This window comes from Allobosea rubneri (assembly GCF_032464875.1).
GTDB classification, from domain to species: domain Bacteria; phylum Pseudomonadota; class Alphaproteobacteria; order Rhizobiales; family Beijerinckiaceae; genus Allobosea; species Allobosea rubneri.
Genome location: NZ_JAWDID010000009.1, coordinates 1 through 111243, shown reverse-complemented (window position 1 = coordinate 111243; position 111243 = coordinate 1). Strand labels below are relative to the sequence as shown.

110 protein-coding genes and 1 tRNA gene (1 of these 111 only partly in view) are annotated in these 111243 nt (G+C 67.1%); 65 read left to right on the top strand and 46 right to left on the bottom strand.

Features of this window, described 5'->3' with window-relative positions; translation table 11 throughout:
* Positions 1-327: the 3' portion of an Lrp/AsnC family transcriptional regulator gene (locus tag RKE40_RS08585; protein ID WP_316017816.1), read on the top strand. The gene continues 138 nt to the left of window position 1, outside the view; the window shows 327 of its 465 coding nt (coding positions 139-465); its start codon lies off the left edge, out of view; the stop codon is at positions 325-327.
* A 14-nt stretch (positions 328-341) separates the two neighbouring features.
* Positions 342-794, top strand: coding sequence for a GNAT family N-acetyltransferase (locus tag RKE40_RS08580; protein ID WP_316017815.1), 453 nt, complete (start codon positions 342-344; stop codon positions 792-794).
* A 4-nt stretch (positions 795-798) separates the two neighbouring features.
* On the opposite strand, the gene RKE40_RS08575 is transcribed toward RKE40_RS08580, so the two are convergent.
* The 5 genes from RKE40_RS08575 to carB all read right to left on the bottom strand — a co-directional run bounded on the left by RKE40_RS08575 (position 799) and on the right by carB (position 6250).
* A complete protein-coding gene (locus RKE40_RS08575; protein ID WP_316017814.1) occupies positions 799-1287 on the bottom strand; it encodes a hypothetical protein in 489 nt (162 codons plus the stop codon).
* Position 1288: 1 nt separating this feature from the next.
* Positions 1289-1768 carry a hypothetical protein gene (locus RKE40_RS08570; protein ID WP_316017813.1) on the bottom strand — a complete coding sequence of 160 codons (480 nt, stop codon included), beginning with the start codon at positions 1766-1768 and terminating at the stop codon, positions 1289-1291.
* Positions 1761-2243, bottom strand: coding sequence for a hypothetical protein (locus tag RKE40_RS08565; RefSeq protein WP_316017812.1), 483 nt, complete (start codon positions 2241-2243; stop codon positions 1761-1763). Before RKE40_RS08565 ends, RKE40_RS08570 begins: the two co-directional genes overlap by 8 nt.
* Before the next feature lie 95 nt (positions 2244-2338).
* On the bottom strand, positions 2339-2812 hold the full coding sequence (gene greA, locus RKE40_RS08560) for a transcription elongation factor GreA (RefSeq protein ID WP_066471398.1): 474 nt from the start codon (positions 2810-2812) through the stop codon (positions 2339-2341).
* A 105-nt stretch (positions 2813-2917) separates the two neighbouring features.
* On the bottom strand, positions 2918-6250 hold the full coding sequence (gene carB, locus RKE40_RS08555; protein ID WP_316017811.1) for a carbamoyl-phosphate synthase large subunit: 3333 nt from the start codon (positions 6248-6250) through the stop codon (positions 2918-2920).
* 414 nt (positions 6251-6664) lie between these two features.
* On the opposite strand from carB, the gene nhaA reads away from it, so the two are divergent.
* Both nhaA and RKE40_RS08545 read left to right on the top strand, forming a co-directional pair.
* Positions 6665-7867, top strand: coding sequence for a Na+/H+ antiporter NhaA (gene nhaA, locus RKE40_RS08550; protein ID WP_316017810.1), 1203 nt, complete (start codon positions 6665-6667; stop codon positions 7865-7867).
* Between the two features lie 120 nt (positions 7868-7987).
* A complete protein-coding gene (locus RKE40_RS08545) occupies positions 7988-9049 on the top strand; it encodes a class I SAM-dependent methyltransferase (RefSeq protein ID WP_316017809.1) in 1062 nt (353 codons plus the stop codon).
* 61 nt (positions 9050-9110) lie between these two features.
* Here RKE40_RS08545 and RKE40_RS08540 read toward each other — a convergent pair whose 3' ends face one another.
* The gene (locus tag RKE40_RS08540) at positions 9111-10322 is read right to left on the bottom strand and encodes an MFS transporter (protein WP_316017808.1); all 1212 of its coding nucleotides are present in this window, start codon (positions 10320-10322) and stop codon (positions 9111-9113) included.
* Positions 10323-10459: 137 nt separating this feature from the next.
* Between RKE40_RS08540 and RKE40_RS08535 the strand changes: the two genes are divergently transcribed.
* A complete protein-coding gene (locus RKE40_RS08535; protein ID WP_316017807.1) occupies positions 10460-10807 on the top strand; it encodes an ArsR/SmtB family transcription factor in 348 nt (115 codons plus the stop codon).
* A 275-nt stretch (positions 10808-11082) separates the two neighbouring features.
* On the opposite strand, the gene RKE40_RS08530 is transcribed toward RKE40_RS08535, so the two are convergent.
* Positions 11083-12465 carry an amidohydrolase family protein gene (locus RKE40_RS08530; protein WP_316017806.1) on the bottom strand — a complete coding sequence of 461 codons (1383 nt, stop codon included), beginning with the start codon at positions 12463-12465 and terminating at the stop codon, positions 11083-11085.
* Positions 12466-12770: 305 nt separating this feature from the next.
* Here RKE40_RS08530 and zigA point away from each other — a divergent pair, with 305 nt between their 5' ends.
* The 3 genes from zigA to RKE40_RS08515 all read left to right on the top strand — a co-directional run bounded on the left by zigA (position 12771) and on the right by RKE40_RS08515 (position 16070).
* Positions 12771-13985 (top strand): zinc metallochaperone GTPase ZigA, encoded by a 1215-nt coding sequence (gene zigA, locus RKE40_RS08525; protein ID WP_316017805.1) that lies wholly within the window; start codon positions 12771-12773, stop codon positions 13983-13985.
* Between the two features lie 186 nt (positions 13986-14171).
* Positions 14172-15470 (top strand): hypothetical protein, encoded by a 1299-nt coding sequence (locus tag RKE40_RS08520; RefSeq protein ID WP_316017804.1) that lies wholly within the window; start codon positions 14172-14174, stop codon positions 15468-15470.
* Positions 15471-15665: 195 nt separating this feature from the next.
* Positions 15666-16070, top strand: a complete 405-nt coding sequence (locus tag RKE40_RS08515) for a GtrA family protein (protein ID WP_316017803.1) — start codon at positions 15666-15668, stop codon at positions 16068-16070.
* On the opposite strand, the gene RKE40_RS08510 is transcribed toward RKE40_RS08515, so the two are convergent.
* Entirely contained in the window at positions 16071-16802 is a 732-nt protein-coding gene (locus RKE40_RS08510; protein ID WP_316017802.1) for a class I SAM-dependent methyltransferase, read from the bottom strand.
* Between the two features lie 212 nt (positions 16803-17014).
* Here RKE40_RS08510 and RKE40_RS08505 point away from each other — a divergent pair, with 212 nt between their 5' ends.
* Together RKE40_RS08505 and RKE40_RS08500 are read left to right on the top strand one after the other, a co-directional pair.
* Positions 17015-18271, top strand: coding sequence for a class I SAM-dependent methyltransferase (locus tag RKE40_RS08505; protein ID WP_316017801.1), 1257 nt, complete (start codon positions 17015-17017; stop codon positions 18269-18271).
* 184 nt (positions 18272-18455) lie between these two features.
* A complete protein-coding gene (locus tag RKE40_RS08500; protein ID WP_316017800.1) occupies positions 18456-18947 on the top strand; it encodes a hypothetical protein in 492 nt (163 codons plus the stop codon).
* 34 nt (positions 18948-18981) lie between these two features.
* Here RKE40_RS08500 and RKE40_RS08495 read toward each other — a convergent pair whose 3' ends face one another.
* On the bottom strand, positions 18982-19953 hold the full coding sequence (locus tag RKE40_RS08495) for a LysR family transcriptional regulator (protein ID WP_316017799.1): 972 nt from the start codon (positions 19951-19953) through the stop codon (positions 18982-18984).
* 166 nt (positions 19954-20119) lie between these two features.
* Between RKE40_RS08495 and RKE40_RS08490 the strand changes: the two genes are divergently transcribed.
* The 3 genes from RKE40_RS08490 (at position 20120) to RKE40_RS08480 (ending at position 22618) form a co-directional block, all read left to right on the top strand.
* Positions 20120-20839 (top strand): PIG-L deacetylase family protein, encoded by a 720-nt coding sequence (locus RKE40_RS08490; protein ID WP_316017798.1) that lies wholly within the window; start codon positions 20120-20122, stop codon positions 20837-20839.
* A 48-nt stretch (positions 20840-20887) separates the two neighbouring features.
* A complete protein-coding gene (locus RKE40_RS08485; protein WP_316017797.1) occupies positions 20888-21859 on the top strand; it encodes a Bug family tripartite tricarboxylate transporter substrate binding protein in 972 nt (323 codons plus the stop codon).
* A gap of 69 nt (positions 21860-21928) precedes the next feature.
* A complete protein-coding gene (locus RKE40_RS08480) occupies positions 21929-22618 on the top strand; it encodes a 4-carboxy-4-hydroxy-2-oxoadipate aldolase/oxaloacetate decarboxylase (protein ID WP_316017796.1) in 690 nt (229 codons plus the stop codon).
* A gap of 59 nt (positions 22619-22677) precedes the next feature.
* On the opposite strand, the gene RKE40_RS08475 is transcribed toward RKE40_RS08480, so the two are convergent.
* On the bottom strand, positions 22678-23577 hold the full coding sequence (locus RKE40_RS08475) for a DMT family transporter (protein WP_316017795.1): 900 nt from the start codon (positions 23575-23577) through the stop codon (positions 22678-22680).
* Between the two features lie 91 nt (positions 23578-23668).
* Between RKE40_RS08475 and RKE40_RS08470 the strand changes: the two genes are divergently transcribed.
* Positions 23669-24604 (top strand): LysR family transcriptional regulator, encoded by a 936-nt coding sequence (locus RKE40_RS08470; protein WP_316017794.1) that lies wholly within the window; start codon positions 23669-23671, stop codon positions 24602-24604.
* Between the two features lie 28 nt (positions 24605-24632).
* Here the strand turns inward: RKE40_RS08470 and RKE40_RS08465 are convergent, their stop codons facing one another.
* The 4 genes from RKE40_RS08465 to carA all read right to left on the bottom strand — a co-directional run bounded on the left by RKE40_RS08465 (position 24633) and on the right by carA (position 28715).
* A complete protein-coding gene (locus RKE40_RS08465; protein ID WP_316017793.1) occupies positions 24633-25727 on the bottom strand; it encodes a helix-turn-helix transcriptional regulator in 1095 nt (364 codons plus the stop codon).
* A gap of 449 nt (positions 25728-26176) precedes the next feature.
* Positions 26177-26989 carry a prephenate dehydrogenase gene (locus RKE40_RS08460; protein ID WP_316017792.1) on the bottom strand — a complete coding sequence of 271 codons (813 nt, stop codon included), beginning with the start codon at positions 26987-26989 and terminating at the stop codon, positions 26177-26179.
* Between the two features lie 176 nt (positions 26990-27165).
* Positions 27166-27492, bottom strand: coding sequence for an NIPSNAP family protein (locus RKE40_RS08455; protein WP_316017791.1), 327 nt, complete (start codon positions 27490-27492; stop codon positions 27166-27168).
* A gap of 14 nt (positions 27493-27506) precedes the next feature.
* Complete coding sequence (gene carA, locus RKE40_RS08450; protein ID WP_316017790.1) at positions 27507-28715, bottom strand: glutamine-hydrolyzing carbamoyl-phosphate synthase small subunit; 1209 nt, start codon at positions 28713-28715, stop codon at positions 27507-27509.
* Positions 28716-28851: 136 nt separating this feature from the next.
* Here carA and RKE40_RS08445 point away from each other — a divergent pair, with 136 nt between their 5' ends.
* From RKE40_RS08445 to rpoD, 3 genes are all read left to right on the top strand, one after another.
* Complete coding sequence (locus RKE40_RS08445; RefSeq protein WP_291636276.1) at positions 28852-29313, top strand: GatB/YqeY domain-containing protein; 462 nt, start codon at positions 28852-28854, stop codon at positions 29311-29313.
* Positions 29314-29474: 161 nt separating this feature from the next.
* On the top strand, positions 29475-31367 hold the full coding sequence (gene dnaG, locus RKE40_RS08440; RefSeq protein ID WP_316017789.1) for a DNA primase: 1893 nt from the start codon (positions 29475-29477) through the stop codon (positions 31365-31367).
* A gap of 202 nt (positions 31368-31569) precedes the next feature.
* Positions 31570-33594, top strand: coding sequence for an RNA polymerase sigma factor RpoD (gene rpoD, locus RKE40_RS08435; protein WP_316017788.1), 2025 nt, complete (start codon positions 31570-31572; stop codon positions 33592-33594).
* A gap of 35 nt (positions 33595-33629) precedes the next feature.
* Here the strand turns inward: rpoD and gcvA are convergent, their stop codons facing one another.
* Positions 33630-34583, bottom strand: coding sequence for a transcriptional regulator GcvA (gene gcvA / locus RKE40_RS08430; RefSeq protein ID WP_316017787.1), 954 nt, complete (start codon positions 34581-34583; stop codon positions 33630-33632).
* 197 nt (positions 34584-34780) lie between these two features.
* Between gcvA and RKE40_RS08425 the strand changes: the two genes are divergently transcribed.
* The 4 genes from RKE40_RS08425 to RKE40_RS08410 all read left to right on the top strand — a co-directional run bounded on the left by RKE40_RS08425 (position 34781) and on the right by RKE40_RS08410 (position 37554).
* Positions 34781-35968, top strand: a complete 1188-nt coding sequence (locus RKE40_RS08425; RefSeq protein ID WP_316017786.1) for an aminotransferase class V-fold PLP-dependent enzyme — start codon at positions 34781-34783, stop codon at positions 35966-35968.
* A gap of 137 nt (positions 35969-36105) precedes the next feature.
* On the top strand, positions 36106-36381 hold the full coding sequence (locus RKE40_RS08420; protein WP_316017785.1) for a hypothetical protein: 276 nt from the start codon (positions 36106-36108) through the stop codon (positions 36379-36381).
* A gap of 127 nt (positions 36382-36508) precedes the next feature.
* A complete protein-coding gene (locus RKE40_RS08415; RefSeq protein ID WP_316017784.1) occupies positions 36509-37120 on the top strand; it encodes a LysE family translocator in 612 nt (203 codons plus the stop codon).
* Between the two features lie 11 nt (positions 37121-37131).
* On the top strand, positions 37132-37554 hold the full coding sequence (locus tag RKE40_RS08410; protein ID WP_316017857.1) for a secondary thiamine-phosphate synthase enzyme YjbQ: 423 nt from the start codon (positions 37132-37134) through the stop codon (positions 37552-37554).
* Between the two features lie 4 nt (positions 37555-37558).
* On the opposite strand, the gene RKE40_RS08405 is transcribed toward RKE40_RS08410, so the two are convergent.
* The 3 genes from RKE40_RS08405 to RKE40_RS08395 all read right to left on the bottom strand — a co-directional run bounded on the left by RKE40_RS08405 (position 37559) and on the right by RKE40_RS08395 (position 39007).
* Positions 37559-38113, bottom strand: coding sequence for a TetR/AcrR family transcriptional regulator (locus RKE40_RS08405; RefSeq protein ID WP_316017783.1), 555 nt, complete (start codon positions 38111-38113; stop codon positions 37559-37561).
* Entirely contained in the window at positions 38110-38481 is a 372-nt protein-coding gene (locus RKE40_RS08400) for a hypothetical protein (RefSeq protein ID WP_316017782.1), read from the bottom strand. Before RKE40_RS08400 ends, RKE40_RS08405 begins: the two co-directional genes overlap by 4 nt.
* Before the next feature lie 184 nt (positions 38482-38665).
* Positions 38666-39007, bottom strand: coding sequence for a hypothetical protein (locus RKE40_RS08395; RefSeq protein WP_316017781.1), 342 nt, complete (start codon positions 39005-39007; stop codon positions 38666-38668).
* A gap of 226 nt (positions 39008-39233) precedes the next feature.
* On the opposite strand from RKE40_RS08395, the gene RKE40_RS08390 reads away from it, so the two are divergent.
* Together RKE40_RS08390 and RKE40_RS08385 are read left to right on the top strand one after the other, a co-directional pair.
* The gene (locus RKE40_RS08390) at positions 39234-39518 is read left to right on the top strand and encodes an HlyU family transcriptional regulator (RefSeq protein WP_316017780.1); all 285 of its coding nucleotides are present in this window, start codon (positions 39234-39236) and stop codon (positions 39516-39518) included.
* A 278-nt stretch (positions 39519-39796) separates the two neighbouring features.
* Positions 39797-41071, top strand: coding sequence for a putative bifunctional diguanylate cyclase/phosphodiesterase (locus RKE40_RS08385; RefSeq protein WP_316017779.1), 1275 nt, complete (start codon positions 39797-39799; stop codon positions 41069-41071).
* Here the strand turns inward: RKE40_RS08385 and RKE40_RS08380 are convergent.
* Positions 41068-42105, bottom strand: a complete 1038-nt coding sequence (locus RKE40_RS08380; RefSeq protein ID WP_316017778.1) for a 2-dehydropantoate 2-reductase — start codon at positions 42103-42105, stop codon at positions 41068-41070. The genes RKE40_RS08385 and RKE40_RS08380 overlap by 4 nt on opposite strands.
* A 178-nt stretch (positions 42106-42283) precedes the next feature.
* Between RKE40_RS08380 and RKE40_RS08375 the strand changes: the two genes are divergently transcribed.
* Positions 42284-43507 (top strand): MFS transporter, encoded by a 1224-nt coding sequence (locus tag RKE40_RS08375; RefSeq protein ID WP_316017777.1) that lies wholly within the window; start codon positions 42284-42286, stop codon positions 43505-43507.
* On the opposite strand, the gene RKE40_RS08370 is transcribed toward RKE40_RS08375, so the two are convergent.
* Positions 43476-43922, bottom strand: a complete 447-nt coding sequence (locus tag RKE40_RS08370) for a VOC family protein (protein WP_316017776.1) — start codon at positions 43920-43922, stop codon at positions 43476-43478. The genes RKE40_RS08375 and RKE40_RS08370 overlap by 32 nt on opposite strands.
* Positions 43923-43992: 70 nt before the next feature.
* A complete protein-coding gene (locus tag RKE40_RS08365; RefSeq protein ID WP_316017775.1) occupies positions 43993-44805 on the bottom strand; it encodes an AraC family transcriptional regulator in 813 nt (270 codons plus the stop codon).
* A 164-nt stretch (positions 44806-44969) separates the two neighbouring features.
* Between RKE40_RS08365 and RKE40_RS08360 the strand changes: the two genes are divergently transcribed.
* The 5 genes from RKE40_RS08360 to RKE40_RS08340 all read left to right on the top strand — a co-directional run bounded on the left by RKE40_RS08360 (position 44970) and on the right by RKE40_RS08340 (position 49961).
* Complete coding sequence (locus tag RKE40_RS08360; protein WP_316017774.1) at positions 44970-45338, top strand: hypothetical protein; 369 nt, start codon at positions 44970-44972, stop codon at positions 45336-45338.
* On the top strand, positions 45325-45741 hold the full coding sequence (locus RKE40_RS08355; protein WP_390893290.1) for an acyl-CoA thioesterase: 417 nt from the start codon (positions 45325-45327) through the stop codon (positions 45739-45741). The genes RKE40_RS08360 and RKE40_RS08355 overlap by 14 nt, the downstream gene beginning before the upstream one ends.
* Before the next feature lie 509 nt (positions 45742-46250).
* Entirely contained in the window at positions 46251-48653 is a 2403-nt protein-coding gene (locus RKE40_RS08350; RefSeq protein ID WP_316017772.1) for a methyl-accepting chemotaxis protein, read from the top strand.
* Positions 48654-48782: 129 nt separating this feature from the next.
* The gene (mbfA, locus tag RKE40_RS08345; protein ID WP_316017771.1) at positions 48783-49775 is read left to right on the top strand and encodes an iron exporter MbfA; all 993 of its coding nucleotides are present in this window, start codon (positions 48783-48785) and stop codon (positions 49773-49775) included.
* Between the two features lie 110 nt (positions 49776-49885).
* Positions 49886-49961: transfer RNA gene (locus RKE40_RS08340), tRNA-Ile, on the top strand.
* Positions 49962-50020: 59 nt separating this feature from the next.
* Here RKE40_RS08340 and RKE40_RS08335 read toward each other — a convergent pair.
* Positions 50021-50608 (bottom strand): TetR/AcrR family transcriptional regulator, encoded by a 588-nt coding sequence (locus RKE40_RS08335; RefSeq protein WP_316017770.1) that lies wholly within the window; start codon positions 50606-50608, stop codon positions 50021-50023.
* Positions 50609-50834: 226 nt separating this feature from the next.
* On the opposite strand from RKE40_RS08335, the gene RKE40_RS08330 reads away from it, so the two are divergent.
* The 5 genes from RKE40_RS08330 (at position 50835) to RKE40_RS08310 (ending at position 56771) form a co-directional block, all read left to right on the top strand.
* Positions 50835-52247, top strand: coding sequence for an FAD-binding oxidoreductase (locus RKE40_RS08330; RefSeq protein WP_316017769.1), 1413 nt, complete (start codon positions 50835-50837; stop codon positions 52245-52247).
* A gap of 31 nt (positions 52248-52278) precedes the next feature.
* On the top strand, positions 52279-52566 hold the full coding sequence (locus RKE40_RS08325; RefSeq protein WP_316017768.1) for a YciI family protein: 288 nt from the start codon (positions 52279-52281) through the stop codon (positions 52564-52566).
* A gap of 62 nt (positions 52567-52628) precedes the next feature.
* Entirely contained in the window at positions 52629-53447 is an 819-nt protein-coding gene (locus tag RKE40_RS08320; protein WP_316017767.1) for an SDR family NAD(P)-dependent oxidoreductase, read from the top strand.
* Positions 53448-53720: 273 nt separating this feature from the next.
* The gene (locus tag RKE40_RS08315) at positions 53721-54668 is read left to right on the top strand and encodes a TAXI family TRAP transporter solute-binding subunit (protein ID WP_316017766.1); all 948 of its coding nucleotides are present in this window, start codon (positions 53721-53723) and stop codon (positions 54666-54668) included.
* A gap of 150 nt (positions 54669-54818) precedes the next feature.
* Positions 54819-56771: a TRAP transporter permease gene (locus RKE40_RS08310; protein WP_316017765.1), complete on the top strand. Its 1953-nt coding sequence runs from the start codon at positions 54819-54821 to the stop codon at positions 56769-56771.
* 9 nt (positions 56772-56780) lie between these two features.
* Here the strand turns inward: RKE40_RS08310 and RKE40_RS08305 are convergent, their stop codons facing one another.
* On the bottom strand, positions 56781-57227 hold the full coding sequence (locus RKE40_RS08305; protein WP_316017764.1) for a hypothetical protein: 447 nt from the start codon (positions 57225-57227) through the stop codon (positions 56781-56783).
* A 222-nt stretch (positions 57228-57449) separates the two neighbouring features.
* On the bottom strand, positions 57450-58196 hold the full coding sequence (locus RKE40_RS08300; protein ID WP_316017763.1) for a superoxide dismutase: 747 nt from the start codon (positions 58194-58196) through the stop codon (positions 57450-57452).
* A gap of 216 nt (positions 58197-58412) precedes the next feature.
* Between RKE40_RS08300 and RKE40_RS08295 the strand changes: the two genes are divergently transcribed.
* From RKE40_RS08295 to RKE40_RS08240, 12 genes are all read left to right on the top strand, one after another.
* Positions 58413-59867, top strand: a complete 1455-nt coding sequence (locus RKE40_RS08295; protein ID WP_316017856.1) for a methyl-accepting chemotaxis protein — start codon at positions 58413-58415, stop codon at positions 59865-59867.
* Positions 59868-59953: 86 nt separating this feature from the next.
* Positions 59954-60421 carry a response regulator gene (locus RKE40_RS08290; RefSeq protein ID WP_316017762.1) on the top strand — a complete coding sequence of 156 codons (468 nt, stop codon included), beginning with the start codon at positions 59954-59956 and terminating at the stop codon, positions 60419-60421.
* 171 nt (positions 60422-60592) lie between these two features.
* Positions 60593-60874: an STAS domain-containing protein gene (locus RKE40_RS08285; protein ID WP_316017761.1), complete on the top strand. Its 282-nt coding sequence runs from the start codon at positions 60593-60595 to the stop codon at positions 60872-60874.
* A gap of 5 nt (positions 60875-60879) precedes the next feature.
* A complete protein-coding gene (locus RKE40_RS08280; protein WP_066471565.1) occupies positions 60880-61239 on the top strand; it encodes a response regulator in 360 nt (119 codons plus the stop codon).
* A gap of 9 nt (positions 61240-61248) precedes the next feature.
* A complete protein-coding gene (locus tag RKE40_RS08275; protein ID WP_316017760.1) occupies positions 61249-63510 on the top strand; it encodes a chemotaxis protein CheA in 2262 nt (753 codons plus the stop codon).
* Positions 63511-63512: 2 nt separating this feature from the next.
* Positions 63513-64016, top strand: a complete 504-nt coding sequence (locus tag RKE40_RS08270; protein ID WP_291635457.1) for a chemotaxis protein CheW — start codon at positions 63513-63515, stop codon at positions 64014-64016.
* Positions 64017-64104: 88 nt separating this feature from the next.
* Positions 64105-66078 (top strand): methyl-accepting chemotaxis protein, encoded by a 1974-nt coding sequence (locus RKE40_RS08265; protein WP_316017759.1) that lies wholly within the window; start codon positions 64105-64107, stop codon positions 66076-66078.
* A gap of 58 nt (positions 66079-66136) precedes the next feature.
* Entirely contained in the window at positions 66137-66952 is an 816-nt protein-coding gene (locus RKE40_RS08260) for a CheR family methyltransferase (RefSeq protein WP_316017758.1), read from the top strand.
* 24 nt (positions 66953-66976) lie between these two features.
* A complete protein-coding gene (locus RKE40_RS08255) occupies positions 66977-67570 on the top strand; it encodes a chemoreceptor glutamine deamidase CheD (RefSeq protein WP_316017757.1) in 594 nt (197 codons plus the stop codon).
* Positions 67570-68679, top strand: coding sequence for a chemotaxis-specific protein-glutamate methyltransferase CheB (gene cheB / locus RKE40_RS08250; protein WP_316017756.1), 1110 nt, complete (start codon positions 67570-67572; stop codon positions 68677-68679). The genes RKE40_RS08255 and cheB overlap by 1 nt, the downstream gene beginning before the upstream one ends.
* A gap of 10 nt (positions 68680-68689) precedes the next feature.
* Positions 68690-69076: a response regulator gene (locus tag RKE40_RS08245; protein ID WP_316017755.1), complete on the top strand. Its 387-nt coding sequence runs from the start codon at positions 68690-68692 to the stop codon at positions 69074-69076.
* Between the two features lie 155 nt (positions 69077-69231).
* Positions 69232-69792 (top strand): glutathione peroxidase, encoded by a 561-nt coding sequence (locus tag RKE40_RS08240; protein WP_316017754.1) that lies wholly within the window; start codon positions 69232-69234, stop codon positions 69790-69792.
* Positions 69793-69813: 21 nt separating this feature from the next.
* On the opposite strand, the gene RKE40_RS08235 is transcribed toward RKE40_RS08240, so the two are convergent.
* The 6 genes from RKE40_RS08235 to fliK form a co-directional block, all read right to left on the bottom strand.
* Complete coding sequence (locus RKE40_RS08235) at positions 69814-71232, bottom strand: mannose-1-phosphate guanylyltransferase/mannose-6-phosphate isomerase (RefSeq protein WP_316017753.1); 1419 nt, start codon at positions 71230-71232, stop codon at positions 69814-69816.
* A gap of 100 nt (positions 71233-71332) precedes the next feature.
* Positions 71333-71878, bottom strand: a complete 546-nt coding sequence (gene mog / locus RKE40_RS08230; RefSeq protein WP_316017752.1) for a molybdopterin adenylyltransferase — start codon at positions 71876-71878, stop codon at positions 71333-71335.
* Positions 71879-71887: 9 nt separating this feature from the next.
* A complete protein-coding gene (locus RKE40_RS08225; protein ID WP_316017751.1) occupies positions 71888-72895 on the bottom strand; it encodes an NAD-dependent epimerase in 1008 nt (335 codons plus the stop codon).
* Between the two features lie 61 nt (positions 72896-72956).
* Positions 72957-74102 carry a GNAT family N-acetyltransferase gene (locus RKE40_RS08220; protein WP_316017750.1) on the bottom strand — a complete coding sequence of 382 codons (1146 nt, stop codon included), beginning with the start codon at positions 74100-74102 and terminating at the stop codon, positions 72957-72959.
* The gene (locus RKE40_RS08215; protein WP_316017749.1) at positions 74099-74371 is read right to left on the bottom strand and encodes an EscU/YscU/HrcU family type III secretion system export apparatus switch protein; all 273 of its coding nucleotides are present in this window, start codon (positions 74369-74371) and stop codon (positions 74099-74101) included. The genes RKE40_RS08220 and RKE40_RS08215 overlap by 4 nt, the downstream gene beginning before the upstream one ends.
* A complete protein-coding gene (gene fliK, locus RKE40_RS08210) occupies positions 74368-75459 on the bottom strand; it encodes a flagellar hook-length control protein FliK (protein ID WP_316017748.1) in 1092 nt (363 codons plus the stop codon). Before fliK ends, RKE40_RS08215 begins: the two co-directional genes overlap by 4 nt.
* Before the next feature lie 586 nt (positions 75460-76045).
* Between fliK and RKE40_RS08205 the strand changes: the two genes are divergently transcribed.
* A complete protein-coding gene (locus RKE40_RS08205) occupies positions 76046-77056 on the top strand; it encodes an aldo/keto reductase (protein WP_316017747.1) in 1011 nt (336 codons plus the stop codon).
* Between the two features lie 117 nt (positions 77057-77173).
* Here RKE40_RS08205 and RKE40_RS08200 read toward each other — a convergent pair whose 3' ends face one another.
* Entirely contained in the window at positions 77174-77584 is a 411-nt protein-coding gene (locus RKE40_RS08200; protein ID WP_316017746.1) for a DUF2000 family protein, read from the bottom strand.
* Here RKE40_RS08200 and RKE40_RS08195 point away from each other — a divergent pair.
* From RKE40_RS08195 to RKE40_RS08185, 3 genes are all read left to right on the top strand, one after another.
* Positions 77583-78440 carry an AraC family transcriptional regulator gene (locus tag RKE40_RS08195; protein ID WP_316017745.1) on the top strand — a complete coding sequence of 286 codons (858 nt, stop codon included), beginning with the start codon at positions 77583-77585 and terminating at the stop codon, positions 78438-78440. The two genes, RKE40_RS08200 and RKE40_RS08195, sit on opposite strands and share 2 nt — an antisense overlap.
* Positions 78441-78628: 188 nt before the next feature.
* Entirely contained in the window at positions 78629-78853 is a 225-nt protein-coding gene (locus tag RKE40_RS08190) for a helix-turn-helix domain-containing protein (protein ID WP_316017744.1), read from the top strand.
* Positions 78854-78866: 13 nt separating this feature from the next.
* Complete coding sequence (locus RKE40_RS08185; protein WP_316017743.1) at positions 78867-79112, top strand: hypothetical protein; 246 nt, start codon at positions 78867-78869, stop codon at positions 79110-79112.
* Positions 79113-79187: 75 nt separating this feature from the next.
* Here RKE40_RS08185 and RKE40_RS08180 read toward each other — a convergent pair whose 3' ends face one another.
* Together RKE40_RS08180 and RKE40_RS08175 are read right to left on the bottom strand one after the other, a co-directional pair.
* Positions 79188-79502, bottom strand: a complete 315-nt coding sequence (locus tag RKE40_RS08180) for a hypothetical protein (RefSeq protein ID WP_316017742.1) — start codon at positions 79500-79502, stop codon at positions 79188-79190.
* Between the two features lie 111 nt (positions 79503-79613).
* Complete coding sequence (locus RKE40_RS08175) at positions 79614-80225, bottom strand: TetR/AcrR family transcriptional regulator (RefSeq protein ID WP_316017741.1); 612 nt, start codon at positions 80223-80225, stop codon at positions 79614-79616.
* Between the two features lie 100 nt (positions 80226-80325).
* Here RKE40_RS08175 and RKE40_RS08170 point away from each other — a divergent pair, with 100 nt between their 5' ends.
* Both RKE40_RS08170 and RKE40_RS08165 read left to right on the top strand, forming a co-directional pair.
* The gene (locus tag RKE40_RS08170; RefSeq protein WP_316017740.1) at positions 80326-81066 is read left to right on the top strand and encodes an SDR family NAD(P)-dependent oxidoreductase; all 741 of its coding nucleotides are present in this window, start codon (positions 80326-80328) and stop codon (positions 81064-81066) included.
* 166 nt (positions 81067-81232) lie between these two features.
* On the top strand, positions 81233-82345 hold the full coding sequence (locus RKE40_RS08165; protein WP_316017739.1) for an acyltransferase family protein: 1113 nt from the start codon (positions 81233-81235) through the stop codon (positions 82343-82345).
* Here the strand turns inward: RKE40_RS08165 and RKE40_RS08160 are convergent.
* Positions 82323-83126, bottom strand: a complete 804-nt coding sequence (locus tag RKE40_RS08160; protein ID WP_316017738.1) for an MBL fold metallo-hydrolase — start codon at positions 83124-83126, stop codon at positions 82323-82325. The genes RKE40_RS08165 and RKE40_RS08160 overlap by 23 nt on opposite strands.
* A gap of 106 nt (positions 83127-83232) precedes the next feature.
* The gene (locus RKE40_RS08155) at positions 83233-83772 is read right to left on the bottom strand and encodes a hypothetical protein (RefSeq protein ID WP_316017737.1); all 540 of its coding nucleotides are present in this window, start codon (positions 83770-83772) and stop codon (positions 83233-83235) included.
* Positions 83773-83956: 184 nt separating this feature from the next.
* Here RKE40_RS08155 and ettA point away from each other — a divergent pair, with 184 nt between their 5' ends.
* Entirely contained in the window at positions 83957-85609 is a 1653-nt protein-coding gene (ettA, locus tag RKE40_RS08150) for an energy-dependent translational throttle protein EttA (protein ID WP_316017736.1), read from the top strand.
* 163 nt (positions 85610-85772) lie between these two features.
* On the top strand, positions 85773-85976 hold the full coding sequence (locus tag RKE40_RS08145) for a hypothetical protein (RefSeq protein ID WP_316017735.1): 204 nt from the start codon (positions 85773-85775) through the stop codon (positions 85974-85976).
* 81 nt (positions 85977-86057) lie between these two features.
* On the opposite strand, the gene RKE40_RS08140 is transcribed toward RKE40_RS08145, so the two are convergent.
* The 3 genes from RKE40_RS08140 to RKE40_RS08130 form a co-directional block, all read right to left on the bottom strand.
* A complete protein-coding gene (locus tag RKE40_RS08140) occupies positions 86058-86723 on the bottom strand; it encodes a hypothetical protein (protein ID WP_316017734.1) in 666 nt (221 codons plus the stop codon).
* A 202-nt stretch (positions 86724-86925) separates the two neighbouring features.
* Positions 86926-87408, bottom strand: a complete 483-nt coding sequence (locus tag RKE40_RS08135; RefSeq protein ID WP_390893286.1) for a WGR domain-containing protein — start codon at positions 87406-87408, stop codon at positions 86926-86928.
* A gap of 183 nt (positions 87409-87591) precedes the next feature.
* The gene (locus RKE40_RS08130; RefSeq protein ID WP_316017732.1) at positions 87592-88506 is read right to left on the bottom strand and encodes a LysR family transcriptional regulator; all 915 of its coding nucleotides are present in this window, start codon (positions 88504-88506) and stop codon (positions 87592-87594) included.
* A gap of 90 nt (positions 88507-88596) precedes the next feature.
* On the opposite strand from RKE40_RS08130, the gene RKE40_RS08125 reads away from it, so the two are divergent.
* Complete coding sequence (locus RKE40_RS08125; protein WP_316017731.1) at positions 88597-89520, top strand: hypothetical protein; 924 nt, start codon at positions 88597-88599, stop codon at positions 89518-89520.
* Positions 89517-90530 carry a DUF2891 domain-containing protein gene (locus RKE40_RS08120; RefSeq protein ID WP_316017730.1) on the top strand — a complete coding sequence of 338 codons (1014 nt, stop codon included), beginning with the start codon at positions 89517-89519 and terminating at the stop codon, positions 90528-90530. The genes RKE40_RS08125 and RKE40_RS08120 overlap by 4 nt, the downstream gene beginning before the upstream one ends.
* Before the next feature lie 12 nt (positions 90531-90542).
* On the opposite strand, the gene RKE40_RS08115 is transcribed toward RKE40_RS08120, so the two are convergent.
* Positions 90543-91688 (bottom strand): alpha-hydroxy acid oxidase, encoded by a 1146-nt coding sequence (locus RKE40_RS08115; RefSeq protein WP_316017729.1) that lies wholly within the window; start codon positions 91686-91688, stop codon positions 90543-90545.
* A gap of 69 nt (positions 91689-91757) precedes the next feature.
* Complete coding sequence (locus RKE40_RS08110; RefSeq protein WP_390893285.1) at positions 91758-92384, bottom strand: YitT family protein; 627 nt, start codon at positions 92382-92384, stop codon at positions 91758-91760.
* A gap of 118 nt (positions 92385-92502) precedes the next feature.
* Here RKE40_RS08110 and RKE40_RS08105 point away from each other — a divergent pair, with 118 nt between their 5' ends.
* The 3 genes from RKE40_RS08105 (at position 92503) to RKE40_RS08095 (ending at position 95688) form a co-directional block, all read left to right on the top strand.
* Positions 92503-94701: a glycoside hydrolase family 3 N-terminal domain-containing protein gene (locus tag RKE40_RS08105; protein WP_316017727.1), complete on the top strand. Its 2199-nt coding sequence runs from the start codon at positions 92503-92505 to the stop codon at positions 94699-94701.
* A gap of 135 nt (positions 94702-94836) precedes the next feature.
* Positions 94837-95040 carry a cold-shock protein gene (locus RKE40_RS08100; RefSeq protein ID WP_066472604.1) on the top strand — a complete coding sequence of 68 codons (204 nt, stop codon included), beginning with the start codon at positions 94837-94839 and terminating at the stop codon, positions 95038-95040.
* A 48-nt stretch (positions 95041-95088) separates the two neighbouring features.
* A complete protein-coding gene (locus RKE40_RS08095; RefSeq protein ID WP_316017726.1) occupies positions 95089-95688 on the top strand; it encodes an MOSC domain-containing protein in 600 nt (199 codons plus the stop codon).
* 14 nt (positions 95689-95702) lie between these two features.
* Here RKE40_RS08095 and RKE40_RS08090 read toward each other — a convergent pair whose 3' ends face one another.
* Complete coding sequence (locus RKE40_RS08090; RefSeq protein ID WP_316017725.1) at positions 95703-96566, bottom strand: DMT family transporter; 864 nt, start codon at positions 96564-96566, stop codon at positions 95703-95705.
* Between the two features lie 84 nt (positions 96567-96650).
* Between RKE40_RS08090 and RKE40_RS08085 the strand changes: the two genes are divergently transcribed.
* From RKE40_RS08085 to metH, 4 genes are all read left to right on the top strand, one after another.
* The gene (locus RKE40_RS08085; protein WP_316017724.1) at positions 96651-98078 is read left to right on the top strand and encodes an aminotransferase-like domain-containing protein; all 1428 of its coding nucleotides are present in this window, start codon (positions 96651-96653) and stop codon (positions 98076-98078) included.
* A 249-nt stretch (positions 98079-98327) separates the two neighbouring features.
* On the top strand, positions 98328-99341 hold the full coding sequence (locus RKE40_RS08080; protein WP_316017723.1) for an ArsR/SmtB family transcription factor: 1014 nt from the start codon (positions 98328-98330) through the stop codon (positions 99339-99341).
* Positions 99341-100252, top strand: a complete 912-nt coding sequence (gene metF / locus RKE40_RS08075) for a methylenetetrahydrofolate reductase [NAD(P)H] (RefSeq protein WP_316017722.1) — start codon at positions 99341-99343, stop codon at positions 100250-100252. Before RKE40_RS08080 ends, metF begins: the two co-directional genes overlap by 1 nt.
* 141 nt (positions 100253-100393) lie before the next feature.
* Positions 100394-104146, top strand: a complete 3753-nt coding sequence (gene metH / locus RKE40_RS08070) for a methionine synthase (protein WP_316017721.1) — start codon at positions 100394-100396, stop codon at positions 104144-104146.
* 34 nt (positions 104147-104180) lie between these two features.
* Here the strand turns inward: metH and RKE40_RS08065 are convergent, their stop codons facing one another.
* Positions 104181-105068, bottom strand: a complete 888-nt coding sequence (locus RKE40_RS08065; protein ID WP_316017720.1) for a LysR family transcriptional regulator — start codon at positions 105066-105068, stop codon at positions 104181-104183.
* Positions 105069-105185: 117 nt separating this feature from the next.
* On the opposite strand from RKE40_RS08065, the gene RKE40_RS08060 reads away from it, so the two are divergent.
* Positions 105186-106385, top strand: a complete 1200-nt coding sequence (locus tag RKE40_RS08060) for an MFS transporter (protein WP_316017719.1) — start codon at positions 105186-105188, stop codon at positions 106383-106385.
* Between the two features lie 189 nt (positions 106386-106574).
* Here RKE40_RS08060 and RKE40_RS08055 read toward each other — a convergent pair whose 3' ends face one another.
* Positions 106575-107045, bottom strand: coding sequence for a VOC family protein (locus tag RKE40_RS08055; protein WP_316017718.1), 471 nt, complete (start codon positions 107043-107045; stop codon positions 106575-106577).
* A 458-nt stretch (positions 107046-107503) separates the two neighbouring features.
* Here RKE40_RS08055 and RKE40_RS08050 point away from each other — a divergent pair, with 458 nt between their 5' ends.
* Positions 107504-108070 carry a manganese efflux pump MntP gene (locus RKE40_RS08050; RefSeq protein WP_316017717.1) on the top strand — a complete coding sequence of 189 codons (567 nt, stop codon included), beginning with the start codon at positions 107504-107506 and terminating at the stop codon, positions 108068-108070.
* Positions 108071-108115: 45 nt separating this feature from the next.
* Here RKE40_RS08050 and RKE40_RS08045 read toward each other — a convergent pair whose 3' ends face one another.
* The 3 genes from RKE40_RS08045 to RKE40_RS08035 form a co-directional block, all read right to left on the bottom strand.
* Positions 108116-109084, bottom strand: a complete 969-nt coding sequence (locus RKE40_RS08045; RefSeq protein ID WP_316017716.1) for a diguanylate cyclase domain-containing protein — start codon at positions 109082-109084, stop codon at positions 108116-108118.
* A gap of 109 nt (positions 109085-109193) precedes the next feature.
* Positions 109194-110426, bottom strand: coding sequence for an ABC transporter permease (locus RKE40_RS08040; protein WP_316017715.1), 1233 nt, complete (start codon positions 110424-110426; stop codon positions 109194-109196).
* A complete protein-coding gene (locus RKE40_RS08035; RefSeq protein ID WP_316017714.1) occupies positions 110423-111172 on the bottom strand; it encodes an ABC transporter ATP-binding protein in 750 nt (249 codons plus the stop codon). The genes RKE40_RS08040 and RKE40_RS08035 overlap by 4 nt, the downstream gene beginning before the upstream one ends.
* Positions 111173-111243 lie beyond the last annotated feature (71 nt).

Sequence of the window (111243 nt, the reverse complement as noted above, 5' to 3'; positions counted from 1 at the left end):
GAGGCGGGGGTGATCACCGGCTACCGGGCGCAGCTCGATGAGCGCAAGCTCGGAATCGAGGTGGTCTGCTTCGCCTTCGTCCACCTCGCCAGCCAGGCCGAGGCCGACCTCGCCGCGTTCCAGAGCAGGATCCGCGACTGGCCGGCGGTGCGTGAATGCTGGACGCTGTCGGGTGACATCGATTTCATCCTGAAATGCGTCGCGACCGATCTGAAGGCCTTCCAGGATTTTGTCGGTGACCTGACGGCGCTGCCCAATGTCCGCAATGTCCGCACCGCGCTGGCGCTCGACCGGGTCAAGGACGAGCCGATCGCGCCGCTGGGTTGAGCGTCGGCCACGGCATGCAACCGACCATCCGCAGGGCGGCGACCGGCGATCTGCCCGCGATGCTGGACCTCTATTCCCAGCTGAACGCTGAGGATCGGCTTCCGGACGCGGGTTCCGCCGCCGCCGTCTGGGCCAGGATGCTCTCCAGCGAGATGATGAGGGTGCTCGTTGCGGAGCTCGACGGCCGGGTGGTCGCGACCTGCGTGCTGGTGGTCGCGCCCAATCTGACGCGGAACATGCGGCCCTTCGCGCTCATCGAGAACGTCGTCACCGAACGAGGCCTGCGCGGAAGCGGCGTTGGCAAGCGCGTGATCCAGGCGGCGATCGAGCAGGCCTGGGCCGAAGGCTGCTACAAGGTCATGCTGCTGACCGGGCGTAAGGACGAGGCCGTGCTCGGCTTCTACGAGGCCTGCGGCTTCAAGCGCGGCAAGACCGCGTTCGAGATCCGGCGGCCGGTGGCCGACTGAGGTCTCAGCCGAGCACCATCTTCCTGATCCAGGCGGCGTGATTGACGATGAGGCGCTCGACGCGGCGCTCGTCGATACCGGGCGAGAACCAGAAACCGGAATCACCGGCCCCGTTCATCGACAGGATGGGATAGGTCGCCAGCACCTCGCCCTTGCGGCCGGTGACGGTGACCAGGCTCTCGAGATAGTCCGAGGTCGCGCCGTCATCGATATCGCCGCCGACATAGGTTGGCAGGGTTAGCCCGCGCACGGCGACAGTGAGCGTCGCGCCGCCAGGCTGACGCACCCCGGCGAAATCGCGTGCCAGCTCCTGCTCGAGCCGGGTCCTGACAAGCTCGGCGCGGGGGCCGACGCCGAGCTCGACCAGCCGCGAGACATCGACGCGAATGATGCCGATCGCGGTACCGGGGCCGAGCGGGGGCGTGGTCTGGCAGCCGGCCAGCAGGGCCGCGGCAACGCCCAGGGCGAAAAGGCGGCGGGTCGGTAGCATCATCTCAACCACCTACGTAGCGCCTGATCCATTGCGCATTGCTGGCGACCAGGGCCTCGATCCGGCGCTGATTGACGTCGGGCCGGTACCAGGCGCCGCCGGAACTCGGAGCCATGATGGCGAGGATCGGATAGCGGGCGATCTCGCGTCCGTCGGCGCCGATCAGCCGGGCTTCGCTTTCGAGGGTGTCATTGCCCATGGTGACCGCCTGTCCGCCGGCATAGCTCGTCAGGTAAAGGCCGGTGACGGTGACCTGCAGCGTTGCGCCATGCCCGCTTCGGAGGCTGGCGAGCTCGCGCTCCAGCATCGGCTTGATCATGGCGGCCGTGGCGCTCTGGCCCTTGGCGGCCAGCGGGCCGGTATCGACGCGAATCGCGCCGATCGCGACCGGTGGAGCCGTCTGCGCAGTCGTCTGGCAGCCGGCCAGCGTTGTGGCGGCAATGCCGATCAGGAAAGCGCGGCGCGCGAGCATGGTCTCAGCCACCGAGATAGCGCTTGATCCAGAGCGCGTTGTTCTCGAGCAGCGCCGCGACGCGGCGTTCGTCGACATCGGGCCGGTACCAGGCGCCGCCGAAACTGGAGAGCAGGGCCGTGCGGATCGGGTAGCTGGCGAGCACCCGGCCACGGTCGACGAGTTCGGCGACGCTGTCCATGTTGTCGGTGTTGTCCGAATCGCCGGGGCTGCCGCCGCCCGCATAGCTGGCGAGCCAGAGGCCCTGGACAGTGACATAAAGCGTCGGTCCGCCGCGCTGGCGCTGGCCGCCGAGCTGATAGGCGAGCTGTTGCTCGAGGGCGCGTGCGATGCTCGCGGACCTTTCGCCCCAGCCTTGCGGGCCGAGACGGCTCGCGTCGACGCGGATGGCGCCGACCGGTGCGCCCTGGGCCTCTGCCCCAAACGAAACGAGCCCGCCTGCGGCTAGCGCGGCGGACCCGGTGAGAAAAGCGCGACGGCTGGTCATGGCTGCATCTCCGGCGGCAGGCACCACCCTCAATCTAGGGGCTGATGCCGGGATGGCCAAGGAGCCACGACCAGGAAGCGACGCTGAAAAACGGCTCAGCGGAAGGCGACGCCGACCACCTCATAGGACTTGCCGCCGCCGGGCGTATTGACCTGCACGGAATCGCCGACCTTCTTGCCGATCAGGGCGCGCGCGATCGGCGAACCGATCGAGACCTTGCCTGACTTCACGTCGGATTCCGGCTCGCCGACGATCTGGTAGAGCTTCTCTTCCTCGGTGTCGTCGTCGATCAGCTTGACGGTCGCGCCGAATTTGATGGTGTCGCCGCCCAGCTTGCTGACATCGATGATGTCGGCGCGGCCGATCAGCGATTCCAGCTCCATGATGCGGCCCTCGTTCAGCGACTGGGCTTCCTTGGCGGCGTGATACTCGGCGTTCTCCGAGAGGTCGCCGAGGGCGCGTGCCTCGGAGATCGCCTGAATGATGCGTTGGCGTTCGACCTGCTGCCGCTGCTTCAGCTCGACTTCGAGAGCGGCGAAACCGCCGGCCGTCATAGGAACCTTGTCCATCGTCCCGTCCCAGTTCCGAAACGCGATGCGGCGCCGGTCGGATTGATCCACACCAGCGCCGTCGCTTTCGATCGTTAGAAAAACTACCCCGGCGCGCTGCCCGACTCAGGCGGCGCTGTCGAAATAGGATTGTAGCGACCTCACTTCGAGATCGCCGCTGCAATAGGCCTTGATGCCCTCCGCCGCAGCGATCGCTCCGGCCAAGGTGGTATAATAGGGCACCTTGTGCAAGAGGGCGGCGCGGCGCAGCGGGCGTGAATCCGCAAGTGCCTGCGGACCCTCCGTGGTGTTGAAGACCAGCTGGATTCCGCCGTTCTTGATCGCGTCCACGATGTGCGGGCGGCCTTCCAGGACCTTGTTGATCTTGGTGGCGCGGATGCCGTTGTCCTGGAGCAGGCGCTGGGTCCCGCCGGTCGCGACGATCTGGAAGCCGAGCTCGGCGAGCATCCGGATCGAGGGCAGGATCCGCAGCTTGTCCTGGTCGCGGAGCGAGACGAAGACGGTGCCCTTCACCGGGACCTTCGAGCCGGCGCCGAGCTGGCTCTTGGCGAAGGCGACGTCGAAGGAGCGGTCGAGGCCGATGACCTCGCCGGTCGAGCGCATCTCCGGCCCGAGCAGCACGTCGACGCCGGGGAAGCGGGCGAAGGGGAAGACCGCCTCCTTCACGCCGACATGGCCGAGCTTCTCCTGCTTCAGGCCGAAGCTGGCGAGGCTCTCGCCCGCCATCAGCCGCGCCGCGATCTTGGCGATCGGCTTGCCGATGACCTTGGCGACGAAGGGCACGGTGCGCGAGGCCCTAGGATTGACCTCAAGCACGTAGATGACATCGTTCTGGATGGCGTACTGGACGTTCATCAGGCCGCCGACATCCAGCGCCAGCGCCATGGCGCGGGTCTGGCGCTCCAGCTCGGCGATCATTTCGGGGCTGAGAGAGCGCGGCGGCAGCGAGCAGGCGGAGTCGCCGGAATGGATGCCGGCCTCCTCGATATGCTCCATGATCCCGGCGATGAAGGCGTCCTTGCCGTCCGAGAGGCAGTCGACGTCGACCTCGATGGCGTCAGAGAGATAGCGGTCGAACAGCAGCGGGTTCTTGCCGAGGACGGTGTTGATCTGCCCGGTCTTGTCGTTCGGGTACTTGGCCTTGACCTCGGACGGGATCAGCGAGGGCAGGGTGCCAAGCAGGTAGTTCTCGAACTGGGTCTCGTCGCGGATGATCTCCATGGCGCGCCCGCCGAGCACATAGGAGGGGCGGACGACGAAGGGCAGGCCGAGCTCGGCGGCGATCAGGCGGGCCTGCTCGACCGAATAGGCGATGCCGTTCTTCGGCTGCTTGAGCTGGAGCTTGTCGAGCAGGCGCTTGAAGCGGTCGCGGTCCTCGGCGAGGTCGATCGCGTCCGGCGTCGTGCCGAGGATCGGGATGCCGGCCTGCTCGAGCGCATGGGCGAGCTTCAGCGGGGTCTGGCCGCCGAACTGCACGATGACGCCGTGGAGCGTGCCCTTCTGCTTCTCGGTCTCGAGGATCTCGAGCACGTCCTCGGCGGTCAGCGGCTCGAAATAGAGCCGGTCCGAGGTGTCGTAGTCGGTCGAGACCGTCTCGGGGTTGCAGTTGACCATGATGGTCTCATAGCCGGCATCGCGCAGGGCGTAGCAGGCATGGCAGCAGCAATAGTCGAACTCGATGCCCTGGCCGATGCGGTTCGGCCCGCCGCCGAGGATGACGACCTTCTTGGCGGAGGACGGCATGGCCTCGTCGGCCGGGGCGCCGGCGAAGGGCATGGCATAGGTCGAGTACATATAGGCGGTCGGCGAGGCGAACTCTGCGGCGCAGGTGTCGATGCGCTTGAACACCGGCCGGACGTCCAGCGAACGGCGCAACGCCTTGACCTCGGCCTCGGTCTTGCCGGAGACCGCGGCGAGGCGCTTGTCGGAGAAACCCATCGCCTTGACCTGGCGCAGTGCGATCGGCGTCTGCGGCAGTCCGTGGACGCGGATCTTCTCCTCGGTGTCGACGATGCCGCGCATCTGGGCGAGGAACCAGGGGTCGATCTTGCAGCTCTCGTGGATCTGCTCGTCGGTGAAGCCGAGGCGCATGGCCTGGGCGACATGGAGGATGCGGTCCGGCGTCGGGGTCGAGAGCGCTGCCTTGACGGCGTTGCGGTCGTCGCCCTGGCCGAGGCCCTCGACCTCGATCTCGTCGAGCCCGTCGAGGCCGGTCTCCAGCGAGCGCAGCGCCTTCTGCAGCGATTCCTGGAAGGTGCGGCCGATGGCCATGGCCTCGCCGACCGACTTCATTGCGGTTGTCAGGGTCGGCTCGGAGCCGGGGAACTTCTCGAAGGCGAAGCGCGGGATCTTGGTGACGACATAGTCGATCGTCGGCTCGAACGAGGCCGGGGTCGCGCCGCCGGTGATGTCGTTCTCGATCTCGTCGAGCGTGTAGCCGACGGCGAGGCGCGCCGCGACCTTGGCGATCGGGAAGCCGGTGGCCTTAGACGCCAGGGCGGACGAGCGCGAGACGCGCGGGTTCATCTCGATGACGATCATCCGGCCGGTCTCGGGATCGACGGCGAACTGCACGTTCGAGCCGCCGGTCTCGACGCCGATCTCGCGCAGCACCGCCAGCGAGGCGTCGCGCATGATCTGGTATTCCTTGTCGGTCAGCGTCAGCGCCGGGGCGACCGTGATCGAATCGCCGGTATGGACGCCCATCGGGTCGAAGTTCTCGATCGAGCAGACGATGATGCAGTTGTCCGCCTTATCGCGGACGACCTCCATCTCGTATTCCTTCCAGCCGAGGACGCTCTCCTCGATCAGGATCTCGCTGGTCGGCGAGGCGTCGATGCCGCGCTCGCAGATCTCGATGAACTCGCTTTTGTTGTAGGCGATGCCGCCGCCGGTACCGCCCATGGTGAAGGACGGGCGGATGATCGTCGGCAGGCCGATGTCCTCGAGCGCCTCGAGCGCGGCGCCGAGCGTCTTGACGTGATGCGAGCGCGGGGTCGAGAGGCCGATCTTGGTCATCGCCTCGCGGAAGCGCTCGCGATCCTCGGCCTTGTCGATGGCATCGGCGGTGGCGCCGATCATCTCGACGTCGAACTTCTCCAGCACGCCCATCTTCTCGAGCGAGAGCGCGCAGTTGAGCGCGGTCTGGCCGCCCATGGTCGGCAGCAGCGCAAAGCCGCCCGGCAGGACGTTACGTTCCTTCTCGATGATCTTGGCGACGATCTCGGGCGTGATCGGCTCGACATAGGTCGAATCAGCCAGCTCCGGATCGGTCATGATCGTCGCCGGGTTCGAGTTGACCAGGACGATGCGGTAGCCCTCGGCCTTCAGCGTCTTGCAGGCCTGGGTGCCGGAATAGTCGAATTCGCAGGCCTGGCCGATGATGATGGGCCCGGCGCCGATGATCAGGATCGTCTTGATGTCTGTGCGCCTGGGCATGGGTCTCGACCGTGCTTGCGAGCGCGCGTCACCCTCGTCCGGTCGTGCGAACGGCGGGCAGCGAGCGCCTGAATGAATGCTAGGCGCTCGCTATAGACGGGAGCGGCGGCCGGGGGAAGCAGAAAGCGCGGGCAGGTGGCATGCGCGGGCGGGCATGCCTTTCGCCGGCGGGTTCGAGAGGCGTCGTTGGCCCGGGCGAGGGGCCCGGTTCGGGTTGCGGGCCCCGGCCATCGATGCGATAGAGGGCCCGGGTGCTCCGCCGCGATGGTGCGGCGGGCAGGTTTTTTGCGCTGGTCGGGCCGCCAGTGCGAGGAGACCTGCATCGATGATCCCGGCCACCCGGGCGCGCCTCCTGCGTGCGCGCCGTGCTTTTTTCCGCATTTCCGCAATCGCCTCGGGCAAGGGGCAGCGTCGATGAGCGGGACCTCCAACGCGCGCAAGCCGATCACGACGCTCCGCAAGTTCGTCGAGAGCGAATCCGCCGGCGGTCTCGTCCTGATGGCGGCCGCGCTGCTTGCCATCGTCATCGCCAACTCGCCTCAGGCTCCGGCCTATTTCGCCGCGCTGAAGGTCTATATCGGGCCGCTCAGCCTGCTGCACTGGATCAACGACGCGCTGATGGCGGTGTTCTTCCTGTTCGTCGGGCTCGAGATCAAGCGCGAGATGTTGGACGGGCAGCTCTCGACCTGGTCGCGCCGGATATTGCCAGGGGCGGCGGCGCTGGGCGGCATGGTCGTTCCCGGCCTGATCTTCCTCGCCTTCAACCGGGCCGATCCGTCCGCGCTGCGTGGCTGGGCGATTCCGGCGGCGACCGATATCGCCTTCGCGCTCGGCGTGCTGTCCCTGCTCGGTTCCCGCGTGCCGGGCTCGCTCAAGGTCTTCCTGGCAGCGCTGGCGATCATCGACGATCTCGGCGCGGTGGTGATCATCGCGCTGTTCTACACCGCCGAGATCAACCTCTATGCCCTGCTCGGCGGGGTCGTCGTGTTCGGCCTTCTCTTGGGGCTGAACCGTCTCGGCTATCGGAAGCTGCCGGCCTATCTCGCCCTCGGGCTGGTGCTGTGGGTGTTTACCCTGATCTCCGGCGTCCATGCGACCGTGGCCGGCGTCCTGCTGGCGCTGACCATCCCGATCAGGACGACGCCGGCCAAGCCCGAGGCCGATCCGGCGCACTCGCCGCTGCATCGCCTCGAACACCATCTGCATCTGCCGGTCGCCTTCCTGATCGTGCCGATCTTCGGCTTCGCCAATGCCGGCGTCTCGTTCTCCGGCCTGTCCTCGGCGGTACTGGGCGACATGCTGGCCGTCGGCGTCGCCGCCGGCCTGTTCTTCGGCAAGCTGATCGGGGTGCTGGGCGCGGTCGTGCTGATGGAGCGCAAGGGCTGGGCCGACCTGCCGGCCAATGCCAGCTGGAGCCAGATGGTCGGCGTCGCGCTGCTCTGCGGCATCGGCTTCACCATGAGCCTCTTCATCGGCCTGCTGGCCTTCGAGGACCCCGCCATGCAGGCGCGGGTGAAGTACGGCATTCTCGCCGGTTCGCTGCTCTCTGGCGTGGCGGGCTATCTCGTGCTGCGGCTCGCCCGCAGGGAGGCCCCGCCGCCGCGCGCCGCCGGTTGAGGCGGCTGCCGCCTTCGCGCTTTTCGAGCCTCTGCCTCAGGTATAGCATCGCCGCTTCCGCGATGGCGTCGAGCCGGTTCGCGACTGTTCCGGCCACGCCCCAACCAGAGGAGCATGGTCATGCGTCAACCAGATCCGCAAAAGCTCGATGCCCTGGTCGGACGCCTTGTCGGGGACGTCGGCGCCTGCGTCACCGGTTCCCTGATCGTGCTGGGCGACCAGCTCGGGCTCTACAAGGCGATGGGGGACGGCAAGCCGGTCTCCGCCGCGGAACTCGCCAGCCGGACCGGCGTCAAGGAGCGCTATGTGCGCGAATGGCTCTCGGCGCAGGCGGCGGCCGAGTATGTGCAATATGACGAGAAGACCGATCGCTTCAGCCTCTCGCCCGAGCAGGTCATGGCCTTCGCGGAGGAAGGCAGCCCGGCCTTCTTCGCCGGAGCCTTCGAGATCGTGCAGTCGATGTGGGTCGACGAGCCCAAGGTCGAGCAGGCCTTCCGGACCGGCGAGGGGCTCGGCTGGCACGAGCACAGCAAATGCCTGTTCCGCGGCACCGAACGCTTCTTCCGGCCGGGCTACAACGCCAATCTGAAGACGAGCTGGATTCCGGCGCTCGATGGCGTCGAGGCGAAGCTGGAGAAGGGCGCGGTCGTGGCCGATGTCGGCTGCGGCCATGGCGCCTCGACCATCCTGATGGCCCAGGCCTATCCGAAATCGCGCTTCTTCGCCTTCGACTATCACGGGCCCTCGATCGAGAAGGCGCGCGAGGCGGCCGACGAGGCCGGCGTCGGCGACCGGATCGTCTTCGAGCAGGCCTCGGCCAAGGATTTCCCGGCGAAGAAATACGATCTCGTCGCGATGTTCGACTGCCTGCACGATATGGGCGATCCCGTCGGCGCCGGTCGCCATGTCATGGAGACATTGGCCGATGACGGCACCTGGATGATCGTCGAGCCCTTCGCCCATGACCATCTCAAGGACAATCTCAACCCTGTCGGGCGGATCTTCTACGGGGCGTCGACGATGATCTGCACGCCCGCCTCGCTGTCGCAGGAGGTCGGGCTCGGGCTCGGGGCACAGGCCGGCGAGATGCGCCTGCGCAAGGTCGCGCTCGATGCCGGCTTCTCGCGCTTCCGCCGCGCCACCGAGACGCCGTTCAACATGGTGTTCGAGGTCCGTGCCTGATCCGGCAGCAGAGGCATGCCCCTTCGCCATGAGGGGATGAGGCATGCGGGCCTGGCGCCCTTCAGCGCGCGGGCGGGGCGATGGCGATCTCGCTGACGAGCGAGGCCCGGCGCGCCGCGGCCCGTTTCCGCCGCAGCGAGACCAGCAGCAGGCCGAGTGCGCCGAGCTCGCACAGGGCTCCGACGAAGCCGAGCTGCCAGGATGCGCCGTGGCGCAGGACCTGCTGGCCGAGCGCGGCGCCGGCCGCGATGCCGACATAGAGCGCCGAGGCGTTGAGCGAGAGCGCGACGACGGTTGCGTCGGGCGCCATCGCGGCGAGCCGCGACATTTGCGAGGGATGGCCGGCCCAGCCGGCACCGCTCCAGACCATCATCACCACCGGCAGAACGAATATCGCGAGCGCAGGGGGCAGCGTCAGGGCGACGAGCGAGGCGGTGGCGAGCGCGGCTGCGAGCAAAGCGAGCACGAAGGTCAGCGTCGGCTCGGGGCCGAAGCGGTCGCTGGCCCTTCCGCCCCATTGGTTGCCGAGTGCCGAGCCGATGCCGGCGACGACCAGGGTGGCGCTGAGCCAATGGCCGGTGATGCCGGCTTGGGCGGCGAGGAAGGGTGCGATGTAGGTGTAGAGGGTGAAGGCGCCGGTGGTCCAAAGCGCGGTGGTACCGAGCGCGAGCAGCACGTCGCCGCGACGGGCGACCTGCAGCCGCTCGGCGAGGGTGTTGGCGCCGCGCGGCAGTCCCGCCGGCATCTTGAGGAGCAGGCCGAGCAGGGCGAGGGCGCCGAACAGCGCCACGACGAGGAAGGCGAAATGCCAGCCGTGCGTTGCGACAGCGGTGCCGAGCGGCACGCCGAGGATCAGCGAGACGGTCATGCCGCCGGTGACGAGCGCGATCGCGCGGGCCCTGCGCTCCGGCGGCGCCAGCGAGACGGCGACCGCATTGGCGGCCGGCATGAACACGCCGGCGCCGAGCGCCATCAGGATGCGGGCCAGCATCAGCCAGCCGAAATCGCTGGTGAAGGCGGCCAGCAGATTGGCGAGGGTGAAGACGCCGAGAGAGCCGATCAGCACGCGCCGCCGGTCGCGATTGCCGAGCAACGTCGAGAGCACTGGCGAGCCGATGGCATAGGCGATGGCGAAGACCGAGATCAGCAGGCCTGCCATATCGACGGAGACGCCGAAGGCGGCGGCGAGATTGGGCAGGATACCGGTGATGACGAGGCTGCCCGTGCCGATGGCGAAGGCGCCGCCGGCCAGCAGGAGAAGGCGGGTGTCCATGGCGGATCGCTCCGTGGGGAGTTGCCGACTATTTCAATGATCGTTGAATCATGGGCGCCGGCCGATCATGAGTCAATCCTAAATTCAAGGATCGTTGAAACTTGTCAGGAGCAGCGCCGGCAATTAAGCCTGAGGTGATGAAGCAGATCTTCCATCCCGAGATCGAGGACGTCGTGCCGGCCGACGTGTTCGCTGCGCTGGGCGATCCGATCCGGCTCGGCATCCTGGTCTCGCTCGCGGATTGCGACGAGGTCGACAAGGCGCGCTGCGGCGCCTTCACCGAGCTCGCCTCGCCCTCGCTGCTCTCCTACCATTTCGCCAAATTGCGCGAGGCCGGGATCACGCGCTCCCGGGCGGAGGGGACTGTGCGCTTCCTCAGCATCCGCCGCGAGGAGTTCGAGCGGCGCTTCCCCGGCCTGCTCGACAGCGTGATCGAGACGGCGCGGCGCGACCCGTCGGTGCCGCGGATCAGGCTCGACGTGTGATTGCCCTCTCCGTCATGGTCGGGGCGACCGCCAGTTCACGGCTTTTGCGATGTGGCGGATGCTTTCCAGAAGGTGATGAAAGACCCGTCACGCGCGGGGAACCCTCTCCTGGAAGGAGAGGGTAGGGTGAGGTGTAGGTCGTCCGAGCAGTTCCGCGAACGCTCAACGCGCGGTCGGGTTCAGGCCAACGTTTCCAGTCCGAACACCTCACCCCTACCCCTCTCCTTCCAGGAGAGGGGATCCCGCGCCAGTCTCGTCCGCCGGGGAAGGTCAGCCTAACCGCAGCATGGGCATCCCGGCCCGAACACCGCCCGGCTGCCGAGCGCCGCCAGCTTTCCGCGCCAGCCCGGTACCTTTTCCCTGATCCCTGCCATCGTCCGCTCGCGATCGAGGCGGGTCGGGCGGCCGTCCTCGACCAGAAGCGCCCCGTCGACTATGCTGGTCACCACGTCGCTCGCCCTCGCGTAATAGACCAGCGCGGCATAGTCGCCGTAATAAGGCTGGAGGTGCGGGCGGTCGATGTCGACCATGATCAGGTCGGCCTTCTTGCCCGGCTCCAGCGAGCCGATCTCGTCCTGAAGCCCCATGACGCGGGCGGCGCCGATCGTGTGCAGCTCCAGCGCCTGTGCGCAGGTGAGGGCGGTCGGGCTGCCCAGGCGCAGGCGCATGGCGTTGAGGGCGTTGCGCATGCCCTCGAACGGGTCGTTCAGCATCCAGTCGGTGGCGAAACCTGTCGGGATGCCGCGCGCCATGATGTCCTCGAGCGGCGGGTAGCGGCCCCGGCGCGGATAGATCGTCGGGCAGTGGGCATAGGCCGCGCCGCTCTCCTCTGCGGCGTCGAGATCGCCCGTCCCGGCGAAGACGAGATGGGCGAGCACGACATCCGGGCCGAGCATGCCGACATCGCGCAGAAACTCGACGGGGCCGCAGCCATACGCCGCCTTGATCTGCTCGGCCTCGCCCGCGCTCTGGGCTGCATGGATATGCATGCCGATGCCGAGCCGGTTCGCCTCGGCACGGGCCGCCTTCAGCAACCCGGGCGAACAGGTGTCGGTGGCATGCGTGCCGATGCGCGCTGTGATGCGGCCGTCGGCAGCGCCGTGCCAGAGCTCGGCAAAGGCGACGCCGTCGCGCAGGCGTTCCTCGCCAATAGCGGCATGATGCGTGTAGTCGCCGCGCCAGAGTTCGTGCAGGCGGACATCGAAGACCTTGTGGGCGATCTGGGCGCGCAAGCCGCAGCCTTCGACCGTCTCGGCGAGGCGGTGCGGCGCGTACCAGATGTCGTTGATCGTGGTGATGCCCGACTGGAGCATGTCGGCGCAGCCGGCCTCTGCCAGCAGCGCCCATTCCTCCTCGGTGATGTCCTTTTCCATCCGGAAGGCGACTTCGAGCAGCGCCGCCTTGGCGGCGTGGTCGTCGGTCTGGCTGCGGAAGACCAATGACGCCGCGTGCGAATGGCAGTTGACGAAGCCGGGGAGGACTGCCCGCCCGGCGCCGTCGAGGGTGCGGGCCGGCGCCCAATGTCCTTCCGGCTGGCGCGGGCCGGCATGGAGGATGCGCCCGCCGGCGATCGCGACCTCGCCATCCGGGATAATCGGCATTCCCGGGCTGACCGGATAGAGGAATTCGGCGCGCACCAAGAGGTCGATCTCGATCATGGCGCGGGTTCCTCCGTCGGCAAGGGAAGCGCGAGCTTAGCGGCGTTTGAAGCGTTCTGAAGCCCTCGCGGATGCAACGGCGACTCCTTGCCAAAAGAGGTGCGGGTCATCCCAGGCGACCGGAGGGAGACCCGGGATCCATTCCGGAACCTCATTCGGGAAGGCTCAGGAATGGATCCCGGATCTCCGTTTCACTCCGTCCGGGATGACAGCGTGATGGGATGTCGAAGCCACAAGAGCAGTCTTGCGCCTCCGGATCACCCTCGCTATGAAATGTTACAACGTAACAAAATATGAGATCCGAGATGGACTCCCGCCTTCCCGTTACCGTGTTGTCCGGCTTTCTCGGCGCCGGCAAGACGACGCTGCTCAACCACGTCCTCAACAACCGCGAGGGCCGCAAGGTCGCGGTCATCGTCAACGACATGAGCGAGGTGAACATCGACGCCGATCTCGTGCGGGCCGGCGGCGGCGATCTCTCGCGCACCGACGAGAAGCTGGTCGAGATGAGCAATGGCTGCATCTGCTGCACCTTGCGCGACGATCTCCTCGCTGAGGTCGGCCGGCTCGCCCGCGACGGGCGCTTCGACTATCTCCTGATCGAGGGCACCGGCATCGCCGAGCCGCTGCCGATCGCCGCAACCTTCGAGTTCCGCGACGAGGACGGCTTCTCGCTCTCCGACCTCGCCCGGCTCGACACCATGGTGACGGTGGTCGACGCGGTGAACCTGCTCAAGGATTACGGCTCGCGCGACTTCCTGCGCGAGCGCGGCGAGACGGCGGGGGAGGGCGACGAGCGCACGCTGGTCGATCTCCTGGTCGAGCAGATCGAGTTCGCCGATGTCGTCGTGCTCAACAAGGTCGGCGATGCCGGGCCGGAAGCAGTGGCGCAGGCAAAGCTCGTCATTCGGGCGCTCAACCCGGATGCGCGGCTGATCGAGGCCGATTTCGGCCGTGTGGCGCTGGGTCAGATCCTCGACACCGGCCTGTTCGACCATGAGAAGGCGCAGGAGCACCCGCTCTGGCACAAGGAGCTCTACGGCTTCAAAGACCATGTGCCGGAGACCGAGGAATACGGCATCTCCTCCTTCGTCTACCGGGCGCGCCGGCCGTTCCATCCGGAAAAGTTCAACGCTTTCCTCGGCCAGAGCTGGTTCGGGCTGATCCGGGCCAAGGGGCATTTCTGGCTGGCGACCCGGCCGGAATGGGTTGGCGAGATGTCGCTGGCCGGCAGCATCTGCCGGACCGAGGCGATGGGCTTCTGGTGGGCCGCGATCCCGCGTTCGCGCTGGCCCGACCATCCCGAATGGAAGGCGATCCTGAACCGGCACTGGCATTCGGTCTGGGGCGACCGCCGGCAGGAACTGGTCTTCATCGGCACGGGGCTGGACGAGCAGGCGATCCGCGCCGCGCTGGATGCCTGCCTTATCGGCGAGACGCCGACGATCGCCTTCAGGCCCGAGCGCTATCGCGACCTGCCCGACCCGTTCCCGGCCTGGCTCCGGGCCGAAGCCGCCTGAGATCCCGTCAACTCAGCCCTCATCCTGAGGAGCCGCGCAGCGGCGTCTCGAAGGATGTTCCAGCTGGTTCAGGAGCCTCCTGGAGCATCCTTCGAGACGCGCCTCTGGCGCTCCTCAGGATGAGGGCAGGGGAGGCCCGCGTCGTTTTCTCGTCGCCCGCTGTGGCGCCTGTCCCGGAGGTTTAGAATGCACCCCCACTTGCTGTCTTCCCTTGCGCTGTCCGTCGGACTCGCGAGCCTGCCGGCACTTGCCCATGACCACGCGGTCCTGCGCGGCCGCCTGGTCTTCGCCGACCATGAGAAGCCGGTGGTCCGCGTGCTCGATCTCGACACCGGCGAGGTCACGCATAGCTTCGACGTGCCCAAGGCCAATCCCGGCTTCGCCGGCATCGAAGGCGGCCGCTTCGTCGCGATCAAGACCGGCGACGATGCCGGCACGATCCGCTTCCTCGATACCGGCCTGACGATCGAGTCGCATGGCGACCACAACGACATCGAGAAGGGGCCGGTGAAGCTCACCGACCTCGTGCTGACGGGTCAGAAGCCGGCCCATGTCATCTCGGGCCATGGCCAGCTCGCGCTGTTCTATGACGGCATTCGCCCCTGGGACGGGCCAAGCACGGCGAAGGCGGTGCTGGTTGCGATCGACGACCTTGCCAAGGACAAGCCGGCGCTAACGGAATGGCCGAGCCCCGGACCGCAGCACGGCATCGTCGTGCCGCTCGGCGCACGGCGCTGGCTGACCTCGGTGCCCAACCCCGCCTATGTCAGGGGCGACGACCGCAAGGCGTCGTCCCGGCCGGACGGTTTCGAAATCCAGCAGCAGGACAAGCGCGGCTGGCGCAGGCTCGCCTCCTTCAACGATCGGGCGAAGGCCGACGCCTCCTGCAAGCTCTATCACGGCCATGCTGCGGCCGGCGGGCGCCATGTCTTCGGCTGCGCCGAGGGCGAGGGTGGCGGCATGCTGATCCTGTCGCAGAGCAAGAGCGGCTTCAGCGCGCGCAAGCTCGCCTATCCCGACGAGCGCCGGATCAGCGCGATCAAGGCGCGGGCCAGCGCCAAATTCATGGTCGCCAATTACGGCAAGGAGGCGCCCTATGATGCGCTGCTGCGGGTCGATCCGGCGGCGCAGTCGCTGTCGACGAACGATGTCCTGCCGGTGCCGGGCGGCCAGCCGGCCTGCCAGTTCGAGCTTTCCGGCAACGGCAAGCGCCTCGCCAATCTGACGTCGGACGGCAAGCTGCGGATCTACGAGATCGCGCCGGCTTGGAAGGAGCTCGCCAGCTTCGAGGCGGTGCCGGCCTTCGACTGCCAGTATGGCGCGCGGACGCCGACGCCGTCGCTGGCGGTGATCGGCGGCAATGCCTTCGTCAGCGATCCGCTGAACGGCCGCATTCGGGAGTACAGCCTCGATTCGCTGAAGCAGGGGCTGGACCTGCCGGTCGAGGGCAAGCCGGCCAATCTCGCCGGCAGCGATGCGGGGTGAGGACCGGCATCATAGAGCGCGAGTCGTCCCGGGCGACCAACGGGAGACCCGGGACCCATTCCGGAACCGTGATTGGAAATGCTCAGGAATGGATCCCGGATCGGCGCCGCTGTGCGGCTTGTCCGGGATGACTCAAGAGAGGAAACCGCATGGTTTGTAGGCTTCCGTTCAGCATCCGGGGTATAGGCATCCCGGATGCTGAACCGTCTCCCCCGCCACACGCGCCAGGTCATCGCCTACGCCTTCTCCGGCGTGATGGCGGCGGTCGCGCATTACGGTTTGCTGATCGGCCTGGTCGAGCTCGGCGGGGCTGATCCTGTATTGGCGTCGCTCGCCGGTTTCGTGCTCGGCGGCGTCGTCTCTTACGCGCTGAACCGTTGGCTGACTTTCGAGGCGACGCGGACCCATGGTGAGGCGAGCTGGCGCTTCGGCCTGATCGCCTTCGGCGGCTTCGTGCTGACCGGGGTGCTGATGCACCTCTTCGTCAAGGTTGCCGGCCTGCCCTATCTGCCGATGCAGGTGGTGACGACGCTGATCGTGATGGTCTTCACCTTCGCTGGCCACAAATTCTTCTCCTTCGCCGATCGCGAAGGGGCGTGATCAGGCACTCGCGCTTGCTTGAGGCGCAATCTCCGGGACCGTGAGTGCCTTCCTGGCCGAGAAGGCCATACGGTGCGGGTTGTGGCCGAAATTCGCGCGGCGTGTGACGCCTTCGAAACCGGCCGCTTCGACCAAGGCGGTGATGCCGACGGCGCTGTAGGTCGAGAGACCGTATTGTGCCCGCAGCTTGCGGTAGTCCGAGAAGACGGTGCGGACGAGGCCCCCGAGCGCGGCGAAGAAGAAGCCGCCGCGCCAGGCGAAGGCAAGCAGCTCGCTCGCATCGGTCAGGGGCGAGAGATCGGGCGGGATCACGTCAGCAAGGATGAGCTCACCGCCGGGCCTGAGCTTGGCGAGCCAGGTCGCCAGCGCCCGTTTCAGTTCGTCCTCGCTCAGATACTGGATCAGCGAGTTGGCGACGACGAGATCGAGCGAATCATCCGGCAGCGCCTCGACCTCTTCCGGCGAGACCACTGTGAGATTGGCCAGACGGCCGAAACGGGCCCTCAGCTTGTCACGGACGGTCGGCGCCGCCTCGCAGAGGATCAGCTTTCCGCTGGCGGCGGCGGCGAGATCGGCTGAGAGCGCTTCGCCGCAACCGACATCGAGAACGGCCGCATCCCTGCCCGGTACAGCGGCGGCGATGTCCTGCGCGATGCGCCGGTAGTGCAAGGCCTTGTGACGCTCCGAGACGTAGATCGCGTGCTCGCCATTCCAGAAGTCGCGCCAGGACATCGGGCCTTTTCCGTTTCGGGCCGGCGCGGAGGGCGCCTTTCCGGCTAGCCCTAGCCTGTTTCTGGGGAGCGCGGAACCGGGGCGTCTCGGGTTTCGCCAGTGCGGAAAAGCGCCGCGCTCAACCGAAACAGCCGCAGGTGCGGCCAAACGGTTTGCGCTCCGGCTGGCGAGACCCTAGCCTTTCCGGAGCCGAACATGTGCCCGGGGGGACCATGCTGCTGCTGCCTAAGCTCCTGAAGCGTTTCGTCCGCCAGGGCCGTCTCACCGTGATAACGCCGGATGGCAAGCGCCATGTCTTCGGCCCCGGTCCCGGCCCGATCAGTTTCGCCGGCCAGAACAAGAGCGCACCCGACGTTACGGTGCGCTTCTCGGACGACAGGATAGAACGCGAGATCTTCCTCAATCCCGAGCTCGCTTTGGCCGAAGGCTACATGGACGGGCGCGTCAATTTCGAGGATGGCTCCTCGATCCACGACCTGCTCTCGCTGTTCTGGCTGCAGCGCAAGGAACTGCGCAAACATCCGCTGCAGCAGGCGATCCGCAAGGTCCGGTTCAAGATCAGGCGCTTCCGGATGCACAATCCGCTCGGCGTCGCCGGCAAGAAGGTGAAGCATCACTACGACATCCCGACCGAGTTTTACCGGCTCTGGCTCGACGAGACGATGACCTATTCCTGTGCGTATTGGCATTCTCCGGACGTAGGATTGGAGAACGCGCAGAAGGCCAAGCTGCGCCATCTCGCCGCCAAGCTCAGGATCGAGCCGGGCATGCGGGTGCTCGATATCGGCTCGGGCTGGGGCGAACTTGCGATCTATCTCGCCAGGGCCTGCGGGGCGACTGTCACCGGCCTCAACGTCTCGCCGGACCAGATGGCGGCGGCGCAGAAGCGGGCGGAAGCGGCCGGCGTCGGTGGTGCCGTCAGCTTCATCAACAAGGACTATCGCGAGCTCACCGGCACCTTCGACCGCGTCGTCTCGGTCGGCATGATGGAGCATGTGGGCGTCGCGCATTACCTCGAATATTTCGAGAAGATCCGCGATCTGCTCACGCCGGACGGGATCGCGCTCGTCCACTGCATCGGCCGGGTCGGGCCGCCGGGCTTCACTGGCCCGTTCTTCGACAAGTACATCTTCCCCGGCGGCTATGCCCCGGCGCTGTCGGAGGTCTTCGCCGCGGTCGAGCAGACGGGCCTGTGGCATTCCGACTGCGAGTTCTGGCGTCGGCATTACCACTGGACGCTGGAAGCCTGGCGCGAGCGCTTCATGGCGCATCGCGACGAGGTCGTCGTCATGCTGGGCGAGCGCTTCGCGCGGATGTGGGAGTTCTACCTGTCCGCCTGCTCGATCTCCTTCGATATCGGCGGTGACATGGTCTTCCAGCTCCTGCTCGGCCAGCACAAGAGCGCTGTGCCGGTGATCCGTGACTATGTCACCGAGGCTGAACAGCAACTGGAACGGCGCGGCTTCTGAAGGCGTGCCGTCGCCGCCGGGACGCGGCTGGCGAAGCACTTCCAGCATCTTCGAGCGTTGTGGATAGATGATCGGAGAGGTACGCCAGAATATCAGCCGGCGGCTCTGACCCGTCCTGCCGAAACCCGCTATCCTGCCCGCGCTTTCCGCTCATTCAGCTTTCACATCCAGCGCGGTGATGAAGATGAGACTGGTCGCCGGAGCCATGCTTTGCGCTGCAACCGTCCTTCTCACGTCGGGCGCAGGCATCGCGCAGCAGAAGTCGGCCGAATGGGTGCTCGGCGTCGACAAGGACACGCAGGAGGAACTCGGCCTGAAGAAGCCGCCGAGGGTTGCGCATGTACGCGCCAAGGCGGGCCGGAAGAGCAGTTTCGTCCTGACAAAATGTAGCAGGAACGCGATCGAGGGACGTTTCGACGACGATCCGACGATCAATGTCGAGAAGCTGGCTGGCGGTTCGGACACCAAGAAAATCTTCGTCTCCTTTGACGGCGTCTCGGCGGTCTCGACTTTCGCGGACAACGGCTATGCGCCCTGGTATGTCGCGCTCCCGACGCCGCCCCGCAATGCCACGACGATCAATCTCTGCCCGACCGCCGAGGCGGCGGGTTCGCGCTGCCTGCGCTTTCCGATCGAGGGTTTCGCCGGGGCCCGGCAATTCGTCTGCGGGCGCTGAGCGGTCGGCTCTGCCGCCGAGCGGCACGTTCCGCTCAGCCGGGCGGCGGCAGGGCGCGAAGATAGCCGGTCGCGGTGAGCTCCCCGACATAGTCGAGGATGATCTGGCGCAGGCTGTCGACCGTGCGTGACGGGCCGGAAGGGCGCCGCACCATGCCGCCGGGGCGCAGCTCCGTCTCGATATGACAGGGCACGAGGCGCAAGCCGCCGCGGACGAGGTCGCCGACCATGGTCAGGCTCGAGAGCATCGAGACGCGATCCGACGTCATCAGCACCTCCCGGATCATCGACATCGAGCTGGCGCGCAGCACCGGCGTCTCCAGCTCCAGCCGGTTGCCGCGCATCGCCATCTCGACATCCTGGCCAAGTCGCTGGTCGAGCGTCGGCAGGATGAAGGGTTGCGTCTTCAGGGTCTCCAGATCGATGCGCCCGTTCTTGAAGAGCGGATGGCCGTAGCGGGCAAGCAGCGCCAGCGGCTCGTCATAGAGCGGCTCGCGGATGAAGCTGTCGGGGATGACCGGCTCGTAGAGCCGCCCGACGATCAGGTCGATCTTGTTCGAGCCGAGCAGCGCCAGCAGCTCGTGCATGCGGCCCTCGACGATCTGCACGGTGGTGCCTGGATGGGCCGTGTTGAAGCGGGTCAGGACCTGCGGCATCAGCCCGGTCGCGGCCGAAGGCAGGACGCCGACGACGATCGCCTCCAGCATGCCGGTGTCGATCAGGATCAGATCCTCGCCGATCCGGTCGACCTCGGCGAGGACGCGGCGGGCGCGGGCAATCACGGCCTCGCCATAGCGGGTCAGCGCGACGCCGCGGGGCAGGCGATCGAAGATCCTGACGCCGAGATAGTCCTCGAGATCGAGCAGGCTGCGGGTCGTCGCCGGCTGGGTCAGGCCCAGTGCCCGGGAGGCCTTGAGCACGCTGCCCTCATCGGCGATTGCGACCGCAACCCGCAGTTGCCGCATGCGCAGGCGCTGCTTGAGAAGGGAGAAGCTGCGTCCGGCCATCTGAGACACCATGCAAGGCGCGCGGTAGGGGCGCGCAGGAGCGAAGATCGAGAGATATACCGGTATCGGTATATCTGTATCCGATAAACGCTGTATTTTTCGGAGTTTTCGGCGACTAGGGTCCTGAATCTATCAGGGTTTCGTAATGCCGCCGAGAGGATATGCCGTGTCGGATAAGAGCTTTGTCGTGGTTGCCGCCCATGTCGGCGATTTCGTCTGGCGTGCGGGAGGGGCAATCGCCTGCCATGCGGAGCTGGGCCTGAAGCCGATCGTGGTCTGCCTGAGCTATGGCGCCTATGGCGAGTCGGCCAAGCTCTATGAGGACAAGGCGATGACGGCCGCGAAGGCCCGCGATATCCGCCGCGAGGAAGCCGAGAACGCTGCGAAAATCCTCGGCGCCGAGATCCATTTCCTCGGCGAGGAAGACTATCCGCTGCGGCCGACGGCGGAGATGTTCGAGACGACGGTCCGCCTGCTGCGCAAGCACCAGCCCGCCTTCATGATGACGCATCCGCGTGTCGACCCCTCGAACTGGGACCATGTCGAGACCTTCCGCTTCGCCGTCGAGGCGCGCCAGGTCGCGCAGGCGCAGGGGCGGCCCTGGGGCGAGATCGCGGGGGCGCCGCAGGTCTACTGCTTCGAGCCGCACCAGCCCGAGATCTGCGAATACGTTCCCGACACCTATCTCGATATCACCGAGGTCTGGGAGCAGAAGTTCGCGGCGATGCAGTGCCTCAAGGGCCAGGTCTCGCTGTGGAGCTACTACAAGGGCGTCGCCGAAAAGAACGGAAACCTGGCGCGGCGCCGCAATTTCGGCTCGGCACTCTATGCCGAGAGCTTCCAGAGGGTGTTCCCGACGACGATGAACCGGCTGGACCCGGTCTGACGGTAATCAAGAAGCACAAGCCAAAAAACACAATCGAGGGGAGAGAAGATGCCTGGGAGAGCACTGAAGAGCCTGATCATCGCAGCGTCGGCGCTGCTGCTGTCGCAGGCCGCCAGCGGCCAGGACTATCCGAGCAAGGTTGTCACCGTCGTCAACGGCTTCTCCTCGGGCGGGGCCGTCGACACCGTGGCGCGGGCGCTGTCGGAGCGGCTTTCGGCCAGTCTCGGCCAGAACTTCATCGTCGAGAGCCGCCCGGGCGCCGGCTCCAACCTTGCCGCCATGGCGGTGGTCCGCAGCGCGCCGGACGGCCATGCCCTGCTGCTCGGCACCAACGGCCTCGCGATCAACATGGCGCTCTACAAGACGCCGGGTTTCGACGTGGAGAAGGACCTCGCGCCGATCTCGATGGTCGGCGACATTCCGGCGGTGATCGCGGCGCACCCATCCTTTCCTGCCAACTCGATCGCCGAGCTGATCGCCTATGCCAAGCAGAAGCCGAACGAGGCCTCTTATGCCACACCGGGGAACGGCTCGTTGCCACATCTCGCCGTAGCGCTCCTGTCGAAGCAGGCCGGCATCGAACTGCGGCACGTCGCCTATCGCGGGGGCCATCCGGCGGTCACCGATGCGATCGGCGGGCATGTGCCGCTGGTCGTCGTCAATGCGCTCGAGGCAACGCCCTACATCAAGGAAGGGCGGCTGAAGGGGCTGGCGGTCACGGGGCCGGCGCGCCTCGCCAACCTGCCGGACGTGCCGACAGTCGCCGAGGGGCCGGGGCTCGCCGGCTTCGACGCGCAGACCTGGTGGGCGCTGTTCGCGCCGGCCGGCACGCCGCCGGCCGTGGTGCAGAAACTCCAAAGCGAGGTCCACAAGGCGCTGGCCGATCCCAAGCTGCGCGAGCGCATCGAGACCGTCGGCGGCCGCGTCCGCAGCTCCACCGCCGCGGAGCTGGGCGCCTTCGTCACCACCGAGCGCAAGAAATGGGGCCAGGTCGTCGCCGATACCGGCCTGCGCGAGTGAACTGATCTTTCGCCTCGTCGCGGGTTCTGCGGCGAGGCACCGCTTTCCGATGAATGAGACGAGGCCTCCATGAACCCTGTCGTGATCCGCACGAACAAGCGCGCCGCTGCCGCCGACATCGCATCCTTGGCCGAACTCGGCGTCTCGACCACGCATGAGGCGATGGGGCGCAGCGGCTTGATGAAGCCCTATATGCGGCCGATCTATGCCGGCGCGCAGATCGCCGGCAGCGCGGTGACGGTGCTGGCCCAGCCCGGCGACAACTGGATGATCCATGTCGCGATCGAGCAAGTGAAACCCGGCGACGTCCTCGTCGTCGCCTGCACTACCGACAATACCGACGGCATGTTCGGCGACCTGCTCGCGACCTCGCTGATGGCGCGCGGCGGCGCCGGCCTGATCATTGATGCCGGGGTGAGGGACGTTCGGGTGCTGACGCAGATGGGCTTTCCGGTCTGGTCGCGGGCGATCTCGGCCAAGGGCACGGTCAAGGCGACTTTGGGCTCGGTCAATGTCCCGGTGGTCTGCGCCGGGGCGCTGGTCAATCCCGGCGATGTCGTCGTCGCCGATGATGACGGGGTCGTGGTCGTGCCGCGCCTCGATGCGGCTTCCGTCGCCGAAGCCGGGCGCAAGCGCGAGGCCGGCGAGGAGGAAAAGCGGAGGCGCTTCGCGGCCGGCGAGCTCGGGCTCGACATGTACGGGATGCGCGAAGGGCTGGCGAAGGCGGGCCTGGTCTACTGCGACGATTCCGAGGACTGAGTTTTGCTTGAGCGGAGCCAGCGACGAATGTCGCCGGCGGCTCCGCCCAAGGTTCGGTCTCAGCGCTTCAGGTTGACGATCACCACGCCGGCGAGCGCCATCGCGCCGCCGAGGATGCCGAGCGCGGTCGGTACCTCGCCGAGCCAGAGAAAGCTGATCAGCATCGCGGTCGGCGGCACGCCGTACTGGAAGTTCGAGGCGCGGGCGGCCGGCAGACGCGAGAGCGTGATCGCCCAGGTGCCATAGGCGATGAGACTCGGCACGACCGCGAGATAGACCACCGACCAGAGTGCCTGGCTCGGCGCGGAGGGGATCTGCTCCAGCGCGCCGGGCAGGAAGGGCGAGAGCGCGAGCCCGCCGATCGCCATGTTCCAGGCGGCGACCGAGAGCGGCTTGTGGCGGGCGAAGAGCGGCTTCTGCACCACGGTCGAGATCGCGTTGCAGAAGGCGGCGCCGAGGATCAGCAGGACGCTGATGCCGATGTTCAGGTCGAGCCCGTTGCCGAGTGCGATCACGCCGATGCCGGCGAAGGAGAGGGCGGTGCCGAGCCAGGCGACGAGGCTGAAGCGCTCGTTCAGGATCAGCATGGCGAGCGCGGCGGTCATGATCGGGTTGGTGTTGATGATGAAGCTCGCGGCGCCCGCCGGCACGACGCGCTGGCCGAGATTGAGCAGGATCGCATAGAGCGCGATGAAGACGATGCCGCCGGTGAGGAAGCGCCAGATATCCGTGCCGGTGGGCAGGGCGGCGCGGGTTGCGACCAGGAAGAGCGCGGCCGGCACGCCTGCGAGCGCAAAGCGCAGCGCCGCCATTTCGAGTGGCCCGAAGCCGGTCAGTCCAGCCCGGATCGCCGGGAAGGAGGAGGCCCAGGCGATCACGGTGAACGGGACCGTGAAGAGCAGTACGGGATCGATCGTCGAGCCGGTCCGGGCTGGGGTCGCGGAGCATGCGGTTGTCATGGTGGGCCTCGAGGGCTGGTGACGTTTCGCTCCCGATAGACGCTTCTCCGAGCTGATTGACAAACGAGTAATTCGATGGCGAGCTGTGACGATGGATCACAGCTCGAACCTGCCGCCGCTCGACACGCTGCGCGCCTTCGAGGCCGCCGCCCGCTCCGGCAGCTTCTCAGGTGCGGCGGAAGCCTTGAACCTGACCCATGGCGCGGTCAGCCGGCAGGTGGCGAGGCTCGAACACTGGCTTGGCCTGCGCGTCTTCGTGCGCCAGGCCCGCGGCGTCGTGCTGACGCCGGAGGGGCAGCGACTGCTGCAGCGGACGCAGGAGGCCTTCTCGCTGTTCGCCGACACCTCCGATCGCTGGAGCGAGCAACGCGGCGCCGCGGTGGTGCGCTTCAGCGCGACGCCCTCGGTCTGCTCGCTCTGGCTGATGCCGCGCTGGCAAAGGCTGGAAAGCGGTGATCCGGCCTTGCGTATCGTGTTGCAGGTCGATCACCGGATGGTCGCGCTCGATGAGGAGGGCATCGACCTCGCCATACGCTGCGGGCGCGGCGGCGCTCCGGGCCGGGTCTCGGTGCAGCTTTTCGAGGAATGGTGCTTTCCGGTGGCCTCGCCGGCGCTGGCGCAGGCGATCGGCGAGGGCGGGCCGCAGCGGTTGCTGGATCAGCCGCTGATCCATGATTCCGATGCGGCCGGCTGGCGCGCCTGGTTCAATGCCCAGGGGCTGGACTATCGCCCGCGCCCGCAGGACCGGCGCTTCGAGGATTACAACCTCGTGCTCGACGCTGCGGCCTGCGGGCTCGGCGTCGCCCTGGCGCGACCGCCTCTGGCGCAGGCGCAGATCGATTCCGACCGGATCGCGATCGTCGATCCGCGCACCGCGTTGAACCCGGTTTCCTACTGGCTCGACCGGCCGCTCGGCCAGCCGCGCCCTGCTGCATCGGCGCTGGCGACGCGGATCGCAGCCGAAGCCGGGTTGCCGCCGGCCAAGCTTGCGAGCTTCCTGAAGCAGGAGGCGCGCGCCGCGGCATAGGGCGGCGTGCCGCTTTCGGGCTCTGGGCCTATTTCCTCGAAGCCAGCGGTGCGAGGCGCCGGATGAAGTCGGCCTGCGACCGGCAACCGGTCTTCGCCAGCACCTGTTTGATCTGGCTGCGAACCGTCTCGCGGTTCACGCCGCGGGACCGGGCCAGTTCCTCGCCGGTCAGCCCTTCCAGGAGCCCTGCGGCGATGGCTGCCTCGGCTTTCGTCAGGTCGTAGAGCTCGCAGAGAAGCGAGGCTGCGATCTGCAGGCTCCGCTCCGAGGTGGTGACGACGAGCATGGCCTGAGCCCGCGAGAAGATGTCCCGCGCCTGCCTGCGGATCGGCAGGACATGGATGACGAAGGCCGGGCGGTCGTCCCTGCGCGGCGCCGGGATCGAGCGGGTGTCGCCGAGCTGGTCGCGGGCAAGCTCCGAGAGGGCCTTCTGCAGGAGGGCATCGGCCCGTTCGTCGTCGATCGCGACCTTGTCCCTGGCCCCGATGACGACCTGGCCTTCGAGCTTCTCGAAGCTCGTATTGGCCGCGAGCACACCCTGGCCGGCGCCGATGAGCGCCGCAGGGGAGCCTGCTTGCTCGAAGGAGGCGAGGCTTGCCTGCGCACGCTGCATCTGCAGCTTGGAGGCGAGTACCGCCGCCCGGGCGAGATGCGGGCGCACGCCATCGAGGAGCGTGGTCTCCCTGCGAGACACCGGGCCCATCTCGAATCTGCGCTCGAGGGTGAAGACGATGTCGTCGCCAGACGAGGAGCGGACATGGGTTGCCGTTCCCCAGCCGTAGCCTTCCGGTCTCAGGAAATCGGTGTAGAGGGGCGTTCGAGCCAGCTCTTCGTCGGTGAAGAGGTCGTGATCGGTGACGAAGCCGGTGCCGCCATGGGCGAGCAGGCCGGCCATGCGGGCATTGCGGTTCATCCAGCCCTGCTGCATGAACCGGTCGAAGACCGGCGCGAACTCCTTGGAGGCCACCCAATTGGTGCCCTGGCCGGAATGGGCGAAAAGCAGCCCGCCAGTGCAGCCAACGATCTCGGCCAGTCTTGCGATCGCGCCCGGCCACACGTCGGGGACCATTGCGGCCTCGTAAAGCATGGCGACCGCATCGCCGAACTCGGCTGCGTCAAGCATAGGCATCGTCCCCCAAGCAATGGGATGCGATACGGCTACAATTTCGTCAATCATCACTTGGGCGAAAGAGCTCGCGTTCAGTCCGCGGACCCGATTTTCTCTACGAAAGTTCTGGCGGCTTGGCTGGCGGGAGTGCCAAGCGACGGATCGTTGGCCTCGGCGATGCCCTTCTTCGCGGCTGGTGCGGCGAGAGGCCAAACCTCCAATCGCGGCCGTGACAAAACGTCCGAAAACAGGCTGCCCTCATTGACCGTGCGCGTAAGCGCTATATACAGTCGTATATAGCGCTTACGCGCTTCGAATCTGAGGTCGACAGACTTGCCGCCTCAGATTTCCCTTCAACTGCCTGATCCCCGCCAGGGCGATCAGGCATTTTTTTTGCCCGGAACCGAGGCCCAACGGCGCGCGATCCGGCCCTTTTGCAGTGCTTGCTCGCCGTTGCCGGTGTTCTAGTCAGCCAGCAGAGCCTCTGCTTTCGCCTCGGACGGTGCCTGATGCTGGTTACCGTCGAGATGTGCCCGCATCTCCTCGGCCAGCGTGAAGAAGCGGTCGCGTACTGTCCGTGCATGCGGGTTGGCGCGCTCGATGGCGAGGAAGACGCCGGGCGCGTCGTGACGGACCATCTCGGTCGCCTGCATCAGGAGGTCGAAGCTCGCGGTCGTCATCCGGCGCGGCAAAGGCTCCATCTGGACCAGGATCTTCGCGATCAGATGGGTCAGGCCCTGGACGAGTGCAACCTCGCGGTCATGGGCATCGGGCGTGGTCAGGATGACATTGAGGCCGAGCACGCCGCGCAGGAAGGCCGCGATCCGGCCGGCGCTGCGGCCGCGGATCGGGCAGATCGCGATCTTCAGGCCCCTGATGCCATGGCGCGCGCTCTGCGGCCCGAACAGCGGGTGGGTCCCGACGATCTCGACATGCTCCGGCAGTCCGGCCTGCATGGCGAGAGCCGGGCCGATCTTGACCGAGCCGACATCGAGCACGACCGCGCCGGCGCGCAGATGCGGGGAGAGCGCGGCGAGTGCCGAAGGGACGGCGCCAACCGGAACGGCGAGGATGACGAGATCGCAGGCACCGATCTCCGGGATTTCGGCGGGGACGAGACCCTTGCCAGCGTCGTCGAACTGGGCGGGCCGGTCCGGATCGAAGACGCGCAGTTGGAAATGCGGCTGAAGATGGCGCGCCATCAGGCGGCCGAAGGCGCCGAAGCCGATGATGCCGATGATGCCGATCGAGGTGACGGTCTTGCGGGGAGTATGCATCGCGTTTTCCTTGGGGAGGGCCGCGATGCCGGGTGACTGCCTGATTTCAACCGCCAGCGCGGCGGTTGAGACATGGGAATGCCACCGCCTTATGAGGACGGGGCGTAATAGTTCCGGGCGAGGAGGCAGGAGATGGCCATGGCCGGCTTAGAGCGCCACGCCGCGCTCCTGTCAACTCAGAGCTGCGGCGAGTAGGCGGTCGGCGTCAGCGTCCGGTCCTCGATCGCGCCGACGAGGTCGCCATGCTCGATCGCGCTGACGCGTTTGATCTCGATCCATTCGGGGTCGGCCTTGAAGCTCGCCCAGCGCTCCGCCTTGGTCTGCGTATCGGGCCAGGCGAGAAGATAGGCGAACTCGGTGCGGGTCGCGCTCCTGGTCTCCCAGAGCGAGAGGATGCGGAAGCCGTGGCGGGCCATGATGCGCATCGCGTGATCTCGAAAGCGGGCGTGGAACGCGGCCTTGTTGCTCTCGAAGATCTCGTAGATGCGCAACTGGTGGATCATGGCGCCCGCCTTGCTCAGACCGCGTTCTTCGCCTTGTCCTCGGCCATCATCTCGACGAAGCGCGTGAACAGGTAGTGGCTGTCCTGCGGGCCGGGCGAGGCTTCGGGGTGGTGCTGGACGCTGAAGGCCGGACGGTCGGTCAGCGCGATGCCGCAATTGGAGCCGTCGAAGAGCGAGACATGGGTCTCGGTCGCGTTCTGCGGCAGGGATGCCGGGTCGACCGCGAAGCCGTGGTTCATCGAGACGATCTCGACCTTGCCGGTGGTCTTGTCCTGAACCGGATGGTTGGCGCCGTGATGGCCCTGCTTCATCTTGAGGGTCTGGCCGCCAATGGCGAGCGCCAGCATCTGATGGCCGAGGCAGATGCCGAAGGTCGGAATCTTGCGCTCCAGCAGGTCGCGTATCACCGGAACGGCATATTCGCCGGTCGCCGCCGGGTCGCCCGGGCCGTTCGAAAGAAAGACGCCATCGGGGGCGAGATCGAGGATCTGCTGGGTCGTCGCGGTCGACGGCACGACCTGGACGTCGCAGCCGGCCTTGGCGAGCAGGCGCAGGATGTTGCGCTTGACGCCGTAGTCGATGGCGACGACGCGATGCGCGGCGGCCTCGCGCTTGCCATAGCCGCGGGGCCACTGCCAGGGCGTCTCGTCCCAGTCGAAGCGCTGCGTCGAGGCGACGAGCGGCACGAGGTCGAGGCCGGCCATGTCGGGCAGGGCGGCGGCTTCGCGCTTCAGGGCGTCGAGGTCGAAGGCGCCGTTGGGGTCATGGGCGATGATCGCGTTGGGCATGCCCTTGTCGCGGATCAGCGCGGTGAGGGCGCGGGTGTCGACGCCGCAGATGCCGACGATGTTGCGGGCCTTGAGCCAGGCGTCGAAATGCCTTCCGGCGCGCCAGTTGGAGGGCTCGGTGATCGCGGCGTGGAGGACGACGCCGCGCACGCCCGAGGAAGAGGCGGCATTCACCGTCTCGGTGTCGTCGTCGTTGACGCCGACATTGCCGATATGGGGGAAGGTGAAGGTGATGATCTGGCCGGCATAGGACGGGTCGGTCAGGATCTCCTGATAGCCGGTCATCGCCGTGTTGAAGCAGACCTCGCCCGGCGCCTGGCCGATCGCTCCGAGGCCGAAGCCTTCGAGCACGGTTCCGTCCGCCAGCACCAGAACCGCGGTCGCGCGCGGTTCGCTCCAGCCCGCCGCGGCGGGGTTCCCTTCGTCAACGGTCATGTCTATGTCTCGTCCAGGCCGCTCGGAAGCGCGGCATCGTGAAGGCAGGGCGCCGTATGGCGCCGCCGGTCTGGAGCGTGAGCCTTAATGAGGCGCTCGCGCTCCGTCAATGAACGAAGACGAGGATAGGCAAGTCATGTCCACCCTGCGCGAGCAATTCTCCGCCGACCTGAAGACCGCGATGAAGGCCGGCGAGAAGGGCAAGGTCGCCGCGATCCGCCTGATCCAGTCGGCGCTGAAGGACAAGGACATCGAGGCGCGCGGCGCAGGAAAAGGCGAGATCTCGCCGGACGAGATCCTCGCCATGCTGCAGAAGATGATCAAGCAGCGCCAGGAATCGATCGCGATCTACGACGCCAATGGCCGCCCCGAGCTCGCCGATGGCGAACGCGCCGAGGTCGCGGTGATCAGCGCCTACCTGCCGCAGCAGATGGGCGAGGCCGAGGTCAAGGCTGCCATCGAGAAGGCGATCGCCGAGACCGGCGCCGCCGGCGTCAAGGACATGGGCAAGGTGATCGGCGCGCTGCGCGCCGCCTATGCCGGCCAGATGGACTTCGGCAAGGTCTCGCCGCTGGTCAAGGGCATGCTCGGCGGCTGAGTGCCGACCGACCGGACGCGGCATCCTTCGCTCCGGATCAAGCAGCCCCCTGATGCGGGGGCTGCTGTCGCCTTCGGGCGGTGGCTGTGGATATAGGCGATAAGCCCCTCGCGTTTCGCTCCGGGGCTGGCTTTCATCGTCCGATCGCCACATAGGAAGCCATGAAGTTCCCGCCCTCCGTCCTTGAGGAGATCAAGGCGCGGCTGCCGGTCTCGGCGGTCGTGGGCAAGCGCGTGCGCCTCGCCAAGGCGGGGCGCGAATGGAAGGGGCTCTCGCCCTTCAACGCCGAGAAGACGCCGTCCTTCTTCGTCAACGACCAGAAGGGCTCCTTCTTCGATTTCTCCTCCGGCAAGAACGGCGACATCTTCAAGTTCGTGATGGAGACGGAAGGGCTTTCCTTCCCGGAGGCGGTCGAGAAGCTCGCTTCGGAGGCCGGCGTCGCGCTGCCGAAGGTCTCCTTCGAGACGCAGGCGCAGGAGGAGCGTCGCAAGGGCCTGCACGAGGTGGTGGAACTCGCGGCCCAGTTCTTCGAGGCCGAATTGCAGACCGAACGCGGCGGCCTCGCGCGGCGTTACCTCGCCGGGCGCGGGCTCGAGGGCAAGGCGCGCCAGCTCTTCCGCATCGGCTATGCCCCGCCCGACCGTTTCGCCCTGCGTGATCATCTCGCTGGCAAGGGGGTCGGTGCGGAGCTGATGATGGAGGCCGGGCTGCTGGTCCATGGCGATGAGATCGCCGTGCCCTATGACCGTTTCCGCGACCGGATCATGTTCCCGATCCACGATGCGCGCGGCCGGGTCATCGCCTTCGGCGGCCGGGCGATGAGCGCCGAGGTTTCGGCCAAATACCTGAATTCGCCGGAAACCCCGCTCTTCCACAAGGGCGCGCTGCTGTTCAACCATCACAATGCCCGGAAAGCGGCGCACGACACCGGCCAGGTCATCGTCGTCGAGGGCTATGTCGACGTCATCGCCATGACGCTTTCGGGATTTCCGCAGGTGGTCGCGCCGCTCGGCACGGCGCTGACCGAGGATCAGCTCGGCCTGCTCTGGCGCATGGCCGACGAGCCGGTGATCTGCCTCGACGGCGACAAGGCCGGACGCAAGGCGGCGAGCCGGGCAATCGACCTTGCGTTGCCGATGCTGGAGCCCGGCAAGTCGCTGGCCTTCGCGCTGCTGCCGGAAGGACAGGACCCCGACGACCTCGCGCGCTCCGGCGGCAAGCAGGCGATCGGGGAGGTGGTCGGCGCGGCCAAGCCCTTCGTCGACATGCTGTGGAGCCGCGAGTTCGAGGCGAGCCAGCTCGACACGCCCGAGCGTCGCGCCGCCTTCGAGCGCAGGCTGAAGGAGCCGCTCGGGCTGATTCGCGACGAGGCGACGAGGCGACATTACCGGCTGGAGATCGACGAGCGCCTGGGCCAGCTCTTTGCCGTCGCCGCTCCGGCGCCGCGCAATGAACAACGCTCAGGCTACTCCGGCGGCGGCGGTGGCAGGGGCGGGCGCGGCGGTTTCGGCGGCGGCGCAGCCCGGCCGAACCTGCCCTTGCGCGCCAGCCCGCAGCTCGCACGCTCGCCGCTTCTGCAGCGGACGCATCGCGAGAATCCGCGCGAGGCGTTCATCCTCCTGGCGCTGGCGAGCCATCCGGACCTCGTCCTGCGCTGCGTCGACGACATCGCCGAACTCGGGCTCGAAGGCCCGGCCGCCGAGCGCTTCCGCCAGGCGCTGCTCGACGCGACCGTGGAGGGCGGCTTCGATCAGGAAGCCTTCCGCAGGCGGCAGGAACAGACAAGGGTGGCTGAGGCGCAGGCCGCGCTGCTGGCGGTCACCGGCCCTGCCGAGCGGCTGAAGCTCCTACAAACCGCTGATCCTGAATCGGTTTTTGATTCGATTAATCAAGCTCTCGTCTTGCATCATCGGGCGCGCACGCTACATAGCGAGCTGAAGGCAGCCGAACGCGCATTGGCTGACGAAGCGACCGAAGCCAATTTCGCCTGGATGAAGGATGTGAAGGCCCGCCTCGAAGCTGTCGAGGGAACGGAGGCCAACTCCGATGATTGACCGGGCGTGGCGTGTTGCATTTCGTCGGCAAATTCGGTGAAGGCGGCAGATGGTGCACGATTCATCAACGATGGGTGGCGCTATCTGTGTCGGGATGATTTGGGTGGGTGCGCGGCCGATCTCACGGCCGCGGCGCCCTTTTACGCGTCGGGGCATCGTGCAGACGATGGCGCGGCGGCTTAAGAAGGCGGAGCGCTGATTTATGGCCACCAAAGCGAGCGAGCGGGAAAAGTCCGAACCGGTCTCGGCGGAAGCGCCCCCGAGCGCGGACGGACCGCTTCTCGACCTTACGGATCAGGCCGTAAGGCGGATGATCAAGCTCGCCAAGAAGCGTGGTTACGTGACTTATGACGAGCTGAACGAGGTCCTGCCTTCGGAGGAGTTCACCTCCGAGCAGATCGAGGACGTGCTCGGCCAACTCAGCGAGCAGGGCATCAACGTCGTCGATAACGAGGACCCGGAAGCCTCCGGCGAGGAGCGCGCAGCGGCGCGCGCCGGCAAGGAAGGCGATGACGAGGAAAGCGAGGGCGGCGATCTCGTCGACGCCTCGCGCTCGGCGCTGCCCGTCGAGGTCAAGCGCAATCTCGAGCCGACCGAGCGCACCGACGATCCCGTGCGCATGTATCTGCGGGAGATGGGCTCGGTCGAGCTGCTCTCGCGCGAAGGCGAAATCGCCATCGCCAAGCGCATCGAGGCCGGCCGCGAGGCGATGATCGCCGGGCTCTGCGAGAGCCCGCTGACCTTCCAGGCGATCATCATCTGGCGCGACGAGCTGATGGAGGGCAAGGTCCTCCTGCGCGACATCATCGACCTCGAAGCGACCTATGCCGGTCCCGACGGCAAGAACCCGTCCCAGGTGCCCGGCGAAGGCGAAGAGGGCGAGGGCGGCGAAGAGGCGCCGGCCTTCGGCGCCGAGGGTGAGCAGCCGCCGGAAGGCGACGACGACGACATCGAGAACAACGTCTCGCTCTCGGCCATGGAAGCCGAGCTGAAGCCGCGCGTGCTCGAGACCTTCGATTCGATCGCCAGCAACTACACCAAGCTGCGCCGCCTGCAGGACCAGGACATCGCCAACCGGCTGGAGAACACCAAGCTCTCGCCGTCGCAGGACCGCAAGTACAAGAAGCTCAAGGACGACATCATCACCGCGGTGAAGTCGCTCTCGCTCAACAACAACCGCATCGAGGCGCTGGTCGAGCAGCTCTACGACATCAACAAGCGGTTGATTTCGCATGAGACCCGGCTGCTGCGCCTGGCCGAGAGCTACGGCGTCGCCCGCGAGGACTTCCTGCGCCAGCATATCGGCGGCGAGCTCGACCCGAAATGGGTGCTGCGCGTCTCCAAGCTCGGCTCGCGTGGCTGGAAGGAATTCGTCGGGGTCGAGAAGGACCGGATCAAGGACCTGCGTGAGGACATCCACACGCTGGCCTCCGAGACCGGCCTGGAGATCCAGGAGTTCCGCAAGATCGTGCTGATGGTCCAGAAGGGCGAGCGCGAGGCCCGGCAGGCGAAGAAGGAGATGATCGAGGCGAACCTTCGTCTCGTGATCTCGATTGCCAAGAAGTACACCAACCGCGGCCTGCAGTTCCTCGACCTGATCCAGGAGGGGAACATCGGCCTGATGAAGGCGGTCGACAAGTTCGAGTACCGCCGCGGCTACAAGTTCTCGACCTATGCCACCTGGTGGATCCGGCAGGCGATCACCCGCTCGATCGCCGACCAGGCCCGCACCATCCGCATTCCGGTGCACATGATCGAGACGATCAACAAGATCGTCCGGACCTCGCGCCAGATGCTGCATGAGATCGGCCGCGAGCCGACCCCGGAGGAGCTGGCCGAGAAGCTGGCGATGCCGCTGGAGAAGGTGCGCAAGGTCCTGAAAATCGCCAAGGAGCCGATCTCGCTCGAAACGCCGATCGGCGACGAGGAGGATTCGCATCTCGGCGACTTCATCGAGGACAAGAACGCGATCCTGCCGATCGACGCCGCGATTCAGAGCAATCTGCGCGAGACCACGACGCGCGTGCTCGCTTCGCTCACCCCGCGCGAGGAGCGCGTGCTGCGCATGCGCTTCGGCATCGGCATGAACACCGACCACACCCTCGAAGAGGTCGGCCAGCAGTTCAGCGTCACGCGCGAGCGCATCCGCCAGATCGAGGCGAAGGCGCTGCGCAAGCTCAAGCATCCGAGCCGCAGCCGGAAGCTCCGGAGCTTCCTCGACAACTGACGCGAAGTTCGAACGGGGCGCTCAGGCGCTCCGTTTCATTTTGGCGGGAGCGATCGGCTTCCCGCGGATCCGGCCTCAGCAATTTCCTGCCTCAGCCAGCTCACGAACAGCGCCGCAGCCGGCTTGCCTCCGCCGCTGCCTGGAAGCACCGCCCAGTAGCCAAGCCCCGCCGCGGTCGCGAAATCCGGTAGGGGCGCGACCAGGGCGCCGCGGCGGAGATGGTCCGCGACCAGAAGGCTTCGGCCCATCGCGACCCCCTGGCCGGCGAGGGCGGCCTGCAGAACGATGTTGTAGTCCGTAAGCTGCAGTTGGCGGGAGGCTGCGATATCCAGGCCGACATGCCGGGCCCAGGCCTCCCATTCGGTCGGGCGATGGCTGGCCAGCAAGGTATGGTCGAGGATGTCGGCGGGCCTGGCCAGCGGCCGGCGCGCCGCCAGTTCCGGACTTAGAACGGGCATGAGCCGCTCGGCAGCCAGCAACTCGCAGCGCAAATCAGGCCAGGCGCCGACCCCGTAGCGGATGGCGATGTCGGCTTCTCCGCCGGCGAGATTGACCCAGTTCAAGGTCGGGTCGAGGACGAGATCGATCTGCGGATGCATCTCCCGGAAGCCATCGAGCCGGGCGACCAGCCAGTTCGCAGCGAAGGATGGCAGCAGGCTGACGACCAGGCTCTGGCGGGCGGCATCCGAGCGGATGTCGCGGGTGCCTTCGGCGATCAGGGCGAAGGCACCCGCGACCTTGCCGAGATAATGCGCGCCTGCCGCCGTCAGCGCGACGCTGCGGCCCTTCCGGTCAAATAGCGGGACACCGAGGCTCTGCTCCAACGTCCGGATATGATGGCTGACGGCGCTCTGCGTGATCAGCAGCTCCTCTCCGGCGCGGCGGAAGCTCAGCAGGCGGCCGACGGCCTCGAAGGCACGCAGGGCATGGAGCGGTGGCAGGGCGGGCGAGGAGCGCATGGCGTCGGGGTTCCGATCGGTATCGAGCACGAGGTCCTAGCGCAGACCCTACTCATGAGCCAGATCGATCGCAGAGCTGGGTGTTTCGAATTGGCCCGCTGCGAGCGGCGCTGTCATGGTCCGGGCGAGAGGATTTCGACCATGATGATCACTGACCGCCTGCGGGTGCTAGGGGCTATGCTGCCCGCCGCTGCCGAGGGCAGCTTCGAGCTGGCGGAGGCCCGGCGATGAGCGGCCTCGACATCGAGCAACTGCGCGCCGCGACCCCGGGCTGCGCGACCAGCGTCCATTTCAATCACGCCGGCGCTTCGCTGATGTCCGGGGCTACGCTCGCCGCGGTGACCGAACAGCTGCGCCGCGAAGCCCTGCACGGCCCTCATGAGGCCAGCGTCGCGGTCCAGGGCAGGCTCGACGAGGCGCGCGCCGACGCTGCCCGGCTCCTGAACGCGAGGGCGACTGAGATCGCCTTCACGTCGAGCGGCTCCGCCGGCTGGGGGCTGGCCTTCGCGGCTCTGCCGCCGCTGCGGGCCGGCGACCGGATCCTGGTCGGGCGGCATGAATGGGGCGGCAATCTCGCGACCATGCAACGCGCGGCTACCCGCGCCGGAGCGAGGATAGAGGTGATCCCTTGCCGCGAGGATGGTTCGGTCGACCCGGATGCGCTCGCAGGCATGATCGACGAGCGCGTCCGCCTGGTCGCATTGACCTGGCTGCCTGCCAATGGCGGCCTCATCAACGATGCGGCGGCGATAGGCCGGGTGACGCGTGCGGCCGGCATCCCCTATTTCGTCGATGCCGGGCAGGCGCTCGGCCAGATTCCCGTCGATGTCGAGGCGATCGGCTGCGACGTGCTCAAGGGGGCAGGGCGCAAGCATCTGCGCGGCCCGCGCGGAACCGCGATCCTCTATGTTCGGGCCGCGTTTCGGCCGCAGCTCGACACGGTGTTCTCGGACGTCCTGTCCGCGCCATGGACCGTGCAGGGGGCGGCGCTACGTGATGATGCGCGGATATTCGAGACCAGCGAGCACGCGGTTGCCCTGCTGCTGGGGCTCGGCGTCGCGCTGCACGAGGCGCTGGCGCTCGGCGTGCCCGCGATCCGGGATCAGATCGACCTGACGGCGCAACGGTTGCGGGCCGAGCTTGCGGCGATCGACGGCGTCGCGGTCCATGATCTCGGGCAGCAACGGTCCGGGCTGATTTCGTTCACCGTTGCCGATCTCGACGTCAACACGGTCAAGAACCGGCTTGCTAGGACCGGCATTTCGGCAGGGGCCAACGGGCCCGCCTACACGCCCTTCGACATGGAAGCGCGCGGGCTTGCCGGCATCGTGCGTGCCTCCGTCAGCTATCTCACGAGCGAGCAGGAGATCGGACGCCTGCTCGCCGCGGTTCACGGTATCGCGCGGGAGCGCTGAGTTCGTGTCAATCGGGTTTGCCGGCAGGCGAAACGTGCATCGCGGTGAGCCGGTGCTGTGCAAGCGAAGACCGGCCGGCGCCGCCATTCTTTCGCTCAGATCGCCAAGAGGAATGCTGCATCGACAGGAGAGCGCGCATGACCGGCATTCCAGATTCCGCTCAAATCGAAGTTGCCAGGGCTGCCGCGCAGGCCGAACTTGAGAACGAAGCCAAGAAGCAGGCGAGTGCCTCGACGGGAGACGCGGTTGGCACCACCGCCGATGTCGGTGGCAACGTCATGATGGAAGGCGTCGGCGAAGTCGTGTTTGCCGCGGTCGGAACCGTGGTCGAAGGAGTCGGTAGCATCGCCGGCGCTGCAGCCGAAGGCGCGGTCGCGGTGATCGGCGGCATTTTCGAGGGGCTGGGCAGCTAAGGGGCGAGCGCTACGAGCCAACATGGCGCGATCCGGCATGGCAGAGCGCTGTTGACGATGCGGCATGGGACGCTCGACAGCGCCCGGACAGGCATGTTTGATGCGGGCCTCTCGGTTGGAGCCGCTCATGTCCCCCGAATTCCTGTTGACCTCGCTGATCATCGTCGCCTCGCCGGGCACCGGCGCGATCTATTCCATCGCCGCCGGTCTGGCGCGCGGCGGCAAGGCGAGCGTCGTCGCCGCCTTCGCCTGCACGCTCGGCATCGTGCCGCATCTGATCGCCGCGATGATGGGACTTGCGGCGCTGCTGCATGCCAGCGCGGTCGCCTATGAGATCGTCAAATATGCCGGTGTCGCCTATCTGCTCTGGATGGCCTGGCAGACGCTGAAGGAGCAGGGCGCGCTCAAGGTTGAGACCAAGGCCGACTCGCGCTCGTTCTGGCGCGTGATGGTCGACGGTATCGCGATCAACGTGCTGAACCCGAAGCTCTCGATCTTCTTCGTCGCCTTCCTGCCGCAGTTCATCGCAGCCGACGAGGCAAGCCCGCTGGCACGCATGCTCGAGCTTTCCGGCGTGTTCATGGCGATGACCTTCGTCGTCTTCGCGCTCTACGGGCTGTTCGCGGCGGCGATGCGCGACCATGTCGTGACGCGCCCCGCGGTGATGACCTGGCTCAGGCGCAGCTTCGCCGCCGCCTTCGTCGCGCTCGGCGCCAAGCTCGCACTGACCGAGCGCTGAGCGTGGCGAGCCTGCCGCAGCAGGCGCGGCTTGCAATCGAGACGCGCGGCGCCGGGCTCTACGAATTCACCGAGGCGGCCGCGCGTTTCGTGCGCGAGGCTGCGGTCGATGCCGGACTGCTCACCCTGTTCGTCCGGCACACCTCCTGCTCGCTGCTGATCCAGGAGAATGCCGACCCGGACGTACGGCGCGATCTCTCCGCCTTCTTCGCCCGGCTGGTGCCGCCGGCCGACGATCCAGCCATGAGTTATCTGGTTCACCGCGACGAGGGGGCCGACGACATGCCGGCTCATATCAAGGCGGCGATCCTGCCAGTCTCGCTCTCGATCCCGGTGAACGACGGCCGGCTCGTACTCGGCACCTGGCAGGGCATCTACCTGTTCGAGCATCGCACCAGCCCGCATCGGCGCGAGGTCGTGCTGCATCTGGCCTGATAGGTCACCCTTCGGCCGGGCGCGTCAGCATTCGCATGAGGCTGCGGTAGCAGTCGTGCAGATCCTGCGGCGACAGGCCCAGGTCGAGCTGCTGGAAGCCGATGAAGGCGGCGTACTCGATCCGGGCCAAGGCGAGGGCTTCTCCCGGCGTGCGCCCTGCCTCGCCATGGAGGCGGGCGAGATAGGCGATGCGTTCGCGGTCGACCGCCGTGCAGATCGCCGCGACGCCGGCATCGAGTTGGGCGACGCGGCGCATGCCCTGCTCGACGCGGGCATCGAGGGCGAGCGCCATTCTGTCGAGCGCCATCAGCCGCTCGCCTGCGACTTCGCCCTGGTCAGCCGCCTGCATCAGGCGCAGCGTAAAGCTTTCGCGCCAATGCCCGGCGAGCGCGGAAAGATAAGCCTCGATCGCCGGGAAATGCGCGTAGAACGAGCCCTTTGTCTTGCCGGCGCGCCGGCACAGGGCGTCGATCGTCAGGCCTGCCGGCCCATCCTCTGCGAGGGCGGCAAGGCCGAGTTCGAGCCAGTCCGTCCGCCTGAAGCGGGGAGGGGCCTTCACCACCATAGGCCGAGCGCGCCGCAGGCAGCCATTGGGGCGAACAGCGCCCATTGCGGGAAATGCGCGAGGCGCAGGCGGAGGCCGCCGATCATGCCGAGGCTCCAGAGGGCGAAGAGGCCGGCGCTCACGGTAGCGAAGATGGTGAGGTCGCGGCTGGCATGTCCGAAGGCAGCGAGCCCGAAGGCGAGGGCCTGTCCGGCGAGGATGATCGTCACCAGATGCCAGCAATAGTACATCGTGTATTTAGGGACATTGCGCAGCCGCTCGGCGGCGAGCAGCGGGCGGGCGATCTCGCGACCGCCGAGCCAGGCGTGGACCACCGTCGTCGCCAGAGCGATGATGGCGGCAGCTGCCAGCCAGAGGTTCATGGTCAGCCTCCTCAATATTCAATACCGTACGGTATGGTATTGAATTTGGTGAGCGGCGCAAGTGCCATGCGGGCCGGACTGAAGTGGGAAACCTCGAATGCCCGCATCTGCGGCAGAGCTTCAACTCTGGCGGGGATGATCCCTACGGCCTCACCAATCGGAGAACGAGAGCGCCCACCGCCAATCAACGGGCGGCGAAGTTCTCTTCCGGCGGTGGCGGCTCCCAACTGTCGCCAGAGGCGATGAGGCAGCTCAAGCCGCGCGGGGTCGTCGCAAAAATGGTGAAGGTGCCTTGCGGGCTGGCGAACAACTCGATCACGAGGCCGCTATCGGCGAGCCCCTGCCCGAGGCGGCGTTCATCGAAGAGTTTGCCGAGCTTCGCCACCACCTCGTCATGCCTGCCACAGGCGAGCCCCGCCGGAGCCTGAGCGGCTGCTGAAGCAAACAGGGCGAGCCCGAACGCGAGGGCCGCCAGGAGCATTTTCAGGACACGTGTCATGGCTGCTCCGATGACAGAGCGGGCCAAGAGAGGATCAAGCTTGTCTGTAGGCCTTTGCTTTCGCCCTGCCTGACTCAAGACATGGGGATCGCTCGCGCAAAGCAACAGAGGCCTACACGGTCGTCGCCCGGCTCGCCGGCACTCTCCTCCGTTTCCGCGAAGCGGCAGGAAAAGGCGAGCCTGTCCCGGAGCGAGATGCTTGGCGCTGCAGCGGTCATCTGCGCTATAGAGGGCCAAACAGTCGGAGCCAGCCATGTCCTTTCTCAAATCCCTGTTCGGCCGCAAGGAGACCGCGCCGGCCGAGCCTGTCGCGCTCAAGACCGCGGAGCACAAGGGCTTCACCATTCGCGCCATGCCGTTCCAGGAAGGCGGCCAGCACCAGCTCGCGGGGGTCATCGAGAAGGAGATCGACGGCGAGTTGAAAAGTCACAGCTTCATTCGGGCCGACCGGTTTCCGGGGGCCCAGGAGGCGGCGGACTTCGCTTTGGTCAAGGGGCGTCAACTGATCGATGAGCAGGGCGAGAAGATATTCAAGTAAACTAATGATAGTTTTCGTATATGGTAATAAATGACGTATCGTTACCTTTTCGGGGGCGCGACAGAGTTCACTTCTCGAGGTGGGGAAGCGGTACGGTTTTGCAAAAAATGTCGGCTTTCGCTTCTGCGTTCCTTCACTATCCGCATAGCGTTTCGCCTTGAACGGGCCGCTTCGTGACCTCCGGCCGGGCGCCGAGCTGAGCGATTTAAAGCTTTGTTCGGATTTTTAGTTCCTTGATGGGACGGTATCGCCCAGGCCGTCCTCAAGACAGGTTTCGCATGTTTCGTAGTGCCGTGGCCGGCCAGACGCCGGCCGAGGGCCAGACCAGCAAGGCCGGGCCCGCCGGCGAGGTCGACATGGCTCTCGCCATCCTGTCCCAGCAGGGCTTCCAGTCCAGCGTGCTCGACGATGCCTGGTTCAAGACCATCGTCGCCAACCTGCCCGCCGCCGTCTACACGACGAATGCCGAGGGGCATCTGACCTATTTCAATCGCGCTGCGGCACGTCTTGCCGGGCGTGTGCCGCAGATCGGCAAGGACAGGTGGTGCGTGGCCGAGCGCCTGTTCCTGCCTGACGGCACGCCGCTGCCGCACCAGGATTCGCCGCTCGCGGTGGCGCTACGCGAGAAGCGCCCCGTGCGTGGGGCCGCCGCCGTGGCCGAGCGGCCCGACGGCACCCGCGTCGCCTTCATGCCGTTCCCGACGCCGCTCTACGATGGCGAAGGCAAGCTGGTCGGAGCGGTCAATCTGCTGGTCGAGCTGTGCGGCGGCTCGGAACCTGAAGACGAGGCCAGCGAGGCCAGGCACAAGGTGCAGGAGGATCTGCGCCTCGCCATCGCCGCAGAGCAGCTCAGGCTGCACTACCAGCCATTGTTCGACGCGGCAGGCGTTCTGGTCGGCTTCGAGGCGCTGGCGCGCTGGACCCATCCGGAGCGCGGGGAGGTTCCGCCTTCCGAATTCATCCCCGCGGCCGAAGAATGCGGGCTGATCCTGCCGCTTGCTGAGCAATTGCTGCGCCGGGCCTGTGCCGAGGCGGCCGGCTGGGCGAACCCGCTGCGGATCGCCGTCAACATCTCGCCGCTGCAGTTCCGCCATGGCGACCTGCCCGGGCTGATCGAGACCGTGCTGGCCGAAACCGGGCTGGAGCCGGAGCGGCTTGAGCTCGAGGTCACCGAGGGGGTGATGATCACCGATTTCGACCGGACCATGCTGGTCCTGCACCGGATCAAGGCGCTCGGCGTCAGGATCGCGCTCGACGATTTCGGCACCGGCTACTCCTCGCTCTCCTATCTCCATGCCTTCCCGCTGACGACGCTGAAGATCGATCGCAGCTTTGTCGCCAATCTCGGCGTCGCTTCCGAGGCGGCGGCGATCGCGCGCGCAGTGATTTCGCTTGGACATGCGCTCGGCATCGAGGTCGTCGCTGAGGGCGTCGAGACGCGCGAGCAGTTCGACTTCCTGGTCGACGAAGGCTGCAACTACCTGCAGGGCTACCTGCTGGGTCGCCCGATGTCGGCCGAGGACTACGCCGTGGAGATGGGCCGGAAGGTCTAGCTCGGCGCGCCGGCGGGACCTGCTGCGGCCTTCTGCAGTTCTGCCAGCAGCGCGTCGCCCGGCCAGCTTCTGTGGTCGTCGCTCCGTTCGGCGGCTCGCACCAGTTCCGTCAGCCGGGCGTTCACCGGTGCACCATGCCCGAGCTGCGCGGCCAGGCGCTCCACCTCGCCGTTGAGCCAGTCGATCTCGGTTATCCGGCCGGCAGCAAGATCGTCCGCCATCGAGGAGCGCGCCAGCGGGTCGATCGCCAGCATTCTGCGGGCGAGGCGCCGAAAGAGCGCGTCAGGCAAGCGCAGCACGGCCGGAAGCCAGCGCGCCGGCACCGGCGTCAATCTGGCTGGCCGGATGCCGGACTTTTCCAGCAAGGCGAGCGCCTCCTCCTGTGCCAGCGCCAGGCACTGGCGGTAGGCGTGCTGGGCGAGCTCCTCGCGGAGCGGGAGGCCGGAGAGCGCATTGATCGCGTTGTTGAGGTTGAGCAGCAGCTTGGCCCAGAGCACCGGCTCCATATCGAGATGCCTGACGAGCGCCAGTCCGGCATCTGCGAAGCGCGCCAGGAAGGGTTCGAGGGCCGGCGATGCCTCGGTGTGCAGGTGCCCCGCGGAGCCTTGGTGGAAGGCGCCTGGGCTGCTCTTGACGACATTGAACGGCACCATGCCGGCGAGCACGCGCTGGCGGGGCAGGGCAGCCTGCAGCAGCCTGGCGTTGCCGATGCCGTTCTGCAGGCTGAGCACGACCGCATTCGGAGACAGGACCGGGGCGAGCTCCGCTGCGGCAGCCTCCGTCCCGGCCGACTTTACCGTGACCAGTACGAGCGCGGCAGAGGCTGCGGCGGTGGGCCCGGTCGCGAAGGCGATGGCGGCTGGCTCTAGCCGCCAATGCCCACCGCGATAGTCCGAGAGGGAGAGGCCATGCCGCTGCAGCTCTTCGCCCAAAGGCATGCGGCCGACGAAGGTGACGTCTGCGCCGCCCGCGAGCAGGCGCCCGCCGAGATAGCAGCCGATCGCGCCGGCTCCGTAGATGCAGATCCTGGCCATGGCATGTTCCGCGCCCCGAAGACGAAGGTGAAGCAAGAAGCCTCCGCGATAAAGCGGCCGGCGGCCCTCCATCCGCGCCGCATCGCCCCGCAGCGGGTGCGCTTGCTGGCCCCCGGGCGCCCGCCTATTGCTCGATTAAACAGAAACTCGTTCTCCGGCTTCTGCCAGGGGAGGGAACATGACCACCGACGATCCCCGCTACGCGCCAGATTCTTCCTATGCCTGGTTCAGGCTGGCGCTCGCTTTGCTGGTCGGCATGATCGCCTGCGTCGGGTCCTGGTCGGCGGTCGTGGTGGTGACGGCGGTGCAGCAGGAATTCGGCGTGCTGCGTGCCGACGCCTCGTTGCCCTACACCTTCGCCATGATCGGCTTCGGCATCGGCAACATCCTGATGGGCCGGCTGGTCGATCGCTTCGGCATCGTCCTGCCGATCGTGCTCGGCGCGCTGCTGCTCGGCGGCGGCTATGCGCTCGCCTCGGTCTCCGCCACGCTCTGGCAGTTCGCGCTGGCGCATGGCTTCCTGATCGGGCTCGGCGCTGCGACCGGCTTCTCGCCCTTGATCGCCGATCTCTCGCACTGGTTCAGGCGCTATCGCGGCCTCGCCGTCGTCTTCGGCGCGTCGGGCAGCTATCTCGCAGGCATGTTCTGGCCGCAGCTGATCAACTGGGGCGTCGAGACCTATGGGCTGCGCACCACGCATCTGTGGCTCGGCATCGCCTCGCTCGTCGTGATGCTGCCCCTGGCGCCCTTGTTCCGCCGCCGGCCGAATGCGGCGACCTTTGCCGCTGCCGAGGCCATCAGCGCCGGTGCGCGCGGCAGCCTCGGCCTGTCGCCGAACCAATTGCAGGCGCTGCTGGTGGTCGCGGGATTCTGCTGCTGCGTTGCGATGTCGATGCCGCAGGTCCATATCGTCGCCTATTGCAGCGATCTCGGCTACGGCGTGGCGCGCGGCGCCGAGATGCTGACGGTGATGATGGCGCTCGGCATCGTCAGCCGGATCAGCTCGGGCTTCATTGCCGACAAGATCGGCGGCACGGCGACGCTCGCCCTGTCCTCGCTGATGCAGGGCATGGCGCTGTTCCTCTATCTCTGGTTCGACGGGCTGAGCTCGCTCTTCATCGTCACCGGCATCTTCGGCCTGTTCCAGGGCGGGATCGTGCCGATGTACGCGGTGGTGATCCGCGATTACATGCCGCCGCGCGAGGCAGGCATGCGCATCGGTGTCGTGATGTCGGCGACGGTGTTCGGCATGGCCTTCGGCGGCTGGGTCTCGGGGCTGATCTTCGACGCGACCTCGTCCTATCGGCTCGCCTTCCTCAACGGCCTCGCCTGGAATCTGATCAACCTCTCGATCGTCTGCTGGCTGATGTTCAAGGCGCGGCCGAAGCTGGCAGCGGCGTGAGCGGTGCGGCACTCGGTCGATAAGTGCCGAAGCACCAGACATGGCCCTCCGGGTCGCGGCAGATGAAGTCGCGGCTGCCATAGGAGGTGTCGGTCGGCCCCAGGACGATCTCGGCCCCTGCCTTGCGGGCGCGCTCGCAGCGCGCATCGATGTCGTCGGTCGCGATGTAGGGGGAGGCCGTGGTGCCGCCGAGCTCGGACGGCGTCTTGACCAGCCTGGCGAAGTCGGTGCCCTCGCCCGATCCGAACATCACGATGCCCGCGCCGAGCCGAAGCTCGGCATGGACGACCTTACTGCCATCCTCCGAGAGGAAGACGGCGTGCTTCTCGAAGCCGAAGGCCTCGACGAGCCAGTCGACCATCTTCACTGCGTCGCGGTAGCGCAGGCCGAAATAGATGGCGGCGGGTTGCGACATGGGGGCATCTCCGGTTGGGGCGGCACCAGCAAAGCCGAGCCGCGGCGCGCCGTCTTGAACGAAACGGACCTCAGGCCGGTTCCAGTATGCCGTGCTCGCCGGCATCGTTGCGGGTGAGGGCGCCCGGCGGCAGGCCGGCGAGCGCGGTGAATTCGCGGGTCATATGGGCCTGATCGGCATAGCCCGCGGCCTGCGCGATCTCGGCCCAGCTGGCGGGCCGAGGGCGCGCCGCCAGTTCGCGCGCATGCTCGAAGCGCAATATGCGGGCGATGGTCTTCGGCCCGGCCCCGGTCTCGGCCGTGAACCGCCGGGTCAGATGGCGCTCGCTCCAGCCGGTCTCGGTAGCGAGTGCGCGCATCCGGCCGCGGCCGCGCCGGGCTCCGAGCCAGGCGAGGCCGGCGGCGACTTCCGGCGAGAGGCCGCGCCCGCGCGCCAGCCTGTCGCCGATAACCTGGTCGAGCACAGCGAAGCAGTCGTTCCAGCACCGGCACGCGCGCAGGCGTGGGCCGAGCCGGCGCAGCGGGCCGAGATCGTCGAGGTCGACGATCCGGCCGGCCATGTCGCGCTGGTCGAGCTGGAAGAAGCGATAGGCGCCGGCCGGGGTGAAATCGATCTGCACGCAGGCGGCGAGGCCGGTTGAGGAAACCAGGACGGGCCGGTCGATGATGCCGGCGGCGAAGCCCTGCGGCGCTGTGCTTTCGCCGCCCGCGACGGCAAGCGTAAAGGGCGCTGCAAAATTGACGATCAGCGGGACGAGCAGCACCGGCACTTCACGGCGCAGGATCGGCTGCGCGCGGTGCTCGCGATAGCCAGTGTATCCAAGGACCGCGCCCGCAAGATCGGGCCGCGGCGCAGCTCGTACCAGTTCCCAATCCACCTGCATTGCCGGTTCCGTCTGGCTTGGCGGATACTGGCGCTTATCGGAATCGCGCTCAACGACAAAGGCAGAGCCATGCTTGCGACCGGACCGGACGAGACTGCGCCGGAACAGCCCCGAACCGCCGGGCGTGACCGGCCCGCCGACCGCCGGGCAGGAGAAGGGCATTGATGCGCCTGACGCGTTTCGAGCACCACCGCCAACCGGTGGCCCCGCTGCGGCGCTTCGCGCTGCGCATGGGCCGCGCGATGCTGCTCTGGCTGGCGCTCACCGTGGTCGGGCTCGCCATCGGCATGGTCGGCTATGCTGCCAGCGAGCAGATGAGTGTGGTCGACGCCTTCGTCAACGCGGCGATGATCCTCTCAGGCATGGGGCCGGTCACCGAGCTCAAGACCACAGGCGGCAAGCTCTTCGCCGGCTTTTATGCGATCTTCTCAGGTCTGTTTGTGGTGATCGCCACCGGCTTCGTGCTGGCGCCGGTGCTCCATCGTGTGCTCCATTCCTTCCATGTCGAGGAAGGGAAGGATGCCGATGACTGAGCCTGGCCTGCAGCCCGAGGAGAAGCCACGCGGCGCGCTGACGGTGCGCACCATCGCCATGCCGGCCGACACCAACGCCAATGGCGACATCTTCGGCGGCTGGGTGATGTCGCGCATGGACCAGGCCGGCGGCATCGCCGGGGTCGACCGGGCGCAGGGGCGCGTTGTAACGATCGCGGTCGAGGCGATGACCTTCTTCCGGCCGGTCAAGGTCGGCGACGTGCTCAGCGTGTATACAACGGTCGAGTCCGTCGGCCGGACCTCGATGAAGATCTATGTCGAGGCCTGGGCGAAGCGCTTCCGGACCACGATCCACGAGAAGGTCACGGACGCGACCTTCACCTTCGTCGCGATCGACGAGGAAGGGCGCCCGCGGCCGGTGCCGCCGCCGGCCGAAGACTGAGCCACGCCGGCCGGCTCCGCGCGGAAGGCAAGATCCAGTGCTCGCAGCGGGTGTGGCGAGGAGTCGCGCCCAAGCGCTGCGGCGCGCGATTACTCACGGTAAGATGCCGAGGCTGCCCCAATGGAGTGCCCCGGAGCCGGGCGGCGGGCAAGTCCTAAACGAAAGTAAACCGGCATCGGGGCGCATTGATTCAGAAGATTCCACTCGCTTAAACGTTCTTTAAGCGGACCTCCCCGATCTTGTCGGACAACAGGCGCCAGCCTGACCTGCAAATTGGGGAGCCAGATGGTCGATCGCCGCGACATCCTGATAGGGTTTGCCGCCAGCGCCGGGGAGCTACCCGTTCCTCCCGACCGTTTCGCGGGCGTCCCGACCAAGGCCGAGATGGCCCCAGGCACTGCCGGTCCAGTTTCCATCTGATCGTTTTGTAAAGGCCAGCCGCTCGAGGGGAGCGGCCGGCGTCTTCTTGCTGCCGCGACCGCGCGGTCATGCCTTCGGGAGTATCGAGTATGTCGAAGACAAAGAAGCCGGCGCGCCAGCCGAAGACGGCATCGCGCGTCGGCATCGCCGCGCGAATCTATGCCGCGCTCGGCGTGCTCACCGTCCTGACCGTGGTGGCCTCTGGTGTGGCCTGGCTCTCCTATGAGCGTGTCTCGGCCACGGTCGACGACATGGTCGAGCGCAAGATGCCCGTGGTCGAGCTCTCGCTCGAACTCTGGCAGGCGGCGACGACTTCGACCGCCCTGGCCTCGCGCTTCATGGAAGTGCAGACCGTGCGCGACCGCGCCGCGCTCACCGGCGAGTTCGACAAGGTCGAGGCGCGGCAGTTCGATCTGGTGCGCAAGATCGGCCAGCTCGGCAGTGTCGACAACAAGAAGGCCCAGACGGCGCTCGACACGCTCTCGCGCCACATCAACGACATCAACGACCTGACCGGCGAGCGGCTGCGCAATGTCGCGGAGGCGGAGACCGCGCTCAACAACCTGGCCAAGGCGCAGGAGAATTTCGTCAAGGCTGCCAGCGGCGAGGCGGAGCAGGCCAAGTTCGCGCTGACCTTCGGCTTCGACGATCTCGGTTCGCTGACCGGGGACGCGCTGGCCGGCGCCGTCCGGACCCTGGTCGACCGGGATTTCGTGATCTTCGAGCTGGCTCGGACCCTGCAGGCCGACGTCAACGAGCTCGTCGGCTTGCTGCGCGAGATCGCGCAGATCAACGATCAGCAGAAGCTCGGCACGGCGCGCGAGCGCTTCAACGGGGTCGCCTACAAGCTCCGGACGCTCCTGCAGGACGCCGACAAGGTCAACACCAACCAGACGCGCACGCGCACGGTGCAGGACCTGATCGCCATCGGCGAAGGCACCGAAGGTCTTATCGACATCCGCAACCGCGACATCACCACGCGGGAATCGATCGCGCGCGGGCTGAAGGAAGTCGACGACGCTGCCGAGGTGCTGCGGCGCGAGGTCGACGTGCTGGTCCAGGGCGCACGCGGTGAGGCCAAGGCTGCCAGCGCCTCGACGATCGAGACGATCGAGACCAGCAAGCTCTGGCTCGGCCTGATCGGGCTCGGCTCGCTCCTCGTCGCACTGGCGCTCTCGGTGTTCTATGTCCGCCCGATGATCGTCGGACGCCTCAACCGGCTCTGGGCCGCGACCAAGGCGATCGCCGACGGCCAGCTCGAAACCAAGGTCGAGATCCGCGGCAATGACGAGATCTCGGACATCTCGAAGAGCGTGCTGCTGTTCCGCGACAATGCGGTCGCCCTGCGGGCCGCCGAACTCGCCAAGGTCGAGGACGAGGCCCGGGCGCAGGAGCAGCGCAAGGCGATGATGGCCGAGCTCGGCCAGGCCTTCGGCGACGTCGTCGAGGCGGCGGCCCATGGCGACTTCAGCCGCCGCGTCTCGGCGAACTTCGCCGATGCCGAGCTGAACGCGCTCGCGGGCTCGGTGAACGAGCTGCTCGAGACCGTGCAGACCGGCCTTAGCGAGACCTGCGAGGTCCTGTCGGAGCTTGCCGCCGGGCGCCTGCATACCCGCGTCGAAGGCCTCTATCATGGGGCGTTCCAGGAGCTTAAGGACGGCACGAACGGCCTCGCCGGCGAGTTCGAGAGCACGCTGGCGCGGCTTTCCGAGACCGTCACCGCGGTCCGCAGCGCCACCAGCGAGATCCTCGACGGCGTCACCGATCTTGCCGAGCGCACCAGCGAAGAGAGCAACGCCGTCTCGGTGGCGACGAACCAGCTCGGCGCCTTCGCCGGCAATGTCCAGAAGACCGCCAAGGATGCGGCCGAAGCCGTCGGCATGGCCCAGAGCGCCGAGGAGCGCGCCCAGCAGGGCGAGCAGGTCGTCGCTTCGGCGCTGGAAGCGATGCAGCGCATCCGGTCCTCGTCGAGCAAGATCTCGGAGGTCATCCAGATGATCGACGAGATCGCCTTCCAGACCAACCTGCTGGCGCTGAACGCGGCGGTCGAGGCGGCCCGCGCCGGCGACAGCGGCAAGGGCTTCGCAGTCGTCGCCGCCGAGGTGCGCAGCCTCGCCAAGCGCTCGGCTGACGCCTCCAACGACGTCAAGAAGCTGGTCGACGCCGCCCATGGCGACGTCAAGGTCGGCGTCGGCCTGGTCGAGCAGAGCTCGGCGGTGTTCGGCAGCATCCTGACCTCGGTCAACGACCTCTCGGCGCTGATGAACGGCATCTCGCAGACCGCTCGCGGCCAGGCCAGCGACGTCTCGACGATCAACCGCGAGATCGACGGCATCGGCACCATGGCGCATCAGAACGCGGCGCTGGTCGAGCAGACCAATGCGGCGCTGGCGCTGACGGACGAGCAGACCCGCTCGCTGAAGGAGCATATCGCCCGCTTCAGCTTCCGCGAGGGGCATGCGGTCGAACATGAGCACGCGCGCGCCGCCTGACCGGCCGGCAACAACCTAGCCCGACATGACGGCCCTCGCCCTTGGCGGGGGCCGTTCTGCTTTGTCGCACCGTCTTGCCGGCCCGCATGCATCTCATTATCTGGAATCATTCTAAACAAGGATCGGGCCATGCTTTCTTCGCTCCTGCCGGCCGGACTCGGCGGCCGCCGTCGTTTCGACAGCCTGTCCGAGCGCGAGGTGCTGGCGCTCGCGATCTCTTCGGAGGAGGAGGACGGGCGGATCTACGCGACCTATGCGGAGACGCTGCGCCAGTCCTACCCGGCCTCCGCCGCGGTGTTCGACGGCATGGCGGCGGAGGAAGACGGGCACCGCCAGCGCCTGATCGACGAGTACCGCCGGCGCTTCGGCGATGTCGTGGTGCCGATCCGCCGCGAGCACGTCGCTGATTTCTACGTCCGCAAGCCGGTCTGGCTGGTCGAGAATCTCGGGCTCGCGCGGATCCGCGAGGAGGCGGCGGCGATGGAGCGCCAGGCCCGCGACTTCTATGTCGCGGCGGCGAGCCGCTGTAGCGATGCACAGACCAGGGCATTGCTCGGCGACCTCGCCGCGGCCGAGGCCCGCCATGAGCGCCGCGCCGGCTCGCTCGCCGACGAGCACCTCGCATCCGAGCCGAAAGCGGAGGAGGATGCGGCGGCGCACCGGCAGTTCCTGCTGACCTGGGTGCAGCCGGGCCTGGCCGGGCTGATGGACGGCTCGGTCTCGACGCTGGCGCCGATCTTCGCGACAGCCTTCGCGACCCAGAACCCGTGGACGACTTTCCTGGTCGGGCTATCGGCTTCGATCGGCGCCGGCATCTCGATGGGCTTCACGGAAGCCGCCCATGACGACGGCAAGCTCTCCGGGCGCGGCTCGCCCTGGAAACGTGGCCTTGCTTCCGGCGTGATGACGACACTCGGCGGACTCGGCCACGCCTTGCCCTATCTGATCCCGTCCTTCTGGACGGCGACGGCGATCGCGCTCGTCATCGTCTTCATCGAGCTGTGGGCGATCGTCTGGATCCAGAACCGCTATATGGAGACGCCGTTCGCCCGCGCCACCTTCCAGGTCGTGCTCGGCGGGGCGCTCGTTCTCGCCGCCGGTATCCTGATCGGCGGGGCGTGAGGCCAGCCTTGATGCTCTCGCGGGCAACCGGATCGCCAATCTGCGTCCGACAGGGCGCTTGGCCATCTAACCCGTTGCATCCGCAGCGGGGCGAATGCTAGGCCTGCCGCGGGCCGGTAGCTCAATGGTTAGAGCTCGCTGCTCATAACAGCGCCGGTGCCGGTTCGAGTCCGGCCCGGCCCACCATTCTCTCTGCAGATCAGGGCCTTCGGGCTGTCCGCAGCTGCCGTTTCCGGCGGGCGCGCTCAGTTGCCGCGAGGCGTCAGGCCGTTCAGCGCCAGCGTGACGTGCTCGCGGATGAACTCCGCCGTCAGCGGCTGGTGCCCGACGAGCAGCCGATAATAGAGCGGCGCATAGAGCATATCGAGGATGACATCGGGATCGGCCTCGCGGATCAGGCCGGCCGCGATCGCCGCATGCACGATCTCGGCGCCCTGCTGGCGCCGGGCGAGCACATAGCCCTCGCGAAAGGCCTGGGCGATCTCGGGATCGGACTGCCCTTCGGCGATGAGGGCGCGGACCATGTTGCCGATCGGGCCGTGGAATTCCTCTGCCATGCGGTGCAGCCGGTCGAAGACGCTCGTCATGTCGAGCTGCTCCGGATAGGGCAGGGCATTGCTCGCCTCGCGCAGAAAGGCCGACATGATCACGGCGGCGCGGTTCGGCCACCATTTGTAGATCGTCGCCTTGCTGACCTTGGCGCGTTGGGCGATCGCCTCCACGGTAGCGGCCTGCAGGCCCTCCGTCGCCAGCAGGTCATAGGCCGCCGCCAGCACCGCGTTCTCGGCTGCGGCGCTGCGCTTGCGGCCGCGGGTTCCGGCGGACTGCGTCATGCTCTCAGGGTCCTTTCCTACTGTCACGGCTATTTACAATACTGAACGTTTAGTTTTTAAATGGCGACAATCAAGTGCCGCCGGGCGCGCCGCACAGCTCCGGTTCCGCCGAGGCCATGCCGCGCGCCGCCGGTCGCGCGATCCACCGGCAAAGAACGCACAGCGCCCGCTCTCCGGCGGGCGTTGCTCTGCGGCCCATGCCGGTCCGCAATCATCGAGGACGGACATGACATTGGCGGCGCAAGATTCTTCCAAAGCAGGGCCGAACGAAGCCGTCGAACTGGTCATCTCCGCCTTGGCTGACCGCTTCGGCGAGCAGGTCACGCGCAACAGCGTCATCCGCGAGCAGCACGCCAACGCGACCTCCTGGCATCCGCTTGAAGTGCCCGACGCGGTCTTCTTCGCGCGCTCGACCGAAGATGTCGTCGCCGTCGTGAAGCTCTGCGCGGCGCATAAGGTGCCGCTCATCCCTTTCGGCACCGGCACCTCGCTCGAGGCCGGCGTCAATGCGCCATTCGGCGGGATTTCGCTCGACCTCAGCCAGATGAACGCGGTTGTCGCTGTTCACGAGGAGGACATGGACTGCGTCGTTCAGGCCGGCGTGACGCGCAAGGCGCTGAACGCGCATCTGCGCGCCACCGGCCTGCATTTCCCGATCGATCCCGGTGCCGACGCCTCGCTCGGCGGCATGGCTTCGACCCGCGCCTCCGGCACGACTGCCGTGCGCTACGGCACGATGAAGGACAATATCCTCGGTCTCACCGTGGTGATGCCGGACGGCACCGTCTGCAAGACGGGCACGCGGGCGCGCAAATCCTCGGCCGGCTACGACATGACGCGCCTGTTCATCGGTGCCGAAGGGACGCTGGGGGTGATCACCGAGCTCACGGTCAAGCTGCATGGCATCCCGCCGGCGGTCGTCGCGGCCGTCTGCCCCTTTCCCGATCTGGCCTCGGCCTGCAATGCAGTGATCGCCAGCATTCGCTACGGGCTGCAGCCCGGCCGCATCGAACTGGCCGATGCCTTGCAGATCCGCGCCTGCAACGCCTATTCGAAGCTCACCATGACCGAGACGCCGACGCTGTTCGTCGAATTCTTGGGCCTCGAAGCCGCGGTGCAGGAGCAGGTCGAGATCTTCGGGCAGATCGCCGGGGAATACGGCTGCCAGTCCTATGAATACGCCTCGACCCAGGATGAGCGGAACGCGCTCTGGACCGCGCGGCACGATGTCTACTGGGCCTGCCTGCAGCTGCGACCCGGCTCGAAATTCATCGCCACCGATGTCTGCGTGCCGATCTCGCGGCTGGCCGATTGCATGACCGAAACCCATGACGATATCGCGCGCAGCGGCCTCGTCGCGCCGATCGTCGGCCATGTCGGCGACGGCAATTTCCACGTCTCGATCATGGCGATGACCGAGGATGCCGAGGAAATGGCCAGGACCAAGGCCTTTATCGACCGGCTCAACCATCGCGCCATCGCCATGGACGGCACCTGCACCGGCGAGCATGGCATCGGCGAGGGCAAGCGCAGCTTTCTGCGGGACGAGCTGGGCATCACTGTCGATTACATGCGACGCCTCAAGGCGACGCTCGACCCCCATGCGATCATGAATCCGGGCAAGGTCTTCGAGGTCTGAGCCTCCTATCCGGAACCCAAAAGGAAACACCATGCTGTTTGCGATCACCTGCCTCGACAAACCGGGGGCGACCGCGCTGCGCACCGAGCTGCGGCCGAGCCATCTCGATTATCTCGCGCCGCGCCGTGAGCAGATTCTCTTCGCCGGCCCGTTCCTGGCGGAGGATGGCGCAACCTCGACCGGCAGCCTGATTGTCATCGATTGCCCGAACCGGACGGCGGCGGAGGAGTTCGCGGCTGGCGATCCCTATGCCCGCGGCGGCCTGTTCCAGAGCGTCGAGCTGCGCGCCTGGCGCAAGGTCCTCCCCGAAGGGGCCTGAGCCAAACCCAGTCAACGCAATTGGGAAAGCGACACGTTTGCTGGCCAGGAGAGGAAAAGACGATGTCCGCGCAAATTGACCAGCGTTCGATCATGGCCCGCCGCCGGCAGGACGGTGCGGCGATCGTCGTGACCGGGGCCGCAGGCGGGATCGGCGGCGGCATTGTCGAACGCCTGCTGGCCGATGGCTGGCGCGTGATCGCGACCGATCTCAGCGCCTCCCAGCTCGAACGCCTGGAAGACGGCGCGCCGGGCGATGCCCTGTCGCTCGCGGCGCTGGATGTTTCCGATTCCAAGGCGGTCGATGCGCTCGCCGCGGATCTGAAGGCGCGCGGCACGGCGGTCGCCGGATTGGTCAATGCCGCCGGGCTGCTCCAGAACATCACGCCCTTCATGGCGATGGACGAGGCTGCGCATCGCCGGATCTGGGATGTGAACTATTTCGCCGCCCTGGCCTGCACGCGCGAATTCGGCGCGGCCATCATGGCGGGCGGCGGCGGTTCGATCGTCAACATCACCTCGATCAATGAGAGCCGACCGCTGCCTCTGCATGCCTATGCTCCGACCAAGGTCGCTCTCGGCTCCTTGACTGCGTTGACCGCGGGCGAGTTCGGGCAGGCCGGACTTCGCGTCAACGCGGTCGCTCCGGGCTTCACGCTGACGCCGATCATGCGGCAGAAGATCGAATCCGGCATGCGCGACGACAGCGCCATCAAGCAGGCGACCGCGATGGGCCGGCTCGTCGAGATCGAGGAGATCGCGGCGGTCGTCGGCTTCCTGATGTCGGATGCCGCGAGTGCCGTTTCAGGCGTTTCGATTCCGGTCGATGCGGGCTGGCTTGCAACCGCGCATTGGATGAATTTCGGTTCTGCGCTGCGATAGTCGTCTCGGCCCCTCGGAACGCGCTCGCGCTGGCGCCTCGGGCATACCCCGATCCCCGATACCGACCTGCCCGGCGCGGGAACCCATCATCTTGCCTCGGGCACGGTCTTGAACCTCGCTGCCGGCCCGCGGGAAATCGGGGCTTGCCACCTCGGTTTCAGTCGATAGCTTCAAGGCAGCGGCGAGCACGGCCTGAAGGCCGGCCGACCGTTGGGGGAGCGACCGCGCGCAAAGACGCGGCGCCGAGGAAAATCGCTCGAGGGAGGAAGACCGATGTCACGCCTACCGACCTATCTGTTCTGTCTGGCCGCCACCACCATGCTGAGCCTGCCAGCAATGGCAGCGGAGATGCGTCTGATGACCGGCCCGCAAGGCGGCGTCTGGGTGCCGCTCGGCGGCCAGCTCAAGGATCTCTGGGAGAAGGCGGTTCCGGGGCTCAGCGTGCAGTCGCTGCCGGGCGCCGGTATCGCCAATGTCCGCGCCATCGAGGAAAACAAGGCGGAAGTCGGCTTCGGAAACTCGATCTCGACGGTCGACGGGCTCGCCGGCAACGCGCCTTTCCCGAAGAAGCACGAGAATATCTGCAATGTCGCTTCGCTCTATCCGCAGTATTTCCAGATGCTGGTGCCGGCGGATTCCGGGATCAAGACCGTCAAGGACCTGAAGGGCAAGGCGATCACCACCCAGCCGCGCGGCAATACCGGCGAGCTCATCACCGGGCAGCTGCTGAAGGTGCACGGGATGAGCTATAGCGACGTCAAGATCTCCTTCGTCTCCTATACGGACTCGGTCGAGCAGGTGAAGGACGGGCATGCCCAGGCCTTCTCGCTCGGCACTGCGATCCCGTCCGGCGCGGTGATGGATCTCGCCTCGGCGCGCGACATCAAGCTGCTCGACCTCTCGGCCGATCTCGACGGCATGAGGAAGCTCAACCCCGGCTATACGCTGGTGACGGTGCCGAAAGGCACCTATCCGAAGCAGGGCGACGACGTGAAGGTGATCGGCTACGCCACCCATATCGTCGCCTCGTGCAAGCTGCCGGCCGATCAGGTCTACTCCATGACCAAGGCGATCGCCGACAATGTCCCGGCGCTGGCGGCGACGAGCAAGGCGCTATCCGATCTGACGCCCAAGCTGATGGCGGAGGATGTCGGCGTGCCGTTCCACCCCGGTGCGGCCCGATTCTACAAGGAAAAGGGCATCACCGTCGCGTCGAAGTGACCGGTTCCCGACGCCTCGTGCGGACGGTTTGAAAACCTGGCGCGCCGGCAGCGCCGGCGCGTGCTTCCAGAAGCCACCGATCCCTTCGTGTCGCCTTGCGGCGTGAACCTCGTCGCCATGCGGGATCGGTCTCCGAGCCAGGATGCGCCCGTGGACATCAGCGTTCCCAAACCCGAATTCAAGTTCGAGTTCAGCCATGTCGGTATCGTCCGGCTGGTCACGGCGGTGATCGCCGTCGCCATGGCGCTCTATCATATGTGGGTGATCCTGCCGCCGGCGCTCGGCGGCCAGGGGACGCCGGAAGCGATCATCTTCCGCGGCACGCATCTCCTGTTCGCGCTGGCGCTGACCTTCCTGATCTATCGCAGGACGGGAGCCGATGCGGCGCCGTCGCCGCTCGACTATGCGCTGCTCTTGCTGGCGGTCGCGCCTATCACCTATCTGTTCTGGAACTACGACTACATCGTCAACCGGATCTACTATGTCGACGACCTCAGCCCGCTCGACATGGCGATGGCGGTCCTGCTCGTCGTCATCGTGCTCGAGGCGACGCGCCGGCTGATCGGCTGGGCGCTGCCGATCACGGCGATCGCCTTTCTCTGCTACGCGCTGTTCATCGCCAGGGTCGAGCCGATGCGGCTGCTCGACCAGCTGTTCATGACCACGGAGGGCGTCTTCGGTGCGCCGCTCGGGGTGTCCGCCGCCTATGTGATGATCTTCGTGCTGTTCGGCTCCTTCATGGAACGCACCGGCACGGGCCAGCTCTTCATGGATTTTGCGCTCTCGCTCACCGGTCATACAGCCGGCGGGCCGGGCAAGGTCTCGGTGGTCTCGTCGAGCCTGTTCGGCACCATCTCGGGCAGCGCGGTCGCGAACGTCATGGTCGACGGGCCGATCTCGATCCCGCTGATGAAGCGCACCGGCTTCAAGGCGCATTTCGCGGCCGGCGTCGAGGCGGTGGCGTCGACCGGCGGGCAGATCATGCCTCCGATCATGGGCGCGGCCGCCTTCGTCATGGCGGAGTTCCTCTCGGTCTCCTACAGCCAGGTGGTGATCTGGGCGCTGATCCCGGCAGTGCTCTACTATGTAGCCTGCTTCGCGGCGGTGCATTTCGAGGCCAAGCGCCACGGCATCCTCGGTGTGCCACGCAGCCAGCTGCCGAAACTCGGCACGACGCTGCGCCAGCGTGGCCACCTCTTCCTGCCGGTGCTGACCATTCTCGCCGTGCTCTACTCCGGCTACAGCGCGCCGCTGGCGGCTCTGGCGGGCACGCTGCTGTGCTTCCCGGTCGCGGCGCTGCGGGCCTCGACCCGCGGCAATGTCCGGATGCCCATCATCATCGATGCGATGATCGACGGCTCGCGCAATGCGCTCGCGGTGGCGCTCGCCTGCGCCTGCGCCGGCATCGTCATCGGCGTCGTCGCCCTGACCGGCGCAGGCATCGTCTTCACCCAGGCGGTGATCGGCCTGTCGCAGAACTATCTGCTGCTGGCGCTGCTGCTGACGGCCGTCGCCGGCATCGTGCTCGGCATGGGCATGCCGACGACGCCGGCCTATATCGTCATGACCTCGCTTTTGGTGCCGGCGCTGATCAAGCTGGGCGTCGCAATGCCCGCGGCGCACATGTTCGCCTTCTACTTCGCCATCCTCTCGGCGATCACGCCGCCGGTGGCGCTCGCGGTCTTCGCCGCGGCGGGGCTGGCAAAGGCCGACCTCTGGAGCAGTGGCTGGGCAGCGGTGAAGATCGGCGCTGCCGGTTTCATCGTGCCGTTCATGTTCGTCTACGAGCCGGCCCTGCTGATGATCGGCGACTGGCCGACGATTATCTGGCGCTTCGTCTCGTCCTGCATCGGCATCGCGCTGCTTGCCGCCGGTTTGCACGGCTATCTGCTGCGCCGGGCGGCCCTGTGGGAGCGGTTCGTGCTGATTGCCGCGGCGTTCTGCCTGGTGAAGCCGGACTGGGTGACGGACCTGATCGGGCTCGGCCTGGCGCTGGCGATGCTCGCCTGGCAATGGCCGGGTCGGGAGCGGGCGCAGGCCGAGCCGGGCAGCGCGACGGCCGCAGTCGAGGCGACTGCGGCCGGGCCTGACGTCGTACGATGAGGGGGGCGTCTATTTGAAGCCGATCACGACTCCGTCGGCGCCGAGCGCGAGCTGCAGGCCTTGGCGGCGGGTGTCGAGGCTGATCGTCACGCCCTTGTCGTTCTTCAGCACCATCCGCCCCTGGCCGGCCCTGCCGGCGGCCCAGCCTTCGCGCAGCTGGACATAGGCGCCAGCGAAATCCTGCCGGTTCCTGAGGCCGTAGACCCGTCCGGTGGCGGTCAGTTTCGCCGCGCCGATGCCGCCGACACCGAGCCCGCCGACGCTGATCGGATAGTTGCGGCCCTTGAAGGCAAGAGTGCCGCCGCCGACCTGACCCTGACCGATGAAGGCGACGGAGAATATCTCGATGCGGACCGAGCCGCTCGGTGGGCCGAGTGTGCGTTGCTGGGCGATGGCGGCAGGCGGGAGAAACATCAGCGCGACCGCGCCGATGCGGGCAAGGCTGTTCAGTGTCACGGGCATGCTCCCTGCTAGGCGGATGCAAGCTGAACGATAGAACCAGCCAAAGAGTTCCGCCAGCCGCGATCTCCTTGTTGTGTCATCAGATTCTTCTGAACAGTCGGCGTATTCGATGCGATGTCTTGGCCGCGCATACGGGCTGACGGAGGCCGCCATCAGAAAGAGAAATGCCCGGCCGCCGGGCCGGGCATCGCGATGTGGGCTATCGCCGGTTGTCGCTCAGATCGTCAGCTTGCCGGCCTTGGCGGCTGCATAGCGCGCGTTGACCTTGTTCCAGTCGACGACGTTCCACCAGTTCTTGAGGTATTCGGCGCGACGGTTCTGGTATTTCAGGTAATAGGCGTGCTCCCAGACGTCGTTGCCCATCAGCACCATCTGCTTGTCCATCAGCGGCGTGTCCTGGTTGGGCTTGCTGGCGAGGGCGAGCTTGCCGTCCTTGGTCACGGTGACGAAGGTCCAGCCCGAACCGAAGACGCGCAGCCCGGCCGTGTCGAAATCGGTCTTGAACTTGTCGAAGCCGCCAAGATCGCGGGTGATGGCAGCGGCGACCTCGCCGGTCGGCGCGCCGCCGGCGTTGGGGCCCATGATCTCCCAGAACATGGTGTGGTTGGCATGGCCGCCGCCGGAGTTGCGCACGGCGAGGCGGGCGGCTTCCGGCACCTTGCCGAGATCACCGAGGAGCTGCTGAAGCGGCGTCTGGGCGAGGACGCCATGGTCCTTGGCTGCGGCGTTCAGCCCGGCGACATAGGCCGCATGGTGGCGGTTGTAGTGGATGTCCATGGTGGTGGCGTCGATGTTGGGCTCGAGCGCCGCGGCCTCATAGGCGCGCTTGGGCAGCGAGAACGGGCCGGTGGGGGCAGCCGGGGCGGCTGCCTGCGCCCAGACCTTGGGGGCGATCGCCAGGCCGGCCGCGGCGGCGCCGAAGCCGAGCAGCGAGCGGCGGGAAAACGAATTGACGTTCTGCATGAGGGTCCTCCGAAAGCCGGCCGCCTGGTGCCGACTCTGCCGCTACGTTAACCTGAAAAGCCGAGCCTGGATGCAGCGATCTCGAAGCGAGTGCCGCTCTTGGCCGGCACACGCATTCGGACAGCCGAAAATGGCGCGAGCGGGGCCATTAACCGGCGATTTACTGCGTTCCTTTAGCTTCCGAGCGCAGATTTCTCATGCGGAAGTGCCGTGTCCATGCACGCTCTGGCTCTGAAGGCGCCTGCCCCGGCCAATGAGGACGCGCCCGACGCGCAGGCCGCCTCGCGCGCCGTCGTCGAGATCGCCGAGCGTTTCGGCAAGCTGAGCAGCGAAATCACCGACATCTCGGGCCGCATCGGCGACGTCAACGGCCAGCTCGACCGGCAGACGGCGGGGCTGCACCGTGTCGTCGGTTCGGTCGATCAGGTGGCACGTGCCAATCAGGCGATCCAGCGTTCGGCCGAGGAGGCGCAGAACGCGGCTTCGGTGGTGAAGAGCGGGCTCGAACGCGTCACCGGTGCGGTCCGGCTCGGGCTCAATGCGGCGCAGAACGACATCGCCGAACTCTCGAACGGGGCGCAGTCGATCTCGCAGGCTCTGGCCGGTGCGGTCGAGCGGGCCCACAAGCTGCGCGAGGCGAGCGAGGCGATCCAGTCGATCACCCGCGAGATCCAGCTGCTTTCGATCAATGCCGGGGTCGAGGCCGCCCGCAGCGGCGCCGCCGGCCGCGGCTTTGCGGTGATCGCAGCCGCGGTCAAGCAGCTCGCCGAACAGACGCGCGACGCCACCAATGCAAGCTCCAGGCAGCTCGATGCGCTGGTTGCGACGGTCGATCAGCTGGCGAGCCAGAGCGAGGCCAATGCGCTGGCGGCGCGGCGCGCCAGCGAGGAAAGCCAGGGCATTTCGCGCCAGATCGGCGAGCTCGATCATTTCGGCAAGTCGGTGGTCGGGCTGATCGCAGAGATCGACAGCATCTCGGCACCGACCCGCGACAATGCGGTAGCCTTCGCCAAGGTCGGGGCGGAGCTGAAGGATCTGGTCGGCGGCGTCGAGCAGTCGAGCCACAGCCTCGAGGTCGCGTCGCGCCGCGCGAGCTCGCTGGTCTCGACCAGCGAGGCGGTGCTCGGCTCGATCGCGGCTTCGGGCGTACGCACGCCCCAGTCCGAAATGATCGAGACGGCGATTGAAGCGGCGACGGCGGTCGCCGGGATGTTCGAGCAGGCGCTGGCCAGCGGCCAGATCGGCATGGCCGAGCTGTTCGACGAGAATTATCGCCCGGTGCCGGGCAGCAACCCGGTGCAGCACTTGACCCGCTTCGTCGAGCTGACGGACCGCCTGCTGCCGCCATTACAGGAGAAGCTGCTGGCCGGCAACCGGCGCGTGGTGTTCTGCGCTGCCGTCGACCGTAACGGCTTCCTGCCGACGCATAACCGCAAATATGCGCAGCCGCAGGGGCCGGATCCGGTCTGGAACAACGCCAATTGCCGAAACCGCCGGCTGTTCGACGACCGGACCGGGCTGGCGGCCGCACGCAACCAGAAGCCCTTCCTCCTGCAGACCTATCGGCGCGACATGGGCGGCGGCAATTTCCTGGTGATGGAAGATCTTTCGGCGCCGATCTTCGTCAGGGGCCGGCACTGGGGAGGCTTCCGCTTCGGACTCAGCGTCTGACGGGTGCGGAGTGGAGCGAGTGGCTCCGGAAGTAGCGGGCGGCCTTGCCCGGATGTGGTGTTGAGTATCGGGTCGCAATCGCCGTCATGCATATCGCTCCCGCCTTTCCGAATCTCTCGGTCCTGCTGATCGATGCCAGCCCGCACTATCGGCGCATCATCCGGACGATGCTCTACCAGGCGCAGCTGCAGCGGATTTTCGAGGCCGCGGACCTCGCCGGTGCGGCGACGATGTTCATCCAGAAGCAGCCCAACATCGTCATCCTCGACTGGGACCTGCCGGACGGCGACAGCATGAAGTGCCTGGCCTCGATCCGCTCCTTCAAGACCTCGCCCTTCGCCAAGGCGCCGGTGCTGGTGATGATGGAGAGGCCGGACCGCCGCGCCGTCGTGCAGGCGGCCAAGCTCGGCGCCCATGAGATCATCGTGAAGCCGATCTCGCCGAACAATCTCTGGCTGCACCTGTCGGGGATCATCAACATCCCGCGGAAGTACAAGGAACAGAGCGGCGCGATCACCCTGGTGCCGCGGGCGATCAGCAACAGCCTGTTCTGACCCTCTTTTCCTGCAGCGCGAAGCCGAGTCCAGCATCTGCCGCGAGCGCGCAGCCGAGCGCATCCTGCATGCCCCGAAACGGTCACAATCCTTCCGGGTTCGGCCAGCGCTTAGCGAAATTTTTACCAGTTCCGTGACAGCCTCCAGCCACGATTCATAGGTTGCGCCGCCGTGGTCATCACCGTTTCCTTGCCGCCGCTTCTCGGCCGTTCCGAGGCCGCAGCCTTCCGAAATCAACTCCTCGTCGCGCTGGAACAGCGGGAAAGCGTCAGCGTCGAATGCGCCGGCGCCGGCCCCTTCCCGAGCCTGTGGATCCAGCTTCTGCACGCGGCCGCGGCGAGCGCCGCCGTGCATGGGCTGACCGTCACGCTCAAGGCGATGTCCGAGGATTGCCGCCAATCCTTCCAGGCGATCGGCTTCGATTTCGCCCAAAGCGCCCTCGTCGTGGAGTGAATGCGATGCGTATCCTGGCAATCGACGACACCAAGACCCTGCTCAGCCTGCTCAGCATGACGCTGCGCAATGCCGGGCACGAGGTCGCCGAAGCCGAGAACGGCGAGGAAGGCCTCGCCCGCTTCGACCAGTTCAAGCCCGATCTCGTGATCACCGACCTCAACATGCCGGTGATGGACGGCATCGAGTTCACGCGCGCCTGCCGCGCGCGGCCGGCCGGCCAGAACACCCCGATCATCGTGCTGACCACCGAGAACGGTGCCGAGATCAAGGCGGAAGGCCGCCGCGCCGGCGCCAGCGCCTGGATGGTCAAGCCGTTCGAGCCCAACACCCTGCTCGGCCTCGTCGCCCGCTACCAGAACTGAGGCGACTCGATGGATGCTCTGGCCGAACTGAAACAAACCTTCTTCCAGGAATGCGAGGAACTCCTCGGTGCTCTCGAGCAGAAGCTCCAGGCGCTCGACGAGGGCTCGCGCGATTCCGAGGACGTCAACGCCGCCTTCCGCGCCATCCACTCGATCAAGGGTGGTGCGGGTGCCTTCGGTTGCACCGAGCTCGTCGCCTTCGCGCATGTCTTCGAGGCTTCGCTCGACCATCTGCGCTCCGGTCGCGTCGCCCTTGAGGATGCACCGTTCAGCCTGTTCCTGCGCTGCTCTGATGCGGTGTCCGATCTCGTGGCGGCTGCCCGCAACGACGAGCCCGCCCAGGCGCGTCCGGACCTGCTGGCCGCGCTGGAGAAGGTCGGACAGGCCAAGCCGGAAGCTCCGGCTGCCGTCAGCGACGAGCCGCCCGGCATCGCCGCGCTCGGCAACCTGCTCGCCATGGTCGAGGCCAAGACCGCTGCGCCGGCCGCGCCTGCGGCCGATGATGGCTGGGATGACGAACCCGCCGCAGCGGTTGCGCCCGCGCCGGCCCGTCCCGGCCGCGATGTCTGTGTGCGGATCAATCCCGAGAGCGACCTGTTCCGCCGGGTGATCGAGCCGCGCGTCGTGATCGGCAGCCTGCCTGCCGAAGAGATCGTCTCGGTGACCTGCGACATGAGCCAGGTCCCGGCGCTCGAAGCGCTCGACGTCACCGACTGCCATATGCGCTTCAACGTGATGCTGCGCACCGATCTGCCGGTCGAGGAGATCGTCGCCAAGTTCGACTTCACCCTCGCGAACGAGGAGTTCGAGGTCGAAGTCATGCCGGCGGCGGCCAATGACGACGCGGTCGAGGAGATTGCGGCGCCCGTTTCCGAAGTTCCGCAGAATGTCGCGGCGGATCTCTCCGCGATCCTCGCCCGCCTCGGCCCGGCTCCGACCGCGGCCGCGCCTGCCGAGGTCGTCCCGCCCCAGGCGCCTGTCGCGGTGGCGGCTTCCGCTCCGCCGCCGCCAGCCCCGCCGCGTCCCGCGGCCAAGCCGGCGGCCAACGACGCGGCCGCCGCGCGCCAGCGCCAGGCAGTCAGCGTGCGTGTCGATCTCGACCGGATCGACCGGCTGATGAACCTCGTCGGCGAGATCGTCATCACCCAGTCGATGCTGGTCGAATGCGTCCGCTCGCTGCCCTATGACGTCTACGCCAAGACCGCCGAAGGCATCCTGACCCTGTCGCGCCAGACGCGCGAGCTGCAGGACCATGTCATGGCGGTGCGCGCGCAGCCGGTGAAGGCGGTGTTCCAGCGCATGCCGCGCCTGGTGCGCGAGCTCGCCCAGACGCTTGGCAAGGAAGTGAAGCTCGTCCTCGAGGGCGAGAACACCGAGGTCGACAAGACGATCATCGAGGAGCTGGCCGACCCGCTGACCCATATGATCCGCAATTCGATGGATCACGGGCTGGAGACACCGGATGAGCGCATCGCCGCCGGCAAGCATCCCGAGGGCACGATCAGGCTGATCGCGGAGCACCGCGCCGGCCGCATCGTGATCTCCGTCACCGATGACGGGCGCGGCATCGGCCGCGACAAGCTCTTGGCCAAGGCACGGTCCCGCGGCCTCGTTGGACCGGATGAGAGGTTGGCGCCGGAGGAGATCGACCAGCTGATCTTCGCCGCCGGCCTGTCGACGGCCGAGGCGGTCAGCGACATCTCCGGCCGCGGCGTCGGCATGGATGTGGTCCGCCGTAACGTCGAATCGCTCGGCGGACGCATCAGCGTCGATTCCGAGCCGGGCCGCGGCTGCAAGTTCACGCTCGCTCTGCCGCTGACGCTCGCCGTGCTGGAAGGCATGGTGATCCGCTGCGGCGACGACCGCTATGTCATCCCGATCGCCAGCGTGATCGAGACGCAGCATCTCGCCAATACCCCGATCGAGCACCTGACCTTCGGCCAGGAAGTCCTGCGCTGGCGCGGCGAGGTCACGCCGCTCTACCGGCTGGGTGCCGTGATGGGTTCGTCCGGCACGCGCGACGAGAACATCATCATCATCGCCGAGACCGAGCGCGGCGGGAATGTCGGCATCGCGGTCGACGAGATCGTCGGCCAGCAGCAGGTCGTGGTGAAGAGCCTCGAAGCCAATTACGGCACGGTCAACGGCGCTTCGGCCGCGACCATCCTCGGCGACGGCCTCGTCGCCCTCATCCTCGACGTCGATTCCATGCTGCGCCTGGCGGCTGCCGGCGGCCGCCAGACTGCTCCCGAACTCAAATTGGCTGGATGACCATGACCCTGCAACTCGGCGAAAAGCACTTCACCTCGGCGCAGCCGGAATCGGCGGCGCGCCGGATCGTCACCTTCCGCGTCGGCGACCGGACCTTCGGCATAGATGTCGGCATGGTCCGCGAGATCAAGGGCTGGCAGGCGACGACGCCGCTGCCGCATGCGGCCCCGCATGTCCGCGGCGTGCTCAACCTGCGCGGCGTGATCCTGGCGGTCTACGACCTGCGCACGGCGATCGGCCTCGGCGTCACCGATGCGACCGCGACCCATGTCATCGTCGTCGTCGATGTCGAGGACAAGACCGCCGGCCTGCTGGTCGACTCGGTCTCCGACATCGTCGACGTGCCGGTCAGCGCGGTTCGTCCGGCGCCGGATCTGGAGCGTGACGAGCACGGTCTGATCGAGGGGCTCGTCCTGCTCGACACCGACATTGTGGCGCTGCTCGACCTCGCGGCGGTGATCAAGGACGGTGGTGACGCTCAGGCTCGGCAGGCCCGCGCCAACTGAGCCGTCGCAAGACCGCCGGAGGACGCCCGCCAAAGCGCCAGAGGAAGCTGCCCCGCCTGCGACTGCACCGAAGAGACCAACAGAGCCTATGAGCATGATGCCGGCGGGCCTTTCGAAACTGACCTTCAAACTGCCGGCGTTGTTCGCCGGCGGGTCACTGCTCGCCGCCACCGGCGTCACGATCGCGGTGCAGCAGGCGACGGCGGCGAAGCTCGCCGCCCTTGGGCTGAGCGGTCCGCAGGCCGAGACGGTGACCTCCGCCATGCTCGGACCGGCGCTTGCCTTCGGCGCCGCCGGGATCGCCGTTGCCGCCGGGCTCGGCTGGCTCGCTGCGCGCTCGCTGGCGAGGCCGCTGGCGGCGATGCGCGAGGGCACCGAGCAACTGGCGCAGGGGAAGGAAGCCGAGCTGCCGGAGCTGGCGCGCCGGGACGAGGTCGGCGAACTCGCCCGCAGCCTGCAGCAGCTCCAGGACAGCAGTGTCGAAGCCAGCCGTATCCGCGCGGCCCTCGACGGCTGCCGCACCAACATCATGGTCTGCGACGCGCAGGGTCGCGTCGTCTTCGCCAACCGCTCGCTGCTGAAGTTCTTCGCCGAGGCGCAGGACGACTTCCGCATCGCCTTTCCCGGCATTTCCGCCAAGGACATGCTCGGCAAGGTGATGGATGTCTTCCACAACCAGTCGTCCGGCGGGTTCGTGGCCGGCGGCATGCGCTCGCTGCGCTTCGCTCTGGGCCGGCGCACGGTCGCGCTGACCCTGAGCCAGATGGTGCAGGCGGACGGGCGGCTGCTCGGCGCGACGATGGAGTGGCGCGAGCTGACGGATGAGGTCGCGGCCGCCAACGAGGTCGCCGATGTCGTCTCGGCCGCAGCGGAAGGCGACTTCTCGCGGCGCATCCCGCTCGCCGGGAAATCGGACGCGCTGGCGCGGATCGCCGAGGGTATCAACCAGATCAACGTCATCGTCGAAGGGGCGGTCGGCGAGTTCGCCGATGTGCTCTCCGGCATGGCCGATGGCGATCTCAGCCAGCGCATCGACGGCGACTATCAGGGCCTCCTCGCCGAGTTGAAGGCCGGGCTCAACGAGACGATGGCGCGGCTGGCGCAAACCGTGTCCGGCATCCAGGGGACCTCCGGCCATGTCGCGACGACCGCGGCCGAGATCCGCAGCGGCGCCGCCGATCTTGCCCGCCGTACCGAGGACAGTGCCGGCAATCTCGAGCAGACGGCAGCGACGACCGAGCAGCTCGCGGCTTCGGTGAAGCAGAGCGCCGAGCGCTCGCGCCGGGCGACGGATCTGGCCGGGGAGGCGATGGGCGTCGCCGAGGCGGGCCAGAAGGTGGTCGCCGACGCTGTCGGCGCGATCGAGCGCATCGAGGCGTCCTCCGCCCGCATTTCCGAGATCGTCTCGGTGATCGACGGCATCGCCTTCCAGACCAATCTCCTGGCGCTCAACGCCGCGGTCGAGGCGGCGCGCGCCGGCGACGCCGGCAAGGGCTTTGCCGTCGTCGCATCGGAGGTGCGGACGCTGGCGCAGCGTTCGAGCCAGGCGGCCAAGGACATCAAGGGGCTGATCGTCAACTCGAACGAGCAGGTCGCCGATGGCGTGCGCTTCGTGCGCCATACCGGCGAGGCGCTGAACCGGATCGTCGCGGCGGCGGGACAAGTCTCCAGCACGGTCGCCGAGATCTCGGAGGCCACAGCCGAGCAGGCCGGCGGCATCGAGGAGATGAGCCAGGCCGTCGCGCATATGGACGAGGCGACCCAGCAGAATGCGGCGCTCGCCGAGCAGAGCGCCGGCTCGGCGAACAGCCTCGCCAGCCAGATCGAGGCGCTGCGGAACCTCGTCGCCTTCTTCCACACCGGCGAGGCCCAGGCGCATGCCGTGCCGGCCACCAACGGCTTTGCCGCGCCTTCCCGGGCAGCCCCCGGTGCTCCGACTGCGCCAAGGCAGGCCGCGGCTTCGGTGAAGCCCTATCGCCAGGCCGAGGTCCGTGCTCGCGCCGTCGAGCCGCGCCGCAAGGTCGCCGGCGGCGGGCGCTTCGAGGAATGGGCGGAGTTTTAAATCTTTGCGTGCCCAGAGTCAGACCATGCTAGCTCCGCCGCCCCAGGCCGAACCCACCTTGACCCGCGACGACATGGGCTTTGTTGCCAAGCTCGTCTACGAGCATGCCGGCATCGTCATTCGCGAGCACAAGGAAGCGATGACGCGCGGGCGGTTGGCGCGGCGCGTCAAGGCGCTGGGATTGAACTCGGTTGCCGAATACTGCGCCTTCCTGAAGACGCCGGCGGCGCTCGACGAGATCCCCGAGCTGATCAACGCCGTCACCACCAACCACACGGCCTTCTTCCGCGAGCGCCACCATTTCGACCATCTGCGCGGCGATGTGCTGCCGCGGCTGATCCAGGAGCGCGCAGCCCGGCGCGGCCGCATCCGGATCTGGTCCTCCGCCTGCTCCTCGGGCGAGGAGGCTTACAGCATCGCGGCGGTCTCGCGCGACGTGATCGGCCATCGCGGCGACCTCGACTTCAGAATCCTGGCGACGGATATCGACACCGACATTCTCGACCGTGCCGCAGCGGGGCTCTATCCGCTGGAGCTATTCGAGCGGCTGCCTGCCGATCTGCGTCCACTCCTGCGCTTCGACGGCCAGGCGGGCCGCGGCGAGGCGCGGATCAGCGACGATCTCAAGCGCCTGATCGCCTTCAAGCGGCTCAACCTGATCGAGAGCTGGCCGATGAAAGGGGCCTTCGACGTCGTCTTCTGCCGCAATGTCTTCATCTATTTCGACACCCCGACCAAGGCCGCGATCCTCGACCGCTTCGTCTCGTTGATCCATCCCGGCGGCTTTCTCTATCTCGGTCATTCGGAATCCCTGCCGCAGCCGCATCCGAAGCTTCGACTGATCGGCCGGACGATCTACGAGCGCACGCCATGAGCCTTGCCAGATGAGCCCCGCCATATGAGCCTAGCCAGATCCTCACGGCGCTATTTCGACCCGCGTTTCGACGCGACCATCATAACGGTCGCGCCTGGCGAGCATGAGATCACCTCCGCGAAAGACGAGATCGTTGCGACGGTGCTCGGCTCCTGCATCTCGGTCTGCATGCGCGATCCCCATATCGGGGTCGGCGGGCTCAACCATTTCCTGCTGCCCAAGAACAATGGCGGCTCCGACACCAGCGCCGGCGAGCGTTATGGCGATACCGCCATGGAGGTGCTGATCAACGGGCTGATGAAGCGCGGTGCCCGGCGCAACCAGCTCGAAGCCAAGGTCTTCGGCGGCGCGCGCGTGCTCTCCGGCGCCACCATGCTGGCGATCGGCGAAGGCAACATCACCTTCGTCAACGAGTTCCTCGCCCGCGAAGGCATACCGGTCGTCTCCAGGGATGTTGGCGGCACCCGCTCGCGCCGCATCCACTACCAGCCCACGACTGGGCGCGCCTGGGTCCAGCATGTCCAGCAGGCCGCGCGCGATCCTGAACGTGAGCAGGAGCTCGCCTACCTCAACCGCCTCAAGACCCAGCCGGTGGCGGGCGAAGTGGAGATCTGGTGATGGGCATGCCGAACCCCTCCGCCGGCCCGGTGAAAGTCCTCGTCGTCGACGATTCCGTGCTGATGCAGAAGCTGATGACGCAGATCATCAACTCGACGCCCGGCTTCCAGGTGATCGGCGTCGCCGGCAGCGCCGAGGAGGGCTGGGACGCGATCCAGGAATTGCGGCCGGACATCCTGACGCTCGATCTCGAACTGCCGGGCCGTCACGGGTTGAAGCTGCTCGCCCGCGTGCTGAAGCAGGACCCGCTGCCGGTATTGATCGTCTCGGCCTTCGGCGGGCCGGGCGCCGACAACACGATCCAGGCGCTGGAGCTCGGCGCGATCGACTTCATCGAGAAGCCGGACGGCACCACCCATACGCTCGACAGCTTCATGAAGCATGTCGGCACGGCGCTGCAGCGGGCCTCGGCCAGCCGGCGCCTGTTGATGGCGGCCCGCGCCGCGAAGGAGGCCCCGGCCGCTGCCGTGCCGGCGCGTCCGACGATCGCCCGCGAGATCAGCCGCACCGTCGGCAAGTCGCCGCTGATCGCGATCGGCGCCTCGACCGGCGGCGTCCCCGCTGTCCAGGTGGTGATGCGCGATCTCGCCTTCACGCGGCTGCCGATCGTCGTCGTCCAGCACATGCCAGCCGGCTACACCGCGAAGTTCGCGGCGCGGCTCGCGGCGGCGACTGGGCTCGATGTCCGGGAAGCCGCCGATGGCGACCGGCTGCGGCCCGGCATGGCCGTAGTCGCGCCCGGCGGTCACCGCCATCTCGAGATCGAGGAGCGGCGCGGCGAATTCGTCTGCCAGCTCAGGGAAGGGCCGCTGGTCAGTGGACACTGCCCCTCCGTCGACGTGATGTTCCATTCGGTGGCGCGGGCCGCCGGCGCCCAGGCGGTCGGCGTGCTGCTCACCGGCATGGGACGTGATGGCGCTGACGGTTTGTTAGCCATGCGCAAAGCCGGGGCCGAGACGTTAATCCAAAGCGGTGAGACCTGTGTGGTAAACGGGATGCCGAAAGCCGCGTTCGAGATCGGCGCCGCTGATCGGGCCGTCGCGCTCGACCAGATCGGTGGTGTCGTCGCGGGGTTGATCGGCGAGCGGCCGCATCAGCGGACCGCGTGAGGAGAGTGTTATGACAAAGGCGAGAAGCGATTATCGCATCCTCGTGGTCGACGACCAGAAGAGCATGCGCGGGCTCGCGACCTATTTCCTGAAGCAGATCGAATTCCAGGACATCGACGAGGCGGAGAACGCCCGCGAAGCCCTGATGAAGATGCAGACCAAGCGCTACGACTTGCTGCTGCTCGACTGGAACATGGACGGGATGAGCGGCATCGACCTGCTCCGCGCCATCCGCTCGGTGCCCGAGCTCAACCAGATCAAGATCATCATGGCGACCTCGGAGCGCTCGGTCGACAAGATGGATGAGGCGACGACCAACGGCGCCGACCACTATGTCGTGAAGCCCTACGAACTGCGAGACCTCGAGGTTCGGGTCAAGAAGGTCCTGGCCTGCTGAGCTGCCGGCTGCGGCGGTAGTTTCTTGCGAAGCCCCGGCCTCAGGCCGGGGCTTCGTCGTTCCGGGGCGGGTTGGGGCAGGGGCGCCGAAAAAACCGGCTCCCACCTTTTCTCATTTTGCTCTAGGATGTGTTCCGATTTCGCCGGAGCCAGCCCATGCGTCTCCACCGCCGCCAAGTCCTTGCCCTACTCGCCTATCCGATGATCGCAGAGGTGAACGCGGCGCAGGGCGACAGCAACGCCTATGCTTTCAGCTTCGACAGGGCAGAAGGCGGAAGGGTGCCGCTCGAGGCCTATCGCGGCAAGCCGATCTTGATCGTGAACACGGCGACGCGCTGCGGCCTCGCCGGCCAGTTCGCCGGGCTGGAGCAGCTCTGGCAGCGCTACCGCACGCGCGGTCTGATGCTGATTGCCGTGCCGAGCAATGATTTCGGCGGGCAGGAACCGCTCGCCGGGGCGGCTATCGCCGAGGCGGTGCGGCAGAGCCATGGCGCGAACTACCTGATCACCGAAAAGGTTGCGGTGCGTGGCGAGGCGGCCCATCCCTTCTATCGTTGGGCGGCTAGCCAGCGCCCCGCCGAGACGCCGAGCTGGAACTTCCACAAATACCTGGTCGGCCGCGACGGCAGCCTCGCCGGCAGCTTCAGCTCGCGCACCGACCCGGTCTCTCCCGAACTCGTCCAGGCGATCGGGCTGGCCCTGGAGAAGCGGCGCTGAAGGAAGCGGCAGGCGCCGCTCTCAGTTGCGTGCGTAGATGTCCTCGATCCGGACGATGTCGTCCTCGCCGGTATAGGAGCCGACCTGGACCTCGATCAGTTCGAGCGGAATCTTTCCCGGGTTCTTCAGTCGGTGGGTGCAGCCGATCGGCAAGTAGACCGACTCGTTCTCGTGGACGAAGACGGTGCGGTCGTCGACGGTGACCTCGGCGGTGCCGGAAACCACGACCCAGTGCTCGGCGCGATGGAAGTGCTTCTGCAGGCTGAGTTGGCCGGCTTCCTTGACGTGGATGTGCTTGACCTGGAAGCGGGTACCGATGTCGATGCGCTGGTACCAGCCCCAGGGGCGGTAGATACGTAAGTGCTCGCTGGCCTCCGGCCGGCCGCTCGCTTTCATCTGCTCGACGAGGTTCTTGACCTTGCCGGACGCCGCCATCGAGGCGACCAGCACGGCGTCGCGGGTCGCGACGACCACGACATCGTCGAGGCCGACGACGGTGGTCAGCATCTCGTCGCTGCGCACCAGCGAGCGATGGGTGTCGATCACCACTGCGGGGCCTTCGAGCACGTTGTCGTCGCCGTCCTTCGGCTTGATCTCATGGATCGAATCCCATGCGCCGATGTCCGACCAGTCGAAGGAAGCAGCCAGCATGCCGGCCGAGTCGGTACGCTCCATCACCGCGTAGTCGATCGAGATCTTGCTGGCGCGGGCGAAGCTCTCCGGATCGAGCCTCAGGAAGTCGAGGTCCCGCCGGGCCTTCTCGACGGCGGCCTCGGCGGCTTCAAGCACCTCGGGGGCGTGGCGCGCGAGTTCGCTCAGCATGGTCTTGGCGGCGAAAAGGAAGTTGCCGCTGTTCCAGAGATAGCCTTCCGCGAGATATTGCGTGGCGAGTTCGAGTTTCGGCTTCTCGACGAAGCGGGTGAGGCGGCGAGCTCCGGGCTCGGCGAGCTCCGCGCCCGGTGCAAGGTAGCCATAGGCCGTCGACGGGTGCGTCGGCGGGATGCCGAGGGTCATGACCAGGCCGGCGGCGGCGAGGCGGGCGGCGCGCTTGCAGTCGCTGCGAAAGGCTGCCGCGTCGGTAATGAGGTGGTCTGAGGCGAGGGCGAGGCCGACGGCTTCGGGGTCGCGTCGACTGGCCAGCACGGCGCCGACAGCGATCGCAGCGGCGGAATCGCGGCGCTCGGGCTCGAGCACGATCTCGCCCTCGACCCCGCAGGCGAGCATCTGCTCGGCGGCGATGAAGCGGAAATCGGTGTTGGTGATGACGATCGGCGCGTCGAAGGCCGGATCGGCCAGCCGCTGCAGCGTCGCCTGGAAGGTCGAGAGCCCGCCCGCGAGCAACGGGATGAACTGCTTGGGCATGGTATCGCGCGAGAGCGGCCAGAGCCGCGTTCCGGCGCCGCCGGCCATGACGAGCGGGATGATCTTGGGCGAGGGCATCTTGCGGTTCCGGCAGCGAGCGAGGTGTTCTCGGCCCCTCCTTACGGCAACGAAGCTACCATCCAATAAACGGCGCCGCGTTGGCCTTGCCCCGGAGCGCTCAGCTCTTTGGCTTCTGTCCCGGGCGGAACGCGACGATCACTGCCGGATCGGTCTCGAGATAGGGGCCCTCGATCAGGTCGATGCAATAGGGGATCGCCGGCATGACCGCGTCGAGGCATTCGGCGATGGCGCGCGGGCGGCCGGGGAGGTTGACGATCAGCGACTTGCCGCGAATGCCGGCGAGCTGGCGCGAGAGGATCGCGGTCGGCACCTTGGCGAGACTGACCTGGCGCATCAATTCGCCGAAGCCCGGCATCAGCTTGTCGATCACGTCCTCGGTCGCTTCCGGCGTGACGTCGCGCGGGGCCGGGCCGGTGCCACCGGTGGTGACGATCAGGCAGCAGCCCTCGACATCGGCGAGCTCGGTCAGCGTTCGGGCGATGCCGGCGCGATCGTCGGGGATGACGCGTGAAACTGCCTGCCAGGGGCTAGCCAGTGCCTTGCCGAGATAGTCGAGGATCGCCGGGCCGCCTTCATCGGCGTAGACGCCGGCCGAGGCGCGGTCCGAAACGGTGACGATGCCGATCTTCGCAGGTGACGTCATGGCCTGTCCTCAAACCCGGTAGAAATCGCGATACCAGCGCACCATCCGCCCGATGCCCTCGGCCAGCGGGGTGTGCGGGCGAAAGCCGACGGCAGCCTCCAGCGCCGAGACGTCGGCGGCGGTGCGCAGCACGTCTCCCGGCTGGCGCGGCCTCATCTCCATGGCCGCCTTCCGGCCGACCGCTTGCTCGATGGTGGCGATGAACTCCATCAGCGGCACGGGTGCGGAGTTGCCGATATTGTAGAGCCGCCAGGGTGCCGAGGAGGTCGCCGGGCTGGGATCGTCGCCCGACCAGGCCGGGTCCGCGGCGGCGACGGTGTCGAGCGTGCGAACCACGCCCTCGACGATATCGTCGACATAGGTGAAGTCGCGCTCGTGGCGGCCTTCGTTGAAGACCTCGATCGGCTCGCCGGCCAGGATCTTCCGGGTGAAGATCATCGGCGCCATGTCGGGCCGGCCCCAGGGGCCGTAGACCGTGAAGAAGCGCAGGCCCGTGGTCGGCAGCCCGTAGAGATGGGCGTAGGCATGAGCCATGCCTTCATTGGCTTTCTTGGTCGCGGCATAGAGGCTGACCGGGTGATCGGCATTGTCCTCGACCCGGAAGGGGATGCGGGTATTGGCGCCGTAGACCGAACTCGACGAGGCGTAGACCAGATGCTCGACGCCGTTCCGGCGGCAGCCTTCGAGGATATGGCCGAAGCCGGTCAGGTTGCTGTCGAGATAAGCCTGCGGATGGGTGATCGAATAGCGCACGCCGGCCTGGGCGCCGAGATGGACGACGCGTTCGAAGCGGCCTTCGGCGAACAAGGACTGCATGGCTTCGCGGTCGGCGAGATCGAGCTTCTCGAAGCTGAAGCGGTGATGGCCGGCGAGGCGTTCCAGCCGTGCCTGCTTCAGGGCGGGGTCGTAGTAATCGTTGAGATTGTCGATGCCGACGACCTCGTCGCCGCGTTCCAGCAGGACCTTGGCCGTCTCGTTGCCGATGAACCCGGCTGCTCCCGTCACCAGAACGCGCATCGCCTTCCCAAGCTGCTGTCGAACGCCTCGACGACGTCTATCGGTCAGCGCGCGGCCACGGTCAACGCGCTGCGCCGCCGGCTGAGCCGAGCTTGCGGTCGCGCCATTGCCGCAGCAGCATCCGCCCGCGGGCGGCGAGTCGTGGCAGGGGAGAGCCGGCGGAACCGATCGCGATGATGGCATGCGCCATGGCCTGCCGTTCGCCCCAGGGATAGGCGGAGGCGTCGACCCGGTCGCCGGCGCCGCTGTCGAGGCGGAAAGGCTGGCTGGTGGTGAAATCGGCGCGCAGCATCTCGATGGCGAGGCCACGGCCGGGCGAGAGCCGGGCGAGGGCCTCGTCATAGGCGATCTTGAGGAAATGCGACTGGCCGGCGAAATCGAGCAGCACGCCGGCTGCGATTGGGACATTGTCCAGCCGAAGCAGGTCGATCCGCGCCATGTCCGCCGCGGCGAAACGCCCGATCACCTCGCGAAAATAGGCGGCGTCGGCGGGCAGCTTGGCGAGTGCGGTGCCATTGCTGCCCTTCCAGCCGGCAGCTTCGAGCGCGAAGAAATTGTCCAGAGCGGTGGCGGCTTCGTCGCGGCGATGGCGTGTGAGTCGCAGCTGGCCGGCGCGCTCCAGCATGCGATGCTGTTGCAACCGCTTCTTGTACCCTTGGCCGAGGGCGCGGCGCAGATAGGCTTCGGCAGTATCGCCCGGCATCGGAATCGCCATTGGTCGATCCCAGGCTTCGAAGCGGTGTAGCGCGCTGCGGGTTTCGGCGCAGCCAGCGGCCAGGGCCTCGAACGTCGCCCCCTCGACCGGCAATAGTGGCAGGCGCAGCCGTTTCGGCAGGTCGGCGGCTTCGGCGATGAAGCGCAGCAGGGCGAGCGCGGCGGGCGCGGCAGCCTCGCGGTCGAGCACCGGAGCGGAGGCCACCTCGTAGAGCGGGACCAGAGGCGCCTGCAGCATGGCGGAAAAGCCGGTCTGGGGGGTGCGTATCCGACGGAAGGCCCAGACGCCGAGCAACACACCATTGCCGTCATCAGCGCAGAGGATAACGATATCGTCCGCCTGCTTCACAGGGCCCGACAGCGCCGCGGCGATTGCGGCGGGCGCCATGTGCAGGTTCGGCGCCTCGGCGCGCAGGCAAAGATCGGCGAAGGCGGCCGCCATCTCCCCATAGCGCGCAGCGGAAACGCGGCTGACGCCGATCCCTTCGCTCATGTCCGCCTGAGGTCGCGCCGCAGCGAGAGCACGAAGGCGATCACCTGCGCGGTGGCGCGGTAAAGCTCCTCGGGAATGGTGTCTTCGAGCTCGACGGCGGACAGCGCCTCGGCCAACAGCACGTTCTGCTCGACGGCGACATCGTGTTCGCGCGCCGTTTCGACGATCTTCTGTGCGATCTCGCCGCGCCCCTTGGCGGTAACGCGCGGGGCGCCTTGCCCGTCATATTCGAGCGCGACGGCGATCTGCCGGGAAAGCGGCTCGCTCATGAGCGACGGTCCAGGAACTGGCCGGAAGCGGCCTTGGCCGGGCGTGGCTGGCCGGTGTGGATTTCCAGAGCAGCGCTCTCGAAGCGGGCCTGGACCAGCGAGGCCTCGAGATCGGGTCCGGCCTGACGCAGCAGGCGGCTGGTTTCCTCGCGTTCGGCCCAGAATGAGACCGAGATGGCGCGCCCTTGCAGGGTCACCAGACCCTGGAGGGCACCCAGCGGTTCGGCATCGAGCCCGAAGCGAACCCGCCAGATCGGGGCCTCGGTCGTGGCGGTGTCCGGCTGCGGCGGGTCGCGCTCGATCTCGAGCGGCAGCATGGCGGTGCCGTTGTGGAGGGCGAGCGGGATTTCGGCGAGCCAGCGTGTCGGCGCCTGTGTCTCGCCGCGCGCGGCCTCCGGTGGCAACGAGGCGTATTGCCCCAGCGCGATCCGGTCGAGCCCCGCCTCGGCCTGCTCGAACAGGGTCTGGGCGATGATCGCGGGGCGCGAGGCCGGCGTCAGGCTCGGCTCCTGGACCGGCTGCGGCGTCAGCAGTCCGGGGCGCGGCATGGCCGGGCGGGGATCGGTAGCTGGCGCGGTCGAGGCGTTCTGTCCGGGCGATGCCGCAGGGCGCGCCTGGGCGGGCTCGCCCTCAACAGATCGCTGATCGCCGGCCGGCAGCGGCTGGATGGCGGGCCGCAGCAGGTCGCGCAGCGCCTGGAGCCCGGCCTTGAGATCGGTCTGGGGTGGTCTGGGCTCGCCATTGGCCTGGCGGGCTTCGAGGAAGAGACCGGAGCGCGCGACGGCCTTACGCAGCGCTTCGCCGGTGAGCGGCTTGCTTTCGACCGGTAGGCGCTGGGCGAGGATCTGATCGACCAGTGCGAGCAGCGGCTTCGGCAGGACCAGTGCGACCGAGCCTTGCGCCAGTCCGGCGAGATTGGCGAAGAGCGGGGCGAGGCTGTCCTGCCGGGCGATGGCGGCGCCGAGCAGCGGCCCGGCGATCGCGCGGGGCGAGGCATGGACGGTCGGCGGCTGGATACCCGGAGTGGGGGGCGTGACGCTCGCCCGTTCCGTCGGAAGCGGCGATGCGGCGGACGCCGCCGCGGCCACAGGTGCCGAGGCGGACGCGGCGGGGGACCCGTAGCGGAAAGAGGGGAGGCGCCCGTTGTTGCCGGCTGCTGAACCGGGGCGCCTGGGCGCGCCGTTGGAAGGGCTGCCTGGGCCGGGCTCGCTGGCGGGTTCGCGGCAGGGGCAGGTTCACCCGAGGGAGCAGGGCGGGTGCCGACCAGGACGGCCTGCATCGGGGCGCCGGGTTTGGCCGGCTCGTCGAATCTGAGCAGCAGGCTGGCGCCCGGCTGCAGAGCGGCCTGCCGGGCTTCCGGCCCTGCCAGCACGAGAGCGATCTTGACGCCATTGACCAGGGCAGTGGCGTTGCCCTCGCCGTCGAGCAACAGAAGCTTGGCTTCGACCGTCTTGCCCGCGGCAAGGCCCGCGCCGTTCAGCGCCGCGAGCAAGGTCGCGAAGTTCTGGCTCTGCGCCAGCGTGGCGAGGTTCGCCTTGAGGGTCGGCTGAACGGGCATGGGCGGAGCCTGTCACGAAAGGTTGAGGATTTCCTTGCGCAAGGTCGCCCTGCGCCGGTCGCGCTGGCGCGGTGCGGGCGTATCGGGCAGGTTTCCTGCTCCCCGTGGAGATCGTCATGAAGTATCGCCAGCTCGGCCGCTCCGGCCTCAAGGTCTCGCCGCTCTGCCTGGGCACGATGATGTTCGGCGCGGCGACGCCGGAGCCCGAATCCCGCGCCATCATCGACCATGCCGCCGCGGCCGGGATCAATTTCATCGACACGGCCGACGCCTATTCCGACGGTCGCTCGGAGGAGATCGTCGGGCGCGCCATCGCCGACAGGCGCCATGACTGGGTGCTGGCGACCAAGGCGGCCAACCCGATGGGGCCGGGACCGAACCAGCGCGGGCTCTCGCGCAAATGGCTGCTCCAGGCCTGCGACGCCAGCCTGAAGCGGCTCGGCAGCGAGTTCATCGACATCTACTACCTTCACAAGGAGGATCACGAGACGCCGCTTGCCGAAACGGTACGAGCCGTGGGCGATCTCGTGCGGCAGGGCAAGATCCGCCATTTCGGCGTCTCGAACTTCCGTGCCTGGCGCGTCGCCGAGATCTGCCGCCTCTGCGACGAGCTCGGCATCGACCGGCCGGTAGTCAGCCAGCCCTACTACAATGCGATGAATCGCATGCCCGAGGTCGAGCACCTTCCGGCCTGCGGCTATTACGGGCTCGGCGTCGCCAGTTATTCGCCGCTGGCGCGCGGCATCCTCACCGCAAAATACGAGCCCGGACAGGCGCCGCCGGAAGGCACGCGGGCCGGGCGCGCCGACCGGCGCCTGATGCAGACCGAATGGCGCGAGGAATCGCTGGTGATCGCCCGCCAGATCCGCGACCACGCCGCGGCGCGCGGGATGACGCCGGTGCAGTTCGCGGTGCTCTGGGTGCTGAACAACAAGCTCCTGACCGCGGCGGTCGCCGGGCCGCGCACCATGGAGCAGTGGCAGGCCTATCTCTCCGCGCTCGATGTCAGCTTCAGCGCGGCGGACGAGGCGCTGGTCGACGCGCTGGTCCCGGCCGGCCACCCCTCGACGCCGGGCTACACCGATCCCGCCTATCCGCTCGAGGGGCGGGTTGCGCGGACGGGGTGAGCGCGCTCTCCAAAGGAAGACGTGGATGGTCGGGACAGGCCCGACCACGACACGGATATGGTCGTGCGACCCCGCTCCCTACCCTCTCCCGCAAGGAGAGAGGGGAGCGCTGTGCCGCTAAGGATGCAGCTTCAGTCCCTTGATCGCTTTGTCGACGGCCTTGCGCTCGCCATGCAAGGCGAGGCCGACGAGATCGAGCGCGGCTGTCGCGACCGCCTCGACCGCAGCGCGGTTGGCTTCGTCATGGCCGGTGGCGAAGAGTTCGCGGGTGTAGAGCGAGGGGCGCAAGCCCGCTTCGCCGGCTCGGCGCAACACGCGGGAAAGGTCGGTGGAGGCCGCAGCGAAGACCAGCACCGGCTGACGGATCAGCGGCCCATAGACCTTGCCCGAGCCGTCGCGGTAAGCTTCGCCGCCAAGTTCGGGCGTGGCGGCGACGAGCCCACCTGAGAGGAAGCAGGCGACGTTGAGCTTCTGCCAGCTGGCGAGCTCCTCGTGGACGATGACGGCAATCTTGGTGTCGAAGCGCATGACGGGCACGATAGGGAACGGGCGGACGGCCGGTCTTGAACGTTCGTGCGTTCGGGGCGACTGGATCCGCACGGCGCCGGACGAGGCCGGTCCCGAGCGGATCGAGGCCTTCTTTGGCGGCCATGCCTATGATCCGCATCGGCACGACACCTATGCGATCGGCTACACGCTGAGCGGCGTCCAGAGCTTCGATTATCGCGGCGCCAAGCGGAATTCGACGCCGGGCGACCTCATCGTCCTGCATCCGGACGAGGTGCATGACGGGCGAGCCGGCATGGCCGGCGGGTTTCGCTACCGCATGGCCTATGTCGAGCCGGGGCTGATCATGCAGGCGCTCGCCGGCCGGGCCAGCGCCGCGCCCTTTGCCGGCGATGCGGTCTGCCGCGATGGCCGGCTGCTGCGGGCGCTGATCGGTTTGCTCGGCGATCTCGATCATGCGCTGGAGCCGCTGGAGCGCGACCAGGCGGTGGGGGAGCTGGGCGAGGCGCTTCTGGCGCTGGATTCGTCCTGCGTGCGGCGCCGTTCGGAAACACTGGCCGAGCGGGCCTGCGTTCTGGCGCGCGATTTCCTGGCGGACAGCCTCGACGAGGCCGTCGACTCGCAAAGGCTGGAGGCGGTGACCGGGCTCGACCGCTATGCGCTCGCCCGGCATTTCCGTCGCCGCTATGGCACCAGCCCGCATCACTATCTGGTGATGCGCAGGCTGGAGCGGGCGAGGGGGCTGATCCGGCGGGGCGAAGGCCTCGCCGATGCCGCCGCGGCGAGCGGCTTTGCCGACCAAGCCCATATGACGCGGCGTTTTCGGCAAGCCTACGGACTTTCCCCGGGCCGCTGGCGGGCGATGCAGGCCGGCTGACGACAGCAGGAACCGGTCCCCGATCCGGGGTGGGCACGCGAAAGGCACTGCCTCTGTGCCGGGGCAGAGGCCGCGGCGCCTCGCTACGTGATCCGAGGGGCGAGCCTGACTTAACCGCTCCTTAACTGTCTCGGCGTCCCCTTATGACGTCCATCGGGGTCTTTGGGGGGCTCGAAAGGACCGCGACCATGCGCAATCCCGCTTCCGGGTTGGCCGTCGTCGAGCATCTCGTCGGCCTGCCTGTCGCTGACGTCGAACGAAACCTGATCCTGGCGACCCTGCGCGATATCGGCGGAGACCGAACCGCTGCCGCGAGGATGACGGGCATCGCCATAAGAACGCTGCCGAACAACATGCGCGCCTATGCGGCGCAGGGCTGCGAGATGCCGGATGCCGGGCAGGCCGCACACTGAACGAGGTCGCGTGATGAACCAGAACGAGGCCGTCGCCGCGAGCAATCTGGTATCATCGGCCACGCTGGCGGCGTTGCTGCGATGCCTGCTGCTGAAAGGCACCCTCGAGGCCAGGGATGTTCGCGAGGTCTACGAGTCGGCCCTGCTGCTGCTCGAACAGCAACAGGGCATCAGCCCGAAAGGGCAGGAGGCCTTCATCGCTGCAAGGGCGGCCATCGAGCAGTCGCTCCAGGCCTCGCCTTCCGGCGCAGCGCCATAGCAACGGCGACAGGAAGCGCCGGGGCAGGACGCCGGATTTGGCCGTCGGCCGGCTGTCCGAAGGTGAAGGCGAGCGTCAGTTCAGGACGCAGAAGCCGCCGACCACCACCTGTGAGCGGCACCAGACCCGCGGCTCCTCGGCTGCAGTCAGCCGCAACGGCAGCGGCTCGGCGGCCCGGTTCGGACTGGCGGCGCGCGGCGACTGGGCAGCCGCCGGCTGGCTGGTCTGCCGGCTGCGAAGGCCGGGTGTGACGATGAGCGAGCCGTCGCGGTTCGATGAACTTGTCTGGCTGTCGCTGGAACGGCTGCCGCCGAACCTGAACTTGGCCGCTTCGGCGCTGGCCGGAACGAGCATGATGGCGAGCGTGGCGACTGCAAGGGCGCGGATCATCGAAGGCTCCATCGACTGGCGGCGAGGGTGCCGGAGTTCGACGGGCTTGCCCAGCAAAGCCTCAATTCAATCTGATCAAGGCGTTAAACGCATCGGCCGAACCGTGAGAGTTCAGCTCTTAACCTGCGTCAGGCCTTCCCAGGCCGCCATCGCCGCCTGCGCGATCGCTTCCAGCTCCGGCAGCGTCGCGCCGTCGCGCGCCCGGATCGACATGCCCTGCTGCACGGTGACGTAGAACGAGGCGATGCCCGCCGGATCGCATGTCGCCGGCAGCTCCCCTGTCTCGACCGCCCGGCGCAGCCGCGCTTCGATGATCGTCTGGGCCTCCGCTCTCGCATTGTGCAGCGCCGCGCAGGTCTGCGGGCTCGTGCCGGCGCCGTGGATCACCGACAGCACGACCATGCAGCCGGCCGGCTTGCCGGAGCGCGTGAAGAGTGCAGCGGAGCGCATCAGATAGGCTTCGATCGCGGCCCTGGCGCTCGGGGCTTCGGCTATCTGGCGGCCGAGTTCGACCCCATCGCCCTCTTCATACAAGGCCATCGCCTCGCGATAGAGCGCGTCCTTGCTGCCGAAGGCGGCGTAGAGGCTCGGCGCGTTGATGCCCATGGCGGCGGTGAGCTCGCTCATCGAGGTCGCCTGGAAACCCTTCTCCCAGAACAGCATCATCGCCCGATGCAGGGCTTCGTCCCGGTCGAAGCTGCGTGGCCGGCCGCGTTCAGCCAAATCAAATTCCTTTCTGTATCGATCGATAAATAATCTTCTTGACGGAAGACCGCAAGCGCGCCACCTATTGTGTATCATTTGGTACAAAATAGGTGACGCGATGACGAGGATGGCTGGAAAGAAGGCGCTGGTGACTGGCGGCAGCCGCGGCATAGGGGCGGCTACGGCGCTGCGGCTGGCGCAGGAGGGTGCGGATGTCGCGATCACCTATGAGCGAGCCCGCGACAAGGCGGAAGCCGTCGTCGAGCAGATCCGCGCGCTTGGCCGCAAGGCGATCGCGCTGCAGGCCGACAGTGCCGATGCGGCGGCGCTCACGGTGGCGGTTGACCGCTCTGCAAAGGAGCTCGGTGGGCTCGACATTCTCGTCAACAATGCCGGCATCTGGCATTATGGCGAGGTCGGCGCCTGGAGCCTGCAGGAGATCGACGCGATCCTCGCGGTCAATGTCCGGGCCGTGATCGTCGCCTCGCAGGCGGCAACCGCGCATTTGCGCCAGGGCGGGCGCATCATCACCACCGGCTCCTGCCTCGCCGAGCGCGTGACCGACCCCGGCATTGCGCTCTATGCGATGAGCAAGGCGGCGCTGATCGGCTTCACCAAAGGACTGGCGCGTGATCTCGGGCCGCGCGGCATTACCGTCAACGTCGTCCATCCCGGCGCGACCGACACCGACATGAACCCGGCCGTCGGCGAGCATGCCGATGCCCAGCTTGCCCGCATGGCGATCCCGCATTTCGGCAAGCCGGAGGATATCGCCGGCCTCATTGCCTATCTGGCGAGCGAGGAGGGGCGGTTCATCACCGGGGCGGGGCTGACCATCGATGGCGGGGTGAACAGCTAGGTCGCCACGAGCGATCGGGGACGGGCTGTGCCGATATGGCTCGGCCCTTTCCCGATCACTTCGTTGACGATCCGTTTCCGGATCACCCCTGGTTTCGGCGATCGACCTAACCCGGCGCTAAAGCCGGCATGGCAGAATGGCGAGGTTGAGCGGAGCCTTGCCTGAAATGTCGGACTTCACCGAAGCGGCGCCGAAACGCGTCGCTTCTCGCCTGGACTGGGTCGATACCGCCAAGGGTTTCTGCATCATCCTCGTGGTGCTAATGCATGTCGTCGTTGGCTTCGAGGTCGCGCAGGAGCGCGAGAGCTGGATCGATCCGTTCATCGAGTGGGCCAAGCAGTTCCGGATGCCGGGCTTCTTCCTGCTCTCGGGACTGTTCGCGCCGCGGCTGATCGGGAAGAGCTGGCCGGAATTCCTCGACCGGAAGATCGTGCCGCTCGTCTATTTCTACCTGCTCTGGCTGGCGATCCACTGCCTGCTCAAATTCACGAGCTGGGGCGATGGCGATATCGCGACTCTGTTCAGCGCCTATGCGCTGGGGCTCGTTCAGCCTTTCGGCCTGCTTTGGTTCATCTATCTGCTGGCGGTGTTCTTCGTGATGACGAAGGCGGTGCGGGCCTATCCGGTCACGTCCTGGCTGGTGGCGGCGGCGATCGCGACCGTTCCGGTGACGACCGGCTGGCTGCTCGTCGACCAGTTCGCCGCATTCTTCGTCTTCTTCCTGAGTGGAGCGCTGTTCGCGCCGGCACTCTTGCGCTTCGCCGACTGGGCTCGCGAGCATCGCGCTGCCGCATTGAAGCTCTGGCTTGGCTGGGCAGCGGTGAGCGCCCTGTTGGCCGGCTCCTTCGGCTATCAGGCGCTGCACGAGACCTTTGCGGCCGATCTGGTGCTCGGCCATGCCGGCGCGCTTGGCGTCATCGCGTTTTCGGTCCTGTTCGCCGAGCGTCTTGGCTGGATCGCCTATTGCGGCCGCAATTCCCTGCCGATCTATCTCGCCTTCTTCGTCCCGATGGCGGCGACACGGATCCTGCTGATCAAGACGGAGGCGGAATTCGACGTCGGGCTTGCCTCGCTGCTGATCGCGGGGCTTTGCGTTGCGCTGCCGCTGGCGCTGCATCGGCTCACCCGGGGAACGATGCTCGGCTTCCTGTTCGAGCGCCCGCGCTGGCTCAGGGCGATCTCGGCGAACAAGCGCAGCGCCGAACCCGCGATGCGCGGACCGGCGCCCGAAACGCAGGACCGTGCCACACCGGAGTTCAATAGCCCGGCAGGACGATGATCGTCGGCTTTGCCGGTAGAGAAGCCTTCGACAGCACGATCTGCGACTGTTCGCGGCGCTCGACCGGCCAGAGATCCTGCGAGCGGGACAGGAAGCGGTTGAGCGTGCCGCCGCCGAAGAAGTGCATCGGGATCATCACGCGCGCCTGCAGCGATTTCAGCACTTCGAGCATGCCTTCCTGGTCGAGCGTGTAGCTGCCGTCGACCGGAAAGAGCACGATGTCGACGCGGCCGAGCGCGCGTAAGTGACCGGGCTCCAGCGGATGATGCAGATGGCCGAGATGGGCGATACAGAGGTCGCCGATCTCGAAGACGAACATCGAATTGCCGTCGAAATCGGTGCCGCCGGAATAGGTGCGGATATTGGTCGGGACGTTGCGCACGCGCAGGTCGCCGAAGGTGATGTCATGTTTTGCCGCGCCGGCGCCGCTCTGGTCCCATCCGGGCAGGACGCGCTTGATCGCCGGGTCGGGCGCCCGCGAATAATGCGTCGAATGCGCCTTGTTCATCGTGGCGATGTCAGGCGTCCCCGGCGGGCGGACATAGTCGTTGTAGTCGGTCGCTGCCTTCACCCCGCCCGGCGTCTCGATCAGGAAGGTGGCGTGGCCGATGAAGGTCAGTCGCACCTCGTCCTTGCCGAGATTGGCGAGGCTGATCGGCAGGCGGCTTCTCGCCATTTCCGGGCGGCAACCCGGCTCGCCGGTCTCGGAACGGGCAGGTGAGACGAGGAGGAATGCTGTCGCCAGCATGGCGAGGCCATGTCGCAAGAGAGTGTCCGACAAGCCCATCGCAAGCGCTCCGTCTCTGCCCAGCGGGCAAAGTTTCAGGCAAAAGCCGGGCCGTGGAAAGTCCGGGTGCGCGCTCTGGCGGTTTCGTGACCTGTCGGTCTCAGCTGGTTCTGACCGTGACGGAGGCGTCAGCGAGGCGGCGAAACAGGGTCTTGCGCCGCAGCAGCGGCACCCAGTCGTAGAGGAACATCTCGGCAGGCCGCCAGATCACCACCCAGCCGACGATGACGAGGCTCTCCTGGACGACCCGCATGAACGGCCCCTCATAGGCCTTGGTCAGCAGCCAGATCAGCCCCATGCAGAGGGCAAGCCCGGCGAGGCCGATCATGAAGGCGAGGCGGCCGTCATGGAAAAGCTGGCGGATGGCGCGGGCCTCTTCGCGCTCCCTGACACGGAACCAGCCGGTGATCGCATCGGGGATGGAAGCGGCAGGGTCCGGAGCCGAACCGGCCGATTGCAGATGCACCACGATCTCGATCGGCTGCTTCTTAGGCAGTTCCTCGGCCCATTCGACGATGTACTGCTCGGCCTCGGACGAGAGATCGCGCTCGCGGAAGGGGAAGGGGTCGAGATTGTTGAAGAGCTGGGCGCCGTCCGTCAGCCGTAGCTCGATGGCACCCTTCCTGCCTGGTTGCGCCAAGATCCGTTCCCTCGCTTTGCCAGCGTTCATAGGCCCGGGAACCATCCGGTGGAAGCGGGAGCGAGGCTCGCGGAAGGAGGCGTAGCGCCGCGCCCTGTTGCGGCCCGCTGCCCCTGTCGCTACATACGCGGCAGATTTCCCGAAAGCCTCAGGCCATCACGTCCGGAGCGGAGTTCGCACGCTTATGTCCCGTCAGTTCATCTACCATATGCGCGGCCTGTCGAAGACCTATCCGGGCGGCAAGCAGGTCCTGAACAACATCCATCTTTCCTTCTACCCCGACGCCAAGATCGGCGTGCTCGGCGTCAACGGCGCCGGCAAGTCGACCCTGCTGAAGATCATGGCCGGCTACGACAAGGAATGGACCGGCGAGGCCTGGGTCGCGGATGGCGCCCGCGTCGGCTACCTGCCGCAGGAGCCGAAGCTCGACGAGAGCCTTAACGTCCGCGACAACGTCATGCTCGGCGTCGCGCCCCAGAAGGCGATCCTCGACCGCTACAACGAGCTCGCCATGAACTATTCGGACGAGACCGCTGACGAGATGACCAACCTCCAGGACGAGATCGAGGCCAAGGGCCTGTGGGATCTCGATTCCAAGGTCGACCAGGCGATGGACGCGCTGCGCTGCCCGCCTGACGACTGGGCGGTCGACAAGCTCTCGGGCGGCGAGCGTCGCCGCGTCGCGCTCTGCAAGCTCCTGCTGGAGCAGCCCGAGCTCCTGCTGCTCGACGAGCCGACCAACCATCTCGACGCCGAGACCACCGCCTGGCTCGAAGGCCATCTGCGGACCTATCCGGGCGCGATCCTGATCGTCACCCACGATCGCTACTTCCTCGACAACGTCACCAGCTGGATCCTCGAGCTCGATCGCGGCCAGGGCATCCCCTATGAGGGCAACTACTCGGCCTGGTCGGTGCAGAAGCAGAAGCGCCTCGAGCAGGAAGGCCGCGAGGACGTCGCCCGGCAGAAGACGCTGGCGCGCGAGCAGGAATGGGTCTCGGCCTCGCCGAAGGCCCGCCAGGCCAAGAGCAAGGCCCGTATCCAGCGGTACGACGAGCTGGTCCAGAAGGCCTCGCAGAAGGGGCCGGACACCGCCCAGATCATCATCCCGATCGCCGAGCGGCTCGGCAACAACGTCGTCGATTTCGAGGATCTGTCGAAGGGCTTCCAGGACAAGCTGCTGATCGACGGGCTGACCTTCAAGCTGCCGCCGGGCGGCATCGTCGGCGTGATCGGCCCCAACGGCGCCGGCAAGACCACGCTGTTCAAGATGATCACCGGCGCGGAGAAGCCCGATGCCGGCACGATCAAGATCGGCGAGAGCGTCCAGCTCGGCTATGTCGACCAGAGCCGCGATTCGCTCGACGACAAGAAGAACGTCTGGGAGGAGATCTCGGGCGGCAACGACATCATCTATCTCGGCAAGCGCGAGATCAATTCGCGCGCCTATTGCTCGGCCTTCAACTTCAAGGGCGGCGACCAGCAGAAGAAGGTCGGCTCGCTCTCGGGCGGTGAGCGCAACCGCGTCCACCTCGCCAAGATGCTGAAGTCCGGCGCCAACGTCCTGCTGCTCGACGAGCCGACCAACGACCTCGACGTCGACACGCTGCGCGCGCTCGAAGAGGCGCTGGAGGATTACGCCGGCTGCGCCGTGATCATCAGCCACGATCGCTGGTTCCTCAACCGCATCGCGACCCACATCCTCGCCTTCGAGGGCGACAGCCATGTCGAATGGTTCGAGGGCAACTTCCAGGACTACGAGGAAGACAAGAAGCGCCGCCTCGGCATCGATTCCACGATCCCGAAGCGCATCCAGTACAAGAAGTTCACGCGCTGAGGCGCTGCTTCAGGGGGTAACTGGCCCGCGCTCCGGAAACGGGGCGCGGGCTTTTCTATTGGGCGATGGGCGCTAAGCCGCCTGATGTCGCGGTTGTCTCGGTTGGGGCGAGAGCGGAAGCTGAGAGCTCGTGCTAAGTCGTCATCCCAGGCGGGCGCGCGGCATGACCGAGCGAGCAGCTAAGAACGACCATCGGAGTAGGAAGGCGGCCGACGTTCAACTCTTCACGAAGAGCGTTGGACGCAAGAAGCGCGGCGGTAGCCTTGATCCGAATGACCGCAAGATTGATCAGCGGGTTGCCAAAGCGGTTGAACGAATGCGGCCGGAAGAGTTCGATGCGATGCTTCGTGACGGCGAAGATCAATGATCGCATCGGGTCGTTTGCAGATATTCTGTCGTCGCCATCGCGCAACAGCTCTGCGCGTCAAGGCCTCGGCGCATCACGCGATCAGGACTGGGTTTCCCCATCAGGCGGCTTCGTGGCCTCTAGCTCATCGTCGTTCGCCTCGATCCAACCTTCAAGCTTCGACATCAGATCACCCCAGATGTCGTTATATTCTTCCTCGAACGACACCATACACAGCTCGACCATCCCCAGATGATTATCGCCGTACAGCTCCATCCATCTGTTGGAGAAGTTCGTATCGTAAAGGTCGTGATCGATCTTCGAATATCCAACGCATAGCCCCTCATAGCTGGGGTGCGCGCTTTCCGACAGATTGGCGTAGATTTTCTCAATCCCTGGATAGCGATTTTCGCATTTCCCCAAAATCGTAATGATGTTGATGGATTCTGTTTTGGTCGATTTATTTTTCGATCCGACCGTTAAGCGTAGCGTCTTTTCGTCGAATTCATGAAATCCCAGGGTTCCGTCTAGGACCTGCTTCATCAATTGATTTAAATAGATCAGCGTCGCGAGCGTTTCGAAGCCGCTCCGCAAGAGAATTCGCGCACCCAGGCCGTGCCCTTGCTTATGAAGCGCGACCGATTGCGTCAGCAGATCATGCAGCCGCCACAGCACTGACTCGTGCAGCATCCAACAGCGGAACGGTGCTTTCCATTTGTAGGCGGTCGCGCTGCGGGAAAACAGGCCGCCGAGCGGAATGCTGGCCATAAGCGCCGTCTTCCAGTTGGCGAGATTGATCTCCGCGTCATGCATAAAGCAGAGCTAACAGGGATCATCGGGCCGGTCATCATCCCCGAAGCCTGCGCGGCGCCGCACTACACCCCGCTGGCGCCCCTCGCTGAGCCGGCCGAGGGATTGCACCCGTGGGGGCCCGTCCGCAACGGGTCGAAAGTAGCCGCTCCTGTAATCCCTAGCCCGCCCTTTCATCATAAATGCGGACGAAGTCGCTAAACTCTGTATCCGCCAGGTCTTCTTCGATCACGCGCTTTGCAAGGTCGAAATCGACAACGAAGTTGCAGACCTCCATCGACCCGCTGCCGATGCTGCCGCCATCGCAGGTCCCTAGGCCGGTCCGGCCCAGGGTTTCATTCATCCGCTGTTCCAGCCGGTGGCGCTTGTCCAGATCGGCCGACGTTCCGAACCCCGCCACGGCATATTCGATCATGAGGATGGCATGGTCTTCGCCCGGAATCGGCTGATATCCTTGCCGGAGGCGCTCCTCGATTTCCTTTTGAACGATGTGTTGCGCCTTGCGGAGAAATGTCGATTTGACAGTCTTCGACATTCCACGCGTTCCTAGTTCTCCCCAATGCACAATGTGGCGCCTGTCGTCTTGCGCCCAGGTTTCCCAGTAGTGGATTGTTGGTCCGGAGGAGCGATAAAGCTTGATCATGTCAGATCGGATATCTCCCCAAGGGTCGAGATCAGAACATCAGGCAGCAACCGACTGATCGTGCGGGCGGCTGCATGAAATAAAGCGCAGACGTATGCGAGGCCCCGGAGCCGGCAGTTTCGCGATAGTGAGCAGGCTCCGCAAGAGGTCGTGAGCTGACGGTCCCGCCAGGTTTCCGGCTTCTCAAAGCGCGCGCCCGACCCGCTCGATCGTGGCCAGAAACCAGGCCAGCGCCGGGTCGCTCGCAGCGCGGCGGCTGTGCAGCAGGTCGATGGCGAAGGACGGCGCGTCATAGGGCAGGGGCATGAGCGCGACGCCCGCGATCTCGGCGAAGCGGCCGGCGATCCGCCGCGCCATGGTCGCGACGAGGTCGGTGCCGGCGACGGCGAAGGGCACGGCGACGACATGGGCGAGGGTGACGGCCACCCGGCGCTTGCGGCCTTCCATGGCGAGGATGGCATCGACCACGCCCGGCGAGCCGTCGCCGCCGGCGGCGGAGAACAGCGCATGCGGCAGCCGGAGATATTCATCGGCGCTGAGCAGCGGAGTTGCCGTGACGCGCGCCTTGTCGCGAATGCAGACGAAATCCTCGTCGAACAATCTCTGGCGCATGGTGCGGCCTGAGCCCGGCAGATGGCCGCCGATCAGCGCATCGACGTCGCCGCGTTCGAGGGCGGAGAGGCTCGATGCGGGGTCGGCGATCGGCCGAACCACCAGATCGATGCCCGGCGCCTCCTGCCGCAGCAGAGTGACGAGCGCGGGTACGACCACGAGGTCGCCATAGTCGGTGACGGCGATGGTCATGCGGCGGCGCGCGGTTGCGGGCTCGAAGCCAGCATCCGGCGCGAGCGTCGTCCTGATCTGAGCGAGCGCCTCGCCGATCGGCCGGGCCAGCGCCAGCGCTCTCGCGGTCGGCTGCATGCCCGCGGCCGTGCGGATGAATAGCTCATCGCCGAAGAGTGCACGCAGGCGCGTCAGCGCGCTGCTCATCGAGGGCTGCGCCAGGCCGATGCGCTGGCCGGCGCGTGTGACGTTGCGCTCCTCCATCAGCGCTTCGAAGGCGACGAGGAGGTTGAGGTCGATGGCAGCCAAATTCATCTGAACGATAATACAGATAGTAAAAATCGATTTCCACAATGTCATGCGGGCTGCTGAAAGGAGGGGAGTCGAACCCGCCGGAAGAGGCGCATGCGAATAACCCTGTTGCGCCTCGTGCCACGCGGACCGACGATCCTGGTGCTCGGCGTCCTTGTCGGCCTGGCCTTTCCGGCGCTGGCGGAGCTGGCCCGGCCGTCGATGCCCGTGCTGATCTTCATCATCGTGCTCGGCACGCTGCTGCGGACCGATGGGAAGGCGATCGTCGCCGTGCTCGGCCGGCCCGCGCTTTCGGTGCTGCTCCCCGTCACCGTGATGGTCGCCTGCCCGGTGCTGACCGGCCTGATCGCCCATCGTTTCGGCCTCGGCACCGAACTTGGGCTCGCCCTCGTGCTGGCGACCGCCGCGCCGCCGTCGAGCGGCACGGCGGCGGTGGCGCGGATGCTCGGGCTCGACGGCACCGTGCCGCTGGCCGTGACGCTGCTGTGCATGGCGCTCGCCCCGCTCACCGTGCCGCTTCTCGCCGGCTGGTTCGGCGGGATCGGAATCGGCGCTTTCGATCTCGCCCTGCGCCTCGCGCTGCTGGTCGGTGGCGCCGAGGGCGTCGCCCTGCTGCTGCGGCGCCTTGCGGGCGCGCAATTGCACAGCCATGGCGAAGCGGTCGACAGGATCGTGGTTGCGGCGCTGCTCGTCTTTGTGGTCGCGACCATGGCCGGGGTGCGCGCGCAGATCGCGGCGGACTGGCATGGCGCGCTGCTCTGTCTTGCGCTCGCCTTCGCCTGCAATCTTGGTCTGCAGGGAGCGGGGGCCGCCCTGCTGCCGGGCGCGCTCGTCGAGCGATTGACCGTCGGGCTCATCCTCGGCAACCGCAATGTCGGGCTGGTCTGGTCGGCGCTCGGCGCCGCCGCCTCGCCGCGCATGGCGCTGTTCTTTGCGGCGACGCAGTTGCCGATCTATCTCACCCCGCGTCTGATCGACCTGATCATCAGCTACGCCAGAGCAAGGAAGCCATCGTGACCGCAGCCCGTCTGACCGAGGACCTCGCGCTCCGTTTCGCCCGCATCGCGCTCGGGCATGTCCGGCGCGAATACCCGAACAAGCCCGACCATACGCTGGCCGGGCCGCAGGATGCGCAGACCCCGCGCGAGCTGCATCCGATCTTCTATGGCAGCTATGACTGGCATTCCTGCGTGCACAGCTACTGGATGCTGGCGCGCCTGCTGCGGCGCTATCCCGGCTTCGTGGCCGCCGCCGATATCCGCGCTCTGTTCGATGAGCAGCTCACGCCGGACAAGGTCGCGGTCGAATGCGCCTATCTCGCGGCTCCAACGGCGCGCGGCTTCAAGCGCCCCTATGGCTGGGGCTGGCTTTTGAAGCTGGCGGCGGAACTCAGCCTGCTCGACGACAAGCGATGGTCGGAGATTATCGCGCCGCTGGCCGAGGCCTTCGCGCAGCGTTTCCGCGATTTCCTGCCGCTCGCGACCTATCCGGTCCGGGTCGGGACGCATTTCAACACCGCTTTTGGCCTGCGCATGGCGGCGGACTATGCGACCGTGACGGCGGATAGCGAGTTCGCGACCCTGCTGCGGGAAACCGCCTTGCGCTGGTATGGCGAGGATACGGACTGCCCGGCCTGGGGCGAGCCGAGCGGCGACGATTTCCAGTCCTCGGCCCTCATCGAGGCCGAGTGCATGCGCCGCCTGCTCGAGCCGGATCAGTTTCTGACCTGGTTCGATAAGTTCCTGCCGCGCCTAGCGCGCCAGGAACCGGCGACGCTGTTTCGGCCGGCCACCGTCACGGATCGCAGCGATGGCAAGATCGCCCATCTCGACGGGCTGAACCTCAGCCGCGCCTGGTGCTGGCGGGCGCTGGCCGGCGCGCTGCCGGAGGGGGATGCCCGCCGGGTGATCGCCGGAGCGACTGCGGCAGAGCATCTCGCAGCGGGAATTCCCCATATCGCCGGCGACTATATGGGCGAGCACTGGCTCGCCAGCTTCGCCGTCCTCGCTCTGGAAGAGGAGCCCTGAGCGCCGAGGCGCTCAGGCCTTGCCCTTCACCAGGATGCGGCCGTCGACGTCCTGGATGTCGCGGAGACCGCAGAGGGCCATGGTGATGTCGAGTTCCTTGCGGATGATGTCGAGGCAGCGGGTCACGCCTTCCTCGCCCATCGCGCCGAGGCCGTAGAGGAAGGCGCGGCCGATCAGCACGCCGCGGGCGCCCAGCGCCACGGCCTTGATCACGTCCTGGCCGGAGCGGATGCCGCCATCCATCCAGACTTCCATGCGGCCGCCGACCTGCTCGACGATGCCGGGCAGAGCGGCGATCGAGGAGGCCGCGCCGTCGAGCTGGCGTCCGCCATGGTTGGAGACGATCAGCGCATCGGCGCCGCTCTGGGCCGCGAGTTCGGCATCCTCGGCGTCGAGGATGCCCTTGAGGATCAGCTTGCCGCCCCAGCGATCCTTGATCCACTTGACGTCGTCCCAGCTCAGCGCCGGGTCGAACTGCTCGGCGGTCCAGGACGAGAGCGAGGAGAGGTCGCCGACACCCTTGGCATGGCCGACGATGTTGCCGAAGGTCCGGCGCTTGGTGCCGAGCATGCCCATGCACCAGCGCGGCTTCATCGCGAGGTTGATCATGTTGGCGAGCGTCGGCTTCGGCGGGGCGGAGAGGCCGTTGCGGATGTCCTTGTGGCGCTGGCCGAGGATCTGGAGGTCGAGCGTCAGCATCAGGGCCGAGCAGCCGGCCGCCTTGGCGCGGTCGATAAGCCGGCCGATGAAGTCGCGGTCCTTCATCACATAGAGCTGGAACCAGAAGGGAGCCGGGCTGTTCTCGGCGACGTCCTCGATCGAGCAGATGCTCATGGTCGAGAGCGTGAAGGGCACGCCGGCCTTGGCGGCTGCGCGGGCGGCGAGGATTTCGCCATCGGCATGCTGCATGCCGGTGAGGCCGGTCGGCGCGAGCGCGACCGGCATCGAGACGTTCTGGCCGACCATGGTCGAGGCGAGCGTGCGGTTGGTCATGTCGACCGCGACGCGCTGGCGCAGCTTGATCGGGGCGAAATCGGTCTCGTTGGCGCGATAGGTGCCTTCGGTCCAGGCGCCTGAATCGGCATAGTCGTAGAACATGCGCGGCACGCGGCGCTTCGCCTGGATGCGCAGATCCTCGATGGTCAAGAGCTGGGCCATGGTCGCCTCGTCCCGCATTGTCGTCGCTGCGCTCGGTCGCATGGAATGTCGCGGGAGGCAACGCCTGCGTCATGTCACGCCGAGATAGCGGCCCGGCTTGTGGTTGATCGCGAGGTTGAGATTGAGCGCGACGGCGCCGACCAGCGACAGCGCCACCTTGTCGAATGGCAGCACGAAGGCGGCGGCGGCGAGGATCGCGGCATCGATGCCGAGCTGGACCCAGCCGGCACGCAGGCCGTGCCGCTCCTGCAGATAGGCGGCGAGCACATTGACGCCGCCGAGCCCGGTGCGGTGCCGGAACAGCACGAGCATGCCGATGCCCATCAGCGAGCCGCCGGCGATCGCGGCATAGAACGGATCTATCTGCTCGATCCGGATCAGCTGCGGCGTCGCCCAGCTCAGTCCCGACACCAGTGCGACGGCGAGGAAGGTGCGCAGCGTGTAGCCGCGGCCGAGGCGCTGCAGGGCAAGCCAGTAGAAGGGCAGGTTCAGGAGGAAAAAGCCGGCGGAGAAGGAGGGGCCACCGGCCGCTTCGACCAGGAGCGCGAGGCCGGCGAGACCGCCGGTCACCAGCGTCGCCTTGGCGTAGAGCACGACGCCGAGGCTGACCAGCATCGCGCCGAGCAGCATCGCCAGCGCGTCTTCATAGAGGCGGTGCCGGTTGGTCGCGCCCGTGCCGATCGTCATCTGTGTCATCCGTCGACGCGCCGCGCTTCAGCTTCCATTCATGGCCGGGCGGCGAAGCAATGGTTGAGCCATCCGCGCCGATCCTGTACCGGGCGCCCGACCTTCCGAGCAAGCACAAGGCTTCGACATGATTCTGCGGCTCTTCGCTGCACTCCTGACCTGCGGCTTCGCCACCATCGCTTTCGCCCAGCAGGGGGTCGGCTGGAAAACCGGCCCCGAGGCCGCCGCGATCGAGCGCAAGGTCGATGCGCTGATCGGCAGGATGACGCTGGAGGAGAAGGTCGGACAGCTCCATCTCTCCGGCCGCGGCGAGGGCTTCGACATCAGCCAGGTCAAGGCCGGCCGGATGGGCGCGGTGATGAACTTCGTCGTCCCGCAGGAGGTCCGGCAGGTCCAGGAGGCAGTGCGCCAGTCGCGGCTGAAGATCCCGCTGATCATCGGGCTCGACGCCGTCCACGGCTTCTCGACCTACTTTCCGCTGCCGCTCGGCCAGGCGGCAAGCTGGAACCCGCAACTGATCGAGCAGGCGGCCTATTGGACCGGGCGCGAGGCGAGCGCCGCCGGCATCAACTGGACCTTCGCGCCGATGGTCGACATGTCGCGCGATCCGCGCTGGGGCCGCGTACTGGAAGGCGCGGGCGAGGATGTTCATCTCGCGAGCGTCGTCGCGGCAGCGCGGACCCGCGGTTATCAGCGTGGCGGCGTCGCGGCGAGCGTCAAGCATTTCGTCGGTTATGGCGCCGGCGAGGCCGGGCGCGACTATAACTCGACCTGGATCCCGCTGAGCCAGCTCCACGACCTGCATCTGCCGCCCTTCAAGGCCGCCTTCGAGGCCGGTGCGATGACCGCGATGGCGGCCTTCAACGCGCTGAATGGCATGCCGGCGACGGCCCATCGCGGCATGCTGACCGATCTCCTGCGCGGCAAATGGGGCTTTCGCGGCTTCGTCACCTCGGATTTCGGCTCGATCACCGAACTGCGCCTGCACGGCATCGCCAAGGACGACGCCGAGGCGGCGCGCAAGGCGCTGCTCGCCGGCATCGACATGGACATGATGGGCGACGTCTTCCACAAGCACCTCGCCAATGAGGTGAAGGCTGGTCGCGTGCCGGTGAAGGCCCTCGACGAAGCGGTGCGGCGCGTGCTGCGGGTCAAGTATCATCTCGGCCTGTTCGAGCGTCCCGACGTCGACGTCGCCGCCGCGCCTTCCCTCATGCAGACGGAAGAAGCCCGCAAGGTTGCCCGCCAGGCGGCGCGCGAGGGCGTCATCCTGCTCAGGAACGACAAGGCGACGTTGCCGATCGCGCCTTCGGTGAAGTCGGTCGCGGTGATCGGCGCCATGGCGGTGCCGGAGGATGAGCGGGTCTGGACCGATCCGGCCGGTCTCGGCCGCCGCCTCGTGCAACCGCTGCCGGACGCGCTGCGCGAGCAGCTGCCTTCGGATGTCGCCGTCACCTACGAGCCGGCCTTCACCAAGAACTGCGGCACCGAATTCAAGGACAAGGACGCGGCCGTGAAGGCCGCCGCCGCCGCCGACCTCGTCGTCGCCATGCTCGGCGAGGATTGCGAGTTCATGGGCGAGGGCGCCTCGCGCACCGATCTCGGCCTGCCGGGCGTGCAGCAGGAGCTGCTTGAGGCGCTGGTCGAGACGGGCAAGCCGGTGGTGCTGGTGCTGGCGACGGGGCGGCCGCTGGTCCTCACCTGGGCCGACAAGCACGTCGCGGCGATCGTCCAGACCTTTCATGGCGGCACCGACGGGCGCGCCGCCATCGCCGAGGTCCTGGCCGGCAAGGCCAATCCGGCAGGGCGGGTGCCGATGAGCTTCCCGCGCTCGGTCGGGCAGATCCCGGTCTATTACGACCAGTTGCCGACCGGCCGGCCGCAGAAGATCCGCCAGCGCTATGAATCGATCTTCATGGACGAGGCCAATGAGGCCCTCTACCCGTTCGGCTTCGGCCTCTCCTATAGCCGCTTCGCCTATGCCAACCCGCGCGTCTCGCGCGAGAAGGTGGCGATGAATGGCGCCGCCGAGATCAGCATCGACGTGACCAACCAAAGCGAGCGCGACGGCCAGGAGGTCGTTCAGCTCTATGTCCGCCAGCCGGTTGCCGAGCGGTCACGGCCGCTGCGCCAACTCAAGGGTTTCGACAAAGTCTTCGTGAAGGCCGGCGAGACGAAGACTGTGCGTTTCAAGCTGGAGGCGCGAGCGCTGGGCGCCCATGACGATGCCGGCCGCTACCAGCTCGATCCCGGCATGGTCGAGGTCTATCTCGGCGGGTCGTCGCTGGCGCAGGCGAAGACGCAATTCGAGATCACGAAACCCTGAAGAGGTCCGCTTTAATTGCCAATGCTTTGATCTCGACAAGATTTCGTTTTCGGTCAATCCTCGACTGGCGCGGCTCCTGGAGAACTAGTCTCCAAGGCGCGTCGCGAGACCATGAATGCTCCAAAGGATGCGGCGATGGCGACCGGAACCGTGAAGTGGTTCAATACCGAGAAAGGCTTTGGCTTCATTCAGCCCGCTGATGGCGGCAAGGACGTCTTCGTGCACGTCACTGCCGTCAAGGAAGCGGGGATGCTGACGCTGACGGAAGGACAGAAGGTCTCGTTCGAGCTCAAGACCGAACGGGGCAAGACAGCTGCCGGCTCGCTCAAGCTGATCTGAGCCGGCCGAACGCATGAGAACGGCGAGGCCACCGCCGGCCCGGCCGCAATGACGGCTGTGCTCGCTAGTGGAAGGCTCGTCGCGGTGCTGCAGGCCGCGCGGCCGGATCGCTCCGACGCTGGTTTCGTCACGTCGCCCGCCGATCATCTCGATCTCGATCATCACGGTATTCCAGGCGACCGTCATCACGGTGCGACGCGTCGTGCCGGCGCGCGCGAGCCCTGGCTGCCGCGAGGAACCGTGCTGCGCAACGATCGGCAGCTCTCGGCGCTGTGTCCGGACGAACTCGCCGAGATCGCCGCTTCGCTCGCGATCGAGGCGCTGCTGCCGCAATGGATCGGCGGCAACCTCGCGGTCGAGGGATTGCCGGGCTTCTCGCAGATCGCGCCGGGCAGTCGGCTCGCGATCGGCGGTGCTTGGGGCGGCAGGGGCCGCTTCGACGGCAAGGCCGTCCTGCGCGTCGAGGCCTACAATTCTCCGTGTCGGCTGTCAGGGCGAGCTATCGCGGCGGCCACCGGTCGGCCGGAGCTCGAATTTTCCTTCGTCAAGGCGGCGGCGCGCTTGCGCGGAGTCGTGCTGTCGGTCGATCTGCCGGGACGGATCGCGCCCGGCGATGCCGTGGTCGTGCTGAAGCCGATGCAGGGCTGAGCCGTCGGCCCGGCCTACCGCGCAAAGCGCCTTGCGCCGGCGACGCAGGCCACCACCGCGATGGAGGTCGCCACCATCTGCCAGCCGACGGTTTCGCCGAGCAGCAAAGCCGCCAGCGACAGCCCGAAGAAGGGCTGCAGCAATTGCAATTGCCCGACCGCGGCGATGCCGCCCTGGACGAGGCCGCGATACCAGAAGACGAAGCCGATCAGCATGCTGAACAGCGAGACATAGGCGAGCCCGAGCCAGGCCGGGGTGCCCGCCTGGGCGAACGAGGCCGGCAGCGTCAGCAGCGTCAGACCGGCCATGATCGGCAGGGACAGGACCAGGGCCCAGGAGATCACCTGCCAGCCGCCGAGATGGCGCGAGAGGCGGGCGCCCTCGGCATAACCGAGGCCGCAGGCGACGATCGCGGCGAGCATCAGCAGATCACCGACCGGGGAAGCGGCGAAGCCTTGCGTCCAGGCGAAGCCGACCACGCACAGGCTGCCGAGGCCGGCGAAGACCCAGAAGGCCGGGCGCGGACGTTCGCCGCCGCGGAGCACCCCGAAGATCGCGGTCGCGAGCGGTAGCAGGCCGACGAAGACGATCGAATGGGCGGAGGTGACGTGCTGGAGGGCGAGCGCAGTAAGTAGCGGGAAGCCGACGACGACGCAGAGCGCGACCACGGCGAGCGGCAGAAGGTCCGCGGGCTCCGGTCGCTTCTGCCTGAGCGCGAGCAGGAGCACGAGTCCCAACAGTCCGGCGATGGCGGCGCGCGCCACCGTCAGGAAGATCGGGTCGAAATCGGCCACGGCGACGCGCGTCGCCGGCAGCGAGCCGCTGAAGATGAGGACGCCGATGAAGCCGTTGAGCAAGCCGTTCGCAGTCTTGTCCATGATGCCTCCTGCGGCTCGTCTGCATGTCGCGAGAGGTCACAGATTTCCAGAGACAGTCCAATACAGTTCGGGCAAACTGTCCTGATGCTGGAAGCAGTACAGGTTAAGGAAGCAGCCGAGCTGCCTGGCGCCGACGACACGCTCGTCGGGCGCGTCATGGCGACGATCCGGCAGCGCATCGCCGGCCGGACCTTGGCGCCCGGCGCCAAGCTCCCTTCGATCCGTGGGCTCGCCGAGAGCATGGGCGTGTCGAAATCGACGGTGGTCGAAGCCTATGAGCGGCTCGCTGCCGAGGGGGCTATCCAGGCGAGGCGCGGCTCCGGCTTCTATGTCCGGCGCCTGCCGCCACTCTCGCTTGCCGACGTCGCCCCGAAGCTCGACCGGGCTGTCGATCCGCTCTGGATCTCCCGGCAATCGCTCGATGCGGGCGAGGGGGCTTTGCGGCCGGGTTGTGGCTGGCTGCCGCCCGACTGGATGCCGGAGGCTTCGATCCGCCGAGCGTTGCGCCGGCTCGGCCGGGCCGATGCGGCGACGCTGGCCGAGTACGGCACGCCGCTGGGCCTGCCTGCGCTGCGTCGGCTTCTCGCCAATCGCCTCGCCGAGCGCGGTGTCGAGGCCTCGCCCGACCAGATCGTCCTGGCGGAGTCCGGCACGCAGGCGATCGACCTCGTCTGCCGGTTCCTGCTCGAGCCCGGCGATACCGTGCTGGTCGACGATCCCTGCTACTTCAATTTCCAGGCATTGCTGCGCGCCCATCGCGCTCGCATCGTCAGCGTGCCCTACACGCCGTCGGGGCCCGATCTCGCTCTGTTCGCGCAGGCGCTGACCGAGCACCGGCCGCGGCTCTACATCACCAATTCGGCCCTCCACAATCCGACGGGCGCGACGCTGTCGGCGGCGACCGCGCACCGCCTGCTCAAGCTCGCCGAGCAGGCGGGCCTGACCATTGTCGAGGATGACATCTTCGGCGATCTCGAGCCGGAATCCGCGCCGCGCCTCGCCGGGCTCGACGGGCTGGAGCGGGTGATCCAGATCGGCAGCTTCTCGAAGACGCTGTCGGCTTCGGTGCGCTGCGGCTACATAGCTGCGCGGCGCGACTGGATCGAGGGGCTGACCGATCTCAAGGTCGCGCTCTCCTTCGGCGGCGGGCGGCTCGCGGCCGAGCTGGTGCTCGACCTCCTCAAGGACGGCAGCTATCGCCGGCATGTCGAGGGGCTGCGCCAGCGGCTTGCCCGCGCCATGGCGGAGACGACCGGCCGACTGGCTGCGCTCGGCATCGAGCCCTGGCTGACGCCGCGCGGCGGCTTGTTCCTCTGGTGCCGGCTGCCGGGCGAGCTCGATGCGGGGGAGATCGCTCGGCAGGCGCTCGCCAAAGGGGTCGTGCTCGCGCCCGGCAACGCCTTCAGCCTGTCGCAGACGGCGCGGCATTTCATGCGCTTCAACGTGGCGCAGGCCGCCGATCCCAGGATTCTCAGCGTGCTGCGCGCGACGATGCGGGCGGGCGTGCGATAGCAATCAAGGGCAGGGGGCGGTGAGGACGGGAATGAGGGCCCGCGCTCGCCAGCAGAATCGCGACGGCGCTGCTTTGCCCTGGCAATCAGCGGTGGTCCCTTGCCGTGCCTCTACCCAATCTCAGAGGGGTGCGCGTTTGTTTGATCCGTCTGTATCGACTGGAATATAGGACACTGCAGGCTTGCATCATTCCCGTTTCTGACATAAAGATATCTTTATATCTTTTACAGATTTTCGAGGCGCTCGCCGGTGACCCGCCGCTTCCACCATTCGCTGCCGACCCTGCTGGCCTCGCTGCGTGCGGCGGGCGAGGAAACGCGTTTGCGAATCCTGGCGCTGCTGGCGGAAGGTGAGCTCTCGGTCTCCGATCTCACAGATATTCTCGGCCAGTCGCAGCCGCGCATTTCGCGGCACCTCAAGCTGATGGCCGAGGCCGGCCTGCTGCGGCGCTCGCGCGAGGGGGCCTTCGCCTTCTTCCGGCTTGACGATGCGACGCCGGGTGGCGCGCTGGCATTGTCGCTCGCCCGCGACCTCGATTCGGCCGATCCGGTTCTCGCCGCCGATCGGGAGCGGCTCGCGGCGGTGCGCGCGACCCGTTCCGCCGCCGCCCAATCCTATTTCGCCAATGTCGCGCGCGAATGGGACCAACTGCGTTCGCTGCACGTCTCCGATGCCGCGGTCGAGGCTGCGGTCGAGGCCGCGGTCGGCGATCAGCCGCTGCAGGCCCTACTCGATCTCGGCACCGGCACCGGGCGCATGCTGGAGCGGCTGGCGCCGAAGGCGGCGCGCGCGGTCGGCGTCGATGCCAGCCACGCCATGCTGGCGGTGGCGCGGGCCAACCTTGAGAAGGCGGGTTTGTCGCGGGTCGAGCTCCGGCAGGGCGATATCTACGCGCTGCCCTTCGCGCGCGGTTCCTTCGACCTGGTGATCGTGCACCAAGTGCTGCATTTCCTCGACGATCCGGCCCGTGCCTTGCGCGAGGCGGCGGCGCTTCTTGCTCCGGGCGGGCGGCTGATCCTGGTCGACTTCGCGCCGCACGAAATGGAATTCCTGCGCACCGAGCACGCTCATCGCCGGCTCGGCTTCGAGAAGGACGAGATTCTCGGCTGGTTCGCCGAGGCCGGCCTGGAATGCGATCTCGCCGAGGAGATCACGGCCGCCGACGGCGGAAGCGGCCAGCTCGGCGTCATGCTCTGGCGCGGCCGCGACCGGCGCCTCCAGGGCGATTTCCCCCTTCGTCAGTTCGATCGTGAGGTTGCGTGATGAACGCTTTCCGCCCCAGCCGGCATGGTTCGCGCCGTCCGCGCGTCTCCTTCGAGTTCTTCCCGCCGAAGAACGAGGAGATGGAGGTCAGCCTCTGGGAGAACGTGCGCCGTCTGGAGCCGCTCGGACCTGCCTTCGTCTCGGTGACCTATGGCGCCGGTGGCTCGACCCGCGAGCGCACCCACAACACGGTCAAGCGCATGGTCGACGAGACCAGCCTGAAGCCGGCGGCGCATCTGACCTGCGTCTCCGCCTCGTGTGGCGAGGTCGACGAGGTCATCCGCGCCTATTGGGCGGCCGGCGTGCGCCATATCGTGGCGCTCCGTGGCGATCCGGCCGGCGGGCTCGGCACGGTCTACGAGCCGCATCCGCAGGGCTATCACCAGACCTCGGACCTCGTCGCCGGCATTCGCAAGGCCGGCGATTTCGAGGTCACGGTCTCGGCCTATCCGGAGAAGCATCCCGAGGCTGTCTCGCTCGACGCCGATATCGACGCGTTGAAGAAGAAGGTCGATGCCGGCGCGACCCGGGCCATCAGCCAGTTCTTCTTCGATAACGACGTTTATTTCCGCTATCTCGACAAGGTCCGCGCGCGCGGCATCGAGATCCCGATCCTGCCGGGCATCGTTCCCGTGCAGAACTTCAAGCAGACCGCCGGCTTTGCCCGCAAAACCGGGGCGAGCGTGCCGCAATGGCTGGCCGATCGCTTTGAGGGGCTGGAGGACGATCCGGCGACGCGCCGACTGGTCGCCGCCGCCGTCTGCGCCGAGCAGGTGCTCGACCTGATCGACCGCGGCGTCTCGGACCTGCATTTCTACACGATGAACAAGGCCGACCTCGTCTATGCGATCTGCCATCTCGTCGGGCTGAAGCCGGAGAAGGCGCAAGCGCAGCAGGTCGCGGCGGAGTGACGTCGTCATTGCGAGCGTAAGCGAAGCAATCCAGGAGCGGCAGAGTTCCATTTTCCCCTGGATTGCTTCGTCGCTACGCTCCTCGCAATGACGGGAAGGGCGCTACGAGCGCCGCAAAGAACCGAGACGAAAGCGTTCCCGATGTCCGACTACAAGCCCACTCCCGCCGACGGCGCCGAGATCGAGCGCGCGCTGCGCCAGGCCGCTTCCGAGCGCATCCTCGTGCTCGACGGCGCAATGGGCACGCAGATCCAGAACCTGAAGCTCTCCGAGGCCGATTTCCGCGGCGAGCGCTTCAAGGGCTGGAACCACGACCTCAAGGGCAATAACGACCTGATCGCGCTGACGCTGCCCGAGGCACTGCGCGACATCCATCTCGCCTATTACCGGGCCGGTGCCGACATCGTCGAGACCAACACCTTCTCCGGCACCTCGATCGCCCAGGCCGATTACGGCATGGAAGCGATCGTCTACGAGCTCAACGTCGAATGCGCCCGCATCGCCCGCGAGGCCGCCGAGATCGCCCGCAAGGAGGACGGTCGTCGCCGCTTCGTCGCCGGCGCGATCGGCCCGACCAACCGCACCCTCTCGATCTCGCCGGACGTCAACAATCCCGGCTTCCGGGCGGTCACCTTCGACCAGGTGCGCGATTCCTACGCCGAGCAGGTGCGCGGCCTGATCGATGGCGGCTCCGAATTGCTGCTGATCGAGACGATCTTCGACACGCTCAACGCCAAGGCGGCGATCGTCGCGATCCAGGAGGTCTTCCGCGAGAAGGGCTCGAAGCTGCCGGTGATGATCTCCGGCACGATCACCGACCTCTCCGGCCGCACGCTCTCGGGCCAGACGGTCGAGGCCTTCTGGAATGCGGTGCGCCATGCCGACCCGCTGACGATCGGCCTCAACTGCGCCCTCGGCGCCCGCGAGATGCGCGCCCATATCAAGGACATGTCGCGCGTCGCCGGCACCCTGGTCTGCGCCTATCCCAATGCCGGCCTGCCCAACGAGTTCGGCCTCTATGACGAGCGGCCGGAAGCGACCGCCAAGATGCTGGCCGAGTTCGCCGATGCCGGCTTCGTCAACATGGTCGGCGGCTGCTGCGGCACGACGCCCGATCATATCCGTGCCATTGCAGAGGCGGTTGCCGGGAAGGCGCCGCGCGCCGTACCGGAACCCAAGCCCTATCTCAGGCTCGCCGGTCTCGAGCCGTTCACGCTCGACGAGACTATTCCGTTCGTAAACGTCGGCGAGCGCACCAACGTCACCGGCTCGGCCAAGTTCCGCAAGCTGGTCACGGCCGGCGATTATGCCGCCGCACTCGACGTCGCGCGCGAACAGGTCGCCAATGGCGCGCAGGTCATCGACATCAACATGGACGAGGGCCTGCTCGATTCCGAGAAGGCGATGACCGAGTTCTGCAACCTGATCGCCTCGGAGCCGGACATCTCCCGCGTGCCGATCATGGTCGACTCGTCGAAGTTCCATGTGATCGAAGCCGGCCTGAAGACGATCCAGGGCAAGCCGATCGTCAATTCGATTTCGATGAAGGAGGGCGAGGAGGCTTTCCTCGAGCACGCCCGTATCTGCCGGCAATACGGCGCGGCCGTCGTCGTGATGGCCTTCGACGAGACCGGCCAGGCCGACACCTATGAGCGCAAGATCGAGATCTGCACACGCGCCTACAAGCTCTTGACCGAGGTCGCGGGCTTCCCGCCCGAGGACATCATCTTCGACCCCAACATCTTCGCGGTGGCGACCGGCATCGAGGAACACGACAACTACGGCAACGACTTCATCAACGCGACCCGCACGATCCGCGAGACGCTGCCGCATGCGCATATCTCCGGCGGCGTCTCGAACCTGTCCTTCTCGTTCCGCGGCAATGAGAAGGTCCGCGAGGCGATGCACTCGGTCTTCCTGTACCATTGCATCAAGGTCGGCATGGACATGGGCATCGTGAATGCCGGCCAGCTCGGCAGCTACGATGACCTCGACCCGGAACTGCGCGAGCTCTGCGAGGACGTTGTCCTCAACCGCCGCAAGGATTCCACCGAGCGGCTGCTCGAAGCGGCGCCGCGCTTCAAGGGCGATGGCTCGGCGGCGGTCTCGGGCAAGGACCTCGCCTGGCGCGAGGCCGATGTGCACAAGCGGCTCGAGCACGCGCTGGTCAACGGCATCACCGAGTTCATCGACCGCGATACCGAAGAGGCGAGGGCGCAGGCCGAAAAGCCGCTGCATGTCATCGAAGGGCCGCTGATGGCCGGCATGAACGTGGTCGGCGACCTGTTCGGCGCCGGCAAGATGTTCCTGCCGCAGGTGGTGAAGTCGGCCCGCGTGATGAAGCAGGCCGTCGCCTATCTCATGCCGTACATGGAAGAGGAGAAGCGCCTCAATGGCGGTGCCGAGCGTTCGGCCGCCGGCAAGGTGCTGATGGCGACGGTGAAGGGCGACGTCCACGACATCGGCAAGAACATCGTCGGCGTCGTGCTCCAGTGCAACAATTACGAGGTCATCGACCTCGGCGTGATGGTGCCGACGCAGAAGATCCTCGACACCGCGCGCAAGGAGAAGGTCGACATCATCGGCCTGTCGGGGCTGATCACGCCCTCGCTCGACGAGATGGTCACAGTCGCCGCCGAGATGGAGCGCGAAGGCTTCGACATCCCGCTCCTGATCGGCGGGGCGACGACGAGTCGCGTCCATACGGCGGTGAAGATCCACCCTGCCTACAACCAGGGCCAGGCGGTCTACGTCACCGACGCCTCGCGCGCGGTCGGCGTCGTCTCCAGCCTGCTCTCGCAGGAGCAGAAGGGGCCTTACGTCGAGGGCCTCCAGGCCGAATACGAGAAGGTCGCCGCCGCCCATCGCCGCTCCGAGGCCGAGAAGCAGCGCCTGCCGCTCACCAAGGCGCGCGCCAACGCCTTCAAGCCGAACTGGGCCGGCTACCAGCCGCCGAAGCCGACCTTCCTCGGCACGCGCGTCTTCCGCAGCTACGATCTCGCCGAGCTCGTGCCGCTGATCGACTGGACGCCGTTCTTCCAGACCTGGGAGCTGAAGGGCCGATACCCTGCGATCCTCGAAGACGAGAAGCAGGGCGAGGCGGCGCGCGCGCTCTGGGACGATGCGCAGGCGATGCTGAAGCGCGTCGTCGAGGAGCGCTGGTTCAATCCGAAGGCGGTGATCGGCTTCTGGCCGGCCAACGCCGTCGGCGACGATATCCGCCTCTATACCGGCGAGAGCCGGCAGGAGAAGCTCGCGACCTTCCACGGCCTGCGCCAGCAGCTTTCCAAGCGCGACGGCAAGCCCAACATGTGCGTCTCGGACTTCGTCGCGCCGGAGGGCGGTTCGCCCGACTATATCGGCGCCTTCGTGGTGACCTCGGGCGCGGAAGAGGAGCGCATCTCCGAGCGCTTCGCCCGCGACAACGATGATTATCGCTCGATCATGGTCAAGGCGCTGGCCGACCGCATCGCCGAGGCCTTCGCGGAGCGCATGCACCAGCGTGTCCGGACCGAGTTCTGGGCCTATGCGCCGGACGAGAACTACTCGAACGAGGATCTGATCCGCGAGGAATACCAGGGCATCCGCCCGGCGCCGGGCTATCCTGCCCAGCCCGACCATACCGAGAAGGCGACGCTGTTCGAGCTTCTCCAGGCCGAGCGCCGGGTCGGCGTCAAGCTGACCGAGAGCTATGCGATGTGGCCGGGTTCCTCGGTCTCCGGACTCTATCTCTCGCACCCGGACGCTTATTACTTCGGCGTCGCCAAGGTCGAGCGTGACCAGGTCGAGGACTATGCGGCGCGCAAGGGCATGGACATTCGCGAAGTCGAGCGCTGGCTGGCGCCGATCCTGAACTACGACACAAGCGCCTATACGCTTGAGGCAGCGGAGTGATCAGCCGCCTCGCTGCGCGTGCGGCGAGGCGCTGTCATGGGGCCAGGAACTCCTCGGCGGCGAAATCGACGAAGGCCCGCAGTTTCGGCGAGGCGTAGCGGCTGGCGGGCCACATCACGCTGAGCTTGGTCTGCGCCTCGACATAGCTTTCGAGAATGCGGACGAGCGAGCCGCGCTGCAGGTGCTCGGCGACGGATAGATCGGGAACGCAGGCGATGCCGAGCCCGCTTTCGGCGAGGCCGATCTGCGCTTCGAGCGCGTTCGTCACCACGCTGGGCTGGATCTCGACCTGCGCGGGCTCGCCCTGCCTGGACAAGGGCCATTGGTGGAGCTTGCCGGTGTTGGCGAAGCGGTAGACGAGGCAGGCGTGCCGGGCGAGATCTTCCGGCGTCTCCGGCTTGCCCATCCTGCGGAAATAGTCGGGTGAGCCGACCAGCGCCTGGCTGAAATGGCCGAGCGTGCGGGTCATCAGCCGGGAATCGGCGTGCTCGCCGGTGCGGAGCACCACGTCGAAACCCTCGCCGATGACGTCTACAACCCGGTCAGTGGCATCGAGTTCGAGTTCGATCTCGGGGTGGCGCCGTTTGAAGGCCGCGAGCTTGGCCATCGGGATCATGCTCATCGACGGCAGGCTGACGCGCAGCTTGCCCTGCGGCGTCGCCCGGCTGCGCGACAATTCGAGCTCGGCGGCTTCGTATTCGCAGAGAATGCGGCGGCAGCGTTCGAGGAACATCGCGCCCTCCGGCGTCAGCGTGACGCTGCGGGTCGAGCGGTGGAACAGCCTTGCGCCGAGCCGCTCCTCCAGGCGCGCCACCGCCTTGCTGACGGCCGAGGCTGAGATGCCGAGCTTGCGGCCGGCCTCGGTGAACCCATCGGCTTCTGCCGCATGCACAAAGGCGAATAGCGCTCCGAGACTATCCATGCGGCGGTCACCCAGTCATGACGAGAATGTCCAAAGAGTCGTGAGTTGTGTCCTGTTTTTCGCTCATTGGAAACCAGCTACCTCAAGCGCCGAACCATCTTCGAAGGCGCTACAGCCATGACATCAGCGACGAACACGATATCGGCCGGCACGAGCGAGGCGAGGCTGCCCCTGGGGGGCTTGCTGGCGCTCGCCATGGCGGCCTTCATCACGCTCCTCACCGAAATCCTGCCATCGGGGTTGCTCCCGCAAATGGCTGAGAGCCTTGGACAATCCGAGGCGCTGATCGGCCAGCTCATCACCGCCTATGCGGTCGGCTCGCTCGTCTCAGCCATTCCCTTGACGATCGCCACGCAGAGCTGGCGGCGGCGCACGCTGTTGCTGCTCGCCATCGCCGGTTTTGCCGTCGTCAACACGGTGACGGCGATCTCCGACAGCTACGCCATCACGCTGGCCGCCCGTTTCGTCGCCGGCATGAGCGCCGGGCTGCTCTGGGCGCTGGCGGCCGGCTATGCCGCGCGCATGGTGCCCGAGCATCTGCAGGGGCGCGCGATCGCGATCGCCATGGTCGGAGCGCCGCTCGCCCTCTCGCTCGGCATTCCGGTGGGCACCTTCCTCGGCACCCTTGTGGGCTGGCGCTGGACCTTCGGCGCGATGAGCGGGCTGACGGTGCTCCTTGTCGTCTGGGTTCTGGCCAGCGTGCCCGATTATCCCGGCCAGAAGCGGGGGCAGGAATTCGGGCTGAAGGCGGTGTTCACGCTGCCGGGCGTACGGCCTGTCCTGTTCGTGGTCTTCGCCTATGTGCTCGCCCACAACACGCTCTACACCTATATCGCGCCGTTCCTGGAGCCGGCCGGCATCAAGGAGCGGACCGATGTCGTGCTGCTGGTCTTCGGCCTGGCCTCGCTGCTCGGCATCTGGATCACCGGCGCCCTGATCGATCGCTGGTTGCGCGAGCTGGTTCTGGCGAGCGTCGCGTTGTTCGGCCTTTCCGCATTGGCCCTCGGAATCGCGGGTACCATGCCTGGCGTGATCTATGGCGCGGTCGCCGTCTGGGGACTGGCCTTCGGCGGGGCCGGGACGCTGTTCCAGACCGCTTCCGCCAAGGCGGCGGGCCGCGCGGCCGATGTCGCCCAGTCGATGCTGGTGACGACCTGGAATCTCGCCATCGCCGGCGGCGGCATACTCGGCGGCCTATTGCTGAGCGGGTTTGGAGTCACACCGTTCCCGTGGGTGCTGGCGGCGCTTCTGATCGCGACATTCGCGGTCGCATGGGGCGCAAGAAGCGATGGCTTCCGCGCTGCCAAGGTCCGCTAGTTCCGCTGCTGAGCAGGCTGTGCCTAGTCGGAGGATACCCCGATGCGGCTCAGCCTGGTTCCTGCTTCGGGTGATGCGGGTGGGCCTCGGCCGAAGCAGGGCTGCATCAGCATGGAAAAGCCCTCCTGCCCGGCGCAGGCCGCCGGTCATCGGGTTTAGTCATAGAACACCGCTGCGTGCGCGAAGGCTTCAACCCCTGGCCGCGGCTTCCAGGCCGGCGATGTCGAGCTTGACCATCTTCAGCATCGCCTCTGCGACGCGTTTCGCCTTGGCGCGGTCGGGATCGCGGACCAGTTCGATCAGCCGCTTCGGCACGATCTGCCAGGACAGCCCCCAGCGATCCCGAAGCCAGCCGCACTGCTCGATCATGCCGCCCGCGCCGAGCGCGTCCCAGAGACGGTCGATCTCGGCCTGCGTCTCGCATTCGACGACGATCGAGAAGGTGTGGTTGAAGCTGTCGGAGCGTGCCGCCTCGAAGGCCTGGTAGCGCTGGCCGCCAATGGTGAAGGTGGCGATCTTGACGCTCTCGGCCGGCCCGCTGGGCGAGTCCGCCGGCAGGGCGCTGGCCCATTCGCGCGCCGAGTTCGGAATGAGCGAGGTATAGAGGCTGATCGCTGCTTCCATGTCCTTCTCGAACCAGAGATTCTGGGTGACTTTCATCGCCGGCCTCCTTCCTGTGACGTCAGGCCGATACTGGCCCCTCAGTCCAAGGACGGTCGAGAGCGGAAGGTTCCGACAGGACGCAGCCGTTTTTCGAAATGGCCTTCTCCGGCGGGCACCCCTCGGTGCTTCGGGGGATGAAGCGCGGAGTTCGCCATGGCGCGCCGGAATGCCCGCCGATGGGTGTCGGCACGCGGCGCTATTGCCGTTATTGCAAATGCGTCTCAATGACAACATATTGATAACATTAATCAATTGACATTTTTTGGTCTGTTCTTTAGCTCCTGGCGGGACGGGGAGTAGCGGCGCGCAGAGGCGCGCGGTCGCATCAACACGCTCGCGGCGAGGACTGCGTGGTGCGACCAGCCGAGTGAACTCGGCCAAGCGAGACCGTGGCGGTGTGCCTTGCGGACAAGGCCCGAAATCCGTCCGGTCCTTCGTCCGCGCAAGAGAAAGTCATGTCACCCGTTTCCATAGCCGTTCTCGCCGTCGGCATGTCCGTCGACGCCCTGCTCGCTTCCATCGGGCGTGGCGCCGCATCGCGCCGGCCGCGTTTCGCCGAGGCACTCCGCACCGGTGCGATCTTCGGAGTCGTCGAGGCGATCACTCCGCTGATCGGCTGGGCGGCGGGCCTGGCGGCGAGCCAGTATGTGGCGGCCATCGACCACTGGATCGCATTCATCCTGCTCGGCATCGTCGGCGGGCGCATGGTCCTGGATTCGCTGAAGCCTGCCGAGGAGCGCTCCGCCTCGGCTCAGGACAACTCGCTCTGGGCGCTGATGGCGACGGCGATCGGCACCAGCATCGACGCCATGGCGGTCGGCGTTTCCCTGGCCTTCCTCGACGTGAACATTCTGGTCGTCGCACTGGCGATCGGCTTTGCGACATTCCTGATGTCGACCGGCGGCATGATGGCCGGCAACCTGATCGGCGCCACATTCGGCCGGTGGGCCGAGCGTGTCGGAGGCATGGCGCTCGTCTGCCTTGGGCTTTCGATCCTGTTCAGCCACCTGCTCGAGGGCTGACGCCGTAACTTCCGGACACCGGGGATCCGTGCCGGGTCCTCGGCCTCAAACCACCCGCAGCACGTCAGCGCCGGCCGCCTGCATCGCTGCCTTCGCATCCCGCACGGGGGCGCCGTAGAGGCGCAGGCAGTTCCGGCCCGCCGTCTTGGCGATGTAGAGGGCGGCGTCAGCCTCGGCGAAGCGCCGTTCCGGATCGTGCAGCAGGCCGGGCTGCAGCAGGGTCGCGCCGATCGAGGCGCTGATTTCGATCGTGTTTTTGTGCCAGGTGACCGGACGCGCCAGCGCCTTCTGCGCCTCCTCCAGGCGGTGGAGCAGATAGGGACGACCACCTGCCGAGCAGAGCAGCAGGGCGAACTCGTCACCGCCGATTCGGGCAACGATCGCGGCATCGCTTAGCGAGGTTTCCAGCCGCATCGCCAGTTGCCGCAGGCATTCGTCGCCGGCGGCATGGCCGAAGCGGTCGTTGATCGGCTTCAGGTTGTCGAGATCGACGATGGCGAGGAGGCCGAGCGCGCAGCCGTCGCCGAGACTGCGACGCAGGTCGGAGAGCTGCATTTCGAAGGCGCGGCGGTTGGCGAGGCCGGTCAGCGGATCGCTGTAGGCGAGCCGGCGCAGCCCCTGCCACATGTCCTTCTCGCTGGTGATGTCCTGCTTGGCGCCGTGGATACGGACGGGGCGACCATGCTCGTGCGTGATGGAGGCGGAGAGGCGCATCCAGCGCTCGGCTCCCGCGGCCGAGCGAATCCGGGCATCCATGACGAAGCTCTGGCCGCTGGTGATCAGCCGGCCACGCAGGCGCTCCATCTCGGCGCGGGACTCGTTGTGATAGAGGTCGACGGTCGAAGGCCGGTGCAGCGTCGAGCCGCGTGGCAGGCCGAACAGGTCGTAGACACCGTCGGTCCAGCAGAGCTGCGTCGTCCTGAGGTCGCATTCCCAGGCACCGAGCCGCGCCAACAGGGTAGCCTGATCGTAGAGGCGCCTTGCCTGGCCGTCGGAGAGCTGATCGCGGTTCAACGACTTTCTCGCATGCATCGCCGCGGCAGGGCGCTGCTTCTGGGGGCGATGTGCGACCAAGCTAGGCGAAAATGGTTAACGCTTGCCTGACTCGCCCCCCTGGCGTGGACTATTCCCGCCTGAGCGCCTCGATCGGGTCCAGCCGTGCCGCCTGCCGTGCCGGGTAGAAGCCGAAGAAGACGCCGATCAGCCCGGAGACCCCGACCGCGATCAGGATGGTCTCCACCGAGATCACGAAGGGCCAGCCGGCGAAGCGGGCGATCGCCGTCGCGGCGCCGACGCCGAGGGCGATGCCGACGGCGCCGCCGATGGTGGCGAGCGTCGTCGCCTCGATCAGGAACTGCGAGAGCACGTCGCGCTGGCGGGCGCCGACGGCGAGCCTGAGGCCGATCTCGCGGGTGCGCTCGGTCACCGAGACCAGCATGATGTTCATGATGCCGATGCCGCCGACCAGCAGCGAGACGCCGGCGACGGCGGCGAGCAGCCAGGAGAGGGTGCTTGCGGCGGCGGTCGCGGTGTTGGCGATCTCGGTCAGGTTGCGGACGATGAAGTCGTCATCCTGGTCCTCGGTGAGGCGATGGCGCTGGCGCAGCAAGGCGCGGGTCTGCTCGATGCCGGGGTTGATCGCCGGCTCGCTGGCGAACTTGACCATGATGGTCTGCACAGAGCGGTCGCGGGCATAGTTGCGGCCGACGATGCGGCGCCGGCCGGTGTCGAGCGGCACGAAGATGACGTCGTCCTGATCTTGCCCAAGCGCCGACTGACCCTTCGCGGCCATCACGCCGATGACCTTGAAGGGCACGTTGCGGATGCGGAACATCTGGTCGAGCGGATCGGAGTCGCCGAACAGGTTGCGCGCCACGGTCTGGCCGATGATGGCGACGATCTCGCCCCGGCGAATCTCCTCAGGCTCGAACAGCCGGCCCTCAGCGAGGCCCCATTCGCGGGCGGTGAAGAAATCGAGATCGGTCGCGGTGATCATCGTCGACCAGTTGGTCCCGGCATAGACCGCCTGGGCGCGGGTGGTGATCACCGGTGCGGCGGCGACGACGTCCTCGACCTCGTTGACGACGGCGCGGGCATCCTCGTCGGTCAGGGTCGAGGAGGCGCCGGCACCGAGCCGGACGCCGCCCTGGGTGACGTTGCCCGACTGGATGATGGCAAGATTGGCGCCGAGCGACTTGATCTGGCTGTCGACGCGTTCGCGCGCCCCCGAACCGATCGCGACCATGGCGATCACCGCGGCGACGCCGATGATGATGCCGAGCATGGTCAGCGCCGAGCGCAGCGCATTGGCGCCGATGGCGGAGAGGGCGGAGCGAATGGCTTCCAGCAGGCTCATTCGGCGGCCTCCGGCAAGGGGGCGGCCGTGTCGTGCTCGGCAAGCGCGGCCCGCGCATCGGCCGGTTCCTGGCGGTTGTCGGCGATGACATGACCGTCGCGGAAGCGTACGACCCGGCGGGCGTGGCGGGCGACCTCGGCGTCGTGCGTGACGAGCACGACGGTGACACCCTCGCGATTGAGGTCCTGGAAGAGGGCGAGGATTTCCAGCGCAGTGCGGCTGTCGAGCGCGCCGGTCGGCTCGTCGGCGAGCAGCAGGCGCGGCTGGTTGACGAGGGCGCGGGCGATGGCAACCCGCTGCTGCTGACCGCCGGAAAGCTGCATCGGCCGGTGATGGGCGCGCTCGGCGAGGCCGACCCGGCCGAGCGCGGCGAGCGCCCGCTCGCGGCGTGCCTTGCGGTCGACGCCGGCATAGACCATCGGCAATTCGACATTGGCGCACGCATCGACGCGCGGCAGCAGGTTGAACTGCTGGAAGACGAAACCAAGCTTGCGGTTGCGCAGTTCGGCGAGCCCGTCGCCCGAAAGCGTCTCGACTTCGACGCCGTCGAGCCGGTACTGGCCGCCGGTCGGCCGGTCGAGGCAGCCGATCAGGTTCATGAAGGTCGACTTGCCGGAGCCGGAGGGGCCCATCACTGCGACGAGATCGCCGGCCTCGATGTCGAGGTTGACCCGGTCGAGCGCGGTGACGCGGCCGGAATCGAGATCGTAGACCCGGGAGAGCGCGCGTGCCTCGATCAGGGCCATCGCCGGCGCCTCAGAACAGCCGCGGGCCGCGCGGGGCGGGACCGCGGCTGTTCTGAGGCGCCGGCGATGGC

Bases quoted from the DNA above. Each gene is read 5' to 3' on its own strand.
- carA (WP_316017790.1), bottom strand. From the start codon at position 28,715: ATGACCGTTGACGAAGGGAACCCCGCCGCGGCGGGCTGGAGCGAACCG.
- RKE40_RS08265 (WP_316017759.1), top strand. From the start codon at position 64,105: ATGAGCATGATGCCGGCGGGCCTTTCGAAACTGACCTTCAAACTGCCG.
- RKE40_RS08170 (WP_316017740.1), top strand. From the start codon at position 80,326: ATGACGAGGATGGCTGGAAAGAAGGCGCTGGTGACTGGCGGCAGCCGC.
- RKE40_RS08300 (WP_316017763.1), bottom strand. From the start codon at position 58,196: ATGCAGAACGTCAATTCGTTTTCCCGCCGCTCGCTGCTCGGCTTCGGC.
- RKE40_RS08220 (WP_316017750.1), bottom strand. From the start codon at position 74,102: ATGAGCGAAGGGATCGGCGTCAGCCGCGTTTCCGCTGCGCGCTATGGG.
- RKE40_RS08455 (WP_316017791.1), bottom strand. From the start codon at position 27,492: ATGATCCACCAGTTGCGCATCTACGAGATCTTCGAGAGCAACAAGGCC.
- RKE40_RS08530 (WP_316017806.1), bottom strand. From the start codon at position 12,465: ATGATCGAGATCGACCTCTTGGTGCGCGCCGAATTCCTCTATCCGGTC.
- RKE40_RS08565 (WP_316017812.1), bottom strand. From the start codon at position 2,243: ATGACCAGCCGTCGCGCTTTTCTCACCGGGTCCGCCGCGCTAGCCGCA.
- RKE40_RS08115 (WP_316017729.1), bottom strand. From the start codon at position 91,688: ATGGCCCAGCTCTTGACCATCGAGGATCTGCGCATCCAGGCGAAGCGC.
- RKE40_RS08505 (WP_316017801.1), top strand. From the start codon at position 17,015: ATGCTGCTGCTGCCTAAGCTCCTGAAGCGTTTCGTCCGCCAGGGCCGT.
- RKE40_RS08575 (WP_316017814.1), bottom strand. From the start codon at position 1,287: ATGATGCTACCGACCCGCCGCCTTTTCGCCCTGGGCGTTGCCGCGGCC.
- RKE40_RS08330 (WP_316017769.1), top strand. From the start codon at position 50,835: ATGACATTGGCGGCGCAAGATTCTTCCAAAGCAGGGCCGAACGAAGCC.
- RKE40_RS08460 (WP_316017792.1), bottom strand. From the start codon at position 26,989: ATGCATACTCCCCGCAAGACCGTCACCTCGATCGGCATCATCGGCATC.
- RKE40_RS08325 (WP_316017768.1), top strand. From the start codon at position 52,279: ATGCTGTTTGCGATCACCTGCCTCGACAAACCGGGGGCGACCGCGCTG.
- RKE40_RS08365 (WP_316017775.1), bottom strand. From the start codon at position 44,805: ATGCAGGTGGATTGGGAACTGGTACGAGCTGCGCCGCGGCCCGATCTT.
- RKE40_RS08125 (WP_316017731.1), top strand. From the start codon at position 88,597: ATGCGAATAACCCTGTTGCGCCTCGTGCCACGCGGACCGACGATCCTG.
- RKE40_RS08130 (WP_316017732.1), bottom strand. From the start codon at position 88,506: ATGAATTTGGCTGCCATCGACCTCAACCTCCTCGTCGCCTTCGAAGCG.
- RKE40_RS08380 (WP_316017778.1), bottom strand. From the start codon at position 42,105: ATGGCCAGGATCTGCATCTACGGAGCCGGCGCGATCGGCTGCTATCTC.
- RKE40_RS08050 (WP_316017717.1), top strand. From the start codon at position 107,504: ATGTCACCCGTTTCCATAGCCGTTCTCGCCGTCGGCATGTCCGTCGAC.
- RKE40_RS08270 (WP_291635457.1), top strand. From the start codon at position 63,513: ATGACCCTGCAACTCGGCGAAAAGCACTTCACCTCGGCGCAGCCGGAA.
- RKE40_RS08065 (WP_316017720.1), bottom strand. From the start codon at position 105,068: ATGGATAGTCTCGGAGCGCTATTCGCCTTTGTGCATGCGGCAGAAGCC.
- RKE40_RS08085 (WP_316017724.1), top strand. From the start codon at position 96,651: ATGCTGGAAGCAGTACAGGTTAAGGAAGCAGCCGAGCTGCCTGGCGCC.
- RKE40_RS08060 (WP_316017719.1), top strand. From the start codon at position 105,186: ATGACATCAGCGACGAACACGATATCGGCCGGCACGAGCGAGGCGAGG.
- RKE40_RS08495 (WP_316017799.1), bottom strand. From the start codon at position 19,953: ATGGCCGGACGCAGCTTCTCCCTTCTCAAGCAGCGCCTGCGCATGCGG.
- RKE40_RS08445 (WP_291636276.1), top strand. From the start codon at position 28,852: ATGTCCACCCTGCGCGAGCAATTCTCCGCCGACCTGAAGACCGCGATG.
- RKE40_RS08090 (WP_316017725.1), bottom strand. From the start codon at position 96,566: ATGGACAAGACTGCGAACGGCTTGCTCAACGGCTTCATCGGCGTCCTC.
- RKE40_RS08180 (WP_316017742.1), bottom strand. From the start codon at position 79,502: ATGATCCGCGCCCTTGCAGTCGCCACGCTCGCCATCATGCTCGTTCCG.
- RKE40_RS08500 (WP_316017800.1), top strand. From the start codon at position 18,456: ATGAGACTGGTCGCCGGAGCCATGCTTTGCGCTGCAACCGTCCTTCTC.
- RKE40_RS08475 (WP_316017795.1), bottom strand. From the start codon at position 23,577: ATGACAACCGCATGCTCCGCGACCCCAGCCCGGACCGGCTCGACGATC.
- RKE40_RS08100 (WP_066472604.1), top strand. From the start codon at position 94,837: ATGGCGACCGGAACCGTGAAGTGGTTCAATACCGAGAAAGGCTTTGGC.
- RKE40_RS08470 (WP_316017794.1), top strand. From the start codon at position 23,669: ATGGATCACAGCTCGAACCTGCCGCCGCTCGACACGCTGCGCGCCTTC.
- RKE40_RS08420 (WP_316017785.1), top strand. From the start codon at position 36,106: ATGACCGGCATTCCAGATTCCGCTCAAATCGAAGTTGCCAGGGCTGCC.
- ettA (WP_316017736.1), top strand. From the start codon at position 83,957: ATGTCCCGTCAGTTCATCTACCATATGCGCGGCCTGTCGAAGACCTAT.
- RKE40_RS08535 (WP_316017807.1), top strand. From the start codon at position 10,460: ATGAAGCAGATCTTCCATCCCGAGATCGAGGACGTCGTGCCGGCCGAC.
- RKE40_RS08510 (WP_316017802.1), bottom strand. From the start codon at position 16,802: ATGTCCTGGCGCGACTTCTGGAATGGCGAGCACGCGATCTACGTCTCG.
- RKE40_RS08580 (WP_316017815.1), top strand. From the start codon at position 342: ATGCAACCGACCATCCGCAGGGCGGCGACCGGCGATCTGCCCGCGATG.
- RKE40_RS08205 (WP_316017747.1), top strand. From the start codon at position 76,046: ATGAAGTATCGCCAGCTCGGCCGCTCCGGCCTCAAGGTCTCGCCGCTC.
- metH (WP_316017721.1), top strand. From the start codon at position 100,394: ATGTCCGACTACAAGCCCACTCCCGCCGACGGCGCCGAGATCGAGCGC.
- RKE40_RS08200 (WP_316017746.1), bottom strand. From the start codon at position 77,584: ATGCGCTTCGACACCAAGATTGCCGTCATCGTCCACGAGGAGCTCGCC.
- RKE40_RS08290 (WP_316017762.1), top strand. From the start codon at position 59,954: ATGCATATCGCTCCCGCCTTTCCGAATCTCTCGGTCCTGCTGATCGAT.
- RKE40_RS08485 (WP_316017797.1), top strand. From the start codon at position 20,888: ATGCCTGGGAGAGCACTGAAGAGCCTGATCATCGCAGCGTCGGCGCTG.
- RKE40_RS08225 (WP_316017751.1), bottom strand. From the start codon at position 72,895: ATGCGCGTTCTGGTGACGGGAGCAGCCGGGTTCATCGGCAACGAGACG.
- RKE40_RS08195 (WP_316017745.1), top strand. From the start codon at position 77,583: ATGACGGGCACGATAGGGAACGGGCGGACGGCCGGTCTTGAACGTTCG.
- RKE40_RS08350 (WP_316017772.1), top strand. From the start codon at position 46,251: ATGTCGAAGACAAAGAAGCCGGCGCGCCAGCCGAAGACGGCATCGCGC.
- rpoD (WP_316017788.1), top strand. From the start codon at position 31,570: ATGGCCACCAAAGCGAGCGAGCGGGAAAAGTCCGAACCGGTCTCGGCG.
- RKE40_RS08370 (WP_316017776.1), bottom strand. From the start codon at position 43,922: ATGTCGCAACCCGCCGCCATCTATTTCGGCCTGCGCTACCGCGACGCA.
- RKE40_RS08140 (WP_316017734.1), bottom strand. From the start codon at position 86,723: ATGGCCAGCATTCCGCTCGGCGGCCTGTTTTCCCGCAGCGCGACCGCC.
- RKE40_RS08520 (WP_316017804.1), top strand. From the start codon at position 14,172: ATGCACCCCCACTTGCTGTCTTCCCTTGCGCTGTCCGTCGGACTCGCG.
- RKE40_RS08480 (WP_316017796.1), top strand. From the start codon at position 21,929: ATGAACCCTGTCGTGATCCGCACGAACAAGCGCGCCGCTGCCGCCGAC.
- nhaA (WP_316017810.1), top strand. From the start codon at position 6,665: ATGAGCGGGACCTCCAACGCGCGCAAGCCGATCACGACGCTCCGCAAG.
- RKE40_RS08165 (WP_316017739.1), top strand. From the start codon at position 81,233: ATGTCGGACTTCACCGAAGCGGCGCCGAAACGCGTCGCTTCTCGCCTG.
- RKE40_RS08375 (WP_316017777.1), top strand. From the start codon at position 42,284: ATGACCACCGACGATCCCCGCTACGCGCCAGATTCTTCCTATGCCTGG.
- RKE40_RS08105 (WP_316017727.1), top strand. From the start codon at position 92,503: ATGATTCTGCGGCTCTTCGCTGCACTCCTGACCTGCGGCTTCGCCACC.
- RKE40_RS08035 (WP_316017714.1), bottom strand. From the start codon at position 111,172: ATGGCCCTGATCGAGGCACGCGCGCTCTCCCGGGTCTACGATCTCGAT.
- RKE40_RS08145 (WP_316017735.1), top strand. From the start codon at position 85,773: ATGACCGAGCGAGCAGCTAAGAACGACCATCGGAGTAGGAAGGCGGCC.
- RKE40_RS08275 (WP_316017760.1), top strand. From the start codon at position 61,249: ATGGATGCTCTGGCCGAACTGAAACAAACCTTCTTCCAGGAATGCGAG.
- RKE40_RS08245 (WP_316017755.1), top strand. From the start codon at position 68,690: ATGACAAAGGCGAGAAGCGATTATCGCATCCTCGTGGTCGACGACCAG.
- mog (WP_316017752.1), bottom strand. From the start codon at position 71,878: ATGACGTCACCTGCGAAGATCGGCATCGTCACCGTTTCGGACCGCGCC.
- RKE40_RS08095 (WP_316017726.1), top strand. From the start codon at position 95,089: ATGACGGCTGTGCTCGCTAGTGGAAGGCTCGTCGCGGTGCTGCAGGCC.
- RKE40_RS08425 (WP_316017786.1), top strand. From the start codon at position 34,781: ATGAGCGGCCTCGACATCGAGCAACTGCGCGCCGCGACCCCGGGCTGC.
- RKE40_RS08255 (WP_316017757.1), top strand. From the start codon at position 66,977: ATGAGCCTAGCCAGATCCTCACGGCGCTATTTCGACCCGCGTTTCGAC.
- zigA (WP_316017805.1), top strand. From the start codon at position 12,771: ATGGACTCCCGCCTTCCCGTTACCGTGTTGTCCGGCTTTCTCGGCGCC.
- RKE40_RS08295 (WP_316017856.1), top strand. From the start codon at position 58,413: ATGCACGCTCTGGCTCTGAAGGCGCCTGCCCCGGCCAATGAGGACGCG.
- carB (WP_316017811.1), bottom strand. From the start codon at position 6,250: ATGCCCAGGCGCACAGACATCAAGACGATCCTGATCATCGGCGCCGGG.
- RKE40_RS08215 (WP_316017749.1), bottom strand. From the start codon at position 74,371: ATGAGCGAGCCGCTTTCCCGGCAGATCGCCGTCGCGCTCGAATATGAC.
- dnaG (WP_316017789.1), top strand. From the start codon at position 29,475: ATGAAGTTCCCGCCCTCCGTCCTTGAGGAGATCAAGGCGCGGCTGCCG.
- RKE40_RS08280 (WP_066471565.1), top strand. From the start codon at position 60,880: ATGCGTATCCTGGCAATCGACGACACCAAGACCCTGCTCAGCCTGCTC.
- RKE40_RS08110 (WP_390893285.1), bottom strand. From the start codon at position 92,384: ATGACACAGATGACGATCGGCACGGGCGCGACCAACCGGCACCGCCTC.
- RKE40_RS08315 (WP_316017766.1), top strand. From the start codon at position 53,721: ATGTCACGCCTACCGACCTATCTGTTCTGTCTGGCCGCCACCACCATG.
- RKE40_RS08515 (WP_316017803.1), top strand. From the start codon at position 15,666: ATGCTGAACCGTCTCCCCCGCCACACGCGCCAGGTCATCGCCTACGCC.
- RKE40_RS08235 (WP_316017753.1), bottom strand. From the start codon at position 71,232: ATGCCCTCGCCCAAGATCATCCCGCTCGTCATGGCCGGCGGCGCCGGA.
- RKE40_RS08360 (WP_316017774.1), top strand. From the start codon at position 44,970: ATGCGCCTGACGCGTTTCGAGCACCACCGCCAACCGGTGGCCCCGCTG.
- RKE40_RS08135 (WP_390893286.1), bottom strand. From the start codon at position 87,408: ATGATCAAGCTTTATCGCTCCTCCGGACCAACAATCCACTACTGGGAA.
- RKE40_RS08545 (WP_316017809.1), top strand. From the start codon at position 7,988: ATGCGTCAACCAGATCCGCAAAAGCTCGATGCCCTGGTCGGACGCCTT.
- RKE40_RS08400 (WP_316017782.1), bottom strand. From the start codon at position 38,481: ATGAACCTCTGGCTGGCAGCTGCCGCCATCATCGCTCTGGCGACGACG.
- RKE40_RS08055 (WP_316017718.1), bottom strand. From the start codon at position 107,045: ATGAAAGTCACCCAGAATCTCTGGTTCGAGAAGGACATGGAAGCAGCG.
- RKE40_RS08390 (WP_316017780.1), top strand. From the start codon at position 39,234: ATGTCCTTTCTCAAATCCCTGTTCGGCCGCAAGGAGACCGCGCCGGCC.
- RKE40_RS08320 (WP_316017767.1), top strand. From the start codon at position 52,629: ATGTCCGCGCAAATTGACCAGCGTTCGATCATGGCCCGCCGCCGGCAG.
- RKE40_RS08335 (WP_316017770.1), bottom strand. From the start codon at position 50,608: ATGACGCAGTCCGCCGGAACCCGCGGCCGCAAGCGCAGCGCCGCAGCC.
- RKE40_RS08040 (WP_316017715.1), bottom strand. From the start codon at position 110,426: ATGAGCCTGCTGGAAGCCATTCGCTCCGCCCTCTCCGCCATCGGCGCC.
- RKE40_RS08185 (WP_316017743.1), top strand. From the start codon at position 78,867: ATGAACCAGAACGAGGCCGTCGCCGCGAGCAATCTGGTATCATCGGCC.
- RKE40_RS08355 (WP_390893290.1), top strand. From the start codon at position 45,325: ATGCCGATGACTGAGCCTGGCCTGCAGCCCGAGGAGAAGCCACGCGGC.
- RKE40_RS08540 (WP_316017808.1), bottom strand. From the start codon at position 10,322: ATGGACACCCGCCTTCTCCTGCTGGCCGGCGGCGCCTTCGCCATCGGC.
- mbfA (WP_316017771.1), top strand. From the start codon at position 48,783: ATGCTTTCTTCGCTCCTGCCGGCCGGACTCGGCGGCCGCCGTCGTTTC.
- RKE40_RS08465 (WP_316017793.1), bottom strand. From the start codon at position 25,727: ATGCTTGACGCAGCCGAGTTCGGCGATGCGGTCGCCATGCTTTACGAG.
- cheB (WP_316017756.1), top strand. From the start codon at position 67,570: ATGGGCATGCCGAACCCCTCCGCCGGCCCGGTGAAAGTCCTCGTCGTC.
- RKE40_RS08415 (WP_316017784.1), top strand. From the start codon at position 36,509: ATGTCCCCCGAATTCCTGTTGACCTCGCTGATCATCGTCGCCTCGCCG.
- metF (WP_316017722.1), top strand. From the start codon at position 99,341: ATGAACGCTTTCCGCCCCAGCCGGCATGGTTCGCGCCGTCCGCGCGTC.
- greA (WP_066471398.1), bottom strand. From the start codon at position 2,812: ATGGACAAGGTTCCTATGACGGCCGGCGGTTTCGCCGCTCTCGAAGTC.
- RKE40_RS08190 (WP_316017744.1), top strand. From the start codon at position 78,629: ATGCGCAATCCCGCTTCCGGGTTGGCCGTCGTCGAGCATCTCGTCGGC.
- RKE40_RS08385 (WP_316017779.1), top strand. From the start codon at position 39,797: ATGTTTCGTAGTGCCGTGGCCGGCCAGACGCCGGCCGAGGGCCAGACC.
- RKE40_RS08240 (WP_316017754.1), top strand. From the start codon at position 69,232: ATGCGTCTCCACCGCCGCCAAGTCCTTGCCCTACTCGCCTATCCGATG.